The following is a 115,343-nucleotide window of genomic DNA, read 5'->3' as shown; positions in this document are numbered from 1 at the left end:
CGACGTGATGATGCCGTTCTACGGTGACGTCGGGCAGTTCCGGCAGGCCGTCACCAGCGTCCTCGACCAGCGCGACGGCGATCTGCGGCTCGTCGTGATCGACGACTGTTACCCCGATCCCGAGCCCGCACACTGGCTGGCCTCGCTCACCGATCCGCGGGTGCATTACCTCCGCAACGAGACCAATCTCGGCGTCAACGGCAACTTCCGGCGATGCGTCGACCTCGTCGAGGCCGATCATTTCGTGGTCATGGGCTGCGACGACGTCATGCTGCCCGACTACGTGGCGACCGTCCGCAGACTGGCCCGGCACCACCCCGACGCCGCGGTCATCGCCCCCGGGGTGGAAGTCATCGACGACCGCGACCAGGTCGTGCACCCCCTCGGCGACCGCATCAAGTCGCTGCTGACGCCCCGCACAAGCACTGAACCGGTGGTCCTGCGCGGGGAGGCCATGGCGACGAGCCTCTACCACGGCAACTGGACCTACTTTCCCTCGCTGCTGTGGCGCACCGACCCCGTCCGCGACGTCGGGTTCCGGCCAGGTCTCGACATCGTCCTCGACCTCGCGTTGCTCGTCGACCTCGCGGCGCGCGGCGGCGCCCTCGTCCATGACCCGTCCGTCGTGTTCCGCTATCGCCGCCATCAGGGGTCGGTCAGTTCGGTACAGGCAGTCGACGGCCGACGATTCGCCGAGGAGAACGCCTTCTTCGCCGAGGAGGCCCGACGGTGCGCCGACCGCGGCTGGAGCCGGGCGGCCCGTGCCGCACGTCTGCACGCGACGTCGCGGCTGAACCACGCTCAGTCGCGGGCGCTGGCCACCGCCGGACGCCTGCGCCGCGCGAGCCCCACGGCGTGAACGGTCATCCCGACGAGCGGCCCGCAGATCAGCGCGACCGTCACGCGGGCCACCACATCGGCCGGTGACAGCAGCAACCCGACCGAGGCGAGAGTGGCGATCCACCACCCGGCGGCATACCAGCGGTGCGCGCCGACGGCGATGGTCGCGGCGCCGGTCACCGTCAGCAAGGCGAGCGTCGTCGCGCCGAGGGTGAATCCCGCCACCGCCAAGCCCGACAGCCGGAAGTCCTCGCCGAAGACGTTCTGCAGCAGCCACGGCCCGATCAGCCACGCCGCGCCCGAACCCGCCACCCCGATCGCGACGACCACGACCGCGGGGGCGCGGAGGGCGGCGCCGAGTCGGTCGGAGCCGTCGACGAACCGGGTGATCAGCACACCCTGAAAGCTGTTCAGCGGCACCAGCAGTGGCGCCCGGGTGAGTGTCACCGCGAGTACCACCGCACCGACCGTGGCGGACGATGCGTCGTCGTCGGTGGCGGTGATGAGCACCGGGAATCCCATCACCAGAACAGCGCTCGCCGCGGCCGCCGCCATCGCGGTCAGGGTGTTGGTCGCGAACCGTCGCGGCGAGACGTCACCCGGCAGGCCGACGGCGGCCCGCGCCGTCGACGACGTGAGCAGCAGGACCATCCAGGACACCGAACCGATGACCGTGATGACCAGGAAAGCGACCAGGTCGCCGCCGAACACCACGGCCAGCCCGGCGCCGACGAGCCGGATCATCGCGTCCACCGACAGCAGGGTCGCGAACGCACCCCAGGCCACCGCCCCCGACAACGCGCCGGCCAGATGCGCGTAGACACCGAACGACGCGACGCCGACGGACAGCAGCGCCACCGACAGCCACCGATGCTCGTCGAACACGAGTCCGCTCCACAGCGGCGACGTCGCGGCGACGAGGACACCGAGCGTCACGCCGATCGTCGCGTTGACCACCCACGGGCGCGCCGTCGACACACGACCGTCGATCCCGGCGCGCACCGCCCGGGTCGTCTCCTGGAGCTGGCCGTTCTGCGCGCCCGTGACCATGCCGTACGCCGCCCAGAACACGGCGAACACCGCGTAGCCGGCGGCACCGAGATGACGCGCCGCCAGGAGCAGGACCAGGTAGCCGGAGACCGCGGCGATCACCGTGGCGGCCGTGACCCGGCCGATGGCCCCGCCGGCCCGCGGTGTCGTCAGGGATGCGTCGTCGGACATCGCAGGGTCAGGACGGACCCGGGAACGCCGGCAGCGGGGCGCTGAACAACCAGTCGTCCCACAGCGCGGTCAGCGAGGTGGTCGAGTAGTTGGCGGAGAGCGCGATGAAGTCCTCGGTGGTCGCCGATCCGTACCGGTACTTGTCGGTCCAGCGCTTCAGCAGTGCGAAGAAGTTGCCGTCGCCGATCGTCAACCGCAGCGCATGGAGGGTGAGCGCCCCGCGCTTGTAGACCCAGTCGTCGAACATGTGCCGGGGCCCGGGGTCGGTGAGCGTGGCGCGCACCGGATTCGCCGCGAGCTTGTCGTAGTAGTGGCGCGCCCATTCGGCGGCGCTCTTGCCGCCGGACCGCTGACTCCACAGCCACTCCGCGTAACACGCGAAGCCCTCGTGCAGCCAGATGTCGCGCCAGCGGGCGAGGGTCACCGAGTTCCCGAACCATTGATGCGCGAGTTCGTGCGCGACGAGACGCTCCGCACGCTGCGAGCCGTCGCAGTGGTTGGCGCCGAAGGTGGAGAAACTCTGGGCCTCGATCGGGATGTCGAGGTCGTCGTCGGTGACGACGACGGTGTAGCGCGGAAACGGGTAGGGCCCGAACATCTCCACGAACACGTCGATCATCTCGAGCTGCCGACCGAAGTCGACGTCGAGGTTCGGCACGAGTCGCTGCGGGAGGATCGCGTCCACCGGAATCGGCTTGGACGCCAACGATTTCTTGACGTAGGGGCCTATCTGGATCGACGCGAGATAGGTCGGCATCGGCTCGATTTGCTGGTAGACCCAGGTCGTCTGCGCGGCGCGGGTGCGTTTGGATTCGAGGACGCCGTTGGCGAGTGCGTAGTAGGGGCTGTCGGTGGTGATCGAGATGCGGTAGGGCGCCTTCGCACTCGGATGGTCGTCACACGGGAACCAGGACGCCGCACCGTTGGGCTGGTTGGCGCACAACGCGCCTTCGGTGAGCTCCTCCCAGCCCACCTCACCCCACGCCCCGCGGATCGGGCGTGGTGAACCCGCATATCGGATGACGATGGTCATGGCCCCGCCCGGCGGCACGGGCGCGTCGGGGGTGATGGTGAGCTTGCGGTTGCGGTGGCTGTAGCGGGCGCGTTTGTCGTTGACCGTCACCCGCGAGACCGACAGCGGCGACGCCAGATCGAGCGTGAACTTGCGTAACGCGACGAAGGACGTTGCGGTGAGCGTCGCCACCCCGGATAGTCGGTTGGGTGACACCTTGTACTCGAGGTCGAGGTCGTAGCGCGATATCCGGTAGCCGAGGTTGCCGTTGTCGGGCAGATACGGGTCGAGTGCATCCAGCGGAGCGCCGAGGAGAGGCTGTCGTGGACTCTTGGCCGACTTTCCCGGCACTGACTCTCCTGTCTGTTCGCGAGCGGCGCGTGGACTCACCGGCACCAATGTCCAACGACTGGCAGCTGCCGTCGCGGACACTCAGATTACCTGCCGGGTTCTCCGGGTACTCGGCGGCGAGCAATGTGAGAAGCTGTGTGATGAACCGGACCGTGGTCCGGTTATAGTTCGGTCCAGTTGTAGTTCGGTCGGGTTGGCAGAGACGGAAGAGGGAGAAATGTTCGGCATACGCAGCGTGACGTTCTTCGTGGCACGACTGATCCTCGGCATCATCTTCATCATGCACGGGTGGCAGAAGTTGCACACCAACGGAATCGACCAGACCGAGCAGGGTTTCGACGCCATGGGCATCCCGTGGCCGAACCTGGCGGCGCAATACGCCACCTGGGTGGAGTTCGTCGGCGGCATCCTGTTGATCCTCGGGCTCTTCTTGCCGATCGTGGCGATCTTGCTGATCGCCGACATGATCGGCGCGATCTATTACGCGCACTGGGATGCCGGCTTCTGGAACGCCGACGGCGGCTACGAGTTCAATCTCGCGTTGATCGCCGGCCTGCTCGCCGTCGGCTTCGCGCAGGCGGGTGCGGCGGCCGCGGACAACTACGTGTTCCGACGCAGGCGTCGAGGGGCCGTGGTCGACTGATCGCGACTCCACCGTTCGTCGAGTAATTCCGCGCCGGGTCTACTCCCGCTGACCGAGTAGACCGAGCCGCTAGGCGAGGTCGTATCGAGGTCTCCGGAGCGGGATCTCGATACGTTCCTCGCCTAGCGGCTCGTAACTACTCGATCAGCGAAGGGGGCCCTCACGCGCTCCGCGGCGGGATTGATCAGCAAAGGGGCGTCCTCACGCACCCCACGGCGCGATCGGGTTCCCCTGCCAGCGGGTGTGGGCGGGCACGACATCGCCGCGCATGACCAGCGATGCCGGTCCGACGGTGCTCGATTCCCCGAGACCGGACGCGGGCAGGGCCACGCAATGTGGTCCCAAAGTCGAGCCCGCTTCCAGCGTCACCCGGTCGATCGCCATGACGCGGTCGTGGAAGAGGTGTGTCTGGACGACGCATCCGCGTTGCACGGTGGCGCCGTCGCCCAGCGTCACGAGGTCGGCCTCGGGTAGCCAGTAGGTCTCGCACCAGACGCCCCGGCCGATGCGGGCGCCGAGCATCCGCAACCACAGGTTGAGGATCGGTGTTCCGGTGGCGGCGTTGGCGAACCACGGTGCGGCGACGGTCTCGACGAAGGCGTCGGACAGTTCGTTGCGCCACACGAACGAGCTCCACAGCGGATGCTCCGACACCCGGATCCGGCCGACGACGATCCACTTCGCCGCGGCCGCGACACAGCATGCGACGGCGCCGGCCACCAACAGCAGCACGCCACTGAGCGCGGCGGCGACCCACCAGTGCACGTGCTGGGCGACGTACTGCAGTCCGAGCAGCATGAACAGGCCGAGGCCGAACGACACCATCACCGGAATGATCCGCAACGTCTCGACGATGGCCCGCGCCACCTTCAGCTGCGTCGGGGGATCGAAGGTGCGTGCCGTGTCGGTCTCGGCGGCGGTGCGACGCAACCGGACCGGCGGGCTGCCCAGCCAGCTCGACCCCGACTTCGCACGATCCGGGGTCGCCGACAACACCGCGACCAGACTGTTCTTCGGAACCTTTCGCCCAGGGCCCGTCATCCCGGAGTTGCCCAGGAACGACCGCTTGCCCACCTTCGCCTCGTCGATGTGCATCCACCCGCCGCCGAGTTCGTAGGAGGCGACCATGGTGTCGTCGGCGAGGAAGGCGCCGTCGCCCACGGTGGTGAACTTCGGCAGCACCAGGGCGGTGGAGATCTCCGTGCCGGCGCCGATCTTGGCGCCGAGGAGTCGGAACCACCACGGCGTCAGCAGGCTCGCGTAGAGCGGGAACAGGTAGGTTCGCGCCGAGTCGAGGAGGCGTTCGGTCATCCACACCTGCCAGCCGACGCGAGAGCGCACCGGGTGGTAGCCCTTCGTCAGGCCGATCGACAGCAGCCGCACCAGGATCGCCGTGAGGAGTGCGAACACGAGCAGGCTGGCGATCGTCGCGGCCGGCAGCAGGGCCAGGCTACGCAGGGCGACGCTGCGCAATCGGTCGGCATGGATCGCCCACGAACCCATCACCGCGAGACCGGCCGCGAGCGCGACGAGTGGGATGGCGGCCAGCGCCAACGACGACAGGCCGAAGATCGGCACCCACAGCGGACCGCGGGGCGGACGGTGATCCGGCCACGGATGCGACGCCTTGCCGACCTTCACCGCCGGTGAACCCGCCCAGTGCTGCCGCGCCTTGACCCGTCCGCGCACCGCCGAACCGGCCGCGACCTCAGCCTCGCGGCCGACCACCGCGCCGGGCAGCAGCGTGGACCGTGCCCCGACCGACGCCCCGCGCTTGATCTCGATCTCGCCGATGTGCACGACGTCGCCGTCGATCCACCAGCCCGAGATGTCCACCTCGGGTTCCACGGACGCGCCGTCGCCGATCGTGAGGAATCCGGTCACCGGCGGAATGGTGTGCAGATCGACCCCGCGGCCGACCGACGCCCCGAGTGCCCGCGCCAGGTAGATCATCCAGGGCGCGCCGGACAGGTTGGCGGCGCCGCTCGCATCGAGCAGCCGCTCGGCGACCCAGAGTCGAACGTGCACGTTTCCGCCGCGCGGATGAGTGCCGGCGGTGACGCCAGCCAGGAGCATCCGTGCGCCGGCGGCCGCGATCACCATGCGGCCGGGTGGGGTGATGAACAGCAGGAACGCGACGAGCAGCACCCACCAGTTCACGTGCACGAGCCACGGCACATCGCGGCCGGCGCGATCGACGACCTCCACGGCGACGTTGTTCACCACGCCGAGCCAGGTCGCCCATTGCAGTCCGGTCAGCGTGGTCAGTGGCACCGTCAGCAGCAGCTGGGCGATCCCGGTGCTCCGCGGGGTAGGCGCGACGTCGCGGGTCTGCACCACCGTCGTCGGGGTTCGCTCATCGAGTAGTTCGGCGAGCGAACCGAGGCGCGGATGGTCGTACAGGTCGGCGACGGTGATGTCGGGATGGCGCTCGCGCAGGGCGGTGACCAGCTGTGCGGCGGCGAGCGATCCGCCACCTTCGGCGAAGAAGTCGGCCCGCGCACTGTCGACGGTGACGCCGAGGACATCGGTCCAGCGTTGCGCCATCCACGCCTCGGTCTCCGTGAGGTCGTCGGCGTCACCGTCTTTTTTTGCCGAATCCACGCTCCCCGGGAGCGGCCAGGGCAGGGCGTCGCGGTCCACCTTGCCCGATGTCCGGGTCGGCAGTTCCTCGACCAGGGCGAGGCGGGGCACCATCGGCGCGGGAAGTTGTTCGGTGAGTTGTCGGTGCGCGGCGGCGACGTCGAAGTCCGGATGGGGCGACACCAGATAGCCGACCAGGAGGCTGTTGCCCGCCGCGGACTTGCGGACCGCGGCGGCCGCGCCACTGACACCGGGAAGCTGCTGCAGTGCATTATCGATCTCGCCGAGTTCGATGCGCCGTCCGCCGACCTTGACCTGGTCGTCGGCGCGTCCCTGGAACAGCAGGCCGGCCGGATCGAGCCGCACCAGGTCGCCGCTGCGATACGCGCGTTCCCAGCCGAGGGTGGGCATCGGGGCGTACTTCTCGGCGTCCTTGGCCGGGTCGAGGTAGCGCGCCAAGCCGACACCGCCGATGACGAGCTCGCCGACCTCGCCCTCGGCCACCGGCTGACCATCTGCGCCGACGACGGCGAGATCCCAACCCGGCAACGGCAACCCGATCCGAACCGGGCCGACGCCGTCGAGCGGCGCGGCGCACGCGACCACCGTCGCCTCGGTGGGCCCATAGGTGTTCCACACCTCCCGACCGTCGACGGCCAGTCGTTCGGCCAGCTCCGGTGGGCATGCCTCGCCGCCGAAGATCAACAGCCGCACCGCCTCCAAGGCTTCCGGCGGCCACAGGGAGGCAAGTGTGGGCACGGTCGACACGACGGTGATGTCCCGCTGCACGAGCCATGGTCCGAGGTCCATGCCGCTGCGGACGAGCGATCGGGGCGCGGGCACCAGGCAGGCGCCGTGCCGCCACGCCAGCCACATCTCCTCACAGGAGGCGTCGAACGCGACCGACAATCCGGCCAGCACCCGGTCGTCGGGCCCGAGCGGGTCGTCGAGCAAGAACATCCGCGCCTCGGCGTCGACGAACGCGGCGGCGTTGCGATGGGTGACCGCCACTCCCTTGGGCGTGCCCGTGGAGCCGGACGTGAAGATGATCCACGCGTCGTCGTCGACGGTCGGTCTTCCGGCGGGGCCGGGTTCGCGGCCGGGCGTCACATGGACTCCGTCGGCGTCGACGACGGCGTCCACGCCGGCCTCCCCGAACACCAACTCGGCGCGTTCGTCCGGGTCGTCGGCGTCGACGGGCACATAGGCCGCACCCGCGTACAGGGTGGACAGGATCGCCACATACAGCTCGCGACTACCCGACGGCATCCGGATGCCGACACGCCCGCCCCGGCCGATGCCGTGGTCGCCGAGGAACTCCGCCCCACGCCGCACCAACGCCAGCAACTCGGTGTAGGTGAGGGTCAGGTCACCGTCGTCGATCGCGGGCGAGTGGGGATGCGTGCGAGCCGTCTCATCGAGAACGTCGCACAGCGTGCGCGGTGCGCTGGCCTGCGTCGACAACAGGAATTGGGTCGGAATGACCACGTGTCACCACCATCGTTTCGGCACGGAGCGGCAAATATAGCGGACGGGTCCCAAGAGTGTCTGTGACGTAGGTGAACACCTCGTGGCGTGCATCCGCGTGCGCACCGTCGGCGTGGTCGTGCGGGAAACCCGGAGCGAAACCGAGAACGTCGCGCCCGACCCGTGTAGTTTTCGCACTGACGTATCTCAGCATGCGATCGCCGATCAGGCTGTGCAGGCCCTCGGCTCGTGTGCCGCCGATCGCCGGACGACGAGGATTGAGCAATGTCGATCGTGCACCACCGGACACCGAGTCTTCTGTCCTATCCCATGTGGGTCGGTAGCCGCACCATGCTGCGGCCCACCTTGTCGCTGTGGCCGCTGAACACACCCGGCATGGCCGGGCTGTTCCTGATCGACCGGGTCCTCGCCGTCGGGCCGAAGCCGGCCGGTGTGGTCCGTGAACGGATGACCCTCGCCGGACGTCCGGTCGAGCTCATCATGCCTGTCGGCCCATCGCGCCGCGATTCGGAGACGGCCGTCCTCTACCTGCACGGCGGGGCGTTTGTGGTGTGCGGTCTCGGGTCCCACCGGTCGATCGCGAGCCGGCTGTCACGGGCGTGCGAGCTGCCGGTGTTCTCGCTGGAGTATCGGCAGTTGCCGTCCGCGGGGGTGGGGACCTCGGTTGCCGATGCGGTGGCCGCCTATCGGGAGCTGGTCGGCGAGCGCGGGTACCGCCGGGTCATCGTTGCGGGCGATTCCGCGGGCGGGTTCCTGGCAGGCAAGGTCGTCGAGGCCGCCCGCGACGAGGGACTGCCGCCACCGGCCGCGCTGGTCGGCATATCGCCGCTGTTGGATCTCGACGTCGGTACCAATCCGGATCGGTCGAGCCGGTCGGACGCGTACATCCCACAGAGCAAGATGGCCGAACTCGCCGCGCTGTTCGGTCGAGGGCCGGTCGTGTTCAACGGCGTCCGACGGATCGCCGACGTCGTCGACGCGGAGTTCCCGCCGACGGTCATCGTCGCAGCGGAGGGCGAGATGCTCGAGGCGGACGTGATCGACCTCGTGGAGCGGCTGACCGACGCCGGTGTCGACGCGGTCGCACACAGCTACGCTTGGCAGGTGCACGCATTCCCGGTGCTCACCACACGACACCCGGAGAGTCTGCACGCCATCGACGCGATCGCCTCGTTCGTCGGCGACGCCATCCGAAAGGCCAAGAACGCTGAGGACCGGAAGGACCAACGGGCCGGCTGAGCCCGATGCGGTGACATCTGACGCCGGGACATCTGACGCGGGCACCGCTGGTGCCGCGGCGACCCCGGCGACGGTGCCCGGGGCCGTCGACGCCCGGTTCACCCTCGCGGCCGAGCGAACCGTACTCGCCTGGGTTCGCACGTCACTCGGGTTCATGGCGGCCGGCGTGGCGATCGTCTACGTCGCCGCCGACATCGAGCACCCGATCCTGGAGACCGCTCTCGGACTGATGATGGTGGCGCTGGGCTGTGTCATCGCGCTGCTCGGCGCCTGGCGGTGGCGCAAGACGATGCGCGCGCTCCGCGAGGGCGGCGAGATGCCGGGGCCCTCGCACGTCACGTTTCTGGTCATTGGGATAGTGATCGCGGCTGTCGCGATCGCGGTGGTCATGGTGGTCCAGACCTGAGATTGAGAGCTTTTCGATGATCAACAACGACTTCGCCCGTGGAGCCCAGAACGTGTCCCGGGGGATGACGATCGCCGGCTCGCTGATCCTGATGGTCTGCGTCGGGGTTCTCACGGTGGGCTGGTGGCGCGACGGCCGGTGGTTCTGGGTAGCGATCGGAATCGCCGTCGTCGTGGTGAACATTGTGCTGGTGGTGCTGCAGTTCCGTCGGCGCACGCCGCCGGCTCCGAAGCCCGAGTCCGACGACCCCACCGAATGACGTGACCCCGCACTCCGATCCCGCCGACAGAACCCCGAATCGCGTCGACAGAACCCCGAATCGCGCCGACAGAACCCCGAATCGCGCCGACAGAACCCAGAATCACGCCGACAGAACCCGGATTTGCGCCGACAGAACCCGATCTGTGCGATGACTGCGCCGCGTGACCGGTTTGCCTCCGCCGATGTCGCGCGGCTGGCCACGGTCGGCGCAGACGGAGTCCCGCACCTGGTTCCAGTGGTGTTCACGGTCGCCGACGACACGATCTACATGTGCGTCGATCACAAGCCCAAGCGCACCCGACGGCTCCGACGGCTCGCCAACATCGCCGCCAACCCTGCGGTTTGCCTACTCGTCGACCACTACGCCGAGGACTGGACCACGTTGTGGTGGGTACGGGTCGACGGCCATGCGGAGGTCGTCGACCCGTACTCCGAGGTCGGGACCGAGGCCATCGACCTCCTGGCCACCAAGTACGACCAGTACCGCGCGAACCGTCCGGACGGACCCGTCATCGTCGTGCGAGAGTTGCGCTGGAGCTCGTGGTCCGCATCGTCGTGAGGATTCTGTCGGCGCGAATCCGGGTTCTGTCGGCGAGTTTCGGGGTTCCGTCGGCGGGATTAGGGGTTCTGTCGGCGGACGGGCGAGTGGGCGTCAGGCTGTCATTTCCTGGCAGGCGAGCTCCTGGCGTGCCTCGTCGGCGAACTGCGTGCGATACAGCTCGGCATAGCGGCCGTTGCGGGCCAACAGGGTGGCGTGGTCGCCGCGTTCGATGATGCGGCCCTGCTCGAGGACCGCGATCTCGTCGGCCGCCCGGATCGTGGAGAGCCGGTGCGCGATGACGATCGAAGTCCGGCCCTCCAGTGCCTCCGACAACGCTTCCTGCACAGCGGCTTCCGACGTCGAGTCCAGGTGCGCGGTCGCCTCGTCGAGGATCACCAACGACGGCTGCGCCAGCAGGATGCGTGCGATGGTCAGGCGCTGGCGCTCACCGCCGGAGAGCCGGTATCCGCGCTCACCGACGACGGTGTCGAGCCCATCGGGCAGTGATGCCACCAACTCGTCGAGACGGGCGCGACGCAACGCGTCCCAGATCTGTTCTTCGCTCACGGTCGGGTCGGCGAGCGCCAGATTGGCCCGCACGGTGTCGTGGAACAGGTGTCCGTCCTGCGTGACCAGACCGACCGCTCGATGCACCGACGCGCTCTGCAGGTCGCGGACATCGACCCCGTTGAGCGACACCGACCCCGAGTCGACGTCGTAGAGGCGGGTCGCGAGGTTCGCGATCGTCGACTTGCCGGCTCCCGACGACCCGACGAGCGCCGTCATGCTTCCCGCCGGCACCTCCAGGTCGATGTTGTGCAGCACCGTCGAGCCGCCGCGATTGTCCAGCTGCGCAACTTCTTCCAGTGACGCGAGGGAGACCTTGTCGGCCGACGGGTAGGCGAACGACACGTCGTCGAATCGGACCGACACCGGTCCCCGCGGAACCGGCCGCGCGTCGGGCTTGTCGGCGATCAGCGGTTCGAGGTCGAGGACCTCGAACACCCGCTCGAAACTAACCAGCGCGCTCATGATCTCCACCCGGGCGTTGGCCAGGGCGGTCAGCGGCGCGTACATCCGGGTCAGCAGCAACGCCAGCGAGACCACCGCACCCGCCGAGAGGTGTCCGGCGACCGCGAGTCCGCCGCCCAGCCCGTACACCAGGGCCAGCGCGAGCGCGGACACCAGCGTCAACGCCGTCATGAAGTGCGCCTGCAGCATCGCCCGACGAACCCCGATGTCGCGCACCCGATCCGCGCGGTCGGAGAATTCTGCCGATTCATGGTCGGGACGTCCGAAGAGCTTGACCAGCGTCGCGCCGGGCGCCGAGAACCGCTCGGTCATCTGCGTGGACATCCGCGCGTTGTACTCGGCCGCTTCACGCGACAGCGCAGCCATCCGTTTGCCCATCCGCCGTGCAGGGACGACGAACACCGGCAACAGCACGAGCGCGAGCAAGGTGATCTGCCAGCTGATCGCCAGCATCACACCGAGGGTCAGCAGCAGGGTGACCGCATTCGAGACCACTCCCGACAACGTGTCGCTGAAAGCGCGCTGCGCGCCGATCACGTCGTTGTTGAGCCGGCTGACGAGCGCGCCGGTGCGGGTGCGCGTGAAGAACGCGACCGGCATCTTCTGGACGTGATCGAACACCGCGCGACGCAGGTCGAGGATCAGCCCCTCGCCGATGTTGGAGGAGAACCATCGGGTCGCGACGCCCGCCGCCGCCTCGACGACGGCGATGAGCGCGATCAGCAGGGCCAGGCCGGCGATCGCATCACTGGCACCGCCTTCGGTTATCAGGTTGACCACCCGCCCTGCCAACAGGGGCGTGACCACGGTCAACAACGCCGTGAGCACGGACAGCACGAGGAAGATCGCGATCCGACGACGATGCGGACGCGCGAAACCGCCGATCCGCCGCAATGTCGCACGGCGCTCACCCTTGAGCGCCCGCGCCTGCGGCGCATTCATCGACTTGTACATCGTGTCCCAGCCGACCGATTCCATACTCATGCCGACCACAGTAGAACTTCAAGTCCACTTGAGGTCCACTGCCTGAGGTCCGCTGGCGGATGAACGCGCCGACGACCGGCTGAGTACGTTGGAGTCAGAGTGTTCGTCCGGCCGCGGCCGACAAAGGAACGAGGTAGCAGCGTGGCAGCAGAACTCAAACTCGGACTCAAGGCGTCGGCGGAGCAGTTCGATCCGCGCGAGCTGGTGGAGATCGCCGTGGCGGCCGAAGAGCACGGTCTGGACTCGGTGACGGTCAGCGACCACTTCCAGCCGTGGCGCCACAACGGCGGACATGCGCCGTTCTCGTTGGCATGGATGGCCGCGGTGGGCGAACGCACCGAGCGCGTGATGATCGGCACCTCGGTGATGACGCCGACCTTCCGCTACAACCCCGCCGTGATCGCGCAGGCGTTCGCGTCCATGGGCTGTATGTATCCGGGCCGGGTCATGCTCGGCGTGGGCACCGGCGAGGCGCTCAACGAGTACGCGACCGGCTTCCAGGGGGAGTGGCCGGAGTTCAAGGAACGCTTTGCCCGGTTGCGTGAATCGATCCGGTTGATGCGTGAGCTGTGGACCGGCGAGGAAGTGAACTTCGACGGCGAGTACTACAAGACCCAGGGCGCCTACATGTACGACGTCCCCGAGCAGCCCATCCCGGTCTATGTCGCCGCAGGCGGCCCGGTGGTCGCGCGGTATGCGGGGCGCGCCGGGGACGGGTTCATCTGCACCTCGGGCAAGGGCGCCGAGCTCTACCAGGAGAAGCTGATCCCGGCCGTCAAAGAAGGTGCGGAGAAGGCCGAGCGTGACTTCGAGGCCATCGACCGGATGATCGAGATCAAGATCTCCTACGACCCGGACCCGGATCTGGCGCTCGAGAACACCCGGTTCTGGGCCCCGCTGTCGCTGACCGCCGAGCAGAAGCACAGCGTGAACAGCTCGACCGAGATGGAGCGTCTCGCCGACGAGCTGCCGATCGAGCAGGTGGCCAAGCGGTGGATCGTCGCCTCCGATCCCGACGAGGCGGTCGAGAAGGTGAAGTTCTACACCGACGCCGGGCTCAACCACCTGGTGTTCCATGCACCCGGCCACGACCAGCGCCGCTTCCTGGACAACTTCGAGAAAGACCTCGCGCCGCGGCTGCGCAAGCTGGCGGTGTAGTACTCAGTCCCGTTGTAGGGGGGCCTTCGATGACCGCGAGCATCACCGCTCGCGATCGTCGACTGGATAATCCAGTTCGGCCCGCTCAGCGGTGATCCGTACGGTCACCATCGACCGGCCCGGCAACCGGTCCGGTCGATGGTGTGCGTCCGATACTTTGTTCCCATGGATCGCGAGCGCATGGTGGACGTCGGGGTGGCGTTGGTGTCGCGGTTCGGCGCCAAGGGCCTCAGCCTGACCTCGGTCGCACGCCAGGCCGGCGTCGCGCGTGCCACCGCATATCGCATGTTCGGCGGCAAGGACGCGCTCATCGCGGCCATCGTCGAACGCGAGGTGGTCGCCTTGCGGGTCAAGCTCCGCGAATGGGCCGAGAGCGAATCCGACGCCGCCGCCAAGGTGCGCGTCCAAGTGCTCAATGTCCTGCCGTACATCCGCGAACACGAAGCGCTGCAGTACATCCTGCGCAACGAACCTGAAGAGGTCGTGCGGGCGTTGGTTGCCACCAAGGGTGCGTCGGGGCCGACGCTGATCCACCAGATCGTCGACCAGACGCTGCCCGACCTCGATCCCGACATCGCCGAGCAGCTACGCCCCGATCCACGGGGAGCCGCCGAGTTCCTGGTACGCACCATCTACTCACTGATGCTGATCCCCGACAGTGCTCTCTCCGACGACGACGTCGCCGATCTGGTGGTCCGCGCCATCGTGAAATGATCCCCGTCGCCACCGGCGTGTGATCGAGCCGCATCGTGACAGTTACGCTGAATGTGTAACGCTCACGAGGAGGTGGGGTCGATGGCCGACGAGACGACCGAGCACGACGACGAGACCGCATTGCCCGTCGTCCGGATGCGACGGCCACGATGGGGTGACCCCGGCTCCCCGGCGGAACTACCGGCTGCTGCTGCGGCGCTGGTCGGCGCGGGCGTCGGCGACGCCGGCGTCGCCGACCCGGACGAGGTCGCGCTCCCCGCGCCGGCGGTCCCCGACGCGGCGCGCGCCGCACTGACCGACCTGCTCGGTTCCGGTCACGTCACCGACGACCACCGTGAACGCATCGACCACACCCGCGGCTACTCGACCCCCGACATCCTGGCCCTGCGGCGCGGCGACGGATCGGACGCGCCCGACCTCGTCGTCACCCCCGGTTCTCACGACGACGTGCTGGGGATACTCACGATCTGCGCCGAGCACCGCGTGGCGGTGGTGCCGTTCACCGGTGGGACATCGGTGGTCGGCGGCCTCGCTCCGCAGCGCGACGGTTTCGCCGGCGTGGTGTCGGTGGACATGGGCCGCCTCGACCGGCTGGTCGCCGTCGACGAGATCTCCCGGACCGCGACACTGCAGGCCGGACTGCGCGGGGTGCGCGCCGAAGAACTGTTGCGCGCCAAGGGGTACACCCTCGGACACTTTCCGCAGTCCTACGAAGGTGCGGGCATCGGCGGCTACGCGGCGACCCGCTCGGCCGGGCAGTCGTCGGCAGGATACGGACGGTTCGACGAGATGGTCGAGCACATCGTCCTCGCCACGCCGCGCGGCACCGTCGAGGTCGGCACAGCCCCCCGGTCGGCGGCCGGGCCGGATCTGCGTCAGCTGCTTCTGGGCTCCGAGGGGGTGTTCGGGATCATCACCGAGGTGACCGTCCGCATCCGGCCCGCTCCCACGCACCGCATCTTCGAGGGCTGGCGGTTCGACGACTTCGACTCCGGCGCGGCAGCCCTGCGCAGCCTGGCACAGGACGGGCCGATGCCCACGGTAATCCGACTGTCCGACGAGGTGGAGACCTCGATCAACCTCGCCGACCCGGGCGAACTCGGGGTCGACGCGGGCGGATGTCTCGTCATCGTCGGCTACGAAGGCCGCGACGACGAGGTGGAACGACGACGGGCCGCCGTCACCGACGCGCTGCATGCCGCCGGCGGCGTGTCCGCCGGGACGGAGCCGGGGGAGGCCTGGCGGACGGGCCGGTTCCGGGCGCCCTATCTGCGTGATCCGCTCCTCGACGCCGGTGTGCTGGTCGAGACCCTCGAGACCGTGACATTCTGGTCGCGGTTGGATGACGTGAAGGCCGCCGTCACCGCCGCCCTGACCGACACCCTCGCCGAGCAGGGCACCCCGCCGTTGGTGATGTGCCACATCAGTCACGTGTACGCCTCGGGTGCATCCCTCTACTTCACCGTCGTGTGCCCGCAGGCCGACGACCCGATCGCACAGTGGTCGGCCGCGAAATCCGCCGCCAACGCCGCGATCCGCCGGGCGGGAGCGAGTATCACCCATCACCACGGGGTCGGCCGCGATCACCGGGACGGGTACCACGACGAGATCGGGGACCTCGCGCTCGACGCCTTGCGGGCGGTCAAGAACACCTTCGATCCCGACGGTGTGTGCAATCCGGGCGTCCTGATCTGAGGGTCGGGGACGACGCTGCGTGCCCGCCGGCACGGTGAACGGGGCGTGAATCAGCCCGCTGTCGCCGCCCGATCGCCGATAGGGTGAACCCATGGGTGCAGACACCGTCACGTCGCGCAGCATCTACCTGGCCTCCGCCGAGGGGGACACCGGCAAGTCGACCATCGCCCTCGGGCTGCTGTCACTGCTGTCCGCTCGGGGGGGCCGCGTCGGCGTCTTCCGGCCCATCTCGCGGGCCACGTCCGGTGAGCGCGACTACATCCTCGATCTCCTCATGGACCGCGACTCCATCGATCTGCCCTACGAGGAGCGCATCGGCGTCACCTACGACCAGGTCCACGCCGATCCGGAGGCGGCCATCGGCGACATCGTCGCCCGATTCCATGCCGTCGAGGCCCGCTGCGACACTGTCCTGATCGTCGGCTCCGACTACACCGACGTCGGGAATCCGTCCGAACTGAGCTACAACGCCCGCATCGCGGCGAACCTGTCCGCGCCGATCATCCTGGCGATCAAGGCGTCCGAGCGCAGCGCGGTCGACATGGCCGGCATCGCCGAGTTGCTGCTGACGGAGATCGCGGCCGCTCACGCCACCACCGCGGCGATCATCGTCAACCGTTGTGCGCCCGAACTTCTCACGGTCACCCGGCAGGAGGTCGAGAAAGTCGGGGTGCCGACCTGGTGCCTGCCGGAGGAGCCGGTGCTGTTCGCGCCCACCATGGCCGAACTCAAGGATGCGCTCGGTGCGAACATGTACAGCGGCGACGAGGTGCTGCTCGACCGGGAAGCCCTCAACGTGATGGCCGGCGGCATGACCGTCGAGCACATCCTGGAGCGACTCACCGACGGCACCGTCGTCATCACGCCCGCCGACCGCTCCGACGTCCTCCTCGCGCTCGTCAATGCCAATACCGCACAAGGGTTTCCGCGTCTGTCCGGGATCATCCTCAACGGTGGTCTGCGGCCGCACCCGATGATCGAGGCGCTCGTGAAGGGTCTCAAGCCCACCTTGCCGATCATCTCCTGCGGCCAGGGAACATACGAGACGGCCCGCACGGCCGCACACACCCGTGGCCGATTGGGTCGTGACTCCGCACGGAAGATAGACGCGGCACTCGGGCTGATGGAGCGCCACATCGATCCGGAGGCCGTCCTCAAGGTGCTCGATGTGCGGGCGCCGTCGGTGGTCACCCCGCAGATGTTCGAGTACGGGCTGATCGCGCGGGCACGGTCGGAGCCACAGCATGTGGTGCTCCCCGAGGGCGACGAGGATCGCATCCTCCGTGCGGCCGGCCAACTCCTCCGTCGGGGCGTCGCGCGCCTCACGCTGCTCGGTCCGCAGGACAAGATCTACACGCGTGCACAGGAACTCGGTGTCGAGCTCGATGACGTCGATGTCATCGACCCGGCTTCGTCGGAACTGCTCGACGACTTCGCGGCCCAGTACACCGAGCTCCGCAAGCATCGCGGAATGGACATCGAACGTGCCGCCGAGCTGATGCACGACGTGTCGTACTTCGGAACCATGATGGTGCACACCGGAATTGCCGACGGCATGGTGTCCGGTGCGGTGCACACCACCGCCCACACGATCCGCCCGGCGTTCGAGATCATCAAGACCAAGCCCGGGGTCAGCACGGTGTCGAGCGTCTTCTTCATGTGCCTGGCCGACAAGGTGCTGGCCTACGGCGACTGCGCAGTAGTGCCCGATCCGTCCGACGAACAGCTCGCCGACATCGCGATATCGTCGGCGCAGACGGCGTCGCAGTTCGGCATCGATCCACGCGTCGCGATGCTGTCGTACTCGACCGGCCAGTCGGGCTCCGGTGCCGACGTCGACAAGGTCAGAGTGGCAACGGATCTCGTTCGCGAACGCGAGCCCGAACTCCTGGTGGAGGGCCCGATTCAATACGACGCCGCCGTCGAACCCAGCGTCGCGGCCACCAAGATGCCGGACTCGCCCGTGGCCGGGCAGGCCACGGTTCTCGTCTTCCCCGACCTGAACACCGGCAACAACACGTACAAGGCGGTGCAGCGCAGCGCCAATGCGGTGGCCATCGGCCCGGTGTTGCAGGGGCTCAACAAGCCGATCAATGATCTGTCCCGCGGTGCGCTGGTCTCCGACATCGTGAACACCGTCGCCATCACCGCCATCCAGGCCCAGGCCGAGGCGGCGGCGACGAATCAGACGGCAGCGAAGGCCGACGCGTGAGCGCGGGCGCCGCCGGGGCCGTCCTCGTCCTCAACGCGGGGTCGTCGTCGCTGAAATACCAGCTGCTGCACCCGGACACACACGAGGTGCTCGCCGACGGGATCGCTGAACGGATCGGCGAGGCCGGCTCGTCCATCACGCACGAGCAGGACGGTGAGTCCGAGACCGACGTCGTTGAACTGCCCGACCATCATGCGGCCATCGAACGCGCGATGCGGTTCTTCGCCGACCACGGCACGGACCTGCGTAGCGCCGATCTCCGTGCCGTCGGGCACCGGGTGGTGCACGGCGGGCGGACGTTCTATCGGCCGACCGTGATCGACGCGGAGGTGATCTCCGAGATCACGCGGATCTCCAGCCTTGCCCCGCTGCACAACCCGGCCAACCTGATCGGCATCGAGGCGGCCCGGTCGCTGCTACCGGACGTGCCGTCGGTCGCCGTGTTCGACACCGCCTTCTTCCACGGGCTTCCCGACGCGGCCGCCACCTATGCCATCGACCGCGGGGTCGCGAGTATGCATGCGATCCGACGTTACGGATTCCACGGGACCAGCCACGATTACGTCTCGGGTCAGGTCGCCGAGTTCCTCGGCCGGCCCACCGAGGAGATCAACCAGATCGTCCTGCACCTGGGTAACGGGGCATCCGCATCCGCGATCGCCGGTGGCCGACCGATCGACACATCCATGGGCATGACCCCGCTCGAGGGGCTGGTGATGGGCACCCGCAGTGGCGATCTCGATCCCGGACTCGTACTGCACCTCAATCGCGTCGCGAAGCTGCGGGTCGACCAGATCGACACGCTGCTCAACAAGCAGTCCGGTCTGAAAGGTCTGTGCGGCGAGAACGATTTCCGGACGATCACCCAGAAGATGGACGACGGGGACGACGCCGCGCGTGGTGCCTACGCCGTCTATATCCACCGGCTGCGCCACTATATCGGGGCGTACATGATCGCGCTGGGGCGGGTTGATGCGATCACGTTCACCGCCGGGGTCGGGGAGAATGCGACCAGTGTCCGCGCCGACGCGCTCGCTGGCCTGGAGCGCTACGGCATCGTCGTCGATCCGGATCGAAATGCTCTGCGCAGCAAAGAACCCCGCCGTATCTCCGCGGATGACAGCGACGTCGCGGTGCTGGTGGCGCCGACCAACGAGGAACTCGCCATCGCACGGCAGGCTGCCGCAATCGCTCCCTGAGGAGCGAGCTTGCGAGCGTCCCTTTCCGGTCCCTGAGGAGCGGGCTTGCGAGCGTCCCCTTTCCGTTCCCTGAGGAGCGAGCTTGCGAGCGTCTCGAAGGGCCCTTCGTGACACTCGGCTAGCGCCTCGTTCCTCAGGGGGCGGTGTTTGGCTGGCGCCTCGTTCCTCAGGGAGCGGCGAGTCGCAGTCAGAAGATCGTATCGGGCCGAACGTAATTCGCGAGGTCGACGAGCATGAAGCGGTGATCACGATTGGACCGGGTCTGCCGGGCCAGGGCGCGTAGGCAGCGCTCGGTGCCGGCGCGTAGTCCCTGCTCGGTGAACGGGTAGCCGAGGAGCGTCGTCGGCTGCAGCGACGGATCGGTGTCCGGATTCTCGTGCACCCAACCGAGAGCCGTGCCCAGCACGATGAGCAGCAGCCGTTGTTTGCGCGGCTCGCCCTCGGGCATCATGCCGACCCGGCGCGCCGCCTCGACGACCTGATCGCGGGTGACGTCGGCGATAGGTCGGCCGTGGACGAGGGCGAGTACGGCGGTCGCGCGCGCGGTGTTGAAGTGCCGGCTGGTCGGCGGCACCTCGTCGAGCGGGTCGATCGCCGCCGACACGTCGCCGGCCGCCACCGCCAGCCGGGCCAGTCCGAATGCGGCGGTGACGATGCCGTGATCGGTGAGCCACAGGTCGTGATAGTGGTGGGCCGCAACATCGAACAGCTCCGCGATGCGCTTTCCGTGACTGTCCGATGGCGGCGACTCGTCCGACAGCCAGCGGCCGATGAGCTCGGCGGTGCCGGCCACGGCCAGTTTCGGCGCGACCTCACCGGGCATCGCCTGCAGCACATCGCTGAAGCGTTCGTATGCCAGTTCCGGTTCGTCGTTCATCAGGGCGCAGATCGCCAGATACCACTGCACCCGCCACGAGTCGCCGTGATGGGCCGAGACGTCACGCAGCAATGCCAGGGCCGTGTCGACGTCGTCGAGCTCGAGGTGGGCACGCACCTCGGCCAGGTCGATCTCCAGCGACGGGTGCTTGCGTTTGCCGGCCCTCCCCAACAACGACGAGAAGCCGTCGGCGCGCGCCGCATGAATCGAGTCGAGGGTCTGCCGCGGATCGGAGAACGCGGCAGAAGTCAACATTCCCGCCGCCGGATCGGCCGGATTCACCAGCGGCAGGGGGAGGGCGCGGGCGATGTCGACCGGGTCGTAGAACGCCGCCTGCTCGGGATCGAAGAAGCCGTCGACCGGCGCCAGCATCAGGTCGGTCCCGAATGTCGACCGCTGCGGGGTGAACACCGTCGACAGCGACGGCCGCGGCACTCCGGTGTGCACCGCGACGATCTCGCGGAGCACATTCAGCACCTGCGTGGTCATCTCGTCCGTGGTGGCGAAACGATCGTCCGGGTTCCGCGCCGTAGCACGTTGCAGCAGAAGGTAGTACGACGGGTTGTCGCGAAAAACGGGGGTGTCTTCCGGACTCGGCAGGCCGTCGAGATACCGGCCGTTGCGCTTCGGCATGTCGACGGTCAGGGCTGCGAGGGTCCGGCCGATGCTGTAGATGTCGGTGACCACCTGCGGGCCCGTCTTCACGATCTCCGGCGCCTGGAACCCGGGCGTGCCGTACAGGTGGCCGTACCCGTTGATCGCCGACACCGCACCGAGGTCGATCAACTTCACCTCGTCACTACCCACCATGATGTTCTCGGGTTTGACGTCGTTGTAGACCAGGCCGACGGAGTGCAGGTAGCCGACCGCGGGGAGCACCTCGAGCATGTATGCCATGGCGTGCTCGACCGGCAGCAGGCCCGTGCCACCCTCGTCCTCCGAAGTGATCTGTTTGAGGGTCTGGCCGCCGATGTACTCCATGACGATGTAGCCGAAACGGTCGTCGTACTCGTTGGCATGCTCGACGAAGTTGTAGATCTTGACGATGCCGGGATGATTCACCGACGCCAGGAACTGCCGCTCGGCGACCGCGACGGCCTGGGCCTCGGAGTCCGACGAGTTCAGCAGACCCTTGAGGACGACCGGCCGGTCGGAGACATTGCGGTCGATTGCGAGATAGATCCACCCCAGCCCGCCGTGGGCGATGGCACCGGTGATCTCGTACTGGTCGGCGACCACCGTGCCCTGCGCGAGTCCGGGGACGAAGGAGTAGTGCGCCCCGCAGTGCGGACACTCGCCGGTGAGATCGCCCTCACCCGGTCCGGAGCTGCGCCCCACCGCTTTTCCGCACTTCCAACAGCTGCGCTTGCCTTCGGCGATGACCGGTTCGCTCAGGACCGCGTCCGCCGGTTCGATGTCGATGATCTTCGGCAGCTCGACCAGTCCGCTGCCCAGCCGGCGATCGTGCACCATCGATCGGTTGCGGGGGACGAGGCGGCGTCCGGAACCGAGTGCGGAGATGACATCGGTCGGGATCGTAGACCCGGCGCGGTTCGCGACGCGATCGGTGGGTTCGTCCCCCTCGTACGCGTCGTCGTCATCCGCCGCAGGGCCCGGTGTGTACTGCGTACCGACATCGAGGTCGGCCAGATCCGCCTTCTGCGTACCGATGTCGAGATCGTCGGCCGATGCGGCCTGTGTTCCGACGTCGAGTTCGTCTGCGGACACCGCCTGCGTACCCACGTCCAGGTCGTCGGCCGATGCGGCCTGCGTACCCACGTCGACGCCGCCGGTGTCCGGTGCGGACTCCGGTGCGTCGGTGCGCTGTTCGTGCTCGCTCATCTCGTCTCGGCCGTCGTCACTCGATCGGTTTCTCCCCTGTCAGTCTCGGTACACGGTCAGTCTCGGTACACGGGTTGTGGTGGTCCGGTGCCGGGCCCCAGGATGGACAGCCACCGGTTGTACATCTGCTGCCATTCTCCGGTCAGCCGGAGACGGTCCAGAACCCCGTTGACGAAGCGCACCATGTCGTCGCGGCCTCTGGGGATGCCCACACCGTAGAACTCCGCGCCGAGACTCGGTCCCACCAGCTGCACCCAGGGGTCCTGTTCGGCGAGGCCGGCGAGGATGGCGTCGTCGGTGCTCACCGCGTCTGCCTGACCCTGCTGCATCAGAACCAGACAATCCGCCCAGGTGGTCGTCGTGACCATTCTGACACGGGGCGCGATGGCCTGGAGGCGCCCGATCGAGGTGGTTCCGCGTGCGGCGCACACCCGCTTGTTGGCCAGCCCTGCGGGACCGTTGACCCCGGAGTTGCGTGTTGACAGAATACGTTGATACGCAACGTAATACGGCGTCGAGAACGACACCTCCTGCAGGCGGTCGCAGGTGATGCTCATGGTCTTCACGACGATGTCAACGCTGCCGTCCACGAGCGCCTGCGTACGGTCGGCCGAGCTCAGGACCCGGAACTCGATGGTGGCCGGGTTGCCGAAGATGCCGCGCGCCACCGCCCGGGCGATGTCGACGTCGAATCCCTGGATGTCGCCGCTGATCGGATCGCGGAAGCTGAACAGGTTGCTGCCGATGTCGAGCCCGACGATGAGGCGGCCACGTTCCTGGATCTCCGCCATCGTGCTGCCCCGCGGCATCCGATTAGGCGGTGGCAGCGGCCCCGGTCGCAGGCTCACCGTCGCGTCACAGTTCTGCGAGTTCGGGACGGGCTCGCGGGCGACTTGGCTCTCGGCGCCGGGAGGCGTCGGGTTGACGCCGAACGCCACCGGTGGGGGCGACTCCGGCGCGGGGAACCGGAAACAGGCGGTGGTCGATGCGCAGATCGCCAGGAGCACTGCGGCCGCCGTCAACAGCCGTCTGATCGAAGTGCCCGACGCACGCCGTCTCGTCATCGGTACTCCCGGATACGCGGGATCAGCCCGATCACCACTGCGGCCCCGGCGAAGAGCGTCAGCACGAGGATGCCCGTGCCGGTGAACCCCAGGACGCGTTGAGCGGTGTTGATGTCGTCGCGGAACTCCAGCCGCGTAGTGGTGATGGTGTCGGTGAGGGCCCGGTCGAGGTCGCGGTAGGCCTGCGCGGTGGTCAGTCGCCCGTCGCCGACGGTCATCGTCCGGGCCGCGGCGAAGTTGCCGTTGGCCATCTCCTGACGGACCTGCGCGTCGAGTTCGCGCCACCGGTCGAGCACGTAGTTGGCGTTGTAGAGCTGGGCGTCGGTGACGGCGCTGGAGTCGCCGCGGTTGCCGTCGACCCGGTCGAGGAGACGTTCGATCGCCGCGGTTGTGTCGGCGAAGGTGCGATCGAGATCGTCCTGGTCGCCGCGTCGCACCAGGGACAGTGTCTCCGCGGACCGCGCCTGCTGGGTGAGGATGCGCGCCGACGTCAATTCCCGCAGCGGGGCCGAGCCGTCGATACGTGCGTTGTTGGTGGCCGCGACCGACATCAACCCCGACGTCAGCAACCAGACGGTGCCGACGACCACGGCGATCAGCGCCGACAGCACGCCGATGTTGAAACGCCGCCGGGTGCGTCTGGCGAGATAGCGGGTGGTCATGACGAGGCCGATGATGAGCGCGATGAGGGCGATGTATACCCCCCACGGCGGCTTCGTCAGGGCGCTCTGCGGGTCGGCGATCGCCATCGAGCGGCGCTGATAGAGCCGCTGGGCCGCCGGCAGAATCCGTTCCTGCATGAGCGACGATGCCTCGCCGAGGTACGCGGAACCGACCGGATTGCCGAGACGGTTGTTGGTCCGGGCGACCTCGACGAGTCCGCTGTAGACGGGGATGCTGATGGCGAGCGTGTTGAGATCGGCGTCGATCTCGCGCTCCGCCGTACTCGTCGGCGCACTCCCGACGTCCTCGGCTGAGCCCGCCGCGATGACCAGCGACGACGACGCCGTGGCCAGCGCATCGGAATACCGGGTCCGCAACTCCGGCGATTCCAGTCCGCCGGAGATGAACGCGGAGTTCGCCGAGGCGTCGGCGATCGACAGCGAACTGTAGAGGACCTGAGATGCCTCCGCGAGGGGTTCGGTCCGGTCGATCATCAACCGCAACGTCTGTGTCCGGTTCTCCAGCGTCGTGGAGGCGTAGAGCCCGGTCCCGAGGCAGGCGAGGGCGAGGACCACCAGGATCAGGATCAGCTTCCCCGGGCTGGTGACCGCGTAGTGACGCAGTGTCGTCAGCGGCGACTGCGCGCGCTGCCGAGCCGACGACACCAGATCGCGACGGTCCGACAGAACCTGTCGGATCGGGGGAGCGGTGGGACCGGGCCGGATCGTCCGACCGGCGCGGGTGAGCGCGGTCCGCATGGGCGAGACGTCGCCGGTCACGTCAGCTGCCTTCCGAACTCTCCATGATGCCGGCGTCACTTTCCGATCGTGCCGGTCGCGCCGGCGTCGATTTCACGGTTCTCCACCTTGTCTGTCGCCGCGGGCAGTGCAGATGTTTCGCCCACCGCCGGACACGGGTACGGCGGCCCGATCATCTGCCTCAACCCTAGCTCTCACCTGCGTGCACGGCTCGGTGGGAGGGGCGTGTCCCGCAACTCGCCGAAACGACGCGCCCCGATCGACGGACACGGTGAATTCCGGGTTCGCGCACTGGTCACTGTCGAATGACTCACATACGGTGGGTGTCGTCCGGGCCCCGGATCATGTCGGGGTGCGTCACGAACTCAGGAGGCAGGGTGCGCGGAGACGGCGACGGTTGGGTGGTCGATCCGGACGGTTCACGCTACTGGGGCCGTAACGGGGCGGCAGGCCTGTTGCTGCGGGCGCCGATGCCCGACGGTTCCATCGCGATTCTGCTTCAGCACCGGGCGGTGTGGTCGCATCAGGGCGGCACCTGGGGGCTGCCGGGCGGTGCGCGCGACTCCCACGAGAGCGCGATCGACACCGCGATCAGGGAGGCCGACGAAGAGGCCGGGATCGGGGACAGCGAACTGCGCGTGGTCGCCGCCCTGGTGACCCATCAGTCGCCGAGTGGCTGGACCTATACGACCGTGATCGCCGAGGTGGACGAGCCCGTGCACACGATCGCCAACTTCGAGTCCGCCGAACTGAGGTGGGTGCCGGAGGGCGACGTCTCGAACCTCCCGCTGCACCCCGGATTCGAGAAGGCCTGGCCACGTCTGCAGGAGCGGATCAGCGCACTCGACCCGCAGAGCTGAGCAGCCGATTGGCACCGGCGATCAAGGCGTCCACGTTCGCGTCGTCGGCGGTCGGTCCCGTTCCGTAGGCCCAGCACTGACGATCATCGTGCTCGCACAGCAGAAACGTCATGACCGTGTCGTCGACGACGTACTGGTGCAGGCCGACGATCTGCACCGGCGCGCCGAGGTCATACAGCATCGAGGTCAGGGCCCCGATCGGGCCGGCCGCAGTGGCCTGCAAGGAGATGATCCGGTCGGCGAGGCCGATGGTGGCGCGGCAGGTGACCGAGTCCTGGTGGTTGGGGGAGGAAGTCCACGTGCCGAGCCGGATCGCTCCGCGCGGCGCGAACTCCTCGAGGAAGTCCTGCCAGCTCAGGCCCGTCGCCTGCTCACGCAGACCGCGGGGCAGTGGGCGGCCGAATCGGTCGTGGAACGGGTCGCATCGCGACGGCTCGTATGTGCCGGGACTGGGATGACGCTGACTGGGATGACGCTGAATGGTGTGCATCGGATCTGATTTCTCATCGGAGATGGAGACCGACGGGCAGGCAACGCAAGTGACCCCGCAGCGGGGGGTCGGTCGAATCAGACCCCGCTGCGGCGGGTTACGAGCGCGCTCTGCTTGCACATCATGATGGCGCCAACCATAGACCTCGCCCGTTCCGTGTAGCAACCGACTTATCGGCCGAACGGGCGACGCGTGGGAGCTCTCAGAAGCGGTCGCGGAGTTCCGCCGCCGCTGTTGTGGCGTCCTCGGCCGCGGTGATGGCGCGGACCACCACTGCTCGTCGCGCACCGGCGGCGGTGACCGCGTCGAGACGGTCGGCGTCGATGCCGCCGATGGCGAACCACGGTTTGTCGGTCCCGGTCGCCGCAGCCGCCGCGACCAGGTCGAGGCCCGGTGCCGATCGGCCCGGCTTCGTCGGGGTCGGCCAGCACGGTCCCACACAGAAGTAGTCGACATGGTCGTCGGCGACGGCGTGCCGCATCTGGTCGGTGTCGTGCGTCGAGATGCCGATGGCGATCCCTTCTCCGGCCACCCGCCGGGCCATGTCGGCGGGCAGGTCGCCCTGGCCGACGTGCAGGACATCCGCCCCGGCCAGCGAGGCGATGTCGGCACGATCGTTGACGGCGAGCAGCGCGCCGTGGCGGTCGACCACCTCACGCATCCGCCCCAGGATCTCGAGCTCTTCTCGCGCCTCGAGCGCTCCGAACGCCGATTCCCCCGGCGAGCCCTTGTCGCGCAGCTGGACGATGTCGACCCCACCCGCCACCGCGGCGGACACGAAGTCGATCAGGTCGCCGCGCTCACGGCGGGCGTCGGTGCACAGGTACAGACGGGAGTCGGTGAGGCGCGCGATCCTCGCAGTTCGGGTGTCGGTCACGGTGGTCACGCTAGTGCGTCACCCCACTGTTGCCTGAGGAGCCCGTGTCACCACACCGCTGCCTGAGGAGCCCGCGACGAAGGAGCGGGCGTCACGAAGGCCCGCCACGAAGGCCATCCCTCACGAAACAGATTCTGGTCACCGTTACTCTGGAGGAGTACGACACGGGAGCCCGGGGTACGCCGGGCTGAGAGTGCGGAACGATCCTCCGCTGACCGTTTGACCTGATCCGGGTAATGCCGGCGAAGGAAGGATGATCTGCGTGGCGCATGCCGACACACACCTTCGAACACCCCGTGAGCTAGCCGTCGTCGGGGGCGGCGTCATCGGCCTGACCTGCGCCTTGGCCGCGGTCGATGCCGGGTGGCGGGTCCGTGTCCACGATGCCGGGACCGATCGTCGGGCGGCCTGGGTGGCGGCGGGGATGTTGGGCTCGTTGGGCGAGGGGCACCCCGGCGAGGATGAACTGCTGAAGCTGTCGGTGGAGTCGGTCCGGCGCTGGCCGACGTTGCTGACGCGACTGGGGGATCCGCAGATCTCCGCGGCCACCGACTCTCTGTTCGTCGCCGCCGCGTCCGCCGACGCCGAGCACCTCAGAACCCTCGCCGACTTCGTCTGGGCACGACAGCCTCGGGCGCACGACGATCTGCGACCGGTCGGCCCCAGCGAGATCAGGCGGCTCGAGTCGGGACTGAGCTCGCGATTGCACAGCGGTTTTCTCGCCACCGGCGAAGGCGCCGTGGACAACCGTCGTCTACTCGACCGGCTGCGGACGGCGATCACCGACAGTGGAGGGGACATCGTCGACGACGAGGTCACCGACCTGTCGACCATCGACGCCGACGAGATCGTCGTCGCCGCGGGACTGGGCAGCCGGGCGCTCGTCGCAGATCTCGGGTTGTACGCCGCGAAGGGCGAAGTGTTGCGGCTACGCCGCACCCGCTGGTCGGTGCCCCCGCCGACGCACGTGGTGCGGGCTCGCATGCACGGCCGGTCGGTGTACCTGGTGCCACGCCACGACGGTGTCGTCGTCGGCGCGACCCAGTACGAACCGTTCGACGAGACCGCGGTCGCACCGGATGTCGGGGGCGTGACGGACCTGCTGTCCGATGCGGTGGAGCTGATGCCGGGCCTTCGGACCTACGAACTGATCGAGGCCGGCGCCGGACTGCGGCCCTGTTCCCCCGACGGTCTGCCCGTCGTCCGCCGGGTCGACGAGCGGGTCGTCGTCGTCACCGGCCACGGACGCAACGGAATCCTGTTGGCGCCGTACACCGCTGACGTGGTGATGACGCTACTGGGCGACGACCGTGCCGAGAGCGTCACCGGCGCCGCGAATGATGGAGGAGTGCGATGATGACGATCACCGTCAACGGTGAGGCCCGGGAGATGAGTCCTGATGCCTCCGTGGGGGATCTGGTGATGGCGATGGGGTTGCCGCAGCGCGGGATCGCGGTCGCCGTTGACGGCGAGGTGGTGCCCCGAGGCCGGTGGGACCGATCGCTGCACGAGGGCGCCGGAATCGAGATCGTCACCGCGGTCCAGGGAGGATGACATGACGACGGACAGCACGACCGAGAACACGACGATGACCGAACACGACACCCCACTGCGGATCGCCGACCGCGAGTTCACCTCCCGGCTGATCATGGGCACCGGAGGTGCGGCGAATCTCGCCGTGTTGGAGCGTGCCCTGATCGCCTCCGGAACTGAGCTGACGACCGTCGCACTCCGGCGGGTGAGCCCCGATTCGCGAACCGGGATGATCGAGTTGCTTCGTCGCCTGGGTATCGCGATCCTGCCGAACACCGCCGGGTGCCACACCACCGCCGAAGCGGTGCTGACCGCTCAACTGGCGCGGGAGGCCGTCGAAACCCATTGGGTCAAGCTCGAAGTGGTCTCCGACGAACGGACCCTGCTGCCGGACCCGATCGAACTGCTCGATGCCGCCCGCGCCCTGGTCTACGACGGATTCGCCGTCCTGGCCTACACCAACGACGACCCGGTGCTCGCCGCTCGGTTACAGGACCTCGGCGTCGCCGCGGTGATGCCACTGGGATCGCCGATCGGTACCGGGCTCGGAATCGCGAACCCGCACAACATCGAGATGATCGTCGCCGACAGCGACGTGCCGGTGATCCTCGACGCCGGGATCGGCACCGCGAGCGACGCGGCACTCGCGATGGAACTCGGTTGTGATGCAGTGCTTCTCGCGTCTGCGGTCACCCGCGCCGACGACCCGGAACGGATGGCCGCAGCGATGCGGCATGCGGTGATCGGCGGCCGGTACGCGGCCGGCGCGGGCCGCATCCCGAAGCGCTTCTGGGCGAGGGCATCCTCGCCTGGCCGGGCCTAGACCGAGGCAGAGGCGACAGGCGCGTCGTCGACGAGCTGGTGCGTGACGTCGTAGGCCGCCCGCATGCGCGCCATCTCCGCGTCGCGCACCCGGTACCCGCGACGGGAGATCCGTTGTGGTCCACCACCGACCACCATCCGGAGGTGTCCGAGACCCGCCAGGGCCGGGCCGGCGGCCCGGATGACGTACTTGAGCCGGGTGTCCGGAATGTGCAGTGCCTCCGCATCGGCATCGCCGAGGAACACCCGCTGCAGGCCGTGCACCAGGGTGCTCGCCACTTTGTGGCGCGCCGCGTCCGGGCCGGGAAAGGTGTTGGCCAACTCGGGGATCAGATAGTCGTCGGTCAGTGCGACCACGAACTCGCGGTCGTGGTCATCGGGTCCCGGTGAGGTCAGCCGGTACAACTCCTCGATGCGGATGTGATCGGCCGCATCGGTCGGATTCAACTCGCCCATACCGATCACGTGCCCGACGTAGCGCCACAGGTGATAGATCGCGTCGAGGTCGTCGTTGCTCAGCCGCACCCCGAGGCTGCGCATCGCGTCGAGGGCGATGTGGCCGAACTCGGCCATGGTGAATGCCATGTACGGCTGCGGAATCGGCACGCCCCATGCGGCTTCGTCCCAGATGCCGGCACGGTACAGGCCGCGACGCACATGCGCGTGGATCATCCGGACGCGAACGGTGTACGCGAATCCGGCACCGTCGCGACGCATCCCACCCGGTGTGATGACGTGGCGCAGCCACTCGCCGACCTCGACCGAGCGGACCGCCGGCATCGACGCATAGCGGCCCGTCTGCACGAGCGGCTTGCCGGCGATGCTGTTGCCCGCACCGCGCAGCAGCGACGCGGCGGCGAGCACCACGCCCAGTGCCGCGGTGTGCCGGATCAGCGCGTCGGCGGCGCGGTCGAGCCGTGCGTGGTCGACCCACTCCGGCTCGTCGTCGAGAAAGGCGAACAGCTCGCGCAACGATTCGGGTGCGTGGTCGACGGCGCCGATGCCATGTTCCAACGCGATGCGTACCGCCTCGGTCGACGACGATCCCGGAAATGTGTCGTTCACGACGGCGTCGGCGAGCTCGTCACCCACCCACATCTCCGAGAGCCAGCGCTCACCCACCGGCCCGTAGCGCGCGACCGCGAGGTCGGCGTTGCACAGGTCCTTCGGCATCGACTCCATGCGAACAAGCGAAACACGAGGAATCCTCACTTACTATTCACTTTCATGGCCGGAACATCTGCGCGCGGTTCGCGACCCGCCCGACGTGCCCGTCCACAGCAGGAACGCAGCGTTGAGATGCGCAAACGCCTACAGTCGAGCGCCGTCGACCTGCTCGCACGTCGACCCGGCAGGCGTCCGACGACGCAGGAACTCGCCGACGATGCTCACGTCAGCATCGGGACGGTCTACCGCTACTTCGCCGACATGGATGCGCTCATCGAGGAACTCCGTGCCGCAGCGATCCGCGACATCACGACCGCACTGGCCACGGGCGTGGGACGCGCGATGGATGCCGAGCCGATGACGGCGATGGTGACCATCGTGGAGACGCTGACCACGTCATTCGAGAAGCACGATCCGGTGCTACGCGTGTCGTACTCGACGTCGGAGACCGAGTTCGGAGAGGCGTGGGCGGAGGTCGAGGGACCGCTCGTCCCCTTGGCACGCATCCTGCCCGCGCGCCTGCGCCCCGACCTCACCCCGGCCGAACTCGACGACCTCGTCTTCATCACCATGGGCGCCACCGCGAACCTGTGCCTGCGGATCGCGCTGCTACGTCCGGCAAACTCGGACCGCGACGCGCTGATCGCCACCGCGGCCCGCATGCTGCTCGCCGCACTGGTCCCGGCGGACGCGACCTGAGACCGGTCAGATCATCTCGATCGGCCACACCTCGGTGCGTTCCACGCACGCATCGCGACGTTCCGACATCGATGTCCGTCGCGGATCCACCATGTAGGAGTCGAATCCGGCGGTGTCGGCGAACTCGATGATCTGGGTCTCCACGGGGTGCGACGAGTCCGACTCGACGCGGCGTGCCCGCGCGATCACCCGCCCGCCGTGCTCACCGACGAGCCGCAACACATCGTCCTCGTAGGCATGGAGTTGCTGTTCCCGGCCCGCGACGGACCACAAGAGGACGGCGAAGGTGACCGGCACGTGTCCACGCTATCGCCGGCACGCGGTCCGCGGGCGACATCGTGCCCCTGGTGCCCACCCGTTGGTCAAGTGTCTCGCGTAACGCGGTGCCCCACCCGTTGGTCGAGTAGTTCCGAGCCGCTAGGCGAGGAACGTATCGAGACCTCTTGCATCGCACCAGGTCTCGATACGCGTTCTCGCCTAGCGGCTCGCCCGCTACTCGACCAGCGGGAGACGACCGGCGGGAGGTGGAGCCGCGGAAGCTGGAACCGCGTGGCGGCTCGCCCGCTACTCGACCGACGGGAGGTGGTCTTGCCCGCCACCCGAATGACCCGACACGCACAGAACAGCCGGCGTCCTCCGTCGTTCACCCGCCATGTCTAAGGTCGAGGACGTGCTGAGAGTCGAGAACCTGACCAAGGTCTTCGGGCAGGTGCGTGCCGTCGAGGACCTCACCTTCGAGGTCCGGCCCGGGGTAGTGACCGGGTTCCTCGGGCCCAACGGGGCCGGGAAATCCACGACGATGCGCATGATGCTCGGACTGGACCGTCCGACCTCGGGCACCGTCACCATCAACGGGCAGCCCTACCGTGACCTCGACCATCCGCTGCGGCAGGTCGGCGCGCTGCTCGACGCCGGATGGATTCATCCCAACCGCAGCGCCCGGTCCCATCTGCGCTGGATGGCGGCATCCAACGGCATCCCGAAGCGGCGGGTCGACGAGGCCCTCGAGATGGTCGGGCTCTCGTCGGTGGCGTCCAAACGAGCCGGCGGCTTCTCGCTGGGGATGAAGCAGCGGCTCGGTCTGGCCGGCGCGATGCTCGGCGATCCGCACACCCTGCTGTTCGACGAACCGGTCAACGGGCTCGACCCCGAGGGCATCGTCTGGATCCGCGGATTCATGCGCAACCTTGCGCGTGAAGGCCGCACGGTGCTGGTGTCCAGCCACCTGCTCACCGAGATGTCGCTGACCGCCGATCACCTCGTCGTCATCGGCCAGGGACGGTTGATCGCCGACTGCTCGGTCGGGGAATTCACCAGCCGGGCATCGAGCAGCGTCCGAGTGCGCAGCCCGCAACTGCCCGAACTCCACCGCGTCCTCGCCGAGGCCGGCCTGTCGGTCACCCCGGGAATGGCGAACGACGGGCGGCCCGTCCTGAACATCGCCGACGTCGTCACCGACCAGGTCGGCGACATCGCGGCCCATGCCGGGATCGCCCTGCACGAGTTGACCGGTGCCACCGCATCGTTGGAAGAGGTGTTCATGTCGATGACCGCGGGTGCGGTGCAGTACCAGGGCGGTGGGCCACACGGACCGGCCGGCGCGCCCACGCAGGGAGGGCCGCGATGATCGCGACCATGGATGCCGAGCGCATCAAACTGACGTCCACCCGATCCCCGTACTGGTGCGTTGCGATCGTCGCGATCCTCGCCGTCGGCCTCGCGCTGGTGACGGCGTTGAGCACCAGCGGGTCGCTCGGACCCACCCCCGGACAGGCCGCATGGACCGCACTCGTCGGCCTCAACTCTTTCGGCGTGCTGGTGCTGATGATCATGGCGGTGCTGGCCGTCACCAGCGAATACCGTTTCGGGACCATCCGCACCACATTTCAGGCGGTGCCGACCCGGTCGCGGGTGCTGATCGCGAAGGCCGCGGTGTTCGGTCTGCTCGCCTTCCTGGTCACCCTCGTCCTCGCCGTCGTAGGTGTCGTGCTGTCCCGTGCGGCCGGTGGCGCCGCGACCGGCATCGACCTCGGCGATTCCGTGGTGCTCCGCCAGCTCTGGGGCACCCCGTTGTTGGCGCTGTTCTACGTGCTGATCGGTCTCGGCGTCGGCGCGATCGTCCGGCACACGGCCGGCGCGATCGTCATCGTGCTGATCTGGAATCTCGCCATCGAGGGCATCCTGTCGATCCTGCCCAGGGTCGGTGACGCCATCGCTCCGTTCCTGCCCTTCGCGAACGGCTCCCGCTTCCTCAACCCGGAGCTCGGCGGCGTCGACTACCTTTGGAACGCGTATGGATCGTTGATCTACTTCGCGGTGTTCGCGATCGTCCTCTTCGCGCTCGGCATCGTCGTCACCGACCGTCGCGACGCCTGAGCGCCGCGTCGCCGGGCGGGCACCCACGGCGGTACACATACCCTGACCTGTGTCACCGATGACCCGGTGAGACTAAACTCTCCGCCATGTCCTCCGATTGGCCTCTGGTCGAGCGCGAGAAAGAGTTCCGCATCATCGAAGCCGCACTGCGCGGTGAGACGAATGCGTGTGGTGTTGTGCTGACCGGCGATTCGGGTGTCGGCAAGACCACCCTGGCGCGCCACGTGACCTCGGCCCTCGACGGCGGCGTGCGGTGGGTTGCGGGCACCGAATCCGCGCGCAGCATCCCGCTCGGCGTGTTCGCGCACCTGGTGGGGCCGGCGACCTCCAGTGACCCGGTGACCTATCTGGCGGCGGCCCGCGAGTCGCTGCTGGCCGACGGAAACGTCGTGATCGGCGTCGACGACGCCCACCTGCTCGACGAGCTCTCCGCGACCCTGCTGCACCAGCTGGCCATCGACCGGGCCGTACACATCGTCGCCACAGTCCGGTCCGGCGAGTCCGTCCCGGACGCGGTGACCTCACTGTGGAAGGACAACCACCTCACCCGGATCACGCTCTCGCCGTTCACCAAACGTCAGAGCGTCGAGCTGATCGAATCGGTGCTCGGCGGACAGCTCGAAGGCCTGTCGGCCGACCTCATGTGGGAGGCATCCGGCGGCAACGCGCTCTTCTTGCGGCACCTCGTCGAGGGTGCACGGCAGGCCAGCACGCTGCGGCAGGTCAACGGGATCTGGCAGCTGCGCGGTCGCGCCGCCATCACCTCGGAACTCGCGTCCCTGCTCGAGAGCCGCATCGAGCAGCTCGACGACCCGGTCCTCAAAGTGCTCAAGTACCTGGCGCTGTGTGAACCGCTCGACATCGACGTCCTCGGCGATCTCGCCGGCGACGAGGCGGTGGAGGAGGCGGAGATCGCCGGTCTCGTGCGGATTCTGCGCGACGGCCGTCGACTCACCGTGCAGTACAACCATCCCCTGTTCGGCGAGGTCATCCGCCACCGGCTCGGGCTCGCGTCGTCGCGGCGGCTGCGCGGCAAACTGGTCAAGGCGCTGCAGGGCCGCGGCACCGACACCGCCGCCGAACGCATCCGACTGGCCGACCTCGCGCTGGAGAGCGACGTCGCCATCGATCCGGGCCTGATGAGCGCCGCCGCCCGCGACGCCCTGGCATTCGCCAACGCCCCGTTGGGTGAACGATTCGCGCGCGCCGCCGTCGCCGAGGGCAGCGGCTTCGCCGCCGCCGAACCACTGGCCCGGTCGCTGATGTGGCAGGGCTACGCGGTCGAGGCCGACGACGTCCTGTCCGGATTCCGGCCCGACGACCTCAACGAGATCGAGCTGGTGTTCTGGGGCGGCCTGCGGTTCGCCACCGTCTTCTGGGCGATCGGCGACGCCGACCGCGCCGACGACATCCTCGACATGCTGCAGGAGAAGGTCACCGACCCGAACCTCGCGCTCGTGGTCAAGGGAATCGCATCGACGTGCGCGATCTTCGAGAACCGCGTGGAGGACGCCATCGCGTTGTCCGACGAGGTGCTCAACTCGCCCAACCCCAGTCCGTGGGCGGTGGCGTGGGGCGTGTTCGGCGGCAGCCTGGCCCTGGCCGTGACCGGTCGGGGCAACGAGGTCGCCGCGCTCGCCGCACGCGCGCGGGTTGCCGAAGCCGTAACCGACGGTCTGCTCCGCTTTCCCGCGGGTCTCGGTGAGATCCTCGCCCTCACCCTCACCGGCCAGTTGGACGAGGCGGCGTCGCGCGCCGACCGCTACGTGCATTTCTCCACGGTCGGGCAGTATCTGGGCTGGGGGATGGCCGGCATCCTCGTCTCGGTGGTGGACATGGCCCGCGGGGACAGCGCATCGGTCGGCCGCCGGATGGAGCAAACGCTCGCCACCCTCGACAGCGGTCGTGGTGTCGCCGAATCCTGGAATTATCCGGCGATGTTCTATCTCGTGCAGGCGTTGAGCGCCGGTGGGCAGGTCGACGCCGCGGCGCGCGCGTTACGCAAGGCCCAGGACAAGTACGGCCGCCACATCGCGGTGTTCGGGCCGATGCTGGCCATCGCGAAGTCGTGGCAGGAGGCCTCCGCGGGCACCGTGTCGCTGGCCGTGCAGACCGCGCTGAAAGCTGCCGACGACGCGCGTGCGTCCGCCCAGTTCGCGATCGAGGCGGAGGCGCTGCACTCCGCCGCCCGGTTCTCCGACGCATCCGGCGCCGCCCGGCTGCAGGAGTTGGCCACGCGGATCGACGGGCCGCTCGTGGGTCTCTACGCCCGGCACGCGGAAGCTCTCGAGGCGCGCGACGCGGTCGAACTCGACTTGTGCGCAACCGAATTCGAGAAACTCGGGTTCAAGCTCTCCGCGGCCGACACGGCCGCGCAGGCAAGTGTGCTGCACGAGGCTAACGGCAGTCGGGCCGCCACCGTGGCGTCCGCTGCGGTGGCCAACCGTCTCGCCTCGGAGTGCGGTGGCCTGCGCACGCCGGCGCTGGTGGAGGCGGCACAGCCGCTGCCGTTGACCACCCGTGAGCGGGAGATCGCGAATCTGGTCGCCGCCGGATTGTCCAACAAGGAGATCGCGCAACGGCTCACCGTGTCGGTTCGCACGGTCGAGGGCCACATCTACCGGGCGTGCACCAAACTCGACGTGGCCGACCGTTCCGAGATCGCCGCCCTGTTGCTCAAGGCGAACTCACCCACCGCCTGAGTCCGCGGACCTCAGACAGCGCCGCACTTCGTCGTCGGACACCTGGCGGAAGTCGTCGTAGGAACCGCCGACGGCATAGAACGGTTCCGGGGTCATCACGCACACCACATCGTCGACCTGGTCGTCGCGGCCGAATCGCTCGAGCACGTCCTGCGGGCCGGTCGGCACCGCGACGATCGCCGCCGCCGCCCCGGCGGCACGGACCGCCCGTAGCGCCACCTCCATCGTCGACCCCGTGGCCAACCCGTCGTCGACGAGTACGACGATCCGCCCGCCGAGTGAGATCGGTTCGCGCCCTTCGCGATAACGGTGCTCCCGATCGACCCGGATGCGATCTTCGCGGTCGACGATCTGCTGGAACTGCTCCGCCGAGACACCGAGCCGTCGTGGCACGTCGTCGTTGACGACGATCTCGCCGGCCGCGATCGCACCCATCGCGAACTCGGGATGGCTCGGCGCACCCAGTTTGCGCACCACGAGCACATCGAGGTGTGCGCCCAACGCCGACGCCACCTCTCGGGCCACCGGTACGCCACCGCGTGCGAGACCCAGGACGACGACCCGATCCGCGGACTCCACCAAGCGGCGATCTGTGCGCAGTCTCCGTCCGAGCGCAGCGCCGGCGTCGAGCCGGTTCGCGAAGATCCCACCACGCGGTGACATCGCGTCACACCCGGATCGCGGGACCGACATCGAGGGCGAAGCTGGGCACGTCGGCCAGGCTCATCTTCGCCTCGTAGGTGCGGTCGTAGCCGGTTGCGCAGATCCGCCAGCCGTGTTCGGTCCGCCGGTATCGGTCGGCGTAGAACGCGGCCCCGAACAGCATGAATTGGAAATCCGGAACGATCACCCGGTCCTGCAGGTACCAGCGTCCGGTCGCCTCGTCGCCCTCGACGTCGATCTCCGGATGGGTGACGCGGTGCTCGGTGATCACCGCGGGGCCGACCGACGTGCGCATGAAGTCGACGAGTTCGTCGCGGGTGGTGAAGCTCAGACTCGACCCGTACTCGCCGGTCACGTCGGCGGTCAGCGTCTCGGCGAACACATCCCAATCCTTGGTGTCCAGGGCCCGCAGGTAGCGGTACTTGAGTTGCTTGATCGCGTCGAGATCGTCCATGACTCAACATCTACCGGGTCGGTGATCGCGGCGGGAGGGTTTGGCCGACCAGGTGGGGGTGGCCGGCCCGTGGTGGCTGAGGCGGTTGACACTGTCGGCCCCTGACGCGAGTGTGGACCGCATGACCTCACCCGTCGGCGACGCCGATCATCAGACCGCCCGCAAGGCCTACGAGGCCCTCGAGCCGTTCCATGTTCTCGCGTACTTCAACCGAGGTCATCGAGCCGCCGAGCAGGACACCGGACTGGACTTCCGTGCGTTCTACGTGGGCGCCCGCGGCGCGCCGATGGGTGACTGCGACGCCGCGCTCGTCACCGCGGCCTTCTACAACTTCTCCCCGGAGGTGATCGTCCCGGCCTGGACCGCGGCCCGGGAGGTCGGACTCGACCGGGTCGCCCGCCGGCGTGACCAGATGCTCGACGAACAGCTCCGCGCCGTGCTCGGCGACCGTATCGACGACGCCGAGATCCGCGACCTGGAGAAGCGTTACCGCGAGATCGCTGTCGACCTGCCGATGGGTGGGCGTCCGCTGGCGGCCGGGTGGGGTGCGTCGGCCGTCCCCGACGTGCCGCACGTCGCGCTCTGGCATGCCATCGCGATCATCCGGGAGTGGCGCGGCGACAATCACATCGCGGCGCTCGTCAACCATCAGCTCGGCGGGATCGACGCCGTGGTGTTCCACGAGGCCGAACTCCCGGACCCGACCGTCCAACGTCGCGTGCTCGGCCGCAAACTGGTCCAGCTCACCCGTGGCTGGTCCGACGAGGAATGGGAGGCCTCGGTCGATCGCCTCGCCGCCCGCGGTGTGGTCGAACGCACCGACGACGGCCATCGGCTCACCGATGCGGGCGCCACGCTCTATGGGGCCATCGAGGACGAGACTGATCTGTTGTCGGCACCCGCGTGGTCCGGTGGCGGAGTCGACGACCTGCTGGCGCGCACCCGCCCATACGTGAAGGCGGTCATCGACGCGGGCATCCTGCCCGGCACTCGCAAGAAGGACTGACGCGTTCTGGCCGCAGTTCCGGAGTCCGGCTTGGATCTGGAACTGCGGCCAGAAGCGGAAGGTGCGGCCGGAACGTCAGGACGCCGACTCGGACCGGGACTCGGATTCCGTCTCGCGGCCGCGACGCCAGCCGCCTTTCATGGGTGGGGCCTCGCCGAAATGGTCGGGATCGCCGGCGCCGTACCAGGCCACCAGCACCGCACCGACCACCGCTCCGGCGAAGCCGACGATCGCAAGCCACTCGAGGCCGGGTTTGGCGGCGTCGCCGAGGAAGAGCACGCCGACCAGGCTGGGGCCCGCGGTCTCGCCGACCACGAGCACGGCGGTGACCCCGTTGACGGCGCCGATCTGGAGCGCGACGGTCTGCACGAAGAAGCCGACCGCACCGGCGACCGCGATCGTCCACGCGGCCGGGTCACGCAGCAGGGCGACCGGATCGAAGGTGGGCTGTACACCGTCGAGGACACGCACCGCGATCGCGATCATGCCGAACAGCAGGCCCGCCATGGCGCCACCCACGATCGCGGCGTGCTTACCCAGTCGGTAGACGCCGAACAGCGCGAATGCGCAGAGGATCAGCGTGGCGACGAACAATTCATAGTGGAAGATGGCGCTCTCGCCGCCGCCGGTGTGTTTCTCGGCCGCCAGCCCGAGCAGGCACAGCGACAGCACGACGAGCCAGATCGCGACCCAGTCCCGCAGGTGCAGCGCGATACTCAACATGATGGTGCCGAGCAGTGCCGTGACCACGAGGTTGGCCGAGACGATGGTCTGTGACAGGAACAACGGGAGGAACCGCGCAGCCAAAGCGCCACCGGCGAAACCGATGACGACCAGCAGGGTGCCGAGGATGAAGGCCGGGTCCATGAATGTCGACGTGGTGGAATGCAGCGACGGACCGCCGGCGGCGTTCGTGTGCCGCGATTCGGTCCCCTCGTCGCGAGCGGTCATCGCGACCCGGCGTGCGCCGAGCGCGCGCAGCACGGTCGACATGCCGTAGGCCACGGCAGCCAGACACGCGGCGATGACGCCGATCACGAACATTCGACAACCTCCTGCACTCGTCTCGACAGGCCGGGCCACACGACAGCATTGTGCAACGCTGCCTTCTGCGTGCCTATTCCTTTTTCGAGCGATCGGATGACCCAGGTATCGGATGACCTAGGTATCCGATGACCCAGGTATCGGATGATCCAGGTCCAGGCAATACAGACACCGACACCGTAGACCCCGACACCGACAACAGAACCCGAGAAGGGTCTCCCTACACTCACGTCGGTGGGCACTTCCGAGCGCAAGCACGTCCTGATCACCTTCGGGCGGTCGTTTCTGACCCTCGAACTGGCCCGATTGATGTCGGCGGCCGGTCACCGGGTCACCATCGTCGACAGCATCCCGATCGGGATCACCAGGTTCTCCCACGCGACGTCGGCGTTTCATCGAGTGCCGGCGCCGAAGTTCGAGCCCCGCGCCTACTGTCACGCGCTGGCGAAGATCGTCGCCGACGAGAAGGTCGACATGGTCATCCCCATTCACGAGGAGACCGACATCCTGTCGATGATGGTGGACATCTTCCCGCCGGAATGCGAATTGTTCCTCTCCGATTTCGACACCGAGAACCGTCTCCACAACAAGTTCGAGTTCCAGGAACTGCTCACCGCCCGGCGCATTCAGACGATGAAGTACGCCGAGGTCCGTGGGCCGCAGGACGTGGCCGCGCTCGATTTCGACGCCCCGTTCGCTCTCAAGGAATGCTATTCCCGAGGCTCGCAGACGGTTCACAAAGTGTCGCCGGGGGACTCGCTCGACTGGCTGGAATTCGATCCGCTCAATCCGTGGCTCGCGCAGGAATGGGTGTCGGGAAAGCAGTACTGCACGTATTCGGTCGTGCACAACGGCCGCATCCACGCGCATGCGACGTACCCGGTTGACTACGCCATCGGCGGCAGTTCATGCCTCAACTTCCGGTCCGTGCAGCATGACGGGATCTATGCCTGGATCGAGGATTTCGTGCGCGAGATGAACTTCACCGGGCAGGTGGGGTTCGACTTCATCGAACATCCCGAACGCGGTCTCTACTGCATCGAATGCAATCCACGAGCGACGAGCGGCATCATGATGTTCGCACCGGAGGATCGGGTCGACCGGGCGTTCTTCGGGGAGAACGACGAGGTCATCACCCCCGATGCCACAGTGGACAAGATGATCGGATTGGGGATGCTGATCTACGGCTGGCGCAAGGACTCCCGGGGTGACCGCAGCATACGGCAGTTCCTCCACGACTTCCGCGGTGCACGCGATGTCGTCGGTGCGCCCGGCGACAACCGGCCGGCACTGATGCTGCCCCTGGCGTATCTGGGCATCATGCGGAGCTGCATCAAGTACCGGGTGGGGCTGGCCGAGGGCTTCATGCACGACCACGAATGGGACGGTCTGCGCATCTCGGAGTGACCACTCGCCGACGGAACCCGAATTTCCGCCGACAGAACCCCGAATCGCGCCGACAGAACCTCGAAACTCGCCGACGGAACCCCAAATCCCGCCGACAGAACCCCGAATCGCGCCGACAGAACCCCGAATCGCGCCGACGGAACCCTGGATCGCGCCGACAGAATCCCGAATCGCGTCGACGGAATCCATTGCATGGTCGATCTGGGATCCCATGTGGTTCCGGCGGGGCAGGTTCAGGTTCTGTCGGCGCAAAACCGGGTTCTGTCGGCGAAGTCTCGGGTTCTGTCGGCGGAAATTCGGGTTCCGTCGGCGAGGGTCAGACCGTGACGCGCGCGCCGCGGACGTAGACCTCGGCGATGGCCGGCTCGCGCAGACCCATCAGTAACGCGAACAGGGTTTGGTCGCGGGCGGTCCGGTCGTCGTCGGCGCGAACACCCTGCGCCAGAATCGCTTCCAGTGGTGCCCAGCGCTCGGGTCGGATCACCAGGAAGTCGGCTTCCTTGCCGGCGTCGAAGTTGCCGAAGCGTGACTCCATGTCGAGCGCTCGGGCGCCGGCAAGCGTTCCGGTGAACAGCATCTCGGCCGGATGGATTGCCACACTCGCATCGCCGGGTTCGCTGAGATGCACCTTGAATGCATCGGACAGGACGCGCGAGATCAGCCATTCGTCGCCGGCCCCCACGTCGGTGCCGGCGGCGACGGTCACCCCGGCCTCGACGGTGCGGCGCCACGGCATGGTGCCCGAGCCCAGGAATAGTTGCGACACCGGGCAATGCGCGATCGATGTGCCCGTGGCGGCCATCCGGGTGAGCTCGGCGTCGGTGCAGTGCACCGCATGTGCCATCACCGTGCGCGGACCCAGCAGGCTCTTGCCGCCGATACGGCTGCCCGGCAGGAACTTCCCGTCGTAGGTGTCGAGATAGGAGTCGACCTCGAAACTCCGCTTCACCATGTCGATCTCGCCGGTTCCGGGCCGGTTGTTCTCGTTGAGGTGGGTGTGCACGTACACCCCTCGATCACGCACGTCGTCGTACAGTTCGCCCAGCGCGGCGAGGGTGTCGGTGGTCACCGACAACGAGAACCGCGGCACGATCGCGGCGTGCAGAAGGGCGGTGTCCACCGAACCGGTGTCCGCCGCATGCCATCGGTCGATCTCCGCCGCGGTGAGATCGACGGCATCGCGCTCGGAGGTGAGCAACGCCTGCGCAGACGGGCCGCCGACCGTCTGGATGCCCCGACCGCTGATCAGCCGCAACCCGACGCGTCGTGTCTCGGCGAACAGCGCGTCCTGGGCGTGGCCGAACGCCGACCCGAACACCATCGCAGCGGTGGTGCCTGCGGCGATCCGCCGGACCGTGAAGTCGCTGGCGATCTGCTCGGCGAACGCCGGATCGGCAAGCCGTGATTCGGCGGGGAAGATGCACGAGTCCAGCCACTCCAGCAGTTGGCCGCCGCCGTAGGCGTCGACCGAGTACGTCTGTGGGAAATGGATATGGGTGTCCACGAATCCCGGGATCAGGAAGGCGGCGCCGTGGTCGTGGACCACCTCTGCGTCGTCGGCGGGCCGAGCGTCACGCGGGCCGCAGTAGATGACGGTGCCCGCGTCGTCGACGACGAGCGCGCCGTCGGGAAACCACGCCAACGCGTCGTCGGCGCCGAAGACCGTCGGGCTACCGGCGACATGGAAGATCTGACCGAGATGAGTGGTGCTCACCCGGAACACGAAAACACAGATGGGCCGGAACGGCCGGATGAGGGCGCCCACCCGCGCAGCGGTTCGGCCGAGAATCCGGCAGCGTTCGGGTAGGTTCCTTGACGACGGCGATGTCCGCGCGAAGGGATCGACATGGGCTCGGTACTCGGTGAGCTGCTCCCGCTGGCCGTCGGTGTCGCGATATCGCCGATCCCGATCATCGGTGCGATCCTCATGTTGCTCGGTCGGCACGCCCGCACCACGAGCATCGGGTTCATGATCGGATGGATTGCCGGAATCGCAGTCGCCACCACGGTTTTCGTTCTGGTGGGCGGGGCCTTCGGCGACTCGACGTCGACCGCCGGCGGCTGGATCAAGGTGGTCCTCGGTGTCGTGTTGCTCAGCGTCGGACTGCGGCAATGGCGGTCGCGAACGGGCGATCACGCGACACCGAAGTGGATCGCCGCCATCGACGACATGAAGGTGCCGGCCGCCCTCGGGCTGGGCTTCGTACTGTCGGCGATCAATCCCAAGAACCTGATGATGTGCATCGCCGCGGGCGTGACGATCGCGTCGGCCGGCCTGTCCGCAAGTTCCGACACCGTCGCGGTGATCGTGTTCACCGTGCTGGCCGCGACCACCGTGGCGGTTCCCGTGATCGCGTATCAGGTTGCGGCGCAACGTCTACGTGACCCGTTGGATCGCCTCAAGGTCTGGCTTGAAGCGAACAACTCGACGGTCATGGCGGTGCTGATCCTGGTGATCGGATTCGTGCTGATCGGCAAGGGTATCTCCGGGATCAGCTGATCGGCCCGTTACCTGTTCTCACGGCGTGACGATGGCGAAGTCGGGGTCCGGGGCGTCGAGATAGCCGATGAGTTCGGTGAACACGTCGACGTCACCCTCGACGGTCACCGACCGCACCTTGATCGCCTCGTCCATCGCGAGGCCACCGAGCAGGATGCCCATGAGCGTCGACTTGCTGAGTGTGAATGTCGTATCGGCAGGGTCGGCCCTGTCGGCGGGAACATCGAAATGAACGAGTACACCGTTGCGCAGTTCGCTGCGATGGCGGCGATCGAGCCCGGTGAGAACCCAGTCGATGGTGATGTGGGCATCCCAGCATGCGGGCGCGTTGACCCGCAGGGTCACCGCGTCGAAGATCTGGTCCACCGACATGGCGCCGACGATGTCGGGCGCAGCCGTGGTGGTCGGGGTCCCGATCGGTCCGTTGCGCAACTCGTAGGCACCCATGAGGAAGAAGTTGCGCCAGGTCCCGTTCTCCGCGCCGTAGCCGAGCTGCTCGAGCGTGTCGGCCTGCAGTGCCTTGGCCTCCGCATTGTCCGGGTCGGCGAAGATGACGTAGTCGAGTACCGTCGCGACCCAGCGGAAGTCCCCATCATCGAAAGACTTGCGCGCCTTCTTGATCGCCTCGGTTGCGCCGCCCATGAACTCGACGTGCCGCTTGGCCGACTCGACCGGCGGGTGCTGCCAGAGGTGGGCGGGATTGCCGTCGAACCAGCCCATGTACCGCTGATAGATGGCTTTGACGTTGTGACTGACACTGCCGTAGTAGCCGTGGGTGTGCCAGGCGTTCTCGAGTGCCGGTGGCAGCACGATGTCCTCGGCGATCTCGATACCCGTTCGGCCCTGGTTCAATTGACGCAGCGTCTGATCGTGGAGGTACCCGTACAGGTCGCGCTGCAACGACAGGAACTCGGTGAGTTCGCTGGTGCCCCACGTCGGCCAGTGATGTGACGCGAACAGGACATCCGACCGCTCTCCGAACATGTTGATGGCCTCGGTCAGGTACGTGGACCACACGTGCGGATCGCGAACCAATGCGCCGCGCAGCGTCAACAGGTTGTGCAGCGTGTGAGTTGCGTTCTCTGCCATGCAGAGCGCCCTCGTCTGCGGGAAGTAGAAGTTCATCTCCGCGGGAGCCTCTGTCCCAGGCGTCATCTGGAACTCGATCGTCACGCCGTCGACGGTCTCCGTCTGCCCCGTCGTGGTGATGTTCAGCGTCGGCAGGATCAGTGTCGCGGTGCCGGTCGACGTCGATTGGCCCAGTCCGGCACCCACCGCCCCCTGCGGGCCGCGGGGGAGCGCTGCGCCGTACATGTAGGCCGCGCGCCGCCCCATCGCGGTACCGGCATAGACGTTCTCCGACACCGCATGCTCGACCATGCCGATAGGGGCGATGATGACGCAGTCGCCCGCGTCCACGTCCTCCTGGGTGGTGACGCCTTTGACACCGCCGAAGTGGTCGATGTGCGAATGGGTGTAGATCACCGCGGTGACCGGACGGTCGCCGCGGTGTTCGCGGTAGAGAGCGAGACCGGCCGCGGCGGTCTCGCTCGAGATCAGCGGGTCGATGACGATGACGCCCGTCTCGCCCTCGACCACGGTCATGTTGGACAGGTCCAGACCACGGAGCTGGTAGATGCCGTCTGTCACCTCGTACAGGCCTTGCAGCGAGACAAGGCCCGACTGGCGCCACAGGCTCGGATTTGCGGTGTCGGGCGCTTGCCCGGCCAGGAACCCGAACTCGTCGCAGTCCCACACCGTGCGGCCGTCGGCTGCGGTGATCACACCCGGTTCCAGCTTGGCCACGAGACCACGTTCGGCGTTGGTGAGATCGGTCGTGTCGGAGAACGGCAGATTCTCCGCCGCCTCGCGATTGGCCGCGGAAACGGCTGGTGTGGCTGCTTGCGGGCTACTCATGACAGGTCACCTCTATGCGGTCGATGTCTGGTTGTTCTCGAAAGCGTCGCCCGCTACTCACCATGCCAGGGTGGCGCACATTTATGCGCTGGTTGACCGAATGGCGCGGTCAGTCGCCGCCCTGACGACCACCCACGGTGTGCACCACCACGACCTCGGGGTCCCACGGCACCAGGTCGTCGACGGTCTGCTGCAGATCGTCGATCGGTGGGAGTTCCTGCGGTGCGAGGACACTGACCGTGACCGTGCTACCACTCCAGGACACGTCGGTGACCTCGCCGCCGGTGTCGCCACTGTCCGTGAGCCACTGATCGGCGGCGGTCGCGATCTGCCGCGACCACAGCGACGACAGCGAGTTGCCGACCATCGGCACGGCGACGACGACCAGCGCAACCGCGAGCACCGCGTAGGCGCGGAGACGCGGGCGTTGCGGACCGAGACCGCGGCTTTCGGCCAGGTCGGCGGCCTCGCGTCCGTATCCGCCGACGGTCAGGACGATCGCGCTGGTGATGATCATCGCCACGACATTCGACGCGAACAGCACGAATGCCCCGAGGGCGAGCGACGGCGCGCCCGACCCCAGGCAGACACCGACAACCCCGAGTGGCGGAACCAGGGAGATCGCAATCGCGACACCGGGCAGCACATCACCGACATCGCGACGCGTGATCGCGATGGCACCGACCAGCCCAGTGGCCAGCGCAGCCACGAGATCGACCAACGTCGGTGAAGTCCGGCCCGTGACCTGGGAATTGGCCAGCACGTTCGTCGGATTGGGCAGCAACTGCGACATCAGCACGCCGAGGACGGTCACCAGAACGACACCGATCAGGACGAATCCCACGCTCGACAGGATCAAACGTGCGCGTGCGGTCACGATGCCAAGGCCGATCCCGAGGATCGGCGTGGACAGCGGGGCGACGATCATCGCGCCGATCACTGTTGCCGTGCTGTCGGCGACCACTCCGGACACCGCGATGATGCCGGACAAGGTCAGCATGATCCAGAACGCTGACTGTTTGGACCGTGAATCCCCGACGGAGAAGTCCAGTCGTTCGGCGAGCTCGTCCAGGGTGCGTCGCTGGGAATCGGGGATGAGGTTGAGCACCGCTGCGGCGCCTTTCTGTCTGCGACATCACCGTGGACGGTGTGCCTTCGTCGGTGATCTTAGGCAGACGTCCGCGAGCGAAGCTCGACCGAGCACTGAAAGTGGCCCGAATGTGACTCTCGCAGCGCGAATTCCCGCACGTGAGATGCCCGCCCTCCGATGCCGGATTACGCTCTATGCGTGGTGGCCACGGGTTCGCGGACCGAGGACGGTGTGGCGCCACTGCGTGCCCCCATCGTTCTGGCCGCGCTGATCCTTGTCGCAGGTGTCGCGAACATCAATCTCGCCGTCGCGAACGTCGCACTTCCCGACATCGGCGAGGCACTCGACGCGAGCTCGACACAGCTGAATCTGATCGCTGTGGGCTATTCGCTCGGCCTGGCGGCATCGGTGCTCTACTTCGGCGCGCTCGGAGATCGTTACGGACGCAAACGAATGCTGGTGTACGGCATGACGCTGTCGATCCCGGCCTCGCTGGTGGCCGGTCTCGCACCGAACTTCGAGGTGCTGTTCGCGGCGCGCGTCGTCGGCGGCATCTCGGCGGGCCTCGCCTACCCCACGACGTTGGCCGTGATCACCGCTCTCTGGTCGGGAGCCAAGCGCACCAAGGCGATCGCGGCCTGGTCGGCGTTCGGCGCGGCCATCTCGGCGTCCGGACCGGTGCTGTCGGGTGGCTTGCTCGAGGTGTTCGACTGGAACTCGGTGTTCCTGGTGACCCTGCCGCTCGCCGTGGCCGCGCTCATCGGTGCATGGTTCCTGGTGCCGGCCGACGACGGTGACGTGGCCGCCACCCCGGACAACATCGGCGGTGTCCTGTCGATCGTCCTGGTGGGCGCGACAGTGCTGGCGCTCAACTTCGCGCCGCTCGGGAACATGGTGACGGCCGTCCTCGTCCTCACCGCGGTCGCACTGGTCGCCGCCGTCGCGTTCGTCATACGTCAGCTGCGCGTCCGGGTGCCGCTGTTCGACCTGCGCATCGCGCGCCGAAGAACGTTCTGGGTCGCCGCGGTCGGCGGCATCATCGTGTTCGGCACACTCATGGGCGCCATGTTCATCGGGCAGCAGTTCCTGCAGAACGTGCTGGGTTACTCGACGCTGGAGGCCGGGGCGATGATCATCCCGGCAGCCGGCGCGATGGTCGTGGTGGCGCCGCAATCGGCGAAGTTGGTGGAGTCCATGGGCTCCCGGTTCACCCTGCTCGTCGGTTACGTCTTCATCGTCGCCGGACTCCTGGTCGCGTTCCTCACCTGGGACGAAGGGGCATCGGTCTGGGCGGTCATCGGTGCGTACCTGCTGATCGGCATCGGCGTGGGTTTCGCCGGAACCCCGGCCTCGCATTCGCTGACCGGGTCGGTTCCGGTGCAGCGTGCCGGGATGGCGTCGAGCATGTCGGATCTGCAGCGGGATCTCGGTGGTGCCATCATGCAGTCACTTCTCGGCGCCATCCTCACCGCCGGCTATGCCAGTGCACTGTCGGATTCCATCGCCTCGTCGCCGGAGGCCGGGCAGATCACCGAACAGACCGAGTCCGCACTCACCAAGTCGTTCTCCAGCGCCGAGGTCCTGGCCTCCCGCTACCCGCAGTACGCCGAGCAGATCATGAGTGCCGCACGAAATGCATTCGTGGACGGCGATTCCCGTGCATACGGTGCGGCGATCATCGTGGTCGTCCTCGGCGCGATCATCGTGGCGTTCGGCTACCCGAACCATGCGAAAGAGCGCGAGGCGATGGCCCGCTACGCATCGCAGCAACGGCTCACCGACTGAGCAGAACCGGCAGATTCCGTCATGTCCGAAATGTGACGATAGGCGTTGTCACGTGCCGCGAGAACGCTTGACTTCCTGGACATCTGACCCACGTCTCGTTGTGGGTGACATTCGGGGACAGAACATTTGGGTTCCCAGAACAGCTTGACACGGCTGTAAGGCAGCGGCTACGTTGCGAGTGGTTCAGATCACATTCTGTCGATCGGGCCCCCGAACCGCCGCCGGCGGTCCGGCGCTCAACTCTGAAACTCGAAGCCCTCCCGGGTCGAACAGTCGTGCCCGGAACCGGCGGGAAAGGCATGTGAGTATGCGTAGGAGAACTGGTCGCGTCTTCGCGGCCGCCGTGGCCGCGGCGTGTGCGTTCGCCCTCGTCTCGTGTACCGAGGACAGTGGCGACAACGGCGGGGGTGCCGCAGACGAGAGCGGCGTCGCGGCCAGCGGCGAGCCGATCCGGGTCGGACTCTTCAATCCGTCGCAGGGTCCCGGCACCCAGCCCGGCGTCACCACCGGCAAGGAAGCCGCACTCGAGTACATCAACAACCAGATCGGCGGAATCGCCGGCCGTCCCCTCGAGATCATCGACTGCGGCATCGACCAGACCGCGCCGGAATCGACGATCTCGTGTGCGAACCAGTTCGTCCAGGCGGGTGTCGTCGCGGCGATCGACGGGTACAACTCGGAATCGCAGGCGGCCGTCCCGATCCTGACCTCCGCCGGAATCCCGATGGTCGGTCAGATCCCGTTCAACACCGCCACCGGTGCCGCTGCGGACAACCGCGTCTACTTCGGTCCTCCCGCCGCCGCATTCCTGGTCGGCTTCATGCAGTCCCTTCGCGAGGCGAACAAAACGTCGCTGACCCTCGCCAACGCCGATCTGCCGCAGGCGCATCAGGTCTTCGACACCCTGATGGTCCCGCTGGGCCAGCAGCTGGGCATCGAGGTCAACGGCATCTACTACCCGCCGGCGGGCCCCAACTTCACCGCTCTGGCGACGACTCTCGCCGACGGCGATCCGGCCGCGGCAGGTCTCATGACCTCACCCAACGACAACACCTGCACCCAGCTGTCGCAGTCGCTGCGCTCGGTGGGCTACCAGGGCACGATGTTCATGGCGGCGTGCACCGACTTCATCGACACCATGGGTGCCGACGCGGTCGGCGCGCAGACCTACTCGCCGATCTGGCAGCCGCCGTCGATGGACTCCGCTCCGGAGCCCGCGAAAGCCAACCTGGAGATCGCGGAGGGTTACGTCGAGGACACTGAAGGAACCGGCGGCTTCTACGCGTACGGCACCTTCGCCACGCTGGTCGACTTCGTGAACGGCCTCAACACGGCCAACGTCACCGACTTCACCGGACCCAACGTGCTGGCAGGACTGAAGGGGCTCACCGACTTCCAGAGCTTCCTCGGCCCGCAGCTCACCTGCAACAAGCCGACGACGCCGAACTGCACCACCGAGATGCTGCTGTTCGAGGTCACCGGGGACCGCACCACCGAACCGGTCGGCGGCGGTTACATCACCCCGAATCCGGATGTGCTCCGACTGATTCCGGGCGCCATCTAGCGCAACGGAATCCAGCGCAACGGTGAACAACCGGGTCGGGCGGCTACCCTGACGGCAGCCGCCCGACCCGTCACCGTCTCACAACCTCGCGCTCTCGAGCGCATCGATCGATAGGTTCGGGTATGGGTCAGTTCCTGCAGTTCGCTTTTCTCGGGCTCTCCGTCGGAGCCGTGTACGCCGTGCTGGCGTCATCGTTGGTCGGCGTCTACGCGGCGACCGGCATCATCAACTTCGCGCAAGGCGCACTCGGACTGTGGGCGGTGTATACCGTTGCAGCCCTTCGTACCACAGGCGACCTGGTGCTCCCGATCGGACGGATACCGATCGGCAGCGAAGACAGCCCCGTGATGATGTGGCCGGCGCTCATCATCGGCGTCGCATCCGCGATCGTGTGGGCGATCATCGCGCACTACCTGGTATTCCGGCCGCTGCGGCAGGCGCCGGTGCTGGCTCAGGTGGTCGCGTCCGTCGGTCTGATGCTCTTCATCCAGGCGCTGGTCCACCTCCGTTTCGACACCGACGACCTGCTGGCCCTGCGGATTCTGCCCGACGACACCGTCGAGTTCGCCGGTGCGGTCATCAACGTCTCCGACCTCATCCTCGCCGGAATCGCGATCGTCATCGCCGCCCTGTTCTGGGCCTACTTCCGACTCACCCGACTCGGCGTCGCGACCCGCGCCGGAGCCGAGGACGAACTCGCCGCCCGCCTCGTCGGCTACTCGCCGGACCGGCTGGCCGCCATCGTCTGGGTGATCACCGGTGCGGCAACGGGATTGATCGCCGTACTGGCCTCCTTCACCATCGGCCTCAACCTGACCAACTACACGTTCTACGTGATCCCGGCGCTCGCAGTCGCGCTCCTGGGTCGCCTCACGTCGTTCGGGATCGCCTGCGCCGCCGGGCTCGCACTCGGTTCGTTCCAGGCCGTCATCACCTGGCTGACGACCAAGGACTGGTGGCCGGAGTGGGCCCAGGCCGGTCTGGGCGATGCGGTGCCGTTCGTCATCATCGTCGTCGCGCTGTTCCTGATGGGCGGCCGGATACCGTCCCGCGGTTCGCTCGGTGAGGTGAAGATGCCGGCCGTGCGGATTCCGCAGATCCGGCCGATCCCGACGGTGGCCGTGCTCGCGGTGGTCGTCGCGGCCATCCTGTTGACCGACGGCACATGGCGATTCGGTGTCGTGACGTCGATCATCCTCGCGCTGATCGCCCTGTCGCTGGTCCTGCTGACCGGATACCTGGGACAGATTTCGTTGGCCTCCATGGCATTTGCCGGAGCCGCAGGATTCGCGCTGTCGAAGCTGACGGTCAACTGGAACATCCCGTTCCCGCTCGACATGCTGCTGGCCGCGCTGATCGCCACCGGCCTCGGGATTCTCGTCGGTGTGCCCGCGCTGCGCATCCGCGGCGCACAGCTGGCCGTCGTGACCCTGGCGGCCGCGATCGCGATCCAGGGATTCGTGTTCAACAACCCCGGAATCACCGCGTACGAAGGCAATCTGATCACCGACCCGTCGTTGTTCGGTCTCGACCTGGGCGTCCGTGACGGCACGAATCTGGTGACCATCAGGTTCTCGCTGCTGGTGCTCGTGGTCGTCACGATCGCCACGCTGATCGTCATGCGATTCATGGCAGGCTCCACCGGCCGCGCTTTCCTGGCGGTTCGCTCGAACGAGCGGGCCGCCGCCGCGGTCGGAATCAACGTGGCCTCCACCAAGCTGCTCGGATTCGCGCTGTCGGCGTTCCTGGCCGGGATCGGCGGCTGCCTGATCGGATACAGCCGGGGCCAGTTGTCGGCCGGGTCGTTCACCGTCATGGTCGGTCTGGTGCTGCTCGCGATGACCTATGTCGGCGGGATCACGTCGGTGTCTGGTGCGTTCATCGCCGGCATCGTCGGACCACTCGGCGTCGGCTACGTCTTCCTCAACCAGACACTGAACCTGGGGGAGTACTACGAGATCATCGCCGCTGCCGGACTGCTGTTGGCGGCCATCCTGAACCCGGTGGGTATCGCCGGTGCGTTCACCGAACTCGGTGACAAGCTGCGGGCCAGGCGCGGCCATGCCACGTCGACCGCCGCCGACGACGACGGTGGAACGTCCACATCGCTTGTCACACCGACGACCTCGAAGGCGGGACTCAATGCCTGACGCGATGACCGACACTCCTGTCGCCCCCGACGCCGAACTCCTGTTGCAGACGCGCGGTCTCTCGGTCCACTACGGCGGTGTCACCGCGAACGCGGACATCGACATCACCGTCGGTGCCGGCGAGATCGTGGGCCTCATCGGACCGAACGGCGCCGGCAAGACGACCTTCGTCGACGCCGTCACCGGATTCGCGAAGTCCAGTGGCGAGGTGATGGTGTCCGGGCAACGGATCGATCGGGCCTCCCCACATCGCCGGCGGCGGGTCGGCATGGCCCGCACCTGGCAGGCCGGAGAACTCTTCGCCGATCTGACTGTCCAACAGAATCTCGCCGTCGCGGTTCAGCGAGTGGGGTTGCGCGCGTTGGTCACCGACGTGATCAACGGCTCGCGGCCGGCCGCGGGCGTCGTCGAGAAGGCCCTCGATGTGGTCGGCCTGACCGATGTCGCGGATCGTCGCCCGGACGAGCTGACCCTCGGTCAGCAGAAGTTGGTCGGCGTGGCACGCGCGTTGGTCGGCGACACCCGGCTCGTGCTGCTCGACGAACCGGCGGCCGGCCTCGACACCCACGAGAGCCTGGCGTTCGGGGACGAGCTCCGACGGATCGCCGCCACCGGTGTGGGCATCCTGCTCATCGACCACGACATGTCGTTGGTGCTCGACGTCTGTGACCGCCTGTACGTGCTCGATTTCGGGCGGGTGATCGCCTCGGGGACCCCTGCGGAGATCCAGGACGACCCGGCAGTGGTCGCCGCCTACCTCGGCAGTGCCGAAGTGCAGGCGGAAACCCACGCGGAAGGGGCGACCGAGGCAGGCACGTCGCCCACGACGGCATCACCGACCACCGGCACCGACGCCGGCGACACCGGAGGGGAATCACGATGACCACGCCGACTGTTTCCGACGACACCACCACCGGGGGCTCCGGCCCCGCCGCACCCGTGCTGTCGTTCGACAAGGTCACGGTCGGTCACTTCGGTGTGCCCGCCGTCCGCGAACTGAGCATCGACGTGCACCCGGGAGAGATCCTCGCGTTGCTCGGTCCCAACGGGGCCGGTAAGACCACGACACTGCTCTCTGCCGTGGGGGCGCTGCCCGTCATGTCCGGAACGATCACCGCGATGGGCACACCCATCGACAGCCGCGTCGAGCGCAACGCCCGTCGTGGGGTGACCCTCGTTCCGGACAATCGCGGGCTGTTCCATCGGCTCTCGGTCACCGACAACCTCCGGCTCGCGCGCCGCAAGGGTGGCACACCCATCGATGTCGTCTACGAGTACTTTCCCAAGCTGCAGACTCTGCGGGGCCGTCGTTGCGGCAACCTGTCCGGCGGCGAACAGCAGATGCTCGCGCTGGCCAAGGCGTTGCTGACCAAGCCGTCCGTCCTGCTGATCGACGAACTCAGCATGGGACTGGCACCCGTCCTCGTCCAGGATCTGCTGCCGCGGCTGCGTGCCATCGCCGACGAGCAGAACATGGCCGTGGTGCTGGTGGAGCAGCACATCGACCTGGCGCTCGGCATCGCGGACTCCGCCGTCGTCCTGCATCATGGCAGGGTTGCGCTGGCGGGGTCGGCGCGTGAACTCCGGGCCGGCCGCGACCGGGTCGAGGCTGCCTACTTCGGCCGATCGGGTGGTGCGGACGACCCCGAGTGAGGGGCGTCCGGTCGGCACGGAATCATCACTGGTCGGAGTGCTGGGAACGACGGTCGTCGTGGTCCGGGACACCGGGCCACGACGAGACATCAGGAGCGCACTGTGACCAAGTCCGGACGAGGTGACGGTTCGCGCCGTCGGCCGCGGCCGCGCAACACCCGCAATCGTCCCACCGACGAGCAGCTGCTCGACGCGGCCCGCGCCGTCGTCGCAGACTTCGGCGTGGAGCGGTCGACGATGGACATGATCGCCGAGCGCGGTGGCACCACGCGCGTGACGCTCTATGCGCATTTCGGCTCGCGGGACGCTCTGGTGGAGCGGATGATCGCGCGTGAACTGGCCAGCTTCACCGACTGGATGGTCGCGGCGTACGACGAGAGCGAGGACATGTCGTACGGTGCTCGCGCCAAGCACTCGGTGGAGGCGACATTCGAATATGCCCGCCGCAATCCCGAGGGGCTGCGATTGCTGCTCGGTCGGCGGCAGGAGTCCGAGGGTCCCGGTCGGCAGCTGTACAAGACCCTCGAGCCGCGGGTGGCCGAACGACTGCGACAAAATTACGCGGCCCGTGGTGCGGAGATCGACGCCAGTGCGGACACGTTGGCGTCGCTGCTCATCGGCATCAGTCTCGACGTCTGTTATCGCGCACTGATCGTGGAGAGCGCGGACATCGACATCGCGTGCGACATCGCGGTGACGGCCACACTGGCGGTGTTGCGGGCGGTGCGGCCCGATCAGTTGCTGGCACTCGATGCCTCGCTCGCCGAGGAGGCAGGCGATCAGGCGAACTCGGCCGCCACCTCGGCCGCCCGTCGCAACTGATCGGGATCCGAGCTGGTCGGGATGAGGTGCACCTCGTCGGTGCCGATGGCGGCGAATCGTCGGAGCACCTCGACGAGTTCGGCGTCGGTCCCCGCCCATCCCGTCGTGGGGGCCATCGCGTCGACGAACTCCGCCGGAATCCAGTTCATATAGCGCCGCAGATGACGGTGGATCTGCGCACGCGGGCCGTCGCCGTCACCGAGGGCGAACCAGAACGACGTCGCGAGGTGCGGCCGGCGAGCACCGGCGTCCGCCCAGGCGGTCCGGGCGACATCGAAAAGCTCACTCTGCCTGTCCAGATCGAGGTCGAGCGTGACACCGGTGACGCCGTCCGCCCACGCGGCGGCGCTGCGGATGGTCTTCGGTCCGGTCGAACCGATGTGCAATTCGGGACCACCGCGCCTGGCCGGAGGCGGACCGACCGGCAGGACCGATTCGGTGATCTTCTCGCCCGCCCACACCCGACGCAGGATCTCCGCACGCTCGGCCAGGCCGCGCATCGTCTGGGTCGACGGGTCCGCACCGACCGCGTGATAGTCCTCATGCCGACCGCCGACGCCCAGACCGACGGTCAACCGCCCACCGCACAGCATGTCGCCGGTGGCCAAGGACTTGGCCAGCATCACCGGGTCGTGCAGCTGGGGCACCACGACAGTGGTCACCAGCTGCACCCGCTGCGTCCACACCGACAGCGCGCCGAGCAGGGTCAGGCACTCCGGGTTGTCGAACGCGATGCGCTCGCCCCAGCACAGCGACGAGAACGGCCCGTCGTCGATGCCGGTCGCCCAGGTTCGCAACATGTCTGCATCCAATGACGGTTCCATCACCGGCATGGTCATCCCGATCCGCACCGGGGTGATTCTGGCAGACCCGGGCGCGCCCGATGGGTGAAATGGGCACCCGGGCGGAGGGCGTCGTCAGAATTTCTCGACCAGGTAGAGATGCTCGGTCACGTGGGAGCTGCGGTCACGCAGATTGCGGCAGCCACGAAAGGTGTTGTAGCGAAACCGGAATTCGGTGAGTTCGCCGACGGAACGGAGGATGTCGATCATCTCCTCCGGAGCGATGAACCCGTCGTCGCTGAAGGACACGAGCAGGAACCGCGCGTCCAACGATCCCGCCAGATCCCGCATCAGGTCGGCGGACTCCCGACGGACGTTGTACCGGGAACGGTTCCAGTCGGTCGGGATCCCGGAGACCGGACTGATCGCGGTGGGCCGGCGGTAGTCCGTCAGCAGATTCAGCATGAAGTAGTTCGAGCCATACGGATGCTGGTTGTACGGGGGGTCGAGGTAGGCGAGGTCCACCGGGCCGAGGTGCTCGGGTAGGTCGTTGGCGTCCATCTGCAGGACAGTCGCCTCGGCGTGATGCCGGCTGAGCACCGGCGGCTCGAGCCGGATGGTGCCGAGAATGCGCAGCAGGGCGTCCTGGCCGGAACCACCGAACCGGCCGATCCCGGTGAGCTTGTCCTTGTGGAAGCCCTTGAATATCCCGGACGTGTTGGCGTGCACGGATGCCCGGGACAGCAACGGGCCCAGCAGCAACGGCCGGACGGCGGGTTCCTGCCGGCCGATGAGGGTGATGTACGCGTCGAGCCGGCGGGCATTGTCGCGGGTGTAGAAGACCCGCTCGCCTGCGCGGATGTGGTGGTCGTCGTCGGGGGCGTAGAGCTCCTCCACGAATCCGTCGACCGAATATCCCTGATCGACAACCGTATTGAGCTCGTCGACGATGGTGGCGAGGTGATCGGTGTCCACATCGGACCGATTGGCCAGGAAACACTCACTCATCACGCGCGCATACGATTCGAGGTCGTTCGCGACGATGCTCGCTGCCCGCGCCTTCAACAATCGGGAGACCGATCCGCTGCCGGAGAACGCATCGAGGATGACCAGCTTCCGCCCGAGCCTGGACTGGACCACCTGTGCTGCGTGATCGATCTGTGTGCGCAGTGCCCGCTTGTTGCCCAGGTAGGTCAGCAATTGCCCGGAGCGGTAGTGCGGATCCTCGTCGACGGCCGCGAGCGCGGCGTCCACGGTGGCCACCTCGGGGTCATCGCTCACCGGCGTCGTCACCTCGCGCTTCGGTCTCGGCGGCCGGGCACCGGCCGACCGCTGTCATCGTCTCACGACGACGAGTCGGCTGTGGTGTGATCGGCATGCTCCGCGTCGCGTCGTGGGGACGTCGAAGCGAGCCTCTCGTAGCCCCGATGCCAGAGCCATTCGAGGGGACCGCGTTCGAAGCGGGTCAGCCACAGATGCGAACCCAGCATCATCACCACGGTGATCGCCACGAACAATGCGATGGTCGCCGGGACGACGGTTGTCGGGTCGAGGCGGGCGGCCAACCCCAGCCCCCAGCCGTAGCAGACCGCGCCGGCTAGCGCGTTCTGAAAGACATAGCAGCTCAGAGCCGTGCGGCCGATGGGTGAGAGCGCTCGGCCGATGACACCCGGCGTGCGACCGCGGGCATAGAACCCGGCGATGGCGGCGAGGATGGCGAGCGCGACGCCGGGGGCGAATCCGTAGCGCCCGAGGATCAGGCCGGCATCGCCCCCGAATACTCCGGCGACGATGTCGAGCGGGAGTGCGAACCCGAAGCCGAGGAAGATCAGACGTCGGCGTAGCCGATCACCGCGGGGTTCGAGGATGCCCGCCCGCAGCAGCGCGGCACCGAGCAGGAACAACGCGATGGACATCGGCAGGATCAGGATGACCTCGGCGCGGAAGAGCGCCATGTTCTCGGCGCGGAAGACGACGAGGTCGACGAAACTGCCGTCGGCGTAGGGGTTCGGCGACAACGGGACGTTTCCGGTGCGCGGGGGCGCGGTGGCCACCGCCGCGATCACGAGGATCAGCAGCGCGAGGTGCACGGCGATGGCGACACCGATCGCGATGTGCTGCCGCCTGATTCGGGCCGACAGCAGGTATGCCACGAGCAGGCCGGTCGCCGCATAGCCCATGAGGATGTCGAACTCGGTGAACAGGAAGTAGTTGACCGTACCGTCGACAAACAGAAGCGTTGCGCGCCATGGATAGGCGCCCGGCCACGACTGACCTCGTCGGTGCGCGGACTGTTGCTGGATGGCCAGTCCGATGCCGAACATGATGGTGAGCAACCCGAGGAACTTGCCCTGTGCGAGTTGCTGGAGCGCCGTCTCGACGATCGCCCATCGGCCGGTGGCGCCGTGATCACCGTCGAGGTAACCGACGAACCCCTCCACGTTGGTGAAGATCCAGATGTTGGTGGCGAGCGTCCCCAGGATCGCCACGCCGCGAAGGACGTCGAGGGATACGAATCGTTGGGTGGTCACGATGCTCCTCGGGGCCGGACTACCTAGCACGAGCGTACTAGCAACAGACCTAAGTTAGCACGGTTGAGCTACCATAGGAAGATGCCGAAGCTCATCGATCACGCCCAGCGCCGCATCGAGATCGCGGAGGCGCTATGGCGTGTGGTGTCCCGGGACGGTGTCGCCGCGGCATCCGTCCGAGACGTCGCCGCCGAAGCGGGGATCTCGGCGGGCTCGTTACGGCACGTCTTCGCGACCAAGGAAGAACTGCTTGCCTTCTCGATGGAGTTGATCTACGAGCGGGTCGCCGCCCGGGTGCGCACCCATGCGACGAAACGCGATCCGCTCCGGCGGGCGGAGGCCGTTCTCGCCGAGGTGCTCCCACTCGATGACAACCGCCGCATCGAGATGCACGTCAATCTCGCGCTGGTCACCGAAGCGGCGGCGCATCCCGCGCTCGCGCGGGCAGGTGTGCAGGCACACGAAGGGCTACGTGAGCTGTGTCGCGGGGTGCTCGCCGATCTCGCCGACCACGGACTCGTGGCCGCCTCGCGCGACCTCGATGCCGAATCCATGCACTTGCATGCCCTGGTGGACGGGCTGGCTGTGCACCTTTTGCTGGGTCACAACGACCGTCCGACGCGGGTGCGGCGGCTCATCGTCGACCATTTGGCGTCGCTGCGTTGACGGTGCGCCGAGAAGTTCGCTCTGACTTGCTGTTTCGCCACGGCAGCAGATGGTGGCAGCGATCGCGTCGTTGAGGCGACTGCGGTCTCGTTCCCGTCAGGTCCGCTGAGCGAGCCCGACAGTTCGTGTTACGTTCACAAGGCAAACGAAGCGATCAAAGCGGAGAAGTTGGGCGTCGGTTCCAAGACCGGAGCATGGGCTCTGGCCTGCACGGCGGGTGCGTCCCGGCTCGTCCCGGAAGGCTGAGTTCATGTCAGTGATGAAGAAAATCCTGCATCGTCGATCCGTTCGCACGGTGGCCTGCGCGGTCCTGGTGGGTGCGAGCCTCGCGGCGTGTTCGTCGACCGATTCCGGCGGTGATTCCAGCTTGCTGGAACAGCTGCAGGAAGAGGGCGCGGTGACCGTCGGCTTCGCAGGTGAGGCACCGTATTCGTTCGAGCAGAACGGACAATTGACCGGCGCGACTGTCGCGCTGCACCGAGAGATCTTCGGCAACCTCGGAATCGAGACGGTCGAGGGAGTGAACGCCGACTTCGGCGCGCTCATCCCAGGCTTGCAGGCCAACCGATTCGACGTGGTCAGCGCGGGAATGTCGATTTTGCCTGAACGTTGCGAGCAGGCCTCGTTCAGTGATCCCGAGTTCAACTACACGACGGCGCTGATGGTGCCCACCGGCAATCCGATGAACCTGACCGACATGCAGTCGGTGGCCGGCAGCGGCGCCCGCCTGGCGACCATGACCGGCGCCATCGAGTCCGATTACGCGGAGAGCCTCAACATCGAGAGCATGCAGGTGGCGACACCGCAGGACGGCATGGATGCGGTGACCTCGGGTCGCGCCGACGTGTTCGCGCTGACCGGTATCTCGCTGAACTGGATGAAGAACAACAATCCCGACGCCCCGGTCGACGTCACCGAATCCTTCGTCGCCGTGATCGACGGGGTGCCGCAGGTCGGTGCGGGTGGCACCGTCTTCCGGACCGACGACCAGGAGCTTCTCGACGCGTACAACACCGAACTGGAGAAGATCACCTCCGACCCGGAGAAGTACCTGTCCATCGTCGGCGAGTTCGGGTTCACCGAGGAAGAGCTTCCCGACCCCGAACTGACCACCGAGGATCTGTGCGCGGGCAACATCTGAGGGGCGACGAGTAACCACACGTGGGTGACAACCTCGAGGCCTTCCTGGATGCCTGGCCACGCATCCAGGAAGGCATACTCACTACTGTCTATCTGACGCTCGGCGGTGCGGCACTGGCTTTCGTGCTGGCGATCATCCTGGGCGTGGCCGAAGGTGCGCGTCCGGTCGTGATCCGTGGCACCGCACGATTCATCGTCGAGTTCTTCAGGGGCACATCGCTGCTGGTGCAGCTGTTCTGGCTGTTCTATGTGCTCCCGCTGTTCGGCTACGAGCTGGATCCGATGTTCTGCGGGATCCTGGCACTCGGTCTGAACTACGGGGCGTACGCCGCCGAGGTCGTGCGGGGATCGCTGGCAGCGATACCCGCGCCGCAACGCGAAGCCGCCATCGCGCTGAACTTCTCGCCATGGCAACGGCTACATCGGGTCATCTTTCCCCAGGCCTGGGTCCAGATGATCCCGCCGCTGAACAACCTGCTGATCCAGCTGCTGAAAGGCAGTGCATTGGCCAGCTTCATCCTCCTGCAGGATCTGACGTACCAGATCGAGCAGCTGCGTCGGGGGACCGGCGACACGTTGTTCTCGTTCGGGATCGGACTCGTCCTGTACTTCTGCATCGCCTACGTCCTGACGCTGATCATGAATCTGATGGAGATGCGGGCCAAGTCGCGGCTCGGTGTCGGCCCGACGCTGCGTGAGGTGCTCAGCCTGCGTCCCGAGCGCGTCGACGAGAACGTGGGGGTGGGCCGATGAACGTCGACTGGAGTTGGGAGCGTGCCTGGGACTGCCTGCCGATCCTGCTCGAAGGCTTCAAGATCACCTTGATCGCCACCGTGCTGGGCTTTCTGATCGCGGCGGTGCTCGGGCTGGCGATCGCGGTCGTCCGACGGATCGCGCCGACGTTCGTCACCGTGCCCGTTCGGATGATCTGCGAATTCATCAGGCTGACACCGCTGGTGGTGCAACTACTGTTCGCCTACTATCTGCTCCCGCAGTTCTCTGCGCTGCAGATCGGCATCGTGGTGCTCGGCATCCACTACTCGACCTACATGGCCGAGGTGTATCGCGCGGGCATCGACTCCGTGCCGCGCGGACAGTGGGAGGCGGCGCATGCTTTGTCACTGCCGACCGGAAGGACATGGCGCGCCGTGGTTCTGCCGCAGGCGATCCGCAACACCACTCCGGCGCTGGGCAATTACGCGATCTCGATGTTCAAGGACACGCCGTTCCTGTTCGCGATCACGGTGGTCGAGATGGTCACCGCGGCACAGCAGTACGGCGCCCGCACCTTCCAGTATCTGGAGCCGATCACGATCGCCGGCGTCATCTTCCTGATCGCCAGCTACCCCACGTCCATCTTGATCCGAAAGCTGGAGAAGTCCCTTGCCTACTGACCCCGTGCTGCCCGACGAGAGCAGGCCCGATCAGGTCTCGTCTGATCAACCCGCGTCCGACTCGATGATCGTGTTCGACAAGGTGGTCAAGAAGTTCGGTGACCACGTCGTGCTCGATCATCTCGATTTCCGTGTCGGACGGGGAGAACGGGTCGCACTCATCGGGCCCAGCGGGTCGGGCAAGACCACCATCCTCCGCCTCCTCATGACCCTCGAGGACGCCAACGACGGCGTGATCTGGGTGGAGGGCGAGCCACTGACCCACCAGTACAAGGGTGACAAGTTGGTGAAGGCCTCCGAGAAACACCTGCGGATGGTGCGGTCCAAGATCGGGATGGTCTTCCAGCAGTTCAACCTCTTCCCCAACATGACTGTGCTGCAGAACATCACCGAGGCGCCGATCCATGTGCAGGGCAAGAGCAAAGCGGACGCGATCGCCCGCGCCCGCGAGCTGCTCGCGACGGTCGGCCTGCAGGACAAGGAGAACGCCCACCCGACGAAGCTGTCCGGTGGACAGCAGCAGCGGGTGGCGATCGCCCGAGCGCTGGCGATGGACCCCGACATCCTGCTGCTCGACGAGGTCACGTCGGCACTGGATCCCGAGCTCGTGTCCGACGTTCTCGAAGTACTGCGCAGGATCGCCGACACCACCGACATCACGATGCTCATCGTCACCCACGAGATGGGATTCGCCCGAGACGTCGCCGACCGCGTGCTCGTCTTCGACCAGGGCCGCATCGTCGAGGAAGGCGGCCCCGAGCAGATCTTCACCGATCCCCACGAGGAGCGGACCCGCGCCTTTCTCAAAGCAGTGCTCGAACACTGACCAAGTGCAACGAGATAGGGTCGTCCGATGGGCGACAAGGGCGGCAAGTCGAAGAAGCACGGGCAGTCCGGTGACCCGGTCACCGAACCGCTGACGAATGCGTTGATGACGAACAAGGAGTTCCGCAAGCATCTCAAGCCGCTGCACGCCGAGCTCGTCGCCATGCAGGAGTGGGTCCGGTCGACCGGAGCGAAAGTGTGCATCGTGTTCGAGGGCCGCGACACCGCCGGGAAGGGTGGCGTGATCAAGGCGCTCACCGAACGTGTCAGTCCGCGGGTGTTCCGCGTGGTGGCGCTGCCGACCCCCACCGAGCGCGAGAAGTCCCAGATGTACATGCAGCGCTACGTACCTCATCTCCCGGCAGCAGGGGAGGTCGTGATCTTCGACCGGAGTTGGTACAACCGTGCCGGCGTCGAGCGGGTCATGGGTTTCTGCACCGAGGAGCAGGCGCAGCAGTTCCTCGCCGACGCACCGGAATTCGAGCGTGCGATGGTCCGGTCGGGCATTCTGCTGATCAAGTACTGGCTCGAGGTGAGCGAGGAACAGCAGACACTTCGCCTCCAGAGCCGCATCGACGACCCGCGCAAGTACTGGAAACTGTCGCCGATGGACCTGAAGTCCTACACGCACTGGGACGACTACTCGCGCGCCCGCGACGACATGTTCCGCTACACCGACACCGGCTGGGCGCCGTGGTACGTGGCCAACACCGACGACAAGAAGCGCGGTCGGCTCGACATCATCACCCATCTGCTCGACCGCGTGCCCTACACGCCGCTCGAGGCGCCCGAGGTGAAGCTGCCGAAGCGCACCGTGGGCCGGTACGAGAGCCCGTCGTTGGCGCTCAACCGGGTGCCCACGGCCTTCTGAGCGAATCGGGAGTACTGAGCGAACCGGGGACGAGATCGCCTGACACCGCCCCTGAGCAATAAACGGACTCGGGTCCATGAACAGTCCATGAACAGAGTCCGCGTTGCCCGATAGCGGGGCTGGAGAGCTCCTAGGCTGGTCCCGTGACGGACGACGACGAACGCCGGCAGATCGGCGAGGTCCAGGAGCGACTGATCGAAGCCTATTCCGATCGTCCGAGTGAGACTGTGGCCGCCGCGGTCGAATCCGCATACCGGCATTTCGACGGCATTCGGGTGCGCGATTTCGTGCCGCTCCTCGTGGAGCGGCGGGCCAACTCGGAGCTCAACGGCTCGAACGGTATGGCCGACTCACACAACATCACGATGCACCACGACGCCTGAGCGACGGTCGATTCGACGAGCCCGAGCTCGCTACTCCTGACCAACTTTCGCCCCTTCGGGGCCGGCCGGCCGCTGGTCAGCTCTGTGCTGCGGTGAGGTGGTATCGCTGTTGCAGGCGCTGGATGTAACCGCGCACTTCGAACAGCTCTGCACGTTTGCCGGCGGTGCCGGCGGCACTACGGGGCACTCGTTCGAGGTCATCGACGATGGCGTCGGCCGCGCGTTCCAATTCGGTCACCAACTGACGTGCCTGCGCACGCGACGCGGCGTCGAGATCGTCGAGCATGCGGGAGATCGTAAGTCACCCGAACGATCATGGCCAACTCGAAGTTGCAGATCGATGTCGAAGCGCAGTGCGGATGAGACACGGAACGCGCATCCTGGACAAGCAGAGATGTGACGCAGCAGCAGGAGATGTCCCGTGTACAACGTCGTGGTCGGACTCGCGGTGGCCCTCCATCTCCTCTTCGTCGGGTATCTGATCGTCGGCGGGTGGATCGCGCTCCGTTTCCCGCGCACCATCTGGCCGCACCTGATCACAGTCGGTTGGGCCGTCGTGATGGTCACCAGCATCGTCGAGTGCCCGCTGACCTGGATGGAACGCCGGGCACGCGACGCCGCCGGAATGGCCGCACTGCCGGCCGAGGGATTCATCGACCACTACCTGACCGGTGTCCTCTATCCGGACACCGCGATGGTGGCCGCACAGGTCGCCGTGTTCGCCGTCGTGATCAGCTCCTGGGCGGCATTCTGGGTTCGTCGGAAGAACCTCGCACGAACCGCAACCGTGACATCACGACAAATCCGGCGAATGTAACGACTCGATTGCATCGGTGGCCATCGAGACTGTGACGGACGATGCTGAAGTTCTGTCGACGGTTCATCCGACACGTACACGAAACGAAGCAACGCACCCCGATACCGAGCCGTCGAGGATGGAGACGGCACCCCGTGGACACGCTTGCTCGAAAACTCGGCCTCAAGACGAACCCACAGATCTTCTTCTGGTCGGCCGGCCTGACCATCACCCTGCTCATCCTGTTCCTGGTCTTCCAGGACTGGGTGGGGGAGGCATTCGGCACCGGCCGCGAATGGATCGTCACCAATCTCGGATGGTTCTTCATCCTCGGCGTGACCGTCTGGCTGGTGTTCCTCATCTGGGTGGCACTGAGCCGCTACGGCAAACTCCGGCTGGGCGACGACGGCGACAAACCCGCCTATTCGAATCTGTCCTGGTTTGCGATGCTCTTCGCGGGTGGTATCGGTACCGTCCTGATGTTCTGGGGTGTGGCGGAACCGATTTCGCACTTCTCCAATCCGCCGTTCGAGGATGTTCAGCCCTACAGTCCCGAGGCGGCCGAAGATGCGATGAGCATCTCGCTCTACCACCTGAGTCTGCATACCTGGGCGATCTTCACGTTGCCCGGCTTGGCCTTCGGATACTTCATCTACCGGTACAAGCTTCCGATGCGCGTGTCGTCGGTGTTCTATCCTTTTCTCAAAGAACGGATCCACGGCCCGATCGGCAAGACGATCGATGTGGTCGCCATCCTGGGAACGGTTTTCGGTCTGGCGGTATCGCTGGGCCTCGGTACGTCGCAGATCAACGCCGGGCTCAGTGAGCTCGTCGGGCTGCCGAATTCGGTGTGGGCGAAGGTCCTGATCATCACGACCCTCACGCTGGTGGCGACGGCGTCCATCATCGTCGGTCTGGAGAAGGGCGTGAAGCGCCTCTCCAACATCAACATCCTGACCGCGGTCGGACTGATGATCTTCGTGTTGATCTTCTCCGACACCGTGTTCCTGCTGCGGCAGCTCATCGAAAGCCTCGGCACCTACGCGTCCGACATCATCCCGCTCGCACTCTGGAACGACGCCATGGCCGAGTTCACCAAGGACGGCGGATGGGGCTGGCAAGGCGGCTGGACCGTCTTCTATTGGGCGTGGACGGTGACCTGGGCGCCCTTCATGGGTGTGTTCCTCGCCCGCATCTCTCGCGGTCGCACGATCCGGCAGTTCGTCGTCGGGGTGCTGTTGGCGCCGTCGCTGTTCACCCTCGTCTGGTTCGTGATCTTCGGCTGGTCCGCCATGGAGATCGACGGCATCGGCGGCGAGGGCGGCACGATCTCTGCGGCGGTGGCCGAGAGCGTACCGCTCGCGATGTTCGAGTTCTTCGAGAACTTCCCGTTGACGACTCTGATACAGGGCATCGCGGTCGTCGTGGTGGCGTTGTTCTTCGCGACGTCATCCGACTCGGCATCCCTGGTGGTGGACATGTTGTGTTCCGGTGACGCCGAGGCGGGCCCGGTTCGTCAGCGTGCCTTCTGGGGACTCACCGAGGGCGCGGTCGCCGCCACGCTGATCGTCCTGGGCGGCGAGGCCGGACTCAGTGCACTTCAAGAGGTGATCACTGTTGTCGGCCTACCGATCTTCATCCTCGTGACGTTGATGATCCCGGCGCTGTACATCGGACTGAGGCATGAGAAACACAAGGTCACGCCGATGACGCACGACCAGTTCGTCCGCCAGTACTCGGATCAGCTCAACGGCAACGGAATCGGTGGTGCGGGTGCCGAAACTGGCTCCGCTGCAACCGAACCGGCCACCGTCACACCGGCCACGACGACCGGACCCACGGCTCCGGCAACGTCCGCCACATCTTCGACGACGAAGCCCGCTGGCTCGCGAGCGACCCCTGACCGCGATCCCCCTGTTCCCTGAGGAGCGAGCTTGCGAGCGTTCCCCTCGATCCCTGAGGAGCGAGCTTGCGAGCGTTCCCCTCGATCCCTGAGGAGCGAGCTTGCGAGCGTCTCGAAGGGCGGCCCTTCGTGACGTCCCAACCGTTCTCAGCGATTGCGGAGCTGGTCACGCCAGTCGGCGGGTAGGCGCTCGGCCGGCCCCGGTGCGCCCTGCTCGCGAGGGCGTGCGGTCGGCTCGGCGAGGGCCGGGCCGGTGAAAAGTTCCTCGGTCCCGAAATTCCAGTACCAGTCCTCGCCCGGCTCGTAGCTCTGGATCACGAGATGGCCGGTCGCGGCGGCATGCGCGCGAGCGTGGCGGTTCAGCGAGTCGTCGCAGCAGCCGATGTGGCCGCACTCGGCGCAGCGACGCAGGTGAAACCACCACGACCCCGACGTCTCGCATTCCAGGCAGCCGCTTCCGCTGGGCTGCACCGTGGTGTCGATGAACTGATCGGACATCCCTGCCCTCCATTCTCGGTGTGAAGCACTCATGGGTCTCGGCACTCATGGGTCTCGGTCGGTGGCCTGATCGATCAGCCGGGCAAGCGATTCCGGTTCGGTGAAAGCCGACATGTGCGACCACTCGGCATGCAGGTCGAAAACCGCGCCCCGGATTCGGCGCGCGAGATCGCCCATCACCTCAGGAGTGGAGACGCCGTCCTTGCCGGCAGCCACGAGAGTGACCGGCATGGTCAGCGACCCGGCGCGAGACCAACGATCGTACGTGGCGATCGCGGCCAGGGCGGCCGCCCAGTGTTCGGGGTCGGCGCTCGAGAGTTGTTCTCGTGCAGCGCGAACCGCCGGTCCGTCGGCGATGAGCTCGTCGGGTGTGAACCAGCGGGCCAAGGAACCGACGATCGACGGTCCCGACCCGGCGCGAATCTGGGTGGCGACGGGTCCGAAGGCCGCGAACGGCGTGTCGCGTGTGCACAGGAGCGTCAGTGTGCGGACGCGGTCGGGATGCGTCAGGGCGAGGTCGATGGCGATCTGACCGCCGAAGGAATGTCCGACCAGATCGAGGTCGCCGTCCACCTCCGCAGCAACTCGTTCGGCCAGGATCGTCTGCGCATCACGCGAGTTCGGCACGTCGGTGCAATCGGGCGTGACCAGTGGTCGCCCACCGAGGAAGTCGACGGTCTCCGACCAGATCTCCGGCGTCAGCGGTGCTCCGTGCAGCAACACCAGCGTGCGGTCGGGGTTCCGGTCGTGGTGTGCCATTGCCGGAGATTACCGCGATATGGGCACTGGCGGGTCGGCGTCGGATCGGGGTCTCCCGATGACTTGTGGGTCCCGGCCGGGTCTACCCATGTGACGTCCGCCGAACAATCGAGAGGAAGCCATGCGAAAGCTCGTCGTCACGCAGAACATCACGCTGGACGGAGCGATCGAGATGCTCACCACCTGGTTCGATCCGACCGACGATGCACCTGACCTCGTCGAGGAATCCCATCGACAGGATGCGCAGGCAGACGCGCTGTTGGTGGGTCGCCAGACCTTCGAGGACTTCCGGGGCTATTGGCCGCACCAGGAGAATGACACGACCGGTGTCACCGACTATCTGAACGCCGTCGACAAGTACGTCGTCTCGTCGACGATGACGGACCCGGCGTGGCAGAACTCCACGGTGCTGCCCGGCGACGACGTGCCCGGCCGGGTACGCGAACTCAAAGCGCGTGACGGTAAGGACATCGTCGTCACCGGCAGTATCCGGCTGACCCACAGTCTGATCGAGGCCGACCTGGTCGACGAGTACCGGCTCTTCGTCTACCCGGCAGTTCAGGGGCGTGGTCGCCGCCTGTTCCCGGACGGCACGGAGACCATGAAGATATCGCTGACCGAGACGAAGTCGTTCAGCCACGGGGTCGCCTTGCTGAAGTACTCCGTGGGGTGAACCGGGCATGCGCTGACGTGGTCACAAGGTCTCGGTCACCTTCGCCAACCCGCGAGGCGTGTCGGGATCACCGCCGCGGGCGATCGCCAGATGAAGTGCCAGTTGCTGCAGCGGAAGGATCTCCAGCAGCGGCGACAATTCGTCGGGCACGTCGCCGGGCAACGCGATACCGCCGGTGAGCGCGGCGATCCGTTCCGGTGAGCCGACCCCGAACACGTCGGCGTCCCGCTCGGCCAGCCGGTCGAGCACCGGTCGCATCGCGTCTCCGCCCGCCCCGGCCGGGACCACCGCGAGCACCGGGACCTGGGGATCGACCGTGGCCAGCGGGCCGTGCAACAGGTCGGCACCGGAGAACGCCTGCGCCGAGAGATACGACGTCTCCATCAATTTCAACGCCGCCTCGCGCGCGGTCGGGTACGAGTATCCGCGCCCGGTGGTGATCAATCGTTGGGCGAAGCGGTACCGCTGCGCGACAGCGCGCACCTGCCCACCGGCGCCGAGGAGCTCGTCGGCCAGGTCGGGAAGGAGTGCCGCGGCCGAGTCGTCGGCGTCGACGACCCGCGTCACGAGAAGGTACAGAGCCAGCAGTTCGGCGGTGTACGACTTCGTGGCCGCCACCGATTTCTCCGGCCCGGCAAGGATATTGACGTGTAGTTCGGCGACGTCGGACAGAGGGGAGTTGTCGTTGTTGGTGACCGCAACAGTCAACGCGCCCTGCGCTCGCGCCACGTCGACCGACTGCACCAGATCGGGCGATCCTCCCGACTGGCTCACCGCGACGAACAGGACGTCACGCAGGTCCGGGCGTGCTCCGTACACCGTCATCGTCGACGGTGCCGCGAGACCAGCGGGTATCTGGTGGATGATCTCGACGAGGTACTTGGCGTAGAGGGCCGCGTGGCCGCTGGTGCCGCGGGCCACGAACTGGACGAAACGTGGCCGACGCTCACTGATCTGGGCGGCGACCTCGGCGATGGGAGCGCGCCCCTCGCCGAGAAGCGCCCGCCACCGCGTCGGCTGCTCGGCGATCTCGGACGACATGAGGTGGCCGGGCGCCGTCTGCGGGCTGGCGTTCATATGTGAACGGTACCGCCGGCCACTTCACCGCCCGCTCAGCGCGTTTCGGGTGGCAGCCGGGTCTCGCGGGGCTCCTGGGCATTGGGTTGAACAGGGGGACCCTGGGGGTTCTGGATGGGACGAGAATCCGGAGTCGCGCGGGAATCGGTCGCAGGGCCGGGCACCGTTTCGGGCTCGGGGTCCGCAGCTCTCCGACGCGTGCCGTCACGGCCCACGTCGGGGTCGATCTTGTCGGCTCGGGCGAGTTCGTTCTCGAACTCCTGGCGTGACTCGGTGGCCTGGCCCTGGTGGGTGCGGGCCTGCTCGGTGAGTCGCTTGGCCTCGGCGGCCTTGGCGTCCGCCTCGGCCTGCGCCTTCCGGGCCCGCGCGTCGGACTCCTCGGCGATCGCCTCGCGTTCTCGCAGGTCGCCTACATGCTCGGTCGCACCCTCGCGAATGCGCTGGGCTTTGACGCGTCGTTGCTGGCGGCGAGCGCGTAGCAACAGCATCACGGCCGCGATCAGAACGATCACGACCACCACGGCGATGACGATCCAGACTGCAGTATCCACGGTCGGCTCCTCGTTGAGTTGGTCGACCGGTGATACCCGGTTGGACGTGAACTCAATCACCGACGTGCGTTGATCAGCGTCGGATCAGCCGAACTGCACACCACGACAGCGCGAGCGCACCCGCGGTCAGGAACGCGGTCCGGACGCCATTGGCCGCGATGAGGCTGCTGATCGTGGCCGGGTCCTGCCCGATGTCGTCGAGCCGGTTGTGCATCGGAATCGCCCACGCCACGGTGCTGAGCAGAGCGCCGATCCCGCTCACCCCGACGATGGCCGCGGCGGGTTTCGGAATCCCCTCCGGTCGGGTCCACCAGAACGCCGCGCACGCCAGGAACGAGACGAAACCGGGACGATGACGACGCCTGGGATGGCGTGGTTATAGGCGAGGTGGTACGCGGGGAATTCGTCGGAGCTCATCGCCCGGTACAGGGGATAGGAGACGAACTGGGCCTGCCAGGCTACGCCGGCGCTATAGGCGGTGAGACCCGAGACCGCGGCCAGGTTCCAGATCCGCCAGCCGGGTCGGCCGACGTCGACGGCCACGGGGGCCGGGTTGGTGACGCTCATGAGGTGTCCTCTCGTGTAAGACTTTGACTTGATACAGTCTAAATTGATTTTAGAAAGGATCAAGTGAATAACCGGAAACGGTCATACGAAAGCCCGACACGGGCACGGCAGGCCCGGGACACCCGCATGGCGATCCTGAGAAATGCCGCCGCCCTGTTCGCCGCCGACGGGTATGGCCCGACGACCGTCGGCGCGGTGGCCGAACGCGCCGGGGTCAGCGCCCAGACGGTGTACAACTCGATCGGGTCCAAGCGGGAGCTGTTGAAAGCCGCGTACGACGTCACCCTCGCCGGCGACGACGAACCGATACCACTCGCCGAGCGGCCCGAGGTCAAGGCGATGTACGCGATGACCGACGCCGCCGAGTTCCTGCGGAGCTATGCGCGGTTGGGCAGGCAGGTGGCCGAACGGATCGGCCCGCTGGTGCTGCAGCTCGCCGCCGGCGCAGCGCTCGGGGAACCGGACCTCGTGGAACATCAACGGACCACCGACCAGCAGCGCCTCATCGGCACCGGAATGGTGGTCGCCAAGGTCGATGCGCTCGGAGCGTTGGCGCCCTCGCTCACCGTCGAGGTCGCCCGCGACCGCATCTGGACGCTGAACAGCATCGAGGTCTGGGGTCTGCTCACCCGCAACCGGGGCTGGAGCGGCGACGAGTACGCCGACTGGATCGGTGACGCCATGTGCGCGGCGATCCTGGCGCGACGGTGATCGGTGTTCGTAGCGGGTGCGGTGCCCGGATGTCGACAATAGACTTCTGAGTCGTGAAGTTCACCCAGTCGGTGGCGGGCACGAGCTACCAGTTCGACGGCCTCATCGAGTTGATGGCCAAGGCCACACCGCGCCGCTCCGGCGACGAGCTGGCCGGCTGCGCTGCGTCATCCGATGCCGAACGTGCTGCCGCCGCATGGCAATTGGCGGATCTCCCGCTGTCGGTGTTCCTGGAGGAACTCGTCGTCCCGTACGAATCCGACGAGGTGACCCGCCTCATCATCGACAGTCATGATCGAAGCGCGTTCGCCGAGATCTCCCACCTGACCGTCGGCGGTCTGCGCGAGTGGCTTCTGGAGACTTCCGCGCACGACGACAGTGCAGACCGGATCGCTCGGGTGGCAGCAGGTCTGACGCCGGAGATGGTGGCGGCGACCTCGAAGATCATGCGTAACCAGGACCTCATCCTGGTCGCCGGGGCGACCACGGTCACCTCGGCTTTCCGAACCACGATCGGGCTCCCGGGACGGATCGCGACCCGGCTGCAGCCGAACCACCCCACCGACGATCCGCGCGGAATCGCCGCGGCCACCCTCGACGGGCTTCTGATGGGCTGTGGCGACGCGGTGATCGGGATCAACCCCGCGACGGACTCGCCGCACGCCACCGCCGACCTGCTGCGGCTGCTCGACGACATCCGGCAGCGGTTCGAGATCCCCATGCAATCCTGTGTGCTGTCGCACGTGACGACGACGGTCGACCTGATCGACGAGGGCGTGCCCGTGGACCTGGTGTTCCAGTCGATCGCCGGCACCGAGGGTGCGAACACGAGTTTCGGTGTCACCGTCCCGATGTTGTTGGAGGCCAACGAGGCCGGGCGTTCGCTACGGCGCGGCACCGTCGGCGACAACGTGATGTACCTGGAGACCGGGCAGGGATCGGCGCTGTCGGCCGGCGCACATATCGGCACCGGTGGTCGACCGGTCGATCAACAGACGTTGGAGACCCGCGCCTACGGTCTAGCCCGGGCTCTGGAGCCGTTGTTGATCAACACCGTCGTCGGGTTCATCGGCCCGGAGTATCTGTTCGACGGCAAGCAGATCATCCGTGCGGGACTCGAAGACCATTTCTGCGGAAAGCTTCTCGGCCTGCCGATGGGTGTCGACGTCTGCTACACGAATCACGCTGAGGCCGACCAGGACGACATGGACACGCTGCTGACGCTGCTCGGTGTTGCCGGGGCCGCGTTCGTGATCGCGGTGCCCGGGGCCGACGACATCATGCTCGGTTACCAGAGTCTGTCGTTCCACGACGCGTTGTATGTGCGGCAGGCGTTGTCGTTGCGCGCGGCGCCCGAGTTCGAGGCGTGGCTGCAACGCCTGGGCATGGCCGACGGCGACGGGGCCATCCTCCCTGTCGACCCGGCAACATCGCCGCTGCTGGGTCTGGCGGCGGGCCGATGAACGAGCCGCAGCAACCCGTGGATGACGTCTGGTCCGATCTGCGTGCCACCACTGCCGCCCGGATCGGCCTCGGCCGGGCCGGCAACTCGTTACCGTCGCGCCGGGTGCTCGAGTTCCAGGCCGCGCATGCGGCCGCCCGCGACGCTGTCCACGAACCCCTCGACATCGACGGCTTCATCGCGGGTTTGGCGGATCTCGACATCGAAGCGCCGCTACATATTTCGAGTCAGGCGGACGGCCGCAGCGAGTATCTGCGACGCCCCGATCTCGGCCGCCTGCCGGCGGATCTCACGGGGCTGCCCGACACGGGTGCGGATCTCGGCATCGTACTGGCCGACGGTCTCTCGCCCCGCGCGCTCACGGATCACGGCCACGGCATGCTGGCTGCGCTCCTCGACACGCTCGCCGGGCGGTACAGCCTGGCCCCGCCGGTCGTCGCCACGCAGGCACGGGTGGCGTTGGGCGATCACATCGGCGAGGCACTCGGCGTGACGACCCTGATCGTCGTCATCGGCGAACGTCCGGGCCTCTCCGTTGCCGACAGTCTCGGGATCTATCTCACACATCTGCCGCGTCCCGGGCGCAGCGACGCCGACCGGAACTGCATCTCCAACATCCATCCACCCGATGGTCTCGATTACGGGGGTGCGGCGTCGATCACGGCCGCCCTGATCGACGGTGCGCGCAAGCTCGGTCGTTCGGGCGTTGCGCTCAAGGACTCCTCACGCGCAGCTGCCCTGACAGACGGAGAGGCGATCACGATCGAGTCGTGATCGCCTCTCCGGGAATGTCTTCACGGAAGAATCTCTCCTCCGCGGAGTCTCCTCGATTCAGGTCCCGCGCGTCAGCCAAGACCCAGCATCGAGAGCAGGCCCAACCAGAAGTCGCCGAGTTCGATGGTGAGCGAGCCGAATGACATGGAGTTCTCCTTCGTGTGGGTGAGCCCGTGTGGGTGTGCCGCACAAAGTAGCAGACACGTTGCAATGCTGCTCGGTACACGATCCGCCATCGGAGGTATGCGAGGTTTGCCGAAATCGCTTGGCGCCGCTGACTGTGACCGGCGTTACCGAAATGTGAATCGCGTGCAATCGGTGGGAAACGACGACCATGCGAACGCGCGCCGCGGGGTGATCGTGCGCAGTCCGCCGCCGTCGACCGGTGACTGCCACGAATCCGGTCCGGGTTGGTAGTCGGAGTATTTGTCGAAAGCCGCCGCGAGACGGGCGCCGACGCCGTCGGGCGATGCGCACACGGCCACGGAGTCGCCTTCGATGATCACCACATCCGACCCGCTCTCCAAGGTGAGGGTGCACGCCGGATTGGTCTCGACGTTGCGCGTGTGCCGAGTGGTCGGAGCGCCGTCGTAGAAGAACCGGCCGTCGACCCAGACGCCCCAGCGGGGGACTGCATGCGGCGTGCCATCGGGACGGACCGACGTCAGCCAGTAGTGCTTGGACTCGACGAGCCGTGCCTCGACGGACGCCCAGGTGCGTGTGCCCTCGAGGTCGTCGCCGACACCGTAGCCGTCGGGGAATCGCGGGCGATCCACGACCGGATCCGAAACGGGCGGCAGCGAATCCGCGGTCGGTAGGCCTTGCGCTCGAGTCGATTCGTGCAGGTCGGCGGGGGAGTCGGTCATGGTTCCCACTCTACGAGCGTGTGGCGGGCTCCGGCTTGACCGTTCTTGCTCTTCTCACTCTTTGGTCGTGAGGCTTGTCGAGGTGGAGGTCCCACCGAGTACGTGATGCTCCATGTGGCTGACGCCGTCGAGGTGGTCGTCCGCCCAGGACGAGTTCTCATAGACAGCAACGAACTTCGCTGCCAGAGTGTGTCGCTGACACCCGAGTGAGGTGAGCTCCTGGTCGCTCACCCCGTGGTGAATCCGGCCCTCGTGTGAGGGCGGAACGTTCTCAGGGGTTGCGACAGCGTCGATCGCGGTAGCGGTAGAGCCTGCCAACTGTTGGTTGGGCCTGTGACCGGAAGGTGATCGTGGTTGTGGCCAGGTAGTCGACGACATCGGGCCCTGTCCCGATGATGTCGATGACCGTGGTGCCGGCCGAGCTGATGTCCTGGCCGGACAGGTCCTCTTTCGACACCATGAATGCTGCGGAGTCGGTGGACCTTGGGTGCTTCGACTGGCTTTCGGGTGCCGAATCAGGATCGGCTCCGTGCCCGGCTGGCTCACCTGTGGGAGGTTGCGGCTCGTCGGCGGCCTCCGCGTCTTGTCCTGCGGGCGTGGAGGTGTGAGGTGTGGATTCGGCGGTAGTCGAGTCGGCGCCGGTCGGCGGATCGGTGTCGGTGTCGTGGCGCATCGGGCAGGTGTCGGAGCCGCATTCGCAGCGGAGTTGCTTGCCGGGAACTCCGTGGATCTCGGCCAGGGCGGTGGCTCGTTGCTCACCGATGCGGCGCGGGTCGCGTCGGCATACGCGGGTGGCGATCAAGTCGGCGATCCGCTGCGACACGAACACACCGTGTTCGGCACTGATGGATGCCGACATGTCCATGTGGCCGAACGCCGCCTTGGAGAAGGTGACGTTCTGGAGCATTTGTGCGGTGTCTTTGCGGGCCTCTGCGTAGCCGTCGGGATCGAGGGTGATCACCGTATCGTCGAGCTCATCGCGCAGGACGGTGTCGGTGGTGGGCCGGTGACCCAGTTCCAGTGCGACATCCTCGAAGTCGATCGGCGTCTCGGTGGTGCCCGAGCCTCCGTCGGGCTCGGTGTCGGACCCGGATTCGGTGGGCTCGGGCGCCTGGTCATCGGGATCGGTGTCGGCGCTGTCAGGGTCAACGTGGTCAGGGTTGGGGCTTGGCTTGGGGCTCGGGCCGAATGCCTCATCGATGATCTCGTTGATGCGTTCGCGTAGATCGCCTTTGGGTGCGACCTGGGCCGCACGCGCCATCTCCGCCATCCGATGAGTGCTGAAGTCGCCTGCGAGATAGGCGAGTCGGATCTTGGGTAGGTTCTGCAACATCTCGCCGAGGTTCGACCACTGGGTGGCCTTGGTGCGTGAGAATCCCAACTGCATCGAGATCTCGCCGGTGGCCGCCCGGCGAGCGGCGGCCAGGGTCTTGTTCGATGTGTACGGTCCTGACCCGACGCGTTCGTTGTAGGTCGACAAGCCGATCTCGTAGGCACCCAGCAGAGCTCGTGCCTCGGCTTGACGACTGAGCCGCAACGCATCTCGCACGGCCTGATTTCGTGCCAGCTCTGTCTCGGCACCATCGCGCATGGCTGAGAAGGCAGCGTCGTCGGCCCTGTGGTCGGTGAACGAGAACACGGTGCGACCTCCCCCCAAGGTGCTGCGAACTGATTACATGCAGAGTATCGGGTGGGTCCGACAAGAACGGACGCCGAGAATCGCGGGGCGTCGATTGGCGGCCTTTGCCGGCGAGGTTCGTTGGCCGGACCGTCAGTGGCTGTCGTGGTGGTCGGCTTCGAGTTCTCGGCTGTGGGCGAGGAGTGCGTCATAGTCGACGGCCACGCCTCGCAGCAACGTGGTGACCGCGGACATCGCCTCGGAATCAGTGAGGTGACTGCGGTCGAAGAGTGCCCGGTAGTGCACCAGCGAAGCGAGGAAGTCGAGGATCTGCTCGCGATTGACGTCGTCGCGGATGTCGCCTCTGCGGACGGCGCGGTCGAGGGTCTCGGCGACGGCGCATCGCGTCGGTGTGATGACCGTTGCGACGTAAGCCTGCCGCAGGTTCTCGTCTTCAGCGCAGTCGGCGTACACCGCACTGAGGATTTCGGGCCGGATCGTTCGATGGGCGGAAAGGAACACGGTGAAACTCTCCGCGAAGTCGCAGAGTGTGCATCCGGTGTCCGGGGGGTGTGGCACCGACAGTCGACGTCCGATCGCGGACAGCGCCAAGGACGGCCGATCGGGCCACCGGCGGTAGAGCGCGGGACGGCTGGTGCCTGCACGCTGCGCGACCTCCTCGAAGGACAGTCTCGGATAGCCCTTCTCGGTGAGGATCTCCAGCGTGGCATCGAGCGCCGCGACGTCGATGGCCTCGTTCCGTGGCCGACCGCCCAGCGAGCCTCCGGCGCGGCCGTGACGAGAGGGCGTGGACATGACGACGACCCTATCGTAATGTTACGTTACAGAGCGTAACGATACAGGGAGGCGGGGATATGGGCACCTCACGGGTCGTCGACGACGTGGCGGATCGCCGCACGTGGGCGGGCCTCGGCTTGTTGGCGTTTCCCATGCTCATGGTGGCCGGGGACCTCACGATTCTGTTCTTCGCCATGCCGACGATCACCGCAGACCTCAGCCCGACCGCAACGCAGGTGTCGTGGATCGTGCATGTCTACGGGTTCGTCATCGCCGGATTTCTGGTGACCATGGGCCGTCTCGGCGATCGCATCGGCCCGCGGCGTCTTCTCCTCATCGGGTCCAGTGCCTTCGGGATCGCCTCGCTGACGGCCGCATTCGCGCCCACCGCGACGATGCTCATCGCCAGTCGGGCCGTTCTCGGAGTTGCGGGTGCCACCCTGATGCCGTCGTTGTTCTCGCTGTTACGTGTCATGTTCGTCGACGATCAGCAGCGTCGGGTTGCCATCGCGGCGATGATGAGTGCCTTCTCGGTCGGCGGCGCGATCGGCCCCCTGGTGGGAGGTGCACTCCTGCAATGGTTCTGGTGGGGATCGGTGTTTCTGGTGAACGTCCCGATCGTGATTCTGGTGGTCGTCGGTGGATCGTTCCTGTTGCCGGAACGAGACGATCGCCAGCGGGCCCGCTTGGACCCCACGAGCGTGGTGCTGTCGGTGACGGGAACGCTCGCCGTCGTCTACGGCATGCAGCAGGTGGCGGATTCGTACGGGGTAGAGGGGGTTTCGATGGCGGACCTCGGGATCGTCGTCGTCGGTGCGCTCGTGCTCGTCGTATTCGTCCGCCGGCAGTTGCGCTCGTCGGACCCCTTGTTCGATTTCGCGCTGCTGCGGAACCGTCCGATCGGGTCGTCGCTGGCCGTGATCCTGCTGTGCGGCATCGCTCTGGTGGGGACTTTCTACCTGCTGACCCAGTATCTGCAGTGGGTGGTGGGTCTGTCGCCGTTCACGGCGTCGTTGTGGACCATCCCCTATATCGCGGCCAACATCGTGGGATTCTCCCTGGCTCCGGTGCTCGCCGCGAAGGTTCGGTCTGGGTCGATCATCCTTGTGGGACTGGCGTTCGGGGCGATCGGCCTCGGAATGACCGCGTTGATCGCGGAGGCCGCCGGATCGACGGTCGCCGTCATGGCTGCGTTCGCTGTAGCCGCGCTCGGTCAAGGTCTCGCGTTCGCACTCCTGAGTGATCGCATCATCTCCGGCGCTCCGCTCGATCGTGCCGGCTCGGCCGCAGCGGCACAGGAGGTGAGTGGAGAACTCGGTACGGCGCTGGGTACGGCGTTGGCGACGACGCTAGGACTGGTCTTTTACCGTGCGGCGCTGCCGACTGCTGCGCCGGAGTCTGATTCTGGGGCGATCCTGCAGGTTCGTGATGGGATACACGAGACTGCCGATGTCGCACATGGTTCGGAATCGGTGATCGACATTGCCCGTGATGCGTTCACGTCGTCGGTGGCCATGTATTCGTGGGTGGCCACCGCGTTGTTCGCCGTCGCCACGATCGTCGCAGCGGTGCTGTTGGTGCCCGAGGAGGCCGGCACGCCAGATCACAAGTCGAGTGTCAGATGATCTCCACGACTACGCGATACGCACGTCAGGTAGTCGCCGGCAGCGCGTTCGGCATCCGTCAGGATGGTGTCGCGGTGATCCACCTCGCCGACCAACGCCCGGACTTTGCAGGTTCCGCAGAATCCCTGTCGGCACGAGTACGGCACCGACGGCATGACCCGGCGGATCGCGGCGAGTGCGGACTCGTCGGCGCCGACCCGGACCTGCCGCCCCGACGCCGTGAGGGTCACGGTGAAGGGGCGACCATCCTGGACGGGCGGCGGGCTGAACCGTTCGTAGTGCAGCTCGATGTCCGGCCGGTCGGCGAGGTGGCGACGCAAGCTCTCCAACATCGGAATCGGACCGCAGCTGTAGACGGCCAGACCCGCTGGCGCACGGCCGGTCTCCGGGTCGGTGGCGCCGAGCAGCACCTCCATCGACGGGAGTCCGTCCCGGTCGTCGGTTCGGATCGTCACCTTGTCGCCGTACGCCATCACCTCGTGACGGAACGGGATCGACTCGGTACTGCGACCGGTGTAGATCATCGACCAGTCGACACCGAGACGTTCGGCGGTGTGGAGCATCGGCAGGATCGGGGTGATACCGATGCCGGCCGCGATGAATCGCACTGTCGTCGCCGGTGAACCGTGACCGGGTACTGCGAACGGAAAGGCGTTGCGCGGACCCTTGATCGGGACGTGGTCGCCCGCCCGCAGCTCATCGTGGATCTCCACCGAACCGCCACCGCCATCGGGGATGCGGCGCACCGCGATCCGGTAGGTGTGGCGATCGGCCGGGTCGCCGCAGAGCGAGTATTCCCGCATCCTTCCCGATGGCAGGATCACGTCGAGGTGGGCGCCAGGATGCCAGCGCGGCAGTGGCGCGCCGTCGGGGGCTGCCAGGGTGAGTGCGACGACGTTCTCGTCAGCGGCGACGACCGAACGGCCGATGATCTGCAGCGTGGTGGTGCCGGGCACCTCGTCGGTTCGGCGGATGGGAGACAGCGGCCGCCAGAACGGCCACCACGCCTTCGCGATCACTCCACCGACGGTGAGGATCGGGTCGCGCCGCCAGCGTCCGTACAGATGTGGGGGCGCGGTTGCGGGTGGCATCGAAGACGGGCCGAATCCTGTTGCCATCGCCTGTCACCCGGCGTTCCTGGCGGCAGGCGAGCTGGCCAGATATGCGACTGCCTGTGCGGTGGAACCGATCTCGCTGGGATGAAAGCCCGGGCGGAAGTAGCTGAAGGTGGACATGACCACCTTGCGCATCTTGGGCAGTACCCCTGCGTGGACGCCGCAGAAGTAGTGGTACTGCTGTCGGCAGAACCCCATGTCGAGACTCGGGTCCTGCCGCATGATGAACCGGAAACCGCGGTGGAGCAGGAACAGCAGGACGGGCAGCGCCACCAGCATCGCCCGGCCGCGTCGCAGGTAGCTGTCCCCGAAGTACACGGCGACGTCGTGGGCCACCGCGCGGTGCTCGACCTCCTCGGCGCCGTGCCAGGTGAACAGGTCGGTCATCGTCGGGTCCGCGTCGTGCTCCACCCACGTGTTGTTGAGGGCGAAGTCGCCGAGGATTGCGGTGTAGTGTTCCAGCGCCGCGATCAACCACAAGCGTTCGACGAGGTGCTTGTGACGGGCCTCCGGGCTTCCGTCGTCCATCGGGGCGAGGACCTTGCGAAAGATCCACTCCGCCTGTGCCACAAACGGTCGCGGGTCCACCCCGTGGTGATCGAGAAACTCCCACAGCACGTGGTCGTGAGCGTCGGCGTGCATCGCCTCCTGCCCGATGAACCCGCGCATCGCGGCGGCGAGTTCAGGGTCGCGGACCAGTGGGAGAGCCTCACCGTAGGTTTGTACAAACCAGCGCTCGCCCTCGGGCAGAAGGAGATTGAGTACCGACACGAAGTTGGACGGGACCGGGTGTCCGGGGATCCAGTGCAGCGGAACCTGCGAGAAGTCGAAGCTGACGTTGCGGGCATGAAGTTCGACCGGTCCGGGGTCGGCGGAGTTGGATTCGACGGCGTGGTGCGCAGAGCTGGTCATTGCTGCGCCCCGCTTGCCGGCGTTCGGCGCTCGGAGTGATGCGCGTGGATGAACTCCAGGGCGTCGGCGGCCAACTTCTCCGGATGTGCCAGCGGAAGCCAGTGCCCGGTGTGGCTGACGCGTCGTTCGGAAGTCTGAGCGAACCGATCCGTCTGGGAGAACAGGGGCGGGCGCAACGCGACGTCGCGGGTGTTGATCAGTTCGAGGACCGGAACGCTGGTGGGCCGCGCGTGCGGTGGGCGGCGTCGGCGGCTCAGATTGGCACGGTAGTACCGAAGACCGGAGCGCACGTCCTGACGGAACGTCGGCGCGAGGACGATCTGAGTGGGGTCCACCTTCTCTGTGCGGGCGACGAACCGAGTCCATCGTCGGGGCGACAGCGCAGCGCCCACGAGTGCGTCGGAGACTCTGGGGATTTTGAAGAACCGTGCGTAGAGCAGACATGCCTGCTGCGTGAAGTAGTCGCGGACGCCGCGGGCGCTGGGCGGCCGCCACTGCGCTTTCAGCCACACGTCGGCGTAGTCGAGGTTCGGGCCGGAGACCGAGACGTAAGAGGCGATCCGGTGTTCCGCGCCGGGCGTGCAGACCGCCTCCCAGGTCTGGATACCGCCCCAGTCGTGTCCGATCACGTGGACCGGACGATCGGGGCTGACCGCGTCCGCGACGGCGAACAGGTCACGGGCGAGACGGTCGAGTCTGTAGTCCTCGGTCGTCTTTGGGCGATCGCTGTCGCCGTAGCCGCGGGTGTCGTACGCGTAGACATCGCAGGTCGCGGCGAGGATCGGCGCCACGTGTGTCCACAGATAATGGCTGTCCGGCCAGCCGTGAACCAGGATCGCAACAGGCCGGGACTCATCACCGCGCGATTGGTCCAGGGCGGTCTGCTGGGCGGTGTCCGCGACGGCGCGGAACACGGCAAGGCGAACACCGTCGCTGTCGACATCGGATCGGGACCATTCGACCATCAACGCCATCCCATCGTCGTCATCGGTGCGAGCTCCTCACGGTGGAGAGAACTCGCAGCCATCGGCAGAATTGAACAACACCAGCGCCGATTGTGTCAATGAATGATGGAACGTTTGGCGGCCCTGACCCTGACTGAGCAACGGTCGCGACTGTGCCCCGCGGGCCGTCGTCCGAGCCGCGGTGAATCTGGCCCTCGTGTGAGGGCGGGACGGTGTCAGGGGTTGCGGCAGCGTCGATCGCGGTAGCGGTAGAGCCTGCCAACTCTTGGTTGGGCCTGCGACCGAAAGGTGAACGTGCACGTGGCTAGATAATCGGCGACGTCGGGTCCGATTCCGATGATGTCGATGATCGTGGTGCCGGCCGAGTTGATGTCCTGGTCGGATTCGCCCTCGATCGGCGCCATGAATGCTGCGGAGTCGGCGGGCGGTGGGGGCTCGGGCGGGTTTGTGGGCGCCGACTCACGATCGGGTGCGTGTCCGGCCGGGTCAGCTGTGGGAGGTTGCGGCTCGACGGTGTCCTCGTGGCGTGGGTCGACGCCGTCCGGGTCGCGCATCTCGGCTCGGCTGTTGTCGCCGGAGTCGCTGTCCTCCCGGTGCTGTTGTGGCTCGCCGGCCGTCTCCGCGTCGTGTCCGGCGGGCGTGGCGGTGTGAGGTGTGGATTCGTCGGTGGCGGCCGATTCGGCGGTAGTCGAGTCGGCGCCGGTCGGCGGATCGGTGTCGGTGTCGTGGCGCATCGGGCAGGTGTCGAAGCCGCATTCGCAGCGGAGTTCCTTGCCGGGAACTCCGTGGATCTCGGCCAGTGCGGTGGCGCGTTGCTCACCGATGCGACGTGGGTCGCGTCGGCATACGCGGGTGGCGATCAAGTCGGCGATCCGCTGCGACACGAACACACCGTGTTCGGCACTGATGGATGCCGACATGTCCATGTGGCCGAACGCCGCCTTCGAGAAGGTGACGTTCTGGAGCATTTGTGCGGTGTCTTTGCGGGCCTCTGCGTAGCCGTCGGGATCGAGGGTGATCACCGTATCGTCGAGTTCATCGCGCAGGACGGTGTCGGTGGTGGGTCGGTGACCCAGTTCCAGTGCGACATCCTCGAAGTCGATCGGCGTCTCTGTGGTGCCGGAGCCCGCGTCGGGCTCGGTGTCGGACCCGGATTCGGTGGGCTCGGGCGCCTGGTCATCGGGATCGGTGTCGGCGCTTGGCGTGGGGCTCGGACCGAATGCCTCATCGATGATCTCGTTGATGCGTTCGCGTAGATCGCCTTTGGGTGCGACCTGGGCCGCGCGCGCCATCTCCGCCATCCGGTGGGTGCTGAAGTCGCCTGCGAGATAGGCGAGTCGGATCTTGGGTAGGTTCTGCAACATCTCGCCGAGGTTCGACCACTGGGTGGCCTTGGTGCGTGAGAATCCCAGCTGCATCGAGATCTCGCCGGTGGCTGCCCGGCGAGCGGCGGCCAGGGTCTTGTTCGATGTGTACGGTCCTGACCCGACGCGTTCGTTGTAGGTCGACAAGCCGATCTCGTAGGCACCCAGCAGAGCTCGTGCCTCGGCTTGACGACTGAGCCGCAACGCATCTCGCACGGCCTGATTTCGTGCCAGCTCTGTCTCGGCACCATCGCGCATGGCCGAGAAGGCAGCGTCGTCGGCCATGTGGTCGGTGAACGAGAACACGGTGCGACCTCCCCCCAAGGTGCTGCGAACTGATTGCACTCAGAGTATCGGGTGGGTCTGACAAGAATGGACGACGAGAATTGTCGTGCTTCGGCTGCACTGGGGTGCGAGACCAGGCAGTTACCATGGGCCATGGCATTCGGCAGATCCAAAGAACCGCAGTCAGTGAAGTTTTCGGCGGAGGCCAGGGAACGTCGCCGCGGGTCGGTGGCTATCTACACGCCCAAGATCTCCGGCTCGGCCGATGAATGGGCCGAGATCATCGCGGCTATCGAAGCCGAGGGGTGGGCGTTGGAGCATTGGTCGGTGTGGGCCCACGGGAATCTGATGGATGCCGATGCGTATCCGGTCTTCCGCGCGCGATGAAGTGAGAACGCACGGCCGGGGTGGGACGTCCGCACGAGGCAGCTAATCCAGAATCCGGTCGTCCTGAAGGAATTCCACGAGGATGCCGTCTGGATCCGCGATGAAGAAATAGCGGACGCCGGTGCGTCCGTCAGTGATCGTGGTCGACGCCGGGCACAATCCGCGGTGGATGAAGTCGTGCAGGGTGTCGGCAACGGAATCCACCTGTAGCCCGAAGTGCTTCACACCGATCTCGGGCAGGTCGGTGCTCAGCTCGCGGGCCGCATCAGGCAGCGGTGACGGGGTGGCGAAGCTGAACAACTCGAGAATGAGCCCGTCGAGCCGTAGATGTGAGACCGACATGCTCCCGTCGGGTGCGTCGTAGCGTAGCGCCTCTTTGAAGCCGAACTGTGCGTAGAACTGGGTCGACCGCTCGATCGAGGACACGCTGAGCGCCACATGGTGCAGGGAGAACTTCATCCGGCGACTATCCCCGACTGTCATCGATCCACACAACCGGGTGAACGCGCGGCTACCCAACGGGCGCGCAGGATGCTGGCAGCGCGTTTGGTTGCAGGGTGCGCGAACGCGCCGCGACGTATCGCAGCTGGCCCCAGCGAAGGCGCCCGCAATGGACGCGATGCGATCTGATCCTCGGGAGCTCGTGCGATCATGTTGCTGTGAGTGCGGGGCCTACTGCCGCGGATTGGGCCGAGCAGCAGATCGCTGCTGTGCGCGACGATCCGGCAGGCCGGGTCGCGCTCATGCAGCGTTGCTACTACGGGCCATACGGAAAGGCGCCGCGGCATCTCCCGTTTCAACGGGCGGCGATGTCGTTCATGCAGTGGCAACTCCGACGAGGCCTTCTCCACCCACTGTCCGGCGACCATCCCGGAAGCCCATGGTGGCGTGCCGTGAACGAGCGCATCCTTCGTGACGGGTGCGAAGCGGTTGCCCTGAGTGGGGACTTTGCCGGGCCGACCTCCTCGCAGACCGTTGACTTCTGGATGTCATTCGCCGAATACCCGACCCCTCGGGCGTGGTATCGGGCGCACAACGGGAGCGTCGTCGCTGCCTACCTCGAGCACCGTGAACAGGCATCGGCCGAGAACGAGGCTGAGCGCTTCTTCATGAACGTCGTGCTCTGCCGCGTCCTGTTCAGCCACGCCCTCGTCGCGGCCCCACGAATGGCACTTGGGTGGCTACGCCCTCTCGCCCCGTTGCTAGGTGACCCACGACTGGGCATGATCGGGATCTTCCTGCAGCTGTCCCGCGTGCTTCCGGACCAGTACCCGCTCGACAAAGGAGCTCAGTTCTATCGTGATGCCGAACTCGGATTCGGCCGACTCGTGGACTATGGGGTGATCATCCCAAGGGTGCAGCAACTGTATGAGTGGTCTTCGCACGAACTCTCCGCGCCGGGGCTGCTCGACTGCATCCGGGACGGAGCACTGACCTACGCATGGCCATTCGAGGACCGCGACGTCTGGCGGCCCCCGAGGTCATTCCTTGTCCAGATGGCGCCACGGGCGCTCCGACCAGAACGACGCGTCTGAGCAACCACAGCACCGAACCACGGCTCCGTGACTTTGTGGTGCCGGTGGGTCAGTTGGACTGGTCGCGGTTACCGACGGTGCCGATCTGCTGACCGGTGTGGACCATTGGGCACTGCGTAGACCGGAGTAGGGCGGCCCTCATCGGAGCCGATGACGGGAATCGAACCCGCGTATTCAGCTTGGGAAGCTGATGTTCTGCCATTGAACTACATCGGCGTGCGGGCCGAGTCGACTCGCGAACGACAGCGTAGCAAACGTGTGGCGGAGGTGTGCTCGCGATCCCCGGTATGCACGAGCCGTCACCAGAGCGCCGCGGACACCGGAACCCGTTGCGTGGACTGCTGCGCCGGTGCTGGCCGCTTGTCCTCGGACAGGCACATCGAGCGCAGCACGTTGTGGTAGACGACGAGCCCGTACAGATTGGGCGCGCCGACGATTCCGGTGGATTTCGGGACCATGTCCGCGGTGATCCCGGCACTCGGAAACAGGTCGTTGAGCAGGGCCGCGGCGGGGTCCACACCACCCTCCGACCACGCCAACTCGACCATGTGCGCCGACAACGCGTACGCGTAGTACGCCGCGGTCAGCGTCTTGGTGACAGACAGCTGCGATATCGGCGCGGTCGCGGCGAGGTTGTCGCCCTGATTGTTGTTGTGGCTCAGCCCGATGACGACGTCGAGCGGCGCGCCGCCGACGTACGGGAGGAGCACCCCGATCTGGGAGATCGCGTACTCGGCGGTGTTGAAGTCAGCGGGGTCTGCAGGGATGAGATTGGCGTGGACGTGGGTCTGGCGCATCCATCGCTGCACGTCGTCGGACATCGCGGCGATCTGCCGGTCGGTCACCGGGTTGCTGGTGATCGCCTGCAGGTAGTTCGACGTGCGAGAGACGATGCGCGACAGCGGCAGGTCGCCGATCGCCGGGCAGGTCTCGGGGTCGGCGAGGTCGACCTGTCCGGCGATGTCACGGACGATGGCGGGCACCGAATCGGTGAACCGTAGGTCCTTGACCGACTTGCCGGCGTTCTCCTTCTCCGACCGGGTGACCGAGACGATGCAGGATTCGACGAGGCGTTCGCTCACCGACTTGTAGATCTGGGTCGCGGCGAACACCCCCAGCAGGATCGGCAACGTGATCAACGTCCCGACGCTGATCGGCCCGGCGACGGTGGCGATCGACGGCACGGTACGTCGTGCGACGGTCAGTGGAACCATCACCGTCACATACAGATACAGCCAGACCGTCTCGACCGCCTGCGCTACCGTCAGGTTCTCGACCGGAATCGACTCGGTCGCATCGCCCTCCCGGACGTTCATCAACTGCGTGACGATCCACTGCGAGATCGGATCGCGGTAGGTCATGATCGGGCTCTCGTCGTCGGCGCCCATGTCATGCGGGTGATTGGAGACCGCGAGTTTCGAGATCCGCAGCCCCCGCATGTCCCGGTGCGCCCGAGCCTTGATCGATGCTTCCTGCCGCTTGATCTCCGGAGGCATCATCGGCAGCAGCGAATCGAAGATCGCGTCGTAGACGGCGCCGAACGTCGCGAAACGCGAACCGACGCATTCCTCGGGTTGATCGTCAGACCCGGACGACACCGCCGGAGCGGAGCTGGTGGGAGCCGACGGCGGGGCGGCCGCTGCCATCGACCCCACACCCCGTTCGGAACCGAACGACACCGACACCGCGGTCACCACCAGCACGGCGATCGCCGTCACCAACGTGCGGCGCCTGCCCCGCCCGACGAACATTCCCGCTAGCCCCGACCGCTCCACACGCCTGCGCATCTGCCCCGATTCCCGAATCGAGCAGGATCCACGTCGATCCGCCCCCTGGATGTCTCGCGACCATCACGTGGTGATCACGCGACAGTCACACGGGGAGACTGTAGGAGACCCGAACCGGGTTCGCCATGGTTCGGAACTATTCGCATCTGGTTCGACAATTCATGGTCATCCTCCGTTCATCGAGACGCGTCCGATAACCTCACAGCGTGCTGCTCTCCGACCGCGACATCCGCGCCGAGATCGCCGACGGGCGGTTGGCGCTCGACCCGTTCGACCCCGGTCTCGTCCAGCCATCCAGCGTGGATGTGCGGCTGGACAGCTACTTCCGCGTGTTCAACAACACGCGCTACACCCACATCGACCCGGCCCAGCGCCAAGACGAACTGACCTCGCTCGTGCAACCGGGAGACGGGGAACCCTTCGTGCTCCATCCCGGCGAGTTCGTCCTCGGGTCCACCCTCGAGGTGTGCACGCTGCCCGACGACCTCGCCGGACGCCTCGAGGGCAAGTCGTCGCTGGGCCGCCTGGGCCTGCTCACCCACTCGACGGCCGGCTTCATCGACCCCGGATTCTCCGGGCACATCACTCTCGAACTGTCGAACGTCGCGAACCTGCCGATCACGCTGTGGCCGGGCATGAAGATCGGCCAGCTGTGCCTGATCCGTCTGTCCAGCCCCGCCGAGCATCCCTACGGCAGCTCGTCGGTCGGGTCGAAATACCAGGGTCAGCGTGGTCCCACGCCGTCGAAGGCCTACCTGAACTTCACCCGCCCCACCGACTGACCGGCGGCAGTGCCGGATTCGTTCGGCGTTCACCTTCGACTGCGGCTGTTCATCGAATCGATCGGGACGGGTCACGTCATCGTCGCGTCGTCGACGGAAACCCGGCGTACCCACAGAACCATGAAGTTGACGGTGATCGGGTGTGGGTACCTCGGAGCGACCCACGCGGCATGCATGGCCGAACTGGGACACGACGTACTCGGGGTGGACGTGGACCCCGAGAAGGTGGCACGGCTACAAGCCGGTGAGGTGCCGTTCTTCGAGCCCGGACTCTCCGACGTGCTGCGCCGCAATCTCGCCGCCGGACGGCTGCGGTTCACCACCGATCCCCGTGAAGCCGCCGACTTCGCCACCGTTCACTTCCTCGGTGTCGGCACCCCGCAGCTGCGGCGCGGATACGGCGTCGACCTGTCCCACGTGGAGTCCGCGGTCGATGCCCTGGCGCCGCTGGTGCGCGGTGAGCACCTGGTGATCGGGAAGTCGACGGTACCCGTCGGAACGGCCGCCGCCCTGGCGCAGCGCATCGCCGTGTTGACCGCTCCCGGTTCGCATGTCGAGTTGGTGTGGAGTCCAGAGTTCCTGCGTGAGGGCTTCGCCGTCGAGGACACGCTCGAGCCCGACCGACTGGTCCTGGGCACCGACCCCGACCGCGACGACTCCGGCCCCGCCCAGGTGGTCGCCGAGATCTATCGCGAGATCCTGGAATCCGGGACGCCGTTCGTCCGAACCGATTGGGCCACTGCGGAGCTCGTCAAGGTGTCGGCCAATGCCTTTCTGGCGACCAAGATCTCGTTCATCAACGCGATCAGCGAGATCTGCGAGAACGTCGGCGCCGATGTCTCCACCCTCGCGGACGCCATCGGCTACGACGGACGAATCGGGCGCCGATTCCTGAACGCCGGGTTGGGATTCGGAGGCGGATGCCTCCCCAAGGACATCCGCGGTTTCATGGCCCGCGCTGACGAGGTGGGCGCCGGGCGGGCGCTGCGGTTCCTGCGGGAGGTCGACGCCATCAACACCCGTCGACGGGCCGCGCTGGTGGATCTGGTGTCCGACGCCACCGGCGGCGACGTACTCGGCACCAACATCGCGATCCTCGGTGCGGCATTCAAACCCGAGAGCGACGATGTCCGAGATTCCCCCGCACTCAACGTGGCCGGGCAGCTGGCGCTGCGGGGTGCGTCGGTCTCGGTGTTCGACCCCAAGGCGATGGCGAACTCACGTCGTCTGTATCCGACCCTCGACTATGCCGACAGTGCCGCGGCGGCCTGCGAGGACGCCGACGTGGTGGTGGTGGCCACCGAGTGGGCCGAGTTCGTGCACATGCTGCCCGAGGAACTGTCCGACGTGGTGCGGTCGAAGGTCATCGTCGACGGCCGACGCTGCCTCGATGCCGCCGCCTGGCGTGCCGCCGGTTGGCGTCTGGTCGCACTCGGTGGGCCGATGCGGGTGGCGGCACCGCAGATCCCGGCCGACGGGGCCGTGTCGATCGAGACCGCGGCCCCACAGGTCGCGCGGCCGCGGTCCTGAGAGCACCGTGTTAGTGTCGTGACCGCACGCCTGCGCGCGCTCAGCGGCGCGGCGGACGCGGGGGAACGTTCATGGATGCAAGGCACCGGATCGGATGACAGACGACGCGACGGATGGCGATCGGTCGGTCGAGGCCACGACCGACCTCGATGCGCGAACAATCGATCGGGTCCTGCTCGGCGACGTCGCGGCACGCCAGATCGCGGTCGGCGTACCCGCTGATCTGCCGTTCATCCTGATCGACGTCCGAGTCGAGGGCCTCCGCATCGGCATCGTCGACCCGCGCCTCGAGGCCGTCGTCGGGGAACGGCTCATCACCACCATTCGTCCCGACGTGATCGACCGACTCCTCGCCGACCATCTGGTCCGTACCGGCCGCGTGGAAGAACCCGCCACGGACGAGTGGACGAGCGAACTCCTGGAGTTGGCGTCCCGCGGTCGCGCGCGACTCGCATCGTCGGACGCCACCTTCATCATGGGGCAGCAGAACGTACGGTTCTTCCGGATCGCGCAACGCGACCTCGACGAGGCGACCGCGCCGTTACGGGGCGAGATCACCCGACTCTGTGATCAGGCGATTGCGGCCTCGGCGGACCCGGTCACCTCGGTCGTGCTCGATTCGGGACATCACCGGTGGCCGGGGCTGTCGGAGACGCTGGGCGATGCGGTCACGCTGCCCGTCGTCGCGGTGGCGGCGGACCGGATCGTCGACGAACGAACCCGACGCCATCATGAGCCGGTCGGCGAGGCGATGACCGAACCCGTGGCGGTGACCGAACCCGGGGTGCCCCAGGCGGACCCGGTACCCGTCGGTTCCGTTGTCGACGCCGTCCACATCGAAACGCCTGTGCCCGAACAGGTCCCGCAGCCGAACCAGTCGGGGGACTTTCCGGTCGCGTGGGTGGACGCGGTGATCACGCCGACCACCGATCCGATCGCCGTCGTGCGCGACGACGTTTACCCCCTATCGGACACGACCGACACCTATGCCGCGCCGTACGAACCGCTCGCGCCGTACCTGCTCGATGCGCCGACCACGCTGGACGATCCGTCGCCCCGGACGATCGCCGACACCGGGCCGGTGACGGTCGTGCAGACGGGCTACAACCCGCGGGAATGGGCACTCGACCCCGACCACAGTCCCGCCACCGCGCCGACGCGCGAGACGCCGGTCCGCCAGGGCCCGATCCGCGAGCGCCGGCACGTCGTCATTCGTGCGGCCATCGCGCTTGGCGCCGCCTGTGTGATCGTGGGACTCGCCGTCGTGGGTGTGCTCGCCGTCACCGGCGACGAGACGTCCGATCGAGCCGAGGTGCCGGTTGCGGCAGAGACCACCACGCCCGCACCCACCCGGGCCTATGCCGATCCCGCCGACGTCGTCGAGGCCGGCCTACCGGCAGCGCGCTACACACCACCGCCGCCACCGCCGCCGCCGACCACCGCGGACGAACCCACTCGTCAACAGAGCCAGCCGCGAACCCGCCAGCAGCCTCGTCAACGAGTGATCCCCAATCCGATTCCGGGCCTTCCGCCGATCGTTTTGCCATTCTGAAGTCGCTGTTCGTCGCGCCACATCGCGAGTCCTGGCGTGTTACGTTCGACCTGACTGTCACCGTTCGGAGTCTCGGACGTGCAGACGTCGGTTGATCGATGCCCGGTTTGCTGGGCATTTGGACGATCGGCAACCAGCCGGCATGGGTTCGGAAAATGCTCGAGACGGCAGGGCATGAGATCCGATGAGAGATTATGCGACGCCCGTCGGTCGCGGCACCTCGGCCACGATCGGCGATCCGCTGCGCCGCATCATTCCGGATCGACTCGGTGACATCGCGGCACGGCAGATCGCGGACGGCGTGGATCCGCAGCGCATCTTCCTCCTGGTGGACCTCGCCTCCGACGGCATTCGGATAGCCACGGTCGACCCGTCGACGGAGACCGTCGTGGCCGAGCGGATGTCGAGCATCCGCCCCGCCGACCTCGATCATCTCCTCGCCACACACCTCGTCCGCACCGGCCGGGTGGAGCGGCCGACCTCCGCGATATGGACCGCAGAACTCGTGGAACTCGCAGGTCGTGGCCGGTCCCGGCTGGCGACTGCCGAGTCGGCCGTCGTGATGGGGCGTGACCGGGTGTCGTTCTTCCGGGTCACGCGCAGCGATCTCGAGGAGGCGACCGAGGCGATCTGGCCACAGGTCGCGCAGTTGTGCGACGAGGCGGCGGTCGCGGCGCCGGAGGAGATCAGTTCGGTCGTGCTCACCGCCGGCCATGAAGCCTGGCCCGGCCTGGCGACGATGCTCCGCCGGGATGCGGAGGTGCCGGTGGTGGTGGACGGGCCCGGGGCCTTCCGGTCGGCAGGCCGGCCGTCCGATCGGCGCGGCGAAACCGCCACGCGGGCACCCGTCGCGCGGACCTCCGTCGGCTCGGCGGCGGTCGAGCAGCGCACCCAACCCGTTGAGCGCGTCGATCGGTTGCAGGACTGGCCCGACGACGCACCGATCCCGAACGACGACCCGCTGCCCGGCCCCATCGCATCGCTCGCGGCGGATCGCCCGCCCCGCTCTCGGAAGCCGTTCCGGAGACCATTGGCGGGGGTGGGGCTCGTCGCCGTCTGCGCGCTCATCGGCGTCGGTGCCGCGGTCGTCTTTGCCGCCGTCATCGCACTGTTCGGTGGCGAGGAAACCCCGGACAGTCTGTCCGAGTTCGTCGACGACGGTCGCGAGGCGTCGGCACCGGCCGATCCCGGCAGCGGTGACGCCGATCCGGCCGACCCCACCACGGCCGACCCCGGAGTCGCCGTCAGGCGAGCTCTCGCCGCGGCCCGACGGCCCGCCGAACAATATGTGCCGCCACCCCCGCCGGAGACCTACTCGTCGAATCCCGAGTCGACGACGGGCGGCCCGCCGGCACGACGCGGACCGCAGAACCGGCCGCCCGGTCCCGCACCGGCGCCACCGCCGGCTCCGCCGCCCCCGCCCGCTCCGGCACCCGCCCCGGCGCCGGGTCCACCGCAGCAGCGGACCGTCCCGAATCCGATCCCCGGGCTGCCGCCGATCGTCCTGCCGTTCTGAGCAACTGGCCGCGGCCGATGACGCTGTGGCCCACCGGGTCTATCCGGCGGCGGGTGCGTCCGGTGGATCGGTGGCAGCGGATTCGCGTGCGCGGTCGAGGTATTCGCTGAGCTGACGCGCGAGGTCGCGGTCGAGTGCGCGGTCGAGGGCATTGTGGGCGGACACCGACCCGGCGCGCCGCAGCTCACCGAGAAGCTCTGTCGCCCATTCGGATTCCGCTGTCGTCTGCGGTATCCAGCCGTCGTCGTGGCCCTCGGTGACGGCGCGCCGCCCCGCGGAGATGACGATCTCGGCGACGGCGGCCATCTCGTGGTCGAGACGTCCGTGCACATCGAGGATGCCGCTCAACGGAAGACCGAGCTTCACCAGGCGGCCGTACGCGGAGACGGTCTCCTGATCGAGGATCGTGTACCGGTCTGGGTTCTCGGAGTCGTCGGGTTCGATCAGCCCGTACTCCGCCAGACGCTCGTAGTGGACAGGGTTGCCGGAGTTGAGCAGATCCCGCAGATCCTGGGCCGACATCGTGGTCGACGTCGCGGTCGACCACGGCTCGGACACCAACTCCTCGAGACCGAGGACCTTGGCGAGATTTTCTCCGCGCTGCAGGCCGGACAGGAACTCGCCGATGTGGCGAATGGTGAAGCCGCGTTTGAGCAGGTCGTTGATGACCTTGAGTCGAGCGAGATGGGCGTCGGTGTAGATCGCGATGCGTCCCCGGCGCAGCGGCCTCGGCAGCAGCCCGCGGTCCTGATATCCGCGGACGTTGCGGGTGGTGGTTCCGGCGGCGCGTGCCAGATCGTCGATCCGGTATTCGGTCACCGCGACATTCTCGCAAATGGCGATCGCGACACCGTCACGCGGCGATTCCCCGCGCCACCATCAGCAGGAGGTGTTCGTAGTTCTCCGCCGGGTCGAGGAAGGGCGGCTGCGACTCCGCGAGTTCCAGACTCATCGCTCCGTGGACGCACGCCCAGACCTGCGCGGCCAGGCTGTCGGGATCGCCGGCCATGATCAGATTCGCGGCCTGGCCGTACCGGATGATGTCGACGAGGACGCCGAATGCGCCGGTGGCGACCTCGTCATCGGGCGTGCACTTCGTCGAGAACATCAACTCGTACAGCCGCGGATGGTCCAGGGCGAAAGCACGATAGTTGCGTCCGGCGGACAGCAGACGGGCGGCCGCGTCGGAATCGGTGGCGGCAATCCGCGCTCCGAATTCGCGGAAACCGTCGGTGACCACGGCATCCAGCAGACCGTCCTTGCCGTCGAAATGGTTGTAGACACCCATCGGTGCCACTCCCGCCTCCGCGGCGACCCCGCGCACGGTCAATGCGTCAGAACCCTCGCGTTCCAGCAGTTGCCGCGCTGCGGCGATCAGGTTCGCCCGGACCTCGGTCGCGGGTGTTCGCGGATTCTTCACGGTCGGCACGTTGACAACTGTACTAGGACGGCGTTCTATTGGAGTAGAACACTGTCCTATAAAAGTGTGACGACGTTCCACAATCCTCGAGGAGAAGCAGATGAAGACTCGTTGGTGGGCCCTGGCGGCCCTGTGCTTCGCGGAACTGCTGGTGATGGTCGACAACACGATCGTCAACGTGGCGCTGCCCACCTTGGCGCGCGATCTGGATGCCGGGATCTCCGGTCTGCAATGGATCGTCGACGCCTACACCCTGGTCTTTGCGGGTCTGCTGCTCACCGGTGGTTACCTCGGCGACCGGTTCGGGCACCGGCGCATGCTGTTGACCGGTATCGCCGGCTTTGCGGCGGTGTCCGTGTTGGCGGCGTCGTCGCAGACGCTGGGTCAGCTGATCGCAGCGCGTGCCGGCCTCGGGCTGTTCGCCGCCCTGGTGTTTCCGGCAACTCTCGCCATCATCGTGGCCGTCTTCGTCGAATCGAAGGAACGTGCTGTGGCCGTGGGTGTCTGGGCGGCGACGTCGGGCATCGCGGTGGCCATCGGTCCGGTGCTGGGTGGCTGGCTCCTGGAGAACTTCTCGTGGGCGTCGGTGTTCTGGGTGAACCTGCCGGTGGCGGCGATCGCCGTCGTCGCCATCGTCGCGGTGGTCCCGGGTACCCGACCGGAGCGTGTCGCCCGGTTCGATCTCATCGGTCTGCTGCTCTCGGTCGTCGGCCTCGGGCTGCTGACCTATTCGGTGATCGAGGGCCCGCACTTCGGGTGGGCCGACCCGCGGACGATCGCAGGGCTCCTCGTGGCCGTCGGCGCCTTGGGGTTGTTCGCGTGGCGGGAGCTGACCATCGACCACCCGATCCTCAACATCCGGCTGTTCGCCAACCGACACTTCGCCACCGCGGCCGCGATGATCAGCGTCGCGTTCTTCGCACTGTTCGGATTCATCTTCCTGATCACGCAGTACTTCCAGGCGGTCAAGGGCTACAGCCCATTCGAGGCGGGCCTGCGGACGCTGCCCTTCGCGATCGTGATGGCGGTGTTCTCGCCGGTCGCGATGACGTTGTCGCAGCGGTTCGGTCCGCGTCCGGTGGTGGTGGCCGGCGCGGCGTTCATGTCCGCCGGTTTCGGCGTGGTCGAGGTGTCGTCGCGCACCTCGGGCTACTGGGAGCTGATCATCTGGGCGATGTCACTGATGGCCATGGGCCTGGCGTTCATCTCCGGGCCGTGCACGCAGGTCATCATGGACGCGCTGCGGCCCGAACAGGCCGGCGCGGGCTCCGCGGTCAACGACACCACCCGCGAACTCGGCGGCACTCTCGGTGTCGCAGTGCTCGGCTCGGTGCTGACCTCGGTCTACACCGCCGGCGTCGTCGACCGGCTGTCGGCGCTCGGACTTCCGCGGTCGATCACCGGCCTCGCCGAGGAGTCGGTGATGGCCGGGGTCGAGGTCGCCCGGAACGCACCTGCGGTGGCGGGGGATCAGATGCTGGTCGCCGTTCAGGAGGTGTTCGTCGACGGGCTGCACAGCGCGGTGTGGGTCGCCGTCGCCATCACCGCCGTGGCGGCCATCGCGGCCGCCTACCTGTTGCGTGGCGCGCCGGGAGAGCGGTCGCCCGGGGGTGACACAGAATCCGCGAGCGCTCCTGTCGATCTGGCTCTCGCCCATTCGACGGATGGTCAGAGGCAGGACATCCGTCCCGTCCCCTGAGAACAGGAGAGCACCATGCGCACCCTCATCGTCACCGAGTTCATCAGCCTCGACGGCGTCATCGACTCGCCCGGCGGTGGCGACCACCCCCGCGCCGGCTGGACCTTCACCGACATCGACTTCGTCGAGGAGGCCTACGAGATCAAGGGCCGCGAACAGCAGGAAGCCGGCGCGCTACTCATCGGGCGCGTGAGCTACGAGGAGTTCGCACCCGTGTGGCCCTCGATGGACGAGTTCGCCGAGTACAACGCGATGCCGAAGTACGTGGTGTCGTCGACGTTGACCGACCCCGACTGGAACAACACCTCGGTGTTGCGATCCCTCGACGACGTCGCACGTCTCAAGGAAGGCGACGGCGGCACCATCCTCGTCCACGGCAGTGCGACCCTGGCCCAGGGCCTGGCCGCCGCCGGTTTGGTCGACAGGTATCACCTCCTCGTCTTCCCGGTGGTCCTCGGTTCCGGAAAGCGGCTGTTCGCCGACGATCCGGCGGAGGCGACGAACCGGTTGTCACTGGTCGAGCACGAGGCCTACGCGAACGGAGTGGTGAAGGCGGTCTACGACGTCGTGCGTGCGGACTCGGGCGATGTCGCCCGTCGAGCAGGCAGCGAGGCCGCTGTCGGCTGACCTCGGAATTGCCTCTTCAGCGCGGGCGCTCCGGGACGTACAGTGATTTGGATCACTTGCGGTCTGGTGTGTGCTCGGGGCCATTCGAGCGAGCCGGATGCGTCCGCGCAGGTGAAGAGGATCGGGTACCGGTACGACGGTCACGGTCCCACCTTGGGAGAGGCCGATCGGAGAAAGGATGCGGTTCGCGTCGCACACGGATTCGTGCCACAGTGGCGCGGCATGGCGTGACGACCGACGGTCGGCGCGCCATGTGCGACATATATGTTCACTGAACGCTATCGACGGTCCGCCATTCGGGGGCAGGCGGCCGATGCCAGTAGGAGGCTCGACCGATGTCCCCCGACGCTCCCGGCGGTGATCCGGGCCCGGTGGCGATTCGTCCACGCAATGTCAGGTTCGACCTGCGCCGAATCCCACTTCAATGGATTCCGGGCCATCCGGTCGCCTCGAACTTCATCAGCGCGCTCAATCTCATCCTCCCCGAGGGTGAACGGTGGTTCGTGGAGGCGTTCGAGGAGGCGCTGCCGCTCGTCGACGACGAAGAGCTCCGCGAGGCGATGCGTGGATTCATCGGCCAGGAAGCGATGCACTCGAATGTCCACGACGGGGTGTTGTGGGGGTATCTCCACGATCACGGCATCGACGCGACCCCGTTCCAGCGCCAGGTTGAGTGGATTTTCCGGGTGGTGCTGGGGCCGCGGACAGGTCTGTCCGGTCGTCGTCGCCGCAGGCGATTGATCGCGCGGCTGTGGGTGATAGCCGCGGTCGAGCATTTCACAGCGGTGTTCGGGGACTTCGCGCTCAACAGCCGCTGGGACGAGGCCGAGGCTGCGCCCGCACTCTGCGACCTGTACCGCTGGCATGGGGCCGAGGAAGTCGAGCACCGGTCGGTGGCCCACGACGTCGCGACCTACTTCGGCGACAGCTACTTCCGCAGGGTATGGGCGATGGCGGCAGCGTTTCCGTTGCTGATGTCGCTGCTGGTCCGCGGCACCCATTTCATCAACCATCACGATCCGTCCGCCCCGACATCCGAGGTGGCGCTGTGGCGGCAGGGGTATGCGGACTCCCGCGCCGGACACCTGCCGGGGTTCGCTCACTTCGGTGGATCACTCGCCGCCTACCTGCGCCGCGGCTACGATCCCGCCGACATCGGGTCCACCGCACAGGCGGTGGCCTACCTCGCGGCGTCGCCTGCATCGCGGATGGCGATGTGATGGCGAATCGACGATCCGCGACTCGAGTTCCCGCGCAGCTCTACGGTCGGCCGCGCGCCGACTACACCATGGCGGCCACCCGCGCGCTGTTCGGCGCGTGGATGCCGGTGTGGGAGCGGTTCCTGCGATACGACACCCGAGAGCAGGCGAGCACCACGGTCGACGTCGAGGTGAGTGCTCGGACACCGGTCTCCGCAGACGCAACCGTCATCGAGTTGCTGCTGCGACCGGCGGGCGGCACGCCTCTGCCGACCTGGGCGCCGGGTGCGCACATCCGAATCCTCCTGCCGTCCGGCCGGATTCGTGAGTACTCACTGTGCGGTCGACCCGCCGACGACGGCGAGTACCGGATCGCCGTCCGCCGCATCTCCGAGGCGGGCGGTTCCGCCGAGGTGCACGACCTCCAGGTGGGGGATGTCGTCCGGATCACCCACCCGCTCAACGCTTTTCCTCTTGCGATGCCCGGCCACGGTTCGGCGGCGGCACGACTCCACTTCATCGCCGGCGGCATCGGGATCACCCCGATCCTGCCGATGATCGAGACCGCGGAGGCGTTCGGCGTGCCGTGGTCATTGACCTACTTGGGCCGCAGCACCGACTCGCTCGCCTACCTCGAGCGACTCGCCGGCCTGAACCCGGAGGGCCGCAACCGGATCGACATCCGCACCGACGACGTGGCAGGTATCCCCACCGCAACGGGGCTCATCGAGGCCATCGGCGACGACGCAGCGGTGTACTTCTGTGGTCCACCATCGCTCACCGACGGTCTTCTCGCCGCGCTCCGCACCGCGGAGCACTGTGCCGAGGTCCATTTCGAGCGTTTCGGACTACCGACCCCGGCCGGCCGCGAGTTCGAGGTGAGCATCGCCGGCCGGAACACCCTGACGGTGGCACACGACGAATCGATGTTGACGGCGTTGTTGCGTGCCGCACCGGCCGCGACGTACTCCTGCCGACAAGGGTTCTGCGGCACCTGCAAGGTGCGTGTACTCGACGGCGAGGTGGAGCACGCCGATTCGGTGCTGACCGATCACGAACGACAGCAGGGCTTCATGCTGCCGTGTGTGTCCCGGGCTGCGGACGACAGTCTGACCATCGATCTCTGACCGCCGATCTCGGACCCTCGATCTCGGACGGGCTACCGGATCACTGGCGGTACGCGGACAAGAAGTTGCCGATACGATCGATCGCCTCGTCCAGATCACGCGACCACGGCAGGGTGACGATCCGGAAGTGATTGTGATCGGTGAGGTTGAAGCCGGTGCCCTGCACCACCAGGATCTTCTCCTGCAGCAGTAGGTCCTGGACGAACAGTTCGTCGTTGTGGATCTCGTGGACATTCGGATCCAGACGGGGGAACGCGTAAAGCGCGCCCTTAGGCTTCACACAACTGACGCCGGGAATCTGGTTGAGCTTCTCCCACGTGACGTTGCGCTGCTCGTAGAGACGTCCGCCGGGGGCGACGAGCGCCTCGATGCTCTGATAACCGCCGAGCGCGACCTGGATCGCGTGCTGCCCCGGCACGTTCGAGCACAGGCGGGTCGACGCGAGGATGCCAAGGCCCTCGATGAATCCCCGCGCGTGGTCCTTCGGCCCGGTCAGCACCAACCAGCCGGCGCGATATCCGCAGACCCGGTAGGCCTTCGACAGGCCGTTGAACGTCAGGCACAGCAGGTCCGGCGCCAGCGATGCGACGTTGATGTGCTCGGCATCGTCGTAGAGGATCTTGTCGTAGATCTCGTCGGCCATGATCAGCAACGAGTGCTGCCGCGCGAGCTCGACGAGCTGTTCGAGCACCTCGCGGGAGTACACCGCTCCCGTCGGGTTGTTCGGATTGATGATGACGATCGCCTTGGTGCGATCGGTGATCTTGGCGGCGATGTCCTCGACGTCGGGGTTCCAGCCGTTCTCCTCGTCGCAGCGGTAGTGGACGGGCTGGCCACCGGACAGGGAGGTCATCGCCGTCCACAGCGGGTAGTCGGGGGCCGGGATCAGCACCTCGTCGCCGTCGTTGAGCAATGCCTGCATGGTCATCGTGATCAGCTCGGAGACACCGTTGCCGAGAATCACGTCGTCGACGTCGAAGTACGGGAAGTCGGGGAGGAGTTCGTAGCGGGTGACCACCGCGCGCCGGGCCGACAGCACACCGGCCGACTCCGAATAGCCCTGTGAGTAGGGGAGGGCGTGGATCATGTCGCGCATGATCACGTCGGGTGCCTCGAAGCCGAAGAGCGCGGGATTGCCGATGTTGAGCTTGAGGATGCGGTGGCCCTCGGATTCGAGCCGCGCCGCGTGGGCGTGCACCGGACCCCTGATCTCGTAGCACACGTTCTGCAGCTTCTGGGACTGCTCGAGTGGCTTGAGGTTCTGGTTCAGGTGCGATACATGCGGTCTACTCACGAGTTCAATTGTGACAGCACAGCGCAAACCGGTTTTCGCGGGACGATGAGCAGCCCGAAACGACAACACCACCTTGGTACGAAACCAAGGTGGTGTTGTCGGGTATCAGTCGTTTCTACTTGTGTCCGGGCCGCTTCTTGCCCGCGGCGATGCCGAAGCCCTTCGCCTTGGATGCGCCCGCCTCCGAGATCGTCCTGGCCGACGACCCGTTCGGTGACGGAGCGGAATCCTCGGTGTCAGCATTGCTTTCGGGCTCTGCAGTGGGGGCCTCGGCAGCTGACTCGTCGACTGCTGACTCCTCGGCAGGCGACTCGTCCACTACCGACTCGTCGACTGCCGACTCGTCCGCCGCGGGTGCGGCTTCGGGCTCGCTCGGCGTCGGCGCGGGAGCGGCAGCAGCCTTCGGCGCTGCCTTGCCGATGCCACCGGGTCGCTTCTTGCCTGCGGCCATGCCGAATCCCTTGGCCTTGCCGGGGGTGGACTCGGTGGACGCGACGGTCGCCGTCTCCTCCGGTGCGGATTCGACGGTGCCGGCCGTCTCTTTCTCGACAGCCTCTGCCTCGACGGCCTCTGCCTCGACGGCCTCTGCCTCGTCGGCCTGCGCCTCGGCCGCTTCCGCGGGCTCGGGTTCGGCCGCCGCCGGCTTCGCCGATGAGCCGATACCGCCCGGTCGCTTCTTGCCCGCGGCCATGCCGAAGCCCTTGGCCTTACCGGCTTTTGCCTCGGTCGCGGTTGCTGCCGCAGGAGTACTCGGAGTCGAGGCCGGCTCTGCTGCGGGCGTCTCGGCCTCGTCGGCCGCTGCGGGCCGGCTCGGCGCGGGTGCTGCGGCGGCAGCCGGCTTGGTTGCACCGCCCGGTCGCTTCTTGCCCGCGGCCATACCGAAGCCCTTGGCCTTGCCTGCTTTTGCTTCGGTGGCCGAGCCGCCGGTCGCTGCTTCGGTATCGGCGGTCGGCGCCGCATCCGGCGCGGACTCGGCCTCGGTGACCTTGCTCTCCGCAGGTGCGTCGACGCCGGCGGCGGGCGCCGCGGCATTCGGCTTGGCGGCACCCGGCCGCTTCGCCTTGCCCATGCCGAATCCCTTTGCCGCAGGCTTGGTCTGCGTGGCCGTCTCCTCGACGGCCGCCGACGACTCGGCCTCGGCCGGGGCGGGGGCAGCAGATCCGGCGTCGGCCTTGGTCGCACCCGGCTTCTTCGCCTTGCTGCCCATGCCGAATCCCTTGGCGGCAGGCTTCTTCTCGGCCGGTGCGGCAGATTCTGCCGGCGTGGACGCCGCCGGTGCCTCGGTCTTGGCCGTGCCGCCGGGCTTCTTGCCGCCCTTCATGCCCAGACCGACCTTCGGCTTCGGCTTCGCCTCGGTGGCCGTGGCGGTCGCCGCAGCCGCGGTTGCTGCGGCCGGCTCCGGCTCCTTCTCCTCGGCGGCGGGTTCCGGCTCGGCGGTCTGGATAGAAGCGGGACCGAGGTACCGTCCGCCGCGCTTGACCTCGGGGGCGCCGCGCTTGACCGACTCCAGCAGCAGCTGGGCCACGTCGACGACCTCGATCTTGCCCTCTTGCTCGGTGTTCGCCGTGCGTGCGGTCACGCCGTCGGTGAGCATCACGCGGCAGAACGGGCAGCCGGTGGCCACCTTCTGCGGCGCATCCCCGTTGGGTTTACCCAACGTATCGAGCGCTTCATCGACCCGGTCGATGTTGATGCGCTTACCGATCTGCTCTTCCATCCACATCCGGGCGCCACCGGCACCACAGCACATGGACCGCTCGCCGTGCCGCGGCATCTCGGTGAGATTCGACCCGGACGCGGCCATCAGCTCACGCGGGGCGTCGTAGACCTTGTTGTGGCGGCCCAGGTAGCACGGGTCGTGGTAGGTGACGCCCTCGCCGAGCGGGGCGACGGGCACCAGGCGCTTCTCCCGGACCAGTTTGTTGAGCAGCTGCGTGTGGTGCACGACCTCGTACTTCGCACCGAGCTGCGGGTATTCGTTGCCCAGCGCGTTGAAGCAGTGCGCACACGTGACGACGATCTTCTTGCGCTGCTGCGGCGCGGTGGCGAACACCTCGCCGAGCATCTCGATGTTCTGCTGGGCGAGCATCTGGAACAGGAACTCGTTGCCCGCGCGGCGTGCGGAGTCGCCCGTACAGGTCTCGCCTTCGCCGAGCACGAGGAAGTTCACGGCCGCGACGTCAAGCAGCTCGGCGACGGCCTTGGTGGTCTTCTTCGCGCGGTCCTCGTAGGCGCCTGCGCAACCGACCCAGAACAGGTACTCGAAGCCCTCGAAGCTCTCCACGTCCTGCCCGAACACGGGGATCTCGATGTCCATCTCGGAGATCCAGTTGGTGCGTGCCGAGGCGTTCTGGCCCCACGGGTTGCCCTTGTTCTCCAGGTTCTTGAACATGCCGGCGAGCTCGGTCGGGAAGTCCGACTCGATCAGCACCTGATAACGACGCATGTCCAGGATGTGGTCGACGTGCTCGATGTCGACCGGGCACTGCTCCACGCACGCGCCGCAGGTGGTGCAGCTCCACAGTGTCTCGGTGTCGATGACGGCACCCAAGGCCTCGGGATCGAACTCGCCGTCAGCGGCCTCGATGCCGTTTCCGCCGCCGGTTGCGCCCTTGCTCTCGCCGACCAGCTTGCGGGCGGCTTCCGCGCGAGCCGACTCGGGGATCGCGTTGAGCTTCGCCTCGTCGACATTGCCGTCGGCGTCCACCAGCCCGACCTCGTCGCCGGCCATGTCCTGCTTGCCGCCGGCCAACAGATAGGGCGCCTTGGCGTAGCCGTGGTCACGCAGCGACATGATCAGCAGCTTCGGCGACAGCGGTTTACCGGTGTTCCATGCCGGGCACTGGCTCTGGCAACGACCGCACTCGGTACAGGTGGTGAAGTCGAGCCAGCCCTTCCAGGAGAAGTCCTCGATCTTGCCGGCGCCGAACGCGTCGACGTCGGGGTCGGCGGTCTCCATGTCGAGGACCTTGCCCTGGCTCATCATCGGCTTGAGTGCGCCCAGGGCGACTCCGCCGTCGGCCTCACGCTTGAAGTAGATGTTGACGAAGGCCGCGAAGCGGTGCCAGGCGACGCCCCAGTTGATGTTGCGGCCGACCACGGCCAGCCAGATCATCGCCGACAGCAGTTTGACGACGGCCATCGCCGAGACGGTCCATTCCGGTGCGCCCTCGAACGGCATCGCGAGGTAGTGCAGCGTCGGGGAGGCCCAGACCGGGCTCTCTTTCAGTCCGGACGCGATCTGGAGCAGCTTGACGCCGAGCATGCCCAGGCCCTCGATGATCACGACGGCTTCCACGAAGTAGGCAGCCCGGAAGTTGGAGCCCGAGAAGCGGGACAGTCGTTCGGGAACCCGCGGATGATTGAGCTGGCGGATGATCAAGAGCGCGACACCGCCGATCACGGTCCCCCATCCGAGGATCTCCTCGGCCAGGCCGTAGATCTTCCAGTTGCCGATCACCGGCCAGTGGAAGTGCGGATCGAAGGCCTGACCGTAGGCCTCGAAGACGAAGATGAAGCCGAGCAGGAAGCCCACCATCACCAGCCAGTGCGCCCAGCCGACGGTCCGGAACTTCGCCATTCGGGTGTGTGCGGCGAACTCGACGATCACCGTCTTGATTCGCGGCAGGATCGGGAAGATCCGGGAGGAATCGATCTTCTGTCCGCGGCTGATCGTGCGGACCATCCGTCCAACACCCTGGAAGAAGATCGCCCAGCACACGAGGCTGACGAGTGTCGTGATGGTACCGATGGCGATCGTCGTGGAAGTCACGGGCGCGTCCCGGCCTTTCTCTGGGGCGGCGTCGGCGGCTTTGCGCAGGCTGTGGCGCACGTGGCCGACGTGTACTACAGGTAACCGTAGTTCCTGCCGACGATCTGGCGCTGCCAAGGCTGGCCTAACCAACGCTCGGACCGTGGGAGGAGTTCCTGTCCCGATGATACCGACGAGTAACTTACTGTCGAGTCAGGTTGCCTGGTAGCCAATCTTTGTGGCGAGTGTCACAACTGAATTGATAGTCCTGCCAGCTCACAAGAATGCCCATCGCGGTTCGTTCAAAGGATGTAGTGCCGGACGGTGATCGTCGATTCCTGGTTACTTCTTCGTCACAAACACGGGTGTTGAACCGAATTTCTCACCGGTGCACGATCGCGCCTTTTTCTTTCGCTTCGCGAAGAATTGCGGACGCCGCCGGGCGCCCTCACCATTGACTCTGAACTGCAACGACGGCAGTCATATCCATCCGGAGCAGATGCCCTGAGGAGACGGCCGTGGGCGGTGTTCGTCTGTTTTTTCTTCGATTCATCGCAATTCTCGTAGTTTCTTTCGGCGCGGCGTACATCACGTGGCGGTGGACGGAAACAATTGCTTGGGGAGCATGGTGGATTGCGGTACCGCTGGCAATTGCGGAAACATATAGTTTGTCGGAATCGGTTCTGTTCGGATTCCTTGTCTGGAATGCGCGGCGCCGTGATGCGCCTGCGCCTGCGCCCGCATCGGCCACCGTTGATGTGTTCATCACCACCTACAACGAGCCCCTCGATCTGGTCCTCACGACGGCCATCGCCGCACGTGACATGCGCCATCCACACGCGACGTGGATTCTCGACGACGGCGACCGGGAGGAGTTCCGGATCGCGGCCCAGCGTGCCGGGGTCGGCTACATCACCCGTGGTGAGGAGTGGCAGGGGCGGCAACGTTTTGCCAAGGCGGGAAACATCAACAATGCCTTGTTCCGGACCGACGGCGAGTTCATCGCGATTCTCGACGCCGATCAGGTCCCCAAACCGGAGTTCCTCGAGCGTGTTCTCGGATACTTCACCGACGAGTCCGTCGCCTTCGTCCAGACGCCGCAGTACTTCTGGAACGTCCCCGATCACGATCCGCTCGGCAGTCAGGCGGAGCTCTTCTACGGACCGATCCAGCAGGGTAAGGACGGGTGGGGAGCAGCCTTCTTCTGCGGGTCCAACGCCGTACTGCGTCGTGAGGCCCTGATGGCCCTGGGCCTCACGACCTACTCGCAGGGGATCGACGCACACGGTCGTCGGGCGCTGCGAGAACGGCGGGCGCGACTCGAGGACATGATCAACGACGCCGGGCCGGGCTCGACGCTGCGTCGGCCGCTGGAGGATGCCCATACTGCCGTCCGGCTGGCGCAGATCGGACTCCGACGGGGCGAGCCGGTCGGCGACGTCGCCTTCGATCTGCAGGTGCGCATCCGGGACGTGCTCGAGTCGGCGCCGCTGCCGGAGTCGGTGGTCGCCGAACTCACCGGGACGGTCGACGCGATCGAGGTGTCCCGTATCGATCAGGCCCTCGCCATCCAGCCGATCAACACCGCGACGGTGACCGAGGACATGGCCACCGCGATGCACTTGCATGCGATGGGGTGGGAGAGCGTCTATCACCACGAAGTACTCGTCGAAGGGCTGGCGCCGGACGATCTGCGGACGATGCTCGTCCAACGGCAACGCTGGGCGACCGGCTCCATGCAGGTGTTCTTCGCCGACAACCCGCTACTGCGCAAGGGACTCAGCGTCGCGCAACGACTGATGTACCTGGCGACGATGACCTCCTACCTCAACGGATTCGCGGCCGTCGTCTACATTGCGGCACCGATCATCTATCTCGGCATCGGTGTCTTCCCCATGGAGGCACTGCCGTTGGACTTCTTCGCACGGTTCATCCCGTTCTTCCTGGCCTGCCAGTTGCTCTTCCTCGTCGCCGGCTACCGCTCCAGCGGGTTGTGGCGCGGACAGCAGATCTCGTTCGCGCTCTTCCCGACCTGGATAGCCGCGACCCTCTCGGCCGCGGCTGCTGTCTTCCTGCGCCGCCACATCGCGTTCTCGGTCACACCCAAGGTGCGGGAGGAGTCCCGCGTCGACTACCGCCCGGTCGCCATCCAGCTGGTTGCGATGATCGCGCTGGTATGTGCGTGTGCGGTCGGACTGATCCGCTGGTCGGTCGGTGCCGCCGAGACGTTCCCGACCTTCCTCTCCATCGGTTGGGTCGCGCTCGACCTCCTCCTGCTGTCCGTCGTGGTCCGCGCCGCTCATTACCGCCCGGCCGAGCCGCCCCCGCCGATCACGCCGGCGGCCGAGCAGGCGCGCGACGTCGCCGGGGACCTCGATGCCGCCGGGGCGCCGACATGAATGATCTGACCCCACAGGCTCTTCCATGTAACCGGACCCCCTGACCCCACCACGACCCTGACCAACCGAACGCCATAACCCACCGAACCCAGGAGAGACTAGATGACCACCCGAATCCCCGAGTACGCCTACTTCGGCGACGGCACCCTCGACATCACCGCCCTCGACATCGCGCTCGACGGCGCGGCGGATGTGACGACGCGTTTGAGATTGCGTGTCGCCGAAGCTTGCTCGCGTGGTGCCCGCCTCGTCCTGCTCGACGTCTCGGGCCTGACGACCGTCACACCGTCCGGGGTCGCGGACCTCCTGCATGCGATGCGGGCAGCCCGGACGCAGGGCGCCGACCTGCGCGCCTATGGGCACTCGCCGGTGCTGACCGATGCGCTGGAGGCGCTCGACCTGCGCAAGGTGTTCACCGTGCACGCCAACCGGCAGCACGCCATCGATCGCACGCGGCCGACCGGTCCGGTCAGACACCGGGCACGTCGGCCAGTCCTTTCCGGAAGGCGCTCTCGCTCAGCGGGTTCGAGTTGAACCTCCAGTCCCGTTCCTTGTTGGCCTGGAACCAGACGAATCCCTCAACTCCCGGCGTGATCGTCATGAGGCGCACGAAGTGAGTGATCCAGTCGGCCTTGCGGGTGGGGTCGGGATCGTCGGCCGAGGCCACCTCGGCGACCAGGATGGGTTTGGCGTCGTCGAGGGCTCGCAGGCGACGCAGGCTGTCGGCGAAGATGTAGTCGGGCGACGCCCAGCCGTGGACGCCGTCGTCACCCCAGTTGTAGCCGTCGAGCCCGAGACGATCGACGTACTCCGCTCCCGGGTAGGCGGCTTCGAAGTCGGCGATTCCGCTCACCGCAGCCATCGGCGCCCACACGAACGAGACATTCTCCGCCCCTGCCGATCTGATGATCTCGTGCATCCGAATCCAGGTGTTCCGGTAGGACTCGGCCGTGTTGCCGTTGACGGTGATGCCCCACGGGTACCAGTCCCCGTTCATCTCGTGGGCGAACCGCAGCAGCACCGGTTGCCCCCAGTCGGCGAGCTGCTGTCCCCAGCGCCGCAGGTCGGCGTCGTGAACCCCGGTCGCGAAGGTGTCGAGTCGGTAGTCGGGTTGTTCCGGCCCGCCGTCGGGCTCCCACGGTTCGATCGTGACGACAGGTGTCGCACCCGACGCCGAGATGGTCGCGAGATCATCAAGCGGCACAGGCTCGTTCAGGGCCGAGAAGGTGAGGATGAGGTCGAGGGACTGGTCGGCACGGGTCGCTACGCCGACCACTCCGGCGTCCGACGTCACGTCCGTTCCGTTGAGGTCGGGGAGGTAGGCCCCCCATTGGACGTGATGTGGTTGCGTCTCGTCGGCGGGCGCGTGGCACGCCGCGGTGACCGCGACGACTGCGAGCAGGGCTGCCGTAGAGCGGGGCATGCTGAACGTTCTGATAGGTGTGCGCCATCTCATCGAGTCCGACTCCGTCCGTCCGTGCCTGTGAGAAGAGGGGCCTGCGAAAGGGGCCTGGAAGCGACCGGCCTTGAAATGAGTGTGACATGACCACGCCTCCAATCGAAACTGAAAGTGCGCGTGACGAAGTCGATGGCGGATTTGCCGACCGCTGGTCGAAGCGTCGCCGACGACACCCCTCGATCCTGATCCCCGTCATCGCGATGGTCATCGGTGTCGGTGCCGCCGGCGCCCTGTTTCAGCACTATCTGCCTCCGCCCGAACCTCCCTGTGCGGTGGTCGATTCGACGCGCGTCGTGCCCGACGAGGGGGTGCTGTTCGGCGTCAACCTCGACTGGGAGGCGGAATCGCTCGGACAACACCGATCGATGCTCGGACACGCGCCGGCGGTGGCCGTCCAGTTCTCCGACATCCCGTACGACAACGCGACCTGGGCACACACCGTGGCGGCCGCGGAGCAGGTGAAGACGGATTCCGGCGTCATGGTGCTGACCCTGGAACCCCATGCCGGCCTGGCCGCAATCGACGAAGGCGTCATCGGACGCCTCGGCGACGACCTACGGAAACTCAATGATTCAGGGGTGCCGGTGATCCTGCGGTTCGCCCACGAGATGAACGGCACCTGGTATGCGTGGGGGCAGCAGCCGGTGGCCTACGTGGAGACGTTCCGCAGAGTCGCGGCGATGATCGACCGCAAGGCGCCCGGGACGGCGATGATGTGGGCGCCGAACTACGGTGGCGGCTACCCGTTCGTCGGTGGCAAGTACGCGGCGGCTCCCGAAACCGCGGATTTCGACCTCGTCGACACCGATCACGACGGTGAACTCACCGCCGACGACGACTCCTACGGCCCGTACTACCCGGGCGACGACGTGGTCGACTGGGCCGGGATCTCGTTGTACCACTGGGGCAACAAGCGACCGTGGGGCGACAACGAGATCACCGAGCCGGGAAAGTTCAGCCGGATGCTGGAAGGTACCTACCTCGGCACGGCCGGTGACGACCGAGCGGTTCCGAACTTCTATCAGGAGTACGGAGTCGACCGCGGCCAGCCTGTTGCGATCGTCGAGACGGCGGCGATCTACACCCCGTCGAGGGCCGACGAGGGCGCCGCGGAACTCGCGGTGAAGTCCATGTGGTGGAAGCAGGTCTTCGCCGCCGACATCCCGGACCGTTTCCCGGAACTGAAGATGATCAACTGGTTCGAATGGAAGAAGTACGAGATCGAGATCGACGACACCGTCGATTGGCGGGCGGCCGGTTCGCCGGTCGTGCACGACGAGTTCGTACATTCACTACCGGACTGGTTCCGCTACGCGGAGGCGGTCGATGCGTGCTGAACGCGGGTTCGTGCGTCAACCACCGACACCGGCGACCTTCTCGAGATCCTCGAGGGCACTGTCGAGGTGGGTGAGGATGCGCTGGAGACTCGGGAGCTCCTTGCGTGCGCCGATGATGCCGAAGTTCACCTGGTCGCCGGTGGTGGTGAGGGTGATGTTCATGGCCTGCCCGTGCATCGCGATCGACACCGGGTAGCAGCCGTCGAGTCGGGCGCCGTTCCAGTACATCGGCTGCGACGGGCCCGGCACGTTGCTGATCAGCAGGTTGAACTGGGGCGGTGTGGTTCGCACGAATCCGGGGACCGGTGCGAGGGCCAGCGGGGCGAAGGTGGCGGCGCCGAACATCAGCGCCTGCAGTGTGGGGAGTCCACGGATCACCTGCTTGGCCTTGCGGGTGGACGCGACCACTGCGGCGAGGCGTCGTTCCGGATCGGGTTGATCGGTCGCCAGGTTGGCCATGATCGCGGTCACCGCATTGCCTTCGCGGCCGCTGTCGCCATGCATCGAGACGGGGAGTGCGGCGATCAACGGGCGGTCGGGCAAGGCGTCCTGGTCGATCAGGTAGGCGCGGAGCGCACCGGCGCAGGTGGCGACCACGACGTCGTTCAGGGTGATGCCCAGCGAGGTGCTGATCGCGTCGAACCGTTCACGCGGCCACTGCTGGGCGGCGAATCTGCGTGCACTACCGATCGGTACGTCGAGGATCGTCTTCGGCGCGGGCACGAAGGGCGCGGCGAAGTCGTCGTCGGTGATGGCCGTCCACGCGATCTTTGCCGCAGCTGCGGGCGCGCCGACCACCTGGCCCACGGCGCCCAACGTCTGCCCAGCTGTCCCGGTGATCCGCTCGACTGCCGAAACGCTCTTGGGCGCACGCGGATTCCGACGTCGCCGCAGTGCGGGGTCCCACCACGCCGTCCCGCTTCGGTCGTCGGGGTCCGGCGACAGGGCGTTCTCCAGCAAACGGAGCGCTGAGACGCCGTCGAGCAGGGAGTGATGGATCTTGGTGTAGACGGCGACGCGTCCGTCGTCGAGGCCCTCGATGATGTGCAGCTCCCACATCGGCCGGTTGCGATCGAGGAGGGCGCTGTGATTGAGCGAGACGTACCGCAGCAGTTCGCGAATGCGTCCCGGACGGGGGAGCGCGGCACGGCGGACGTGGTAGTCGACGTCGATGTCGTCGTCGAACGACCAGGCGAGCGAGCCCACCAGCGAGGCCGGTGAGGCCGGGCGCTTGCGGAACAGCGGCCGGATCTCCGGGCAGGAATGGAACGTCTCGAAGATCTCGGTCGCGAGGTCGGTCGCGGACTGACCTTCCCTGGGGATGAACAGTTGTAGCCCACCGGCGTGCATCGGCTGCTCGCGGTTCTCCGCGAGCAGGAACATCGATTCGGTGATCGGCATGTAGGGCATCGGCGGGCGACCTTCGGACTCGAGTGGCGTACCGCGGTGTCGCGGCGCGTCATCCCAGTATCGGCCCGGTACCGATCACCGAGGCGAATTCGGCGAATCCGCCGCTCCGTTGTCGAGGGCCTCCTCGATGGTCGAGTAGGTCTACCCGATGGTCGAGTAGGTGCGAGCTTGCGAGCACCGTATCGAGACCCCCGCGAGTGTCTCGATGGTCGAGTAGGTGCGAGCTTGCGAGCACCGTATCGAGACCCCCCACGCCTCACCTGCCAACCGCTACCGGCGCCGCCAGTACTCCCAATTGAATTCGCGCACCCAGCTCGTCGCGGACACCCCAGTGCTCGGCCAGCCGGTCGCCCTCGGTGCGGTAGATGTGCACGGTCGGCATCGCGTAGGTGCGTCCATCGGCGCCGGGCCCGTGCACCGCGTCGACGCCGACGCCGTGGGCCACGGCGCGCAGCACGATCCGGTCGTCGGTGCTGAAGAAGTCTTCGATCTCGTATCGGATTCTGAGCACCTGGGTGACGAAGGTCAGGATCTGCTGGTACCCGGCCGGGCCGGGCGGCAGCGGAAACGGCGAGCCGTGATCGACGAAATCGTCAGTGACACATGACTCGAGGCACGACAGGTCGCGCGAGTTGATGGCATCGAAGACGGCGTGCGCGGCAGGGACGGCGGGGTTGGTCGGATAGGACATGGGTAGACTCCTCGGCGACAGGAATTGAATGGATTCATATTCCATTGGAATGAGAATCTAACAGATTGAGGTGCACATGGCCAGGGCGTATGACAGCTCGGGGCGCGAGCGCGCCGCAGCCCAGACCCGAGAGCGGATCGTTGCCACTGCACGTGAGCTCCTGCTACACGGGGGCTATGCGCAGATGAAGATCACCGATCTCGCCAAGGCTGCCTCGGTGAGTCCGCAGACGATCTACAACGCGATCGGCGGGAAGGCCGAGGTGATCAAGGCGGTCTACGACGTCATGCTGGCCGGCGACAGCGACGAGACGCCGATGAGTGAACGTCCGGAGTTCCTCCGACTCACCGCGGCGGGCACGATCGACGAGTTCGCCGCCGCGTACGCCGGCTGGACCCGCGGTATCCACGAGCGCGTCGGCCCGCTGCTGGGCGTACTGCTCGAGCACGGTGCCGCCGGCGACCCCATCCTCGAGGAACTGGTGCAGAAGATGAACTCCGAACGGAGACAGGGCAACACGAACGCGCTCAAGCGATTGACGCAGCGGGTCGAGCTGCCGGAGGGGGCGGCGGGCACCCGGCTCATCGATGCGATGTGGACTCTGACCGGGCCCGCGGTCTACGACGACCTGGTGGGTCGGTGCAACTGGAGTTCGGGGGATTACGAACAGTGGCTGGCCGCGCAACTGGCGACCACACTGCGGGCGCGATGACGCAGGCGCTGCGATGACCCGGGCCTTGCGGTGGGTGGTCCTGATCGCGATGGTTGGGGCGGAACTCCTGGTGACCATCGGTGCCACATGGGCGTTCTGGTCGGCGTCGGGACGGGTGGTCGAGGAGGATGAGGTTCCGGTCGGCTCGACGGCGTTGGTGCTCGGGTCGCTGGTCGACGACGGGGAGCCCGGTGACTACGTTCGTGGCCGCTTGGACACGACACTGGAGCTGTACAGATCGGGGCGGGTTGATCGGATCATCAACTCCGGCAATGGTTCTACCTACGCGGGCAACGAACCGGCCGTGATGCGAACCTATCTGGAGGACGGGGGTGTGGCGCCGGGCGACATCGTCGACGACCCGCTCGGCCTGGACACCGACGCCAGTTGCCGCCGCGCCCACGACGACCTCGGAGTGGAACGCGCTGTCATCATCACCCAGGACTTTCACGTGTCCCGGGCGATAGCCCTGTGTCGGAGCCATGGGATCGATGCCACCGGGGTCGCCGCCGAGTGTGAGTGTCCGACGGTGACGGTGCTCCGAAATCACGTGCGGGAGTTGTTCGCACGGCCGTGGGCGCTGGTGGGTGTGCTGTGAGTGCCGAGATCCCGCTGAATCAACGCTTCCCGAGCGCCAACCGCGGCCGCCCGGTGAGGTACAGGGACCCCGGCAGTCGCCGCAGGATCTCCATCAGCAGCAACGACCCGCCGATCGTCGCGATGTAGGTGACGATCGTGCCCCACGGTTGCCCGGGCGTCGCCAGAATCCACGGCTGATCACCGGACTGCGGCATGAGCACGAAGTACAGCACCAACACGTGTGCGAGGAAGACTCCGAATGAGCGGTTCGACGCGAACGACACCACCCGGGCGAAGCGCGGGGTGAACTCACGCCAATTCGAACCCCAATGCGCCGCGGCCGCATAGAGACACGTGATCGCCACGATGAGGAACGGCAGCAGCCACGGGAAGAATGCGGAATCGTGGTCGTGGACCGGACGGTCGCCGAACCACACACCACCGAGGTAGATGCCCACTGCCAGCGCGGCGGTGGCCATCAGCGCCCCGAACAGCCACCAACCCTTGCCCTCCAGCCAGCGGGCGATCGCCTCGCGATGTACCGCCGCGACCGCCCCGTAGAGGATGAAGAACTGGTACGGGATGAACGTGGCGTAGTGATGCCACCAGACTCCGGCGATCGCGGCGGGCGGTTCCCAGTAGGTGATGGTCGACGTGATCGCCACCTGCACACCGAGGCTCGCGCCGAGCAGCAGGACATGCCTGCCCGCGGTGGCGCGCACCAACCGCAGGATCAGCGGGAACAGCAGATACACCTGCAGCATCACGAACAGGAAGTACATCTGGAAACCCGACAGACCCCAGGCGATCAGGTGGGCGAACTCGGTGAGCCCACCGATCGGGTCCGACAGCAGGTCGCCGATCCGGTCCCGTGCCCACACCTGCTGCACCAGCCAATAGATCGCCGACCAGATGAGGTACGGGAAGATCACCAGCTTGATGCGGCGACGCCAGAATCCGGTCGTGCTGAAGTCGGCCTTGTCGTAGTTCTGGTACATCAACACGAACCCGGTCAGAGCAAAGAACGTGTTGCGCGTGAAGTGCAGCAACAGCGACGCCGTGTTGACCCCGAGGTTGTTGAACTCGTCGGTGGTCTGCGTCAGGCAATGGACGAAGATGACCAGCGAGAAGGTCGTCGCGCGAATGAGGTCGAGATGATGCAGGTAGGCGCGTTTGCCGACTCTCCGGATCGTCGCAGTCGCGCCGACGCCGGAATCGGCGGACTCGCCGCCGGGCTTCGGTGCAAACATCGTCATGCGTGTGTCACGACCCCAACCACTCGATGGACGATCCGGAGCGGATCGCGCTCAAATTAACAGCCTCACCTGGGGACAAGCTGAGTCGAAACCCCGCGGTGGGCCGTCGTTCCGAGTCCATTGTCGGTGTGGTCGGCGCTCACCACCACTGCAGGGCGGGGCCCAGGTCGGCGTCGACGGCCGGGATGAGACTCCGTACGAAAGTCGCCGACAGGTGGTGATAGTCGTGCCAGACCAGGATGTTGCCGACCACGGCCGGGCAGTATGTGGCGTCGCACATCGCATCGGAGTAGTCGAGGAAGTTCATGTTCGGGAAGTCCGGGGCGACCGCCAGAGCCGGGTCCGTCGGGGCGAGCGCCATCTCGCGGGTAACGCCGCAGACCTCGGGCTTGTTGCCCTCGGCCAGGCACTCCGGCGGCGTGACCTTGCCATGTGCCCACGGGTTGTCGCGGACCGCCACCACCCGCTGTCCGCGGTCGCGGAACTCCGCGAAGATGTCCTTGTAGTCCTGCGGGACGAAGTCGCCGCGGGCACCCTTGCCCTCTTCGGGGCGGGTGGAGTTGGTGAACACGACGTCGGGGCGGTCGACCGCCAGTCGGTCCATCACCCGCCGCGACCAGTCGTTGCACTGGTAGTACTTCTGCCCGAACCAGGTGAAGACGTGGCTGGTGGTGAGGGCGCAGCCGACCTTGAGATACGTGGTGACCTTGAAACCGCGCTGCCGGCCGATCGCGTCGAGCGCCGTGATCCAGTACTCGGCGTGCGACCCGCCCACCAGCGCGACGGTGCGTGTCGCCGTCGGGTCGCCGTACACGCCGACCTTGATCGACGGGTCCTTCCACCCGGAGATCACGGAGTCGTACGAGGTGATCGGCCAGTCCTTGTCGACGACCTCCGGGCTCGGCTGCGCGTCGACCTTGGGCACCGCCGCACCGTCGAGGTAGGCGCGGGCGCCGGGGTACAGGCGGGGATCGAGGTTCTCCGTGTTGACCGTGGCGTTCGCCGCGTCGCGCTGCCAGATCACGGCCGTCGTGCCGGCGACGACGGTGCAGACCACGATCACCGCGACGAGACCGCGGCGATAGATGCGGGAGGCGCCGGACTTGGTCCCGGCACGCAGTGGCGCTTCGATGAACCGCGTGGTCGCCCACGCCAGCACCACCGAGACGGCGAGGATCGCCGTGCCCTCCAACCAGTTCACGTCGTCCTGATAGCGCCAGCTCAGGTAGAAGATCAGCAGCGGCCAATGCCACAGGTACAACGCGTAGGCGATTGAACCGAGCCACACCAGTCGCCGGTGTGCCAGTGCTCGGCTCACCGCGCCCGGACCCGATGTCGCATCGGACATGGTGGCCGCCGAGCCGGTCCAGATCAGCAGCAGGGTGGCGCCCACCGGGACCAGCGCCATGGCACCGGGGTATTCCTGGACCCCGGAGATCCACCAGCCGCAGCTGGCGATGAGGACCAGAGCGACGGCACCGAGAGCGTTGCGCAGCCACGTCGGCATCGCGACACGCGGAATCCAGACCGCGAGAAGGCCACCTGCGAGCGGTTCCCACAGCCGGGCCACGGTGTCGTAGTAGTTGAACGGCTGATTGATGCCATGCCGGTGGACGGCCCAGGCGAACGACACCAGCGCCACGGCCAGCAGTGATGCGCCGACGACCCCTCGGATCACCGTGGGGTTCGCGAACACGGCGTATCGCCGGGACAGCGCGCGCAGGACCCCGCCCAACGCCAGCGCGCTGAGCAGGGTGAGCACGAAGAACTGCCCCTGCATGGACATCGACCACAGGTGCTGCATCGGGCTGATCGCCGAGTCGGCGGCCTGATAGTCCTGCGAGTCGAACGCGAGATGCCAATTCTGGTAGTACAGCGCGCTGGCCTGCAGTTCGGCGCCCAGCGGACCCCAACGGGTTTTCGGCATCACCACGGCGACCATCGCGGCGACGAAAACGAGGACCACCAGCAGCGCGGGTAGCAACCGTCGGACGAGCCGCCAGAACCGCGGCCACGGATTGACCGCCGTCGCCCAGGGCACCGACTCCGGTCGCGTCGCGACGACATGCTTGAGCAGGGACGCGACGAAGAAGTAGCCCGACAGGACCAGGAACACGTCGACGCCGCCGGACACCCGGCCGAACCACACGTGGAAGACGGCGACCAGCGCGATGGCGATCCCGCGCAGGCCGTCGAGGTCCAGCCGGTACCCGGAGGTATTGCCGGTGGCGGCATCCTCATTGGGGGTCCGGGTGGGGGTGACGGCCGTGCTCACAGGCAGGGATGCTACTTGGGGGCAGCCGGAAAACCGCACTTGAACGCGGCTGTGTGGGGTGGGTCGCACCGATTGGGGCATTTCTGTCGCGTTTGCCGCCCGCCGGCGCTGGGAATTGCTGACAGACGCTGAGAGATGCGGCAGCCCGATTCGAAGGGAGTCCGATGACCGACCCCGAAACCACGACAGGTGGCGGCACGCCGGAAGGCCACGAGGAGCAGCCGGACCCGCGGTCGGCGCGGGAGGAGGTCGACGAACTCGAGGAGAAAGTCGTCGACCCGCCGGACGAGGAGCCCGAGGTCGATCCGGCAGCGGCCGCCGACCCAGGCACCGAGGATCTGGACAGCCCGGATGCGGGCGGTGCCGAGCCGCCCGACTGAGCCCCTGTTCCCTGAGGAACGAGCGGGCGTCGCACCCCCGGTCCCTGAGGAGCCCGTGAGGAACGAGCGGGCGTCACACCCCTGATCCCTGAGGAGCCCGTGAGGAACGAGCGGGCGTCACGAAGGGTCTCCCGCACATCCTCCGACCAACTGGCCCTTCGTGACACTCGGCTAGGAGGCTGCTGAAGAAGTGGTCTCTTGCGGCTGACGCTGTCGCCGAATGCTGGGTCGGCTGAGTCGCGGGCGGGTGCCATTGGGGCGCCTGCCCCGGGCGGGGTCAGGTGGTGGCCAGGGTCCAGGTGTTGTTGGTGGTGCTCAGTCCCAGGGTGATCAGGCGGCGCAGGTTGATCGCGGCGACACGGTG

At 67.0% G+C, this 115,343-nt stretch carries 103 protein-coding genes, 1 tRNA gene and 1 riboswitch (1 of these 105 running past the window's edge); of the genes, 58 read left to right on the top strand and 46 right to left on the bottom strand.

What is annotated here, in order from left to right; genetic code table 11:
• Window positions 1-859, top strand: partial view of a glycosyltransferase family 2 protein gene (locus tag VZC37_RS14325; RefSeq protein ID WP_330433255.1) — the 3' portion only. 8 nt of this gene lie to the left of the window's left edge; only the last 859 of its 867 coding nucleotides appear in the window; the start codon falls outside the window, past its left edge; its stop codon occupies window positions 857-859.
• Here VZC37_RS14325 and VZC37_RS14320 read toward each other — a convergent pair.
• Together VZC37_RS14320 and VZC37_RS14315 are read right to left on the bottom strand one after the other, a co-directional pair.
• Window positions 802-2,061, bottom strand: a complete 1,260-nt coding sequence (locus VZC37_RS14320) for a lipopolysaccharide biosynthesis protein (protein ID WP_330433254.1) — start codon at window positions 2,059-2,061, stop codon at window positions 802-804. The genes VZC37_RS14325 and VZC37_RS14320 overlap by 58 nt on opposite strands.
• Window positions 2,062-2,068: 7 nt before the next feature.
• Window positions 2,069-3,424: a M1 family metallopeptidase gene (locus VZC37_RS14315; protein WP_330433253.1), complete on the bottom strand. Its 1,356-nt coding sequence runs from the start codon at window positions 3,422-3,424 to the stop codon at window positions 2,069-2,071.
• A gap of 217 nt (window positions 3,425-3,641) precedes the next feature.
• On the opposite strand from VZC37_RS14315, the gene VZC37_RS14310 reads away from it, so the two are divergent.
• The gene (locus VZC37_RS14310) at window positions 3,642-4,067 is read left to right on the top strand and encodes a DoxX family protein (RefSeq protein ID WP_330433252.1); all 426 of its coding nucleotides are present in this window, start codon (window positions 3,642-3,644) and stop codon (window positions 4,065-4,067) included.
• A gap of 201 nt (window positions 4,068-4,268) precedes the next feature.
• Here VZC37_RS14310 and VZC37_RS14305 read toward each other — a convergent pair whose 3' ends face one another.
• The gene (locus VZC37_RS14305; RefSeq protein ID WP_330433251.1) at window positions 4,269-8,138 is read right to left on the bottom strand and encodes a Pls/PosA family non-ribosomal peptide synthetase; all 3,870 of its coding nucleotides are present in this window, start codon (window positions 8,136-8,138) and stop codon (window positions 4,269-4,271) included.
• Between the two features lie 264 nt (window positions 8,139-8,402).
• Here VZC37_RS14305 and VZC37_RS14300 point away from each other — a divergent pair, with 264 nt between their 5' ends.
• The 4 genes from VZC37_RS14300 to VZC37_RS14285 all read left to right on the top strand — a co-directional run bounded on the left by VZC37_RS14300 (window position 8,403) and on the right by VZC37_RS14285 (window position 10,603).
• Window positions 8,403-9,377: an alpha/beta hydrolase gene (locus VZC37_RS14300; RefSeq protein WP_330433250.1), complete on the top strand. Its 975-nt coding sequence runs from the start codon at window positions 8,403-8,405 to the stop codon at window positions 9,375-9,377.
• A 10-nt stretch (window positions 9,378-9,387) separates the two neighbouring features.
• The gene (locus VZC37_RS14295) at window positions 9,388-9,783 is read left to right on the top strand and encodes a YidH family protein (RefSeq protein ID WP_330433249.1); all 396 of its coding nucleotides are present in this window, start codon (window positions 9,388-9,390) and stop codon (window positions 9,781-9,783) included.
• 16 nt (window positions 9,784-9,799) lie between these two features.
• Window positions 9,800-10,042 carry a hypothetical protein gene (locus VZC37_RS14290; protein WP_330433248.1) on the top strand — a complete coding sequence of 81 codons (243 nt, stop codon included), beginning with the start codon at window positions 9,800-9,802 and terminating at the stop codon, window positions 10,040-10,042.
• 150 nt (window positions 10,043-10,192) lie between these two features.
• The gene (locus VZC37_RS14285; protein WP_330433247.1) at window positions 10,193-10,603 is read left to right on the top strand and encodes a TIGR03668 family PPOX class F420-dependent oxidoreductase; all 411 of its coding nucleotides are present in this window, start codon (window positions 10,193-10,195) and stop codon (window positions 10,601-10,603) included.
• Window positions 10,604-10,696: 93 nt separating this feature from the next.
• On the opposite strand, the gene VZC37_RS14280 is transcribed toward VZC37_RS14285, so the two are convergent.
• A complete protein-coding gene (locus VZC37_RS14280; RefSeq protein ID WP_330433246.1) occupies window positions 10,697-12,601 on the bottom strand; it encodes an ABC transporter ATP-binding protein in 1,905 nt (634 codons plus the stop codon).
• Between the two features lie 141 nt (window positions 12,602-12,742).
• Between VZC37_RS14280 and fgd the strand changes: the two genes are divergently transcribed.
• The 5 genes from fgd to VZC37_RS14255 all read left to right on the top strand — a co-directional run bounded on the left by fgd (window position 12,743) and on the right by VZC37_RS14255 (window position 19,579).
• On the top strand, window positions 12,743-13,759 hold the full coding sequence (gene fgd, locus VZC37_RS14275) for a glucose-6-phosphate dehydrogenase (coenzyme-F420) (RefSeq protein WP_330433245.1): 1,017 nt from the start codon (window positions 12,743-12,745) through the stop codon (window positions 13,757-13,759).
• Window positions 13,760-13,924: 165 nt separating this feature from the next.
• The gene (locus VZC37_RS14270; protein ID WP_330433244.1) at window positions 13,925-14,473 is read left to right on the top strand and encodes a TetR/AcrR family transcriptional regulator; all 549 of its coding nucleotides are present in this window, start codon (window positions 13,925-13,927) and stop codon (window positions 14,471-14,473) included.
• Between the two features lie 81 nt (window positions 14,474-14,554).
• Window positions 14,555-16,168: an FAD-binding oxidoreductase gene (locus tag VZC37_RS14265; RefSeq protein ID WP_330433243.1), complete on the top strand. Its 1,614-nt coding sequence runs from the start codon at window positions 14,555-14,557 to the stop codon at window positions 16,166-16,168.
• A gap of 91 nt (window positions 16,169-16,259) precedes the next feature.
• Complete coding sequence (gene pta / locus VZC37_RS14260) at window positions 16,260-18,380, top strand: phosphate acetyltransferase (protein WP_330433242.1); 2,121 nt, start codon at window positions 16,260-16,262, stop codon at window positions 18,378-18,380.
• Complete coding sequence (locus VZC37_RS14255) at window positions 18,377-19,579, top strand: acetate kinase (protein WP_330433241.1); 1,203 nt, start codon at window positions 18,377-18,379, stop codon at window positions 19,577-19,579. Before pta ends, VZC37_RS14255 begins: the two co-directional genes overlap by 4 nt.
• A 187-nt stretch (window positions 19,580-19,766) precedes the next feature.
• On the opposite strand, the gene VZC37_RS14250 is transcribed toward VZC37_RS14255, so the two are convergent.
• From VZC37_RS14250 to VZC37_RS14240, 3 genes are read right to left on the bottom strand one after another with little or no spacing between them, the layout of a single operon-like run.
• Entirely contained in the window at window positions 19,767-22,298 is a 2,532-nt protein-coding gene (locus VZC37_RS14250) for a serine/threonine-protein kinase (protein ID WP_330433240.1), read from the bottom strand.
• A gap of 56 nt (window positions 22,299-22,354) precedes the next feature.
• Window positions 22,355-23,362, bottom strand: a complete 1,008-nt coding sequence (locus VZC37_RS14245; protein ID WP_330433239.1) for a glutamate ABC transporter substrate-binding protein — start codon at window positions 23,360-23,362, stop codon at window positions 22,355-22,357.
• On the bottom strand, window positions 23,359-24,804 hold the full coding sequence (locus VZC37_RS14240) for a hypothetical protein (protein ID WP_330433238.1): 1,446 nt from the start codon (window positions 24,802-24,804) through the stop codon (window positions 23,359-23,361). The genes VZC37_RS14245 and VZC37_RS14240 overlap by 4 nt, the downstream gene beginning before the upstream one ends.
• Window positions 24,805-25,160: 356 nt before the next feature.
• Here VZC37_RS14240 and VZC37_RS14235 point away from each other — a divergent pair, with 356 nt between their 5' ends.
• Window positions 25,161-25,643 (top strand): NUDIX hydrolase, encoded by a 483-nt coding sequence (locus VZC37_RS14235; RefSeq protein WP_330433237.1) that lies wholly within the window; start codon window positions 25,161-25,163, stop codon window positions 25,641-25,643.
• Here the strand turns inward: VZC37_RS14235 and VZC37_RS14230 are convergent.
• Both VZC37_RS14230 and thiE read right to left on the bottom strand, forming a co-directional pair.
• Window positions 25,618-26,133 carry a hypothetical protein gene (locus tag VZC37_RS14230; protein WP_330433236.1) on the bottom strand — a complete coding sequence of 172 codons (516 nt, stop codon included), beginning with the start codon at window positions 26,131-26,133 and terminating at the stop codon, window positions 25,618-25,620. The two genes, VZC37_RS14235 and VZC37_RS14230, sit on opposite strands and share 26 nt — an antisense overlap.
• 202 nt (window positions 26,134-26,335) lie before the next feature.
• On the bottom strand, window positions 26,336-27,010 hold the full coding sequence (gene thiE / locus VZC37_RS14225; protein WP_330433235.1) for a thiamine phosphate synthase: 675 nt from the start codon (window positions 27,008-27,010) through the stop codon (window positions 26,336-26,338).
• A gap of 154 nt (window positions 27,011-27,164) precedes the next feature.
• Window positions 27,165-27,279, top strand: a riboswitch (TPP riboswitch).
• On the opposite strand from thiE, the gene thiO reads away from it, so the two are divergent.
• The 3 genes from thiO (at window position 27,273) to VZC37_RS14210 (ending at window position 29,366) form a co-directional block, all read left to right on the top strand.
• Window positions 27,273-28,367 carry a glycine oxidase ThiO gene (gene thiO / locus VZC37_RS14220; protein ID WP_330433234.1) on the top strand — a complete coding sequence of 365 codons (1,095 nt, stop codon included), beginning with the start codon at window positions 27,273-27,275 and terminating at the stop codon, window positions 28,365-28,367. Its footprint overlaps the riboswitch before it by 7 nt.
• On the top strand, window positions 28,367-28,564 hold the full coding sequence (gene thiS, locus VZC37_RS14215) for a sulfur carrier protein ThiS (protein ID WP_330433734.1): 198 nt from the start codon (window positions 28,367-28,369) through the stop codon (window positions 28,562-28,564). Before thiO ends, thiS begins: the two co-directional genes overlap by 1 nt.
• A gap of 1 nt (window position 28,565) precedes the next feature.
• On the top strand, window positions 28,566-29,366 hold the full coding sequence (locus tag VZC37_RS14210; protein WP_330433233.1) for a thiazole synthase: 801 nt from the start codon (window positions 28,566-28,568) through the stop codon (window positions 29,364-29,366).
• Here the strand turns inward: VZC37_RS14210 and VZC37_RS14205 are convergent.
• Complete coding sequence (locus VZC37_RS14205; protein WP_330433232.1) at window positions 29,363-30,547, bottom strand: oxygenase MpaB family protein; 1,185 nt, start codon at window positions 30,545-30,547, stop codon at window positions 29,363-29,365. The two genes, VZC37_RS14210 and VZC37_RS14205, sit on opposite strands and share 4 nt — an antisense overlap.
• A gap of 117 nt (window positions 30,548-30,664) precedes the next feature.
• On the opposite strand from VZC37_RS14205, the gene VZC37_RS14200 reads away from it, so the two are divergent.
• On the top strand, window positions 30,665-31,231 hold the full coding sequence (locus VZC37_RS14200) for a TetR/AcrR family transcriptional regulator (RefSeq protein ID WP_330433732.1): 567 nt from the start codon (window positions 30,665-30,667) through the stop codon (window positions 31,229-31,231).
• A 6-nt stretch (window positions 31,232-31,237) separates the two neighbouring features.
• Here VZC37_RS14200 and VZC37_RS14195 read toward each other — a convergent pair whose 3' ends face one another.
• A complete protein-coding gene (locus VZC37_RS14195) occupies window positions 31,238-31,528 on the bottom strand; it encodes a DUF1330 domain-containing protein (RefSeq protein WP_330433231.1) in 291 nt (96 codons plus the stop codon).
• A 373-nt stretch (window positions 31,529-31,901) separates the two neighbouring features.
• On the opposite strand from VZC37_RS14195, the gene VZC37_RS14190 reads away from it, so the two are divergent.
• From VZC37_RS14190 to VZC37_RS14180, 3 genes are all read left to right on the top strand, one after another.
• Window positions 31,902-32,858: an ABC transporter ATP-binding protein gene (locus tag VZC37_RS14190; RefSeq protein ID WP_330433230.1), complete on the top strand. Its 957-nt coding sequence runs from the start codon at window positions 31,902-31,904 to the stop codon at window positions 32,856-32,858.
• Window positions 32,855-33,607: an ABC transporter permease gene (locus tag VZC37_RS14185; RefSeq protein WP_330433229.1), complete on the top strand. Its 753-nt coding sequence runs from the start codon at window positions 32,855-32,857 to the stop codon at window positions 33,605-33,607. Before VZC37_RS14190 ends, VZC37_RS14185 begins: the two co-directional genes overlap by 4 nt.
• 86 nt (window positions 33,608-33,693) lie before the next feature.
• Complete coding sequence (locus VZC37_RS14180) at window positions 33,694-36,309, top strand: helix-turn-helix transcriptional regulator (protein ID WP_330433228.1); 2,616 nt, start codon at window positions 33,694-33,696, stop codon at window positions 36,307-36,309.
• On the opposite strand, the gene VZC37_RS14175 is transcribed toward VZC37_RS14180, so the two are convergent.
• Window positions 36,295-36,972, bottom strand: a complete 678-nt coding sequence (locus tag VZC37_RS14175; RefSeq protein WP_330433227.1) for a phosphoribosyltransferase — start codon at window positions 36,970-36,972, stop codon at window positions 36,295-36,297. The genes VZC37_RS14180 and VZC37_RS14175 overlap by 15 nt on opposite strands.
• A 4-nt stretch (window positions 36,973-36,976) precedes the next feature.
• Window positions 36,977-37,426 carry a nuclear transport factor 2 family protein gene (locus VZC37_RS14170; RefSeq protein WP_330433226.1) on the bottom strand — a complete coding sequence of 150 codons (450 nt, stop codon included), beginning with the start codon at window positions 37,424-37,426 and terminating at the stop codon, window positions 36,977-36,979.
• Window positions 37,427-37,547: 121 nt separating this feature from the next.
• Here VZC37_RS14170 and VZC37_RS14165 point away from each other — a divergent pair, with 121 nt between their 5' ends.
• Window positions 37,548-38,432, top strand: a complete 885-nt coding sequence (locus tag VZC37_RS14165) for an SCO6745 family protein (RefSeq protein ID WP_330433225.1) — start codon at window positions 37,548-37,550, stop codon at window positions 38,430-38,432.
• 75 nt (window positions 38,433-38,507) lie between these two features.
• Here VZC37_RS14165 and VZC37_RS14160 read toward each other — a convergent pair whose 3' ends face one another.
• On the bottom strand, window positions 38,508-39,476 hold the full coding sequence (locus tag VZC37_RS14160; protein WP_431309414.1) for an EamA/RhaT family transporter: 969 nt from the start codon (window positions 39,474-39,476) through the stop codon (window positions 38,508-38,510).
• 234 nt (window positions 39,477-39,710) lie between these two features.
• Here VZC37_RS14160 and VZC37_RS14155 point away from each other — a divergent pair, with 234 nt between their 5' ends.
• Window positions 39,711-40,883, top strand: coding sequence for an ATP-grasp domain-containing protein (locus VZC37_RS14155; protein ID WP_330433224.1), 1,173 nt, complete (start codon window positions 39,711-39,713; stop codon window positions 40,881-40,883).
• A gap of 316 nt (window positions 40,884-41,199) precedes the next feature.
• Here the strand turns inward: VZC37_RS14155 and VZC37_RS14150 are convergent, their stop codons facing one another.
• Complete coding sequence (locus VZC37_RS14150; RefSeq protein ID WP_330433223.1) at window positions 41,200-42,597, bottom strand: amidohydrolase family protein; 1,398 nt, start codon at window positions 42,595-42,597, stop codon at window positions 41,200-41,202.
• Between the two features lie 132 nt (window positions 42,598-42,729).
• Here VZC37_RS14150 and VZC37_RS14145 point away from each other — a divergent pair, with 132 nt between their 5' ends.
• Window positions 42,730-43,383, top strand: coding sequence for a GAP family protein (locus VZC37_RS14145; RefSeq protein WP_330433222.1), 654 nt, complete (start codon window positions 42,730-42,732; stop codon window positions 43,381-43,383).
• An 18-nt stretch (window positions 43,384-43,401) separates the two neighbouring features.
• Here the strand turns inward: VZC37_RS14145 and VZC37_RS14140 are convergent, their stop codons facing one another.
• Both VZC37_RS14140 and VZC37_RS14135 read right to left on the bottom strand, forming a co-directional pair.
• Window positions 43,402-45,300, bottom strand: a complete 1,899-nt coding sequence (locus VZC37_RS14140) for an alkyl/aryl-sulfatase (RefSeq protein WP_330433221.1) — start codon at window positions 45,298-45,300, stop codon at window positions 43,402-43,404.
• A gap of 109 nt (window positions 45,301-45,409) precedes the next feature.
• Window positions 45,410-46,408 (bottom strand): TIGR00341 family protein, encoded by a 999-nt coding sequence (locus VZC37_RS14135; protein WP_330433220.1) that lies wholly within the window; start codon window positions 46,406-46,408, stop codon window positions 45,410-45,412.
• Between the two features lie 180 nt (window positions 46,409-46,588).
• Here VZC37_RS14135 and VZC37_RS14130 point away from each other — a divergent pair, with 180 nt between their 5' ends.
• From VZC37_RS14130 to VZC37_RS14105, 6 genes are all read left to right on the top strand, one after another.
• Window positions 46,589-48,175, top strand: coding sequence for an MFS transporter (locus VZC37_RS14130; RefSeq protein ID WP_330433219.1), 1,587 nt, complete (start codon window positions 46,589-46,591; stop codon window positions 48,173-48,175).
• A gap of 307 nt (window positions 48,176-48,482) precedes the next feature.
• Window positions 48,483-49,739, top strand: coding sequence for an ABC transporter substrate-binding protein (locus VZC37_RS14125; RefSeq protein WP_330433218.1), 1,257 nt, complete (start codon window positions 48,483-48,485; stop codon window positions 49,737-49,739).
• Between the two features lie 122 nt (window positions 49,740-49,861).
• Entirely contained in the window at window positions 49,862-51,889 is a 2,028-nt protein-coding gene (locus VZC37_RS14120) for an ABC transporter permease (RefSeq protein WP_330433217.1), read from the top strand.
• On the top strand, window positions 51,882-52,772 hold the full coding sequence (locus VZC37_RS14115; RefSeq protein WP_431309413.1) for an ABC transporter ATP-binding protein: 891 nt from the start codon (window positions 51,882-51,884) through the stop codon (window positions 52,770-52,772). Before VZC37_RS14120 ends, VZC37_RS14115 begins: the two co-directional genes overlap by 8 nt.
• The gene (locus tag VZC37_RS14110) at window positions 52,769-53,542 is read left to right on the top strand and encodes an ABC transporter ATP-binding protein (protein ID WP_330433215.1); all 774 of its coding nucleotides are present in this window, start codon (window positions 52,769-52,771) and stop codon (window positions 53,540-53,542) included. Before VZC37_RS14115 ends, VZC37_RS14110 begins: the two co-directional genes overlap by 4 nt.
• Window positions 53,543-53,644: 102 nt before the next feature.
• Window positions 53,645-54,364, top strand: coding sequence for a TetR/AcrR family transcriptional regulator (locus tag VZC37_RS14105; protein WP_330433214.1), 720 nt, complete (start codon window positions 53,645-53,647; stop codon window positions 54,362-54,364).
• Here VZC37_RS14105 and VZC37_RS14100 read toward each other — a convergent pair.
• The 3 genes from VZC37_RS14100 to VZC37_RS14090 form a co-directional block, all read right to left on the bottom strand.
• Window positions 54,322-55,203 (bottom strand): LLM class flavin-dependent oxidoreductase, encoded by an 882-nt coding sequence (locus VZC37_RS14100; protein WP_330433730.1) that lies wholly within the window; start codon window positions 55,201-55,203, stop codon window positions 54,322-54,324. The genes VZC37_RS14105 and VZC37_RS14100 overlap by 43 nt on opposite strands.
• 78 nt (window positions 55,204-55,281) lie before the next feature.
• The gene (locus VZC37_RS14095) at window positions 55,282-56,427 is read right to left on the bottom strand and encodes a DNA adenine methylase (protein ID WP_330433213.1); all 1,146 of its coding nucleotides are present in this window, start codon (window positions 56,425-56,427) and stop codon (window positions 55,282-55,284) included.
• Between the two features lie 62 nt (window positions 56,428-56,489).
• Window positions 56,490-57,680, bottom strand: coding sequence for a DUF418 domain-containing protein (locus VZC37_RS14090; RefSeq protein WP_330433729.1), 1,191 nt, complete (start codon window positions 57,678-57,680; stop codon window positions 56,490-56,492).
• A 78-nt stretch (window positions 57,681-57,758) separates the two neighbouring features.
• On the opposite strand from VZC37_RS14090, the gene VZC37_RS14085 reads away from it, so the two are divergent.
• The 7 genes from VZC37_RS14085 to VZC37_RS14055 all read left to right on the top strand — a co-directional run bounded on the left by VZC37_RS14085 (window position 57,759) and on the right by VZC37_RS14055 (window position 62,956).
• Window positions 57,759-58,343 carry a TetR/AcrR family transcriptional regulator gene (locus VZC37_RS14085; RefSeq protein WP_330433212.1) on the top strand — a complete coding sequence of 195 codons (585 nt, stop codon included), beginning with the start codon at window positions 57,759-57,761 and terminating at the stop codon, window positions 58,341-58,343.
• Window positions 58,344-58,602: 259 nt separating this feature from the next.
• Window positions 58,603-59,484, top strand: a complete 882-nt coding sequence (locus VZC37_RS14080) for an ectoine/hydroxyectoine ABC transporter substrate-binding protein EhuB (RefSeq protein ID WP_431309427.1) — start codon at window positions 58,603-58,605, stop codon at window positions 59,482-59,484.
• A 20-nt stretch (window positions 59,485-59,504) separates the two neighbouring features.
• Window positions 59,505-60,236, top strand: coding sequence for an ectoine/hydroxyectoine ABC transporter permease subunit EhuC (gene ehuC, locus VZC37_RS14075; protein ID WP_330433210.1), 732 nt, complete (start codon window positions 59,505-59,507; stop codon window positions 60,234-60,236).
• Entirely contained in the window at window positions 60,233-60,877 is a 645-nt protein-coding gene (gene ehuD / locus VZC37_RS14070; protein ID WP_330433209.1) for an ectoine/hydroxyectoine ABC transporter permease subunit EhuD, read from the top strand. Before ehuC ends, ehuD begins: the two co-directional genes overlap by 4 nt.
• A 64-nt stretch (window positions 60,878-60,941) precedes the next feature.
• The gene (gene ehuA, locus VZC37_RS14065) at window positions 60,942-61,703 is read left to right on the top strand and encodes an ectoine/hydroxyectoine ABC transporter ATP-binding protein EhuA (protein WP_330433728.1); all 762 of its coding nucleotides are present in this window, start codon (window positions 60,942-60,944) and stop codon (window positions 61,701-61,703) included.
• A gap of 27 nt (window positions 61,704-61,730) precedes the next feature.
• Window positions 61,731-62,573: a polyphosphate kinase 2 gene (ppk2, locus tag VZC37_RS14060; protein ID WP_431309412.1), complete on the top strand. Its 843-nt coding sequence runs from the start codon at window positions 61,731-61,733 to the stop codon at window positions 62,571-62,573.
• A 143-nt stretch (window positions 62,574-62,716) separates the two neighbouring features.
• Window positions 62,717-62,956 (top strand): three-helix bundle dimerization domain-containing protein, encoded by a 240-nt coding sequence (locus tag VZC37_RS14055; protein ID WP_330433208.1) that lies wholly within the window; start codon window positions 62,717-62,719, stop codon window positions 62,954-62,956.
• A 76-nt stretch (window positions 62,957-63,032) separates the two neighbouring features.
• On the opposite strand, the gene VZC37_RS14050 is transcribed toward VZC37_RS14055, so the two are convergent.
• A complete protein-coding gene (locus VZC37_RS14050; RefSeq protein ID WP_330433207.1) occupies window positions 63,033-63,242 on the bottom strand; it encodes a hypothetical protein in 210 nt (69 codons plus the stop codon).
• Between the two features lie 135 nt (window positions 63,243-63,377).
• Here VZC37_RS14050 and VZC37_RS14045 point away from each other — a divergent pair, with 135 nt between their 5' ends.
• Complete coding sequence (locus tag VZC37_RS14045; RefSeq protein ID WP_330433206.1) at window positions 63,378-63,773, top strand: DUF2784 domain-containing protein; 396 nt, start codon at window positions 63,378-63,380, stop codon at window positions 63,771-63,773.
• Window positions 63,774-63,907: 134 nt separating this feature from the next.
• On the top strand, window positions 63,908-65,677 hold the full coding sequence (locus VZC37_RS14040; protein WP_330433205.1) for a BCCT family transporter: 1,770 nt from the start codon (window positions 63,908-63,910) through the stop codon (window positions 65,675-65,677).
• A gap of 125 nt (window positions 65,678-65,802) precedes the next feature.
• On the opposite strand, the gene VZC37_RS14035 is transcribed toward VZC37_RS14040, so the two are convergent.
• Together VZC37_RS14035 and VZC37_RS14030 are read right to left on the bottom strand one after the other, a co-directional pair.
• Window positions 65,803-66,153 (bottom strand): UBP-type zinc finger domain-containing protein, encoded by a 351-nt coding sequence (locus tag VZC37_RS14035; RefSeq protein WP_330433204.1) that lies wholly within the window; start codon window positions 66,151-66,153, stop codon window positions 65,803-65,805.
• A gap of 45 nt (window positions 66,154-66,198) precedes the next feature.
• On the bottom strand, window positions 66,199-66,912 hold the full coding sequence (locus VZC37_RS14030) for an alpha/beta fold hydrolase (protein ID WP_330433203.1): 714 nt from the start codon (window positions 66,910-66,912) through the stop codon (window positions 66,199-66,201).
• Window positions 66,913-67,033: 121 nt separating this feature from the next.
• Between VZC37_RS14030 and VZC37_RS14025 the strand changes: the two genes are divergently transcribed.
• Window positions 67,034-67,585: a dihydrofolate reductase family protein gene (locus VZC37_RS14025; protein WP_330433202.1), complete on the top strand. Its 552-nt coding sequence runs from the start codon at window positions 67,034-67,036 to the stop codon at window positions 67,583-67,585.
• Window positions 67,586-67,606: 21 nt separating this feature from the next.
• Here VZC37_RS14025 and VZC37_RS14020 read toward each other — a convergent pair whose 3' ends face one another.
• The 4 genes from VZC37_RS14020 to VZC37_RS14005 form a co-directional block, all read right to left on the bottom strand.
• The gene (locus VZC37_RS14020) at window positions 67,607-68,626 is read right to left on the bottom strand and encodes an SIS domain-containing protein (RefSeq protein WP_330433724.1); all 1,020 of its coding nucleotides are present in this window, start codon (window positions 68,624-68,626) and stop codon (window positions 67,607-67,609) included.
• Between the two features lie 71 nt (window positions 68,627-68,697).
• A complete protein-coding gene (locus VZC37_RS14015) occupies window positions 68,698-69,213 on the bottom strand; it encodes a hypothetical protein (protein WP_330433201.1) in 516 nt (171 codons plus the stop codon).
• Window positions 69,214-69,286: 73 nt separating this feature from the next.
• Window positions 69,287-69,475, bottom strand: coding sequence for a hypothetical protein (locus tag VZC37_RS14010; protein WP_330433200.1), 189 nt, complete (start codon window positions 69,473-69,475; stop codon window positions 69,287-69,289).
• Window positions 69,472-69,780: a hypothetical protein gene (locus VZC37_RS14005; protein ID WP_330433199.1), complete on the bottom strand. Its 309-nt coding sequence runs from the start codon at window positions 69,778-69,780 to the stop codon at window positions 69,472-69,474. The genes VZC37_RS14010 and VZC37_RS14005 overlap by 4 nt, the downstream gene beginning before the upstream one ends.
• A 126-nt stretch (window positions 69,781-69,906) precedes the next feature.
• Here VZC37_RS14005 and VZC37_RS14000 point away from each other — a divergent pair, with 126 nt between their 5' ends.
• The 3 genes from VZC37_RS14000 to eutC are packed head-to-tail and all read left to right on the top strand — an operon-like array spanning window position 69,907 to window position 72,727.
• On the top strand, window positions 69,907-70,491 hold the full coding sequence (locus tag VZC37_RS14000; protein WP_330433198.1) for a TetR/AcrR family transcriptional regulator: 585 nt from the start codon (window positions 69,907-69,909) through the stop codon (window positions 70,489-70,491).
• Between the two features lie 53 nt (window positions 70,492-70,544).
• Complete coding sequence (locus VZC37_RS13995) at window positions 70,545-71,954, top strand: ethanolamine ammonia-lyase subunit EutB (protein ID WP_330433197.1); 1,410 nt, start codon at window positions 70,545-70,547, stop codon at window positions 71,952-71,954.
• Window positions 71,951-72,727 carry an ethanolamine ammonia-lyase subunit EutC gene (gene eutC, locus VZC37_RS13990; protein ID WP_330433196.1) on the top strand — a complete coding sequence of 259 codons (777 nt, stop codon included), beginning with the start codon at window positions 71,951-71,953 and terminating at the stop codon, window positions 72,725-72,727. Before VZC37_RS13995 ends, eutC begins: the two co-directional genes overlap by 4 nt.
• Before the next feature lie 290 nt (window positions 72,728-73,017).
• On the opposite strand, the gene VZC37_RS13985 is transcribed toward eutC, so the two are convergent.
• The 3 genes from VZC37_RS13985 to VZC37_RS13975 form a co-directional block, all read right to left on the bottom strand.
• Entirely contained in the window at window positions 73,018-73,593 is a 576-nt protein-coding gene (locus VZC37_RS13985; protein WP_330433195.1) for a pyridoxamine 5'-phosphate oxidase family protein, read from the bottom strand.
• A gap of 271 nt (window positions 73,594-73,864) precedes the next feature.
• Window positions 73,865-75,184 carry a hypothetical protein gene (locus VZC37_RS13980; protein WP_330433194.1) on the bottom strand — a complete coding sequence of 440 codons (1,320 nt, stop codon included), beginning with the start codon at window positions 75,182-75,184 and terminating at the stop codon, window positions 73,865-73,867.
• Between the two features lie 180 nt (window positions 75,185-75,364).
• On the bottom strand, window positions 75,365-76,027 hold the full coding sequence (locus tag VZC37_RS13975) for a TetR/AcrR family transcriptional regulator (protein WP_330433193.1): 663 nt from the start codon (window positions 76,025-76,027) through the stop codon (window positions 75,365-75,367).
• 59 nt (window positions 76,028-76,086) lie between these two features.
• On the opposite strand from VZC37_RS13975, the gene VZC37_RS13970 reads away from it, so the two are divergent.
• Window positions 76,087-77,634, top strand: coding sequence for an MFS transporter (locus tag VZC37_RS13970; protein ID WP_330433192.1), 1,548 nt, complete (start codon window positions 76,087-76,089; stop codon window positions 77,632-77,634).
• On the opposite strand, the gene VZC37_RS13965 is transcribed toward VZC37_RS13970, so the two are convergent.
• The 4 genes from VZC37_RS13965 to VZC37_RS13950 all read right to left on the bottom strand — a co-directional run bounded on the left by VZC37_RS13965 (window position 77,613) and on the right by VZC37_RS13950 (window position 82,296).
• A complete protein-coding gene (locus VZC37_RS13965) occupies window positions 77,613-78,725 on the bottom strand; it encodes a PDR/VanB family oxidoreductase (protein WP_330433191.1) in 1,113 nt (370 codons plus the stop codon). The two genes, VZC37_RS13970 and VZC37_RS13965, sit on opposite strands and share 22 nt — an antisense overlap.
• Window positions 78,726-78,758: 33 nt before the next feature.
• Window positions 78,759-79,661 carry a metal-dependent hydrolase gene (locus tag VZC37_RS13960; RefSeq protein WP_330433190.1) on the bottom strand — a complete coding sequence of 301 codons (903 nt, stop codon included), beginning with the start codon at window positions 79,659-79,661 and terminating at the stop codon, window positions 78,759-78,761.
• A complete protein-coding gene (locus VZC37_RS13955; protein WP_330433189.1) occupies window positions 79,658-80,635 on the bottom strand; it encodes an alpha/beta fold hydrolase in 978 nt (325 codons plus the stop codon). The genes VZC37_RS13960 and VZC37_RS13955 overlap by 4 nt, the downstream gene beginning before the upstream one ends.
• A gap of 206 nt (window positions 80,636-80,841) precedes the next feature.
• Complete coding sequence (locus VZC37_RS13950; protein WP_330433188.1) at window positions 80,842-82,296, bottom strand: hypothetical protein; 1,455 nt, start codon at window positions 82,294-82,296, stop codon at window positions 80,842-80,844.
• A 207-nt stretch (window positions 82,297-82,503) separates the two neighbouring features.
• Between VZC37_RS13950 and VZC37_RS13945 the strand changes: the two genes are divergently transcribed.
• A complete protein-coding gene (locus VZC37_RS13945; RefSeq protein ID WP_330433187.1) occupies window positions 82,504-82,662 on the top strand; it encodes a hypothetical protein in 159 nt (52 codons plus the stop codon).
• Between the two features lie 42 nt (window positions 82,663-82,704).
• Here VZC37_RS13945 and VZC37_RS13940 read toward each other — a convergent pair whose 3' ends face one another.
• On the bottom strand, window positions 82,705-83,121 hold the full coding sequence (locus VZC37_RS13940; protein ID WP_330433186.1) for a VOC family protein: 417 nt from the start codon (window positions 83,119-83,121) through the stop codon (window positions 82,705-82,707).
• A 200-nt stretch (window positions 83,122-83,321) separates the two neighbouring features.
• Between VZC37_RS13940 and VZC37_RS13935 the strand changes: the two genes are divergently transcribed.
• The gene (locus VZC37_RS13935) at window positions 83,322-84,197 is read left to right on the top strand and encodes a hypothetical protein (RefSeq protein WP_330433185.1); all 876 of its coding nucleotides are present in this window, start codon (window positions 83,322-83,324) and stop codon (window positions 84,195-84,197) included.
• 145 nt (window positions 84,198-84,342) lie between these two features.
• Here VZC37_RS13935 and VZC37_RS13930 read toward each other — a convergent pair.
• Both VZC37_RS13930 and VZC37_RS13925 read right to left on the bottom strand, forming a co-directional pair.
• Window positions 84,343-84,413: transfer RNA gene (locus tag VZC37_RS13930), tRNA-Gly, on the bottom strand.
• An 83-nt stretch (window positions 84,414-84,496) separates the two neighbouring features.
• Window positions 84,497-85,984, bottom strand: a complete 1,488-nt coding sequence (locus VZC37_RS13925; protein ID WP_330433184.1) for a hypothetical protein — start codon at window positions 85,982-85,984, stop codon at window positions 84,497-84,499.
• A 206-nt stretch (window positions 85,985-86,190) separates the two neighbouring features.
• Here VZC37_RS13925 and dcd point away from each other — a divergent pair, with 206 nt between their 5' ends.
• The 4 genes from dcd (at window position 86,191) to VZC37_RS13905 (ending at window position 91,364) form a co-directional block, all read left to right on the top strand.
• A complete protein-coding gene (gene dcd / locus VZC37_RS13920; protein WP_330433183.1) occupies window positions 86,191-86,766 on the top strand; it encodes a dCTP deaminase in 576 nt (191 codons plus the stop codon).
• Window positions 86,767-86,886: 120 nt separating this feature from the next.
• The gene (locus VZC37_RS13915; protein WP_330433182.1) at window positions 86,887-88,296 is read left to right on the top strand and encodes a UDP-glucose dehydrogenase family protein; all 1,410 of its coding nucleotides are present in this window, start codon (window positions 86,887-86,889) and stop codon (window positions 88,294-88,296) included.
• 94 nt (window positions 88,297-88,390) lie between these two features.
• Window positions 88,391-89,848 (top strand): hypothetical protein, encoded by a 1,458-nt coding sequence (locus tag VZC37_RS13910; RefSeq protein WP_330433181.1) that lies wholly within the window; start codon window positions 88,391-88,393, stop codon window positions 89,846-89,848.
• A gap of 184 nt (window positions 89,849-90,032) precedes the next feature.
• Window positions 90,033-91,364, top strand: coding sequence for a hypothetical protein (locus VZC37_RS13905; RefSeq protein ID WP_330433180.1), 1,332 nt, complete (start codon window positions 90,033-90,035; stop codon window positions 91,362-91,364).
• Between the two features lie 39 nt (window positions 91,365-91,403).
• On the opposite strand, the gene VZC37_RS13900 is transcribed toward VZC37_RS13905, so the two are convergent.
• Window positions 91,404-92,183 carry a MerR family transcriptional regulator gene (locus VZC37_RS13900; RefSeq protein WP_330433179.1) on the bottom strand — a complete coding sequence of 260 codons (780 nt, stop codon included), beginning with the start codon at window positions 92,181-92,183 and terminating at the stop codon, window positions 91,404-91,406.
• A 34-nt stretch (window positions 92,184-92,217) separates the two neighbouring features.
• Window positions 92,218-92,793, bottom strand: a complete 576-nt coding sequence (locus VZC37_RS13895; RefSeq protein WP_330433178.1) for a TetR/AcrR family transcriptional regulator — start codon at window positions 92,791-92,793, stop codon at window positions 92,218-92,220.
• A gap of 91 nt (window positions 92,794-92,884) precedes the next feature.
• Between VZC37_RS13895 and VZC37_RS13890 the strand changes: the two genes are divergently transcribed.
• From VZC37_RS13890 to VZC37_RS13875, 4 genes are all read left to right on the top strand, one after another.
• The gene (locus VZC37_RS13890) at window positions 92,885-94,483 is read left to right on the top strand and encodes an MFS transporter (RefSeq protein WP_330433177.1); all 1,599 of its coding nucleotides are present in this window, start codon (window positions 92,885-92,887) and stop codon (window positions 94,481-94,483) included.
• Between the two features lie 15 nt (window positions 94,484-94,498).
• A complete protein-coding gene (locus VZC37_RS13885) occupies window positions 94,499-95,110 on the top strand; it encodes a dihydrofolate reductase family protein (protein WP_330433176.1) in 612 nt (203 codons plus the stop codon).
• 335 nt (window positions 95,111-95,445) lie between these two features.
• Complete coding sequence (locus VZC37_RS13880) at window positions 95,446-96,330, top strand: metal-dependent hydrolase (RefSeq protein WP_330433175.1); 885 nt, start codon at window positions 95,446-95,448, stop codon at window positions 96,328-96,330.
• Window positions 96,330-97,436, top strand: coding sequence for a PDR/VanB family oxidoreductase (locus tag VZC37_RS13875; RefSeq protein ID WP_330433174.1), 1,107 nt, complete (start codon window positions 96,330-96,332; stop codon window positions 97,434-97,436). The genes VZC37_RS13880 and VZC37_RS13875 overlap by 1 nt, the downstream gene beginning before the upstream one ends.
• A gap of 40 nt (window positions 97,437-97,476) precedes the next feature.
• Here VZC37_RS13875 and VZC37_RS13870 read toward each other — a convergent pair whose 3' ends face one another.
• Window positions 97,477-98,730, bottom strand: a complete 1,254-nt coding sequence (locus VZC37_RS13870) for a pyridoxal phosphate-dependent aminotransferase (RefSeq protein ID WP_330433173.1) — start codon at window positions 98,728-98,730, stop codon at window positions 97,477-97,479.
• Window positions 98,731-98,845: 115 nt separating this feature from the next.
• Window positions 98,846-102,502: a (Fe-S)-binding protein gene (locus VZC37_RS13865; RefSeq protein WP_330433172.1), complete on the bottom strand. Its 3,657-nt coding sequence runs from the start codon at window positions 102,500-102,502 to the stop codon at window positions 98,846-98,848.
• Window positions 102,503-102,999: 497 nt separating this feature from the next.
• Between VZC37_RS13865 and VZC37_RS13860 the strand changes: the two genes are divergently transcribed.
• Both VZC37_RS13860 and VZC37_RS13855 read left to right on the top strand, forming a co-directional pair.
• Window positions 103,000-104,880 (top strand): glycosyltransferase family 2 protein, encoded by a 1,881-nt coding sequence (locus tag VZC37_RS13860; protein WP_431309411.1) that lies wholly within the window; start codon window positions 103,000-103,002, stop codon window positions 104,878-104,880.
• Between the two features lie 102 nt (window positions 104,881-104,982).
• Window positions 104,983-105,414 carry an STAS domain-containing protein gene (locus tag VZC37_RS13855; protein ID WP_330433170.1) on the top strand — a complete coding sequence of 144 codons (432 nt, stop codon included), beginning with the start codon at window positions 104,983-104,985 and terminating at the stop codon, window positions 105,412-105,414.
• On the opposite strand, the gene VZC37_RS13850 is transcribed toward VZC37_RS13855, so the two are convergent.
• A complete protein-coding gene (locus VZC37_RS13850) occupies window positions 105,350-106,303 on the bottom strand; it encodes a glycoside hydrolase family 26 protein (RefSeq protein WP_330433169.1) in 954 nt (317 codons plus the stop codon). The genes VZC37_RS13855 and VZC37_RS13850 overlap by 65 nt on opposite strands.
• A 119-nt stretch (window positions 106,304-106,422) precedes the next feature.
• Between VZC37_RS13850 and VZC37_RS13845 the strand changes: the two genes are divergently transcribed.
• Complete coding sequence (locus VZC37_RS13845; RefSeq protein WP_330433168.1) at window positions 106,423-107,676, top strand: glycoside hydrolase family 26 protein; 1,254 nt, start codon at window positions 106,423-106,425, stop codon at window positions 107,674-107,676.
• A 15-nt stretch (window positions 107,677-107,691) separates the two neighbouring features.
• Here VZC37_RS13845 and VZC37_RS13840 read toward each other — a convergent pair whose 3' ends face one another.
• Both VZC37_RS13840 and VZC37_RS13835 read right to left on the bottom strand, forming a co-directional pair.
• Window positions 107,692-109,086, bottom strand: coding sequence for a WS/DGAT/MGAT family O-acyltransferase (locus tag VZC37_RS13840; RefSeq protein ID WP_330433167.1), 1,395 nt, complete (start codon window positions 109,084-109,086; stop codon window positions 107,692-107,694).
• 256 nt (window positions 109,087-109,342) lie between these two features.
• Window positions 109,343-109,777 carry an ester cyclase gene (locus tag VZC37_RS13835; RefSeq protein WP_330433166.1) on the bottom strand — a complete coding sequence of 145 codons (435 nt, stop codon included), beginning with the start codon at window positions 109,775-109,777 and terminating at the stop codon, window positions 109,343-109,345.
• Between the two features lie 76 nt (window positions 109,778-109,853).
• Between VZC37_RS13835 and VZC37_RS13830 the strand changes: the two genes are divergently transcribed.
• Together VZC37_RS13830 and VZC37_RS13825 are read left to right on the top strand one after the other, a co-directional pair.
• Entirely contained in the window at window positions 109,854-110,489 is a 636-nt protein-coding gene (locus VZC37_RS13830; protein WP_330433165.1) for a TetR/AcrR family transcriptional regulator, read from the top strand.
• 13 nt (window positions 110,490-110,502) lie between these two features.
• Window positions 110,503-111,087 (top strand): SanA/YdcF family protein, encoded by a 585-nt coding sequence (locus VZC37_RS13825; RefSeq protein ID WP_330433164.1) that lies wholly within the window; start codon window positions 110,503-110,505, stop codon window positions 111,085-111,087.
• Between the two features lie 19 nt (window positions 111,088-111,106).
• Here VZC37_RS13825 and VZC37_RS13820 read toward each other — a convergent pair whose 3' ends face one another.
• Window positions 111,107-112,324, bottom strand: a complete 1,218-nt coding sequence (locus VZC37_RS13820) for an acyltransferase (protein ID WP_431309410.1) — start codon at window positions 112,322-112,324, stop codon at window positions 111,107-111,109.
• A gap of 139 nt (window positions 112,325-112,463) precedes the next feature.
• The gene (locus VZC37_RS13815) at window positions 112,464-114,599 is read right to left on the bottom strand and encodes an acyltransferase family protein (protein ID WP_330433163.1); all 2,136 of its coding nucleotides are present in this window, start codon (window positions 114,597-114,599) and stop codon (window positions 112,464-112,466) included.
• A gap of 164 nt (window positions 114,600-114,763) precedes the next feature.
• On the opposite strand from VZC37_RS13815, the gene VZC37_RS13810 reads away from it, so the two are divergent.
• Complete coding sequence (locus tag VZC37_RS13810) at window positions 114,764-114,979, top strand: hypothetical protein (protein WP_330433162.1); 216 nt, start codon at window positions 114,764-114,766, stop codon at window positions 114,977-114,979.
• The last annotated feature ends 364 nt before the right edge of the window (window positions 114,980-115,343 follow it).

This window comes from Gordonia sesuvii (genome assembly GCF_036350415.1).
In the GTDB taxonomy this organism is placed as follows: Bacteria; Actinomycetota; Actinomycetes; order Mycobacteriales; family Mycobacteriaceae; genus Gordonia; species Gordonia sesuvii.
Note: the sequence above shows the minus strand (reverse complement) of the source record. Positions and strands in the feature narration are given on the sequence as shown.

Coding starts and splice junctions, on each gene's coding strand:
- VZC37_RS14320 (WP_330433254.1), bottom strand. CDS start 2,061: ATGTCCGACGACGCATCCCTGACGACACCGCGGGCCGGCGGGGCCATC.
- VZC37_RS14310 (WP_330433252.1), top strand. CDS start 3,642: ATGTTCGGCATACGCAGCGTGACGTTCTTCGTGGCACGACTGATCCTC.
- VZC37_RS14300 (WP_330433250.1), top strand. CDS start 8,403: ATGTCGATCGTGCACCACCGGACACCGAGTCTTCTGTCCTATCCCATG.
- VZC37_RS14290 (WP_330433248.1), top strand. CDS start 9,800: ATGATCAACAACGACTTCGCCCGTGGAGCCCAGAACGTGTCCCGGGGG.
- VZC37_RS14285 (WP_330433247.1), top strand. CDS start 10,193: ATGACTGCGCCGCGTGACCGGTTTGCCTCCGCCGATGTCGCGCGGCTG.
- VZC37_RS14280 (WP_330433246.1), bottom strand. CDS start 12,601: ATGAGTATGGAATCGGTCGGCTGGGACACGATGTACAAGTCGATGAAT.
- VZC37_RS14270 (WP_330433244.1), top strand. CDS start 13,925: ATGGATCGCGAGCGCATGGTGGACGTCGGGGTGGCGTTGGTGTCGCGG.
- VZC37_RS14265 (WP_330433243.1), top strand. CDS start 14,555: ATGGCCGACGAGACGACCGAGCACGACGACGAGACCGCATTGCCCGTC.
- pta (WP_330433242.1), top strand. CDS start 16,260: ATGGGTGCAGACACCGTCACGTCGCGCAGCATCTACCTGGCCTCCGCC.
- VZC37_RS14250 (WP_330433240.1), bottom strand. CDS start 22,298: ATGAGCGAGCACGAACAGCGCACCGACGCACCGGAGTCCGCACCGGAC.
- VZC37_RS14245 (WP_330433239.1), bottom strand. CDS start 23,362: ATGACGAGACGGCGTGCGTCGGGCACTTCGATCAGACGGCTGTTGACG.
- VZC37_RS14230 (WP_330433236.1), bottom strand. CDS start 26,133: ATGCACACCATTCAGCGTCATCCCAGTCAGCGTCATCCCAGTCCCGGC.
- thiS (WP_330433734.1), top strand. CDS start 28,367: ATGACGATCACCGTCAACGGTGAGGCCCGGGAGATGAGTCCTGATGCC.
- VZC37_RS14210 (WP_330433233.1), top strand. CDS start 28,566: ATGACGACGGACAGCACGACCGAGAACACGACGATGACCGAACACGAC.
- VZC37_RS14205 (WP_330433232.1), bottom strand. CDS start 30,547: ATGGAGTCGATGCCGAAGGACCTGTGCAACGCCGACCTCGCGGTCGCG.
- VZC37_RS14200 (WP_330433732.1), top strand. CDS start 30,665: ATGCGCAAACGCCTACAGTCGAGCGCCGTCGACCTGCTCGCACGTCGA.
- VZC37_RS14185 (WP_330433229.1), top strand. CDS start 32,855: ATGATCGCGACCATGGATGCCGAGCGCATCAAACTGACGTCCACCCGA.
- VZC37_RS14180 (WP_330433228.1), top strand. CDS start 33,694: ATGTCCTCCGATTGGCCTCTGGTCGAGCGCGAGAAAGAGTTCCGCATC.
- VZC37_RS14175 (WP_330433227.1), bottom strand. CDS start 36,972: ATGTCACCGCGTGGTGGGATCTTCGCGAACCGGCTCGACGCCGGCGCT.
- VZC37_RS14170 (WP_330433226.1), bottom strand. CDS start 37,426: ATGGACGATCTCGACGCGATCAAGCAACTCAAGTACCGCTACCTGCGG.
- VZC37_RS14165 (WP_330433225.1), top strand. CDS start 37,548: ATGACCTCACCCGTCGGCGACGCCGATCATCAGACCGCCCGCAAGGCC.
- VZC37_RS14160 (WP_431309414.1), bottom strand. CDS start 39,476: ATGTTCGTGATCGGCGTCATCGCCGCGTGTCTGGCTGCCGTGGCCTAC.
- VZC37_RS14145 (WP_330433222.1), top strand. CDS start 42,730: ATGGGCTCGGTACTCGGTGAGCTGCTCCCGCTGGCCGTCGGTGTCGCG.
- VZC37_RS14140 (WP_330433221.1), bottom strand. CDS start 45,300: ATGAGTAGCCCGCAAGCAGCCACACCAGCCGTTTCCGCGGCCAATCGC.
- VZC37_RS14125 (WP_330433218.1), top strand. CDS start 48,483: ATGCGTAGGAGAACTGGTCGCGTCTTCGCGGCCGCCGTGGCCGCGGCG.
- VZC37_RS14120 (WP_330433217.1), top strand. CDS start 49,862: ATGGGTCAGTTCCTGCAGTTCGCTTTTCTCGGGCTCTCCGTCGGAGCC.
- VZC37_RS14115 (WP_431309413.1), top strand. CDS start 51,882: ATGCCTGACGCGATGACCGACACTCCTGTCGCCCCCGACGCCGAACTC.
- VZC37_RS14110 (WP_330433215.1), top strand. CDS start 52,769: ATGACCACGCCGACTGTTTCCGACGACACCACCACCGGGGGCTCCGGC.
- VZC37_RS14100 (WP_330433730.1), bottom strand. CDS start 55,203: ATGACCATGCCGGTGATGGAACCGTCATTGGATGCAGACATGTTGCGA.
- VZC37_RS14085 (WP_330433212.1), top strand. CDS start 57,759: ATGCCGAAGCTCATCGATCACGCCCAGCGCCGCATCGAGATCGCGGAG.
- VZC37_RS14080 (WP_431309427.1), top strand. CDS start 58,603: ATGAAGAAAATCCTGCATCGTCGATCCGTTCGCACGGTGGCCTGCGCG.
- ehuD (WP_330433209.1), top strand. CDS start 60,233: ATGAACGTCGACTGGAGTTGGGAGCGTGCCTGGGACTGCCTGCCGATC.
- ehuA (WP_330433728.1), top strand. CDS start 60,942: ATGATCGTGTTCGACAAGGTGGTCAAGAAGTTCGGTGACCACGTCGTG.
- ppk2 (WP_431309412.1), top strand. CDS start 61,731: ATGGGCGACAAGGGCGGCAAGTCGAAGAAGCACGGGCAGTCCGGTGAC.
- VZC37_RS14050 (WP_330433207.1), bottom strand. CDS start 63,242: ATGCTCGACGATCTCGACGCCGCGTCGCGTGCGCAGGCACGTCAGTTG.
- VZC37_RS14035 (WP_330433204.1), bottom strand. CDS start 66,153: ATGTCCGATCAGTTCATCGACACCACGGTGCAGCCCAGCGGAAGCGGC.
- VZC37_RS14030 (WP_330433203.1), bottom strand. CDS start 66,912: ATGGCACACCACGACCGGAACCCCGACCGCACGCTGGTGTTGCTGCAC.
- VZC37_RS14025 (WP_330433202.1), top strand. CDS start 67,034: ATGCGAAAGCTCGTCGTCACGCAGAACATCACGCTGGACGGAGCGATC.
- VZC37_RS14020 (WP_330433724.1), bottom strand. CDS start 68,626: ATGTCGTCCGAGATCGCCGAGCAGCCGACGCGGTGGCGGGCGCTTCTC.
- VZC37_RS14005 (WP_330433199.1), bottom strand. CDS start 69,780: ATGAGCGTCACCAACCCGGCCCCCGTGGCCGTCGACGTCGGCCGACCC.
- VZC37_RS14000 (WP_330433198.1), top strand. CDS start 69,907: ATGGCGATCCTGAGAAATGCCGCCGCCCTGTTCGCCGCCGACGGGTAT.
- eutC (WP_330433196.1), top strand. CDS start 71,951: ATGAACGAGCCGCAGCAACCCGTGGATGACGTCTGGTCCGATCTGCGT.
- VZC37_RS13985 (WP_330433195.1), bottom strand. CDS start 73,593: ATGACCGACTCCCCCGCCGACCTGCACGAATCGACTCGAGCGCAAGGC.
- VZC37_RS13980 (WP_330433194.1), bottom strand. CDS start 75,184: ATGCGCGATGGTGCCGAGACAGAGCTGGCACGAAATCAGGCCGTGCGA.
- VZC37_RS13975 (WP_330433193.1), bottom strand. CDS start 76,027: ATGTCCACGCCCTCTCGTCACGGCCGCGCCGGAGGCTCGCTGGGCGGT.
- VZC37_RS13970 (WP_330433192.1), top strand. CDS start 76,087: ATGGGCACCTCACGGGTCGTCGACGACGTGGCGGATCGCCGCACGTGG.
- VZC37_RS13965 (WP_330433191.1), bottom strand. CDS start 78,725: ATGCCACCCGCAACCGCGCCCCCACATCTGTACGGACGCTGGCGGCGC.
- VZC37_RS13960 (WP_330433190.1), bottom strand. CDS start 79,661: ATGACCAGCTCTGCGCACCACGCCGTCGAATCCAACTCCGCCGACCCC.
- VZC37_RS13955 (WP_330433189.1), bottom strand. CDS start 80,635: ATGGCGTTGATGGTCGAATGGTCCCGATCCGATGTCGACAGCGACGGT.
- VZC37_RS13940 (WP_330433186.1), bottom strand. CDS start 83,121: ATGAAGTTCTCCCTGCACCATGTGGCGCTCAGCGTGTCCTCGATCGAG.
- VZC37_RS13925 (WP_330433184.1), bottom strand. CDS start 85,984: ATGCGCAGGCGTGTGGAGCGGTCGGGGCTAGCGGGAATGTTCGTCGGG.
- VZC37_RS13915 (WP_330433182.1), top strand. CDS start 86,887: ATGAAGTTGACGGTGATCGGGTGTGGGTACCTCGGAGCGACCCACGCG.
- VZC37_RS13910 (WP_330433181.1), top strand. CDS start 88,391: ATGACAGACGACGCGACGGATGGCGATCGGTCGGTCGAGGCCACGACC.
- VZC37_RS13905 (WP_330433180.1), top strand. CDS start 90,033: ATGAGAGATTATGCGACGCCCGTCGGTCGCGGCACCTCGGCCACGATC.
- VZC37_RS13890 (WP_330433177.1), top strand. CDS start 92,885: ATGAAGACTCGTTGGTGGGCCCTGGCGGCCCTGTGCTTCGCGGAACTG.
- VZC37_RS13885 (WP_330433176.1), top strand. CDS start 94,499: ATGCGCACCCTCATCGTCACCGAGTTCATCAGCCTCGACGGCGTCATC.
- VZC37_RS13880 (WP_330433175.1), top strand. CDS start 95,446: ATGTCCCCCGACGCTCCCGGCGGTGATCCGGGCCCGGTGGCGATTCGT.
- VZC37_RS13875 (WP_330433174.1), top strand. CDS start 96,330: ATGGCGAATCGACGATCCGCGACTCGAGTTCCCGCGCAGCTCTACGGT.
- VZC37_RS13855 (WP_330433170.1), top strand. CDS start 104,983: ATGACCACCCGAATCCCCGAGTACGCCTACTTCGGCGACGGCACCCTC.
- VZC37_RS13850 (WP_330433169.1), bottom strand. CDS start 106,303: ATGCCCCGCTCTACGGCAGCCCTGCTCGCAGTCGTCGCGGTCACCGCG.
- VZC37_RS13845 (WP_330433168.1), top strand. CDS start 106,423: ATGACCACGCCTCCAATCGAAACTGAAAGTGCGCGTGACGAAGTCGAT.
- VZC37_RS13840 (WP_330433167.1), bottom strand. CDS start 109,086: ATGCCCTACATGCCGATCACCGAATCGATGTTCCTGCTCGCGGAGAAC.
- VZC37_RS13835 (WP_330433166.1), bottom strand. CDS start 109,777: ATGTCCTATCCGACCAACCCCGCCGTCCCTGCCGCGCACGCCGTCTTC.
- VZC37_RS13830 (WP_330433165.1), top strand. CDS start 109,854: ATGGCCAGGGCGTATGACAGCTCGGGGCGCGAGCGCGCCGCAGCCCAG.
- VZC37_RS13825 (WP_330433164.1), top strand. CDS start 110,503: ATGACCCGGGCCTTGCGGTGGGTGGTCCTGATCGCGATGGTTGGGGCG.
- VZC37_RS13820 (WP_431309410.1), bottom strand. CDS start 112,324: ATGACGATGTTTGCACCGAAGCCCGGCGGCGAGTCCGCCGATTCCGGC.
- VZC37_RS13810 (WP_330433162.1), top strand. CDS start 114,764: ATGACCGACCCCGAAACCACGACAGGTGGCGGCACGCCGGAAGGCCAC.